107 protein-coding genes, 1 tRNA gene, 2 pseudogenes and 1 riboswitch (2 of these 111 only partly in view) are annotated in these 111241 nt (G+C 70.4%); of the genes and pseudogenes, 67 read left to right on the top strand and 43 right to left on the bottom strand.

All coding sequences use genetic code 11. The annotated features are described in order from the left end of the window. Positions 1 to 1913, bottom strand: the 5' portion of a protein-coding gene (locus E2169_RS06030; RefSeq protein WP_132985717.1) for a DEAD/DEAH box helicase family protein. It extends 1063 nt beyond the left edge of the window; only the first 1913 of its 2976 coding nucleotides appear in the window; the start codon lies at positions 1911 to 1913; its stop codon lies beyond the left edge, outside the window. Positions 1914 to 1996: 83 nt separating this feature from the next. Here E2169_RS06030 and E2169_RS06025 point away from each other — a divergent pair, with 83 nt between their 5' ends. Both E2169_RS06025 and E2169_RS06020 read left to right on the top strand, forming a co-directional pair. Next, the gene (locus E2169_RS06025; protein ID WP_132985716.1) at positions 1997 to 2278 is read left to right on the top strand and encodes a type II toxin-antitoxin system RelE/ParE family toxin; all 282 of its coding nucleotides are present in this window, start codon (positions 1997 to 1999) and stop codon (positions 2276 to 2278) included. A gap of 12 nt (positions 2279 to 2290) precedes the next feature. Continuing rightward, entirely contained in the window at positions 2291 to 2596 is a 306-nt protein-coding gene (locus tag E2169_RS06020; RefSeq protein WP_132985715.1) for a HigA family addiction module antitoxin, read from the top strand. A gap of 14 nt (positions 2597 to 2610) precedes the next feature. On the opposite strand, the gene E2169_RS06015 is transcribed toward E2169_RS06020, so the two are convergent. Further along, a complete protein-coding gene (locus E2169_RS06015; protein WP_132985714.1) occupies positions 2611 to 4560 on the bottom strand; it encodes a site-specific DNA-methyltransferase in 1950 nt (649 codons plus the stop codon). A gap of 99 nt (positions 4561 to 4659) precedes the next feature. On the opposite strand from E2169_RS06015, the gene E2169_RS06010 reads away from it, so the two are divergent. Beyond that, positions 4660 to 5073 (top strand): hypothetical protein, encoded by a 414-nt coding sequence (locus E2169_RS06010; RefSeq protein WP_132985713.1) that lies wholly within the window; start codon positions 4660 to 4662, stop codon positions 5071 to 5073. 16 nt (positions 5074 to 5089) lie between these two features. Here E2169_RS06010 and E2169_RS06005 read toward each other — a convergent pair whose 3' ends face one another. Next, positions 5090 to 5545 (bottom strand): nucleoside deaminase, encoded by a 456-nt coding sequence (locus tag E2169_RS06005; RefSeq protein ID WP_132985712.1) that lies wholly within the window; start codon positions 5543 to 5545, stop codon positions 5090 to 5092. A gap of 106 nt (positions 5546 to 5651) precedes the next feature. Between E2169_RS06005 and ubiE the strand changes: the two genes are divergently transcribed. The 3 genes from ubiE to E2169_RS05990 all read left to right on the top strand — a co-directional run bounded on the left by ubiE (position 5652) and on the right by E2169_RS05990 (position 9342). Next, positions 5652 to 6425, top strand: a complete 774-nt coding sequence (gene ubiE / locus E2169_RS06000) for a bifunctional demethylmenaquinone methyltransferase/2-methoxy-6-polyprenyl-1,4-benzoquinol methylase UbiE (protein WP_132985711.1) — start codon at positions 5652 to 5654, stop codon at positions 6423 to 6425. 73 nt (positions 6426 to 6498) lie between these two features. Beyond that, positions 6499 to 8559 carry a M1 family metallopeptidase gene (locus tag E2169_RS05995; RefSeq protein WP_132985710.1) on the top strand — a complete coding sequence of 687 codons (2061 nt, stop codon included), beginning with the start codon at positions 6499 to 6501 and terminating at the stop codon, positions 8557 to 8559. Between the two features lie 99 nt (positions 8560 to 8658). Beyond that, positions 8659 to 9342 carry a hypothetical protein gene (locus E2169_RS05990; protein WP_132986001.1) on the top strand — a complete coding sequence of 228 codons (684 nt, stop codon included), beginning with the start codon at positions 8659 to 8661 and terminating at the stop codon, positions 9340 to 9342. Positions 9343 to 9379: 37 nt separating this feature from the next. Here E2169_RS05990 and E2169_RS05985 read toward each other — a convergent pair whose 3' ends face one another. Further along, entirely contained in the window at positions 9380 to 10312 is a 933-nt protein-coding gene (locus tag E2169_RS05985; protein WP_132985709.1) for a carbohydrate kinase family protein, read from the bottom strand. A gap of 280 nt (positions 10313 to 10592) precedes the next feature. On the opposite strand from E2169_RS05985, the gene E2169_RS05980 reads away from it, so the two are divergent. The 8 genes and pseudogenes from E2169_RS05980 (at position 10593) to E2169_RS05945 (ending at position 20016) form a co-directional block, all read left to right on the top strand. Continuing rightward, the gene (locus E2169_RS05980) at positions 10593 to 11636 is read left to right on the top strand and encodes a rod shape-determining protein (protein WP_132985708.1); all 1044 of its coding nucleotides are present in this window, start codon (positions 10593 to 10595) and stop codon (positions 11634 to 11636) included. A gap of 23 nt (positions 11637 to 11659) precedes the next feature. Continuing rightward, a complete protein-coding gene (mreC, locus tag E2169_RS05975; RefSeq protein WP_132985707.1) occupies positions 11660 to 12580 on the top strand; it encodes a rod shape-determining protein MreC in 921 nt (306 codons plus the stop codon). Next, positions 12577 to 13062, top strand: coding sequence for a rod shape-determining protein MreD (gene mreD / locus E2169_RS05970; RefSeq protein WP_132985706.1), 486 nt, complete (start codon positions 12577 to 12579; stop codon positions 13060 to 13062). The genes mreC and mreD overlap by 4 nt, the downstream gene beginning before the upstream one ends. Further along, positions 13062 to 15008, top strand: a pseudogene (gene mrdA, locus E2169_RS05965) (penicillin-binding protein 2); the annotation flags it as partial. The gene mreD and the pseudogene mrdA, both read left to right, overlap by 1 nt. Positions 15009 to 15022: 14 nt before the next feature. Beyond that, on the top strand, positions 15023 to 16135 hold the full coding sequence (gene rodA, locus E2169_RS05960; protein WP_132985704.1) for a rod shape-determining protein RodA: 1113 nt from the start codon (positions 15023 to 15025) through the stop codon (positions 16133 to 16135). A gap of 65 nt (positions 16136 to 16200) precedes the next feature. Beyond that, positions 16201 to 17370 carry a lytic murein transglycosylase B gene (gene mltB / locus E2169_RS05955; protein ID WP_132985703.1) on the top strand — a complete coding sequence of 390 codons (1170 nt, stop codon included), beginning with the start codon at positions 16201 to 16203 and terminating at the stop codon, positions 17368 to 17370. Further along, positions 17367 to 18719 carry a septal ring lytic transglycosylase RlpA family protein gene (locus tag E2169_RS05950; RefSeq protein ID WP_132985702.1) on the top strand — a complete coding sequence of 451 codons (1353 nt, stop codon included), beginning with the start codon at positions 17367 to 17369 and terminating at the stop codon, positions 18717 to 18719. The genes mltB and E2169_RS05950 overlap by 4 nt, the downstream gene beginning before the upstream one ends. Before the next feature lie 76 nt (positions 18720 to 18795). After that, positions 18796 to 20016, top strand: a complete 1221-nt coding sequence (locus E2169_RS05945) for a D-alanyl-D-alanine carboxypeptidase family protein (RefSeq protein ID WP_132985701.1) — start codon at positions 18796 to 18798, stop codon at positions 20014 to 20016. Positions 20017 to 20020: 4 nt separating this feature from the next. Here the strand turns inward: E2169_RS05945 and E2169_RS05940 are convergent, their stop codons facing one another. Beyond that, a complete protein-coding gene (locus tag E2169_RS05940; RefSeq protein ID WP_132985700.1) occupies positions 20021 to 20938 on the bottom strand; it encodes a CsgG/HfaB family protein in 918 nt (305 codons plus the stop codon). A 148-nt stretch (positions 20939 to 21086) separates the two neighbouring features. Here E2169_RS05940 and E2169_RS05935 point away from each other — a divergent pair, with 148 nt between their 5' ends. From E2169_RS05935 to rarD, 6 genes and pseudogenes are all read left to right on the top strand, one after another. Next, complete coding sequence (locus E2169_RS05935; RefSeq protein ID WP_132985699.1) at positions 21087 to 21365, top strand: DUF493 family protein; 279 nt, start codon at positions 21087 to 21089, stop codon at positions 21363 to 21365. Then, complete coding sequence (gene lipB, locus E2169_RS05930) at positions 21353 to 22042, top strand: lipoyl(octanoyl) transferase LipB (protein ID WP_132985698.1); 690 nt, start codon at positions 21353 to 21355, stop codon at positions 22040 to 22042. The genes E2169_RS05935 and lipB overlap by 13 nt, the downstream gene beginning before the upstream one ends. Before the next feature lie 194 nt (positions 22043 to 22236). Continuing rightward, entirely contained in the window at positions 22237 to 23244 is a 1008-nt protein-coding gene (lipA, locus tag E2169_RS05925) for a lipoyl synthase (protein WP_132985697.1), read from the top strand. Positions 23245 to 23411: 167 nt separating this feature from the next. Continuing rightward, positions 23412 to 25598 (top strand): carboxy terminal-processing peptidase, encoded by a 2187-nt coding sequence (locus E2169_RS05920; protein ID WP_132985696.1) that lies wholly within the window; start codon positions 23412 to 23414, stop codon positions 25596 to 25598. 172 nt (positions 25599 to 25770) lie between these two features. Further along, a pseudogene (gene yedA / locus E2169_RS05915) lies at positions 25771 to 26673 on the top strand (drug/metabolite exporter YedA); the annotation flags it as partial. Between the two features lie 143 nt (positions 26674 to 26816). Continuing rightward, positions 26817 to 27725 (top strand): EamA family transporter RarD, encoded by a 909-nt coding sequence (gene rarD / locus E2169_RS05910; protein WP_132985694.1) that lies wholly within the window; start codon positions 26817 to 26819, stop codon positions 27723 to 27725. A 21-nt stretch (positions 27726 to 27746) separates the two neighbouring features. On the opposite strand, the gene E2169_RS05905 is transcribed toward rarD, so the two are convergent. The 11 genes from E2169_RS05905 to E2169_RS05855 all read right to left on the bottom strand — a co-directional run bounded on the left by E2169_RS05905 (position 27747) and on the right by E2169_RS05855 (position 38719). Beyond that, on the bottom strand, positions 27747 to 29072 hold the full coding sequence (locus E2169_RS05905) for an ABC transporter permease (protein WP_132985693.1): 1326 nt from the start codon (positions 29070 to 29072) through the stop codon (positions 27747 to 27749). A 106-nt stretch (positions 29073 to 29178) separates the two neighbouring features. Beyond that, positions 29179 to 30345: an ABC transporter permease gene (locus E2169_RS05900; RefSeq protein ID WP_132985692.1), complete on the bottom strand. Its 1167-nt coding sequence runs from the start codon at positions 30343 to 30345 to the stop codon at positions 29179 to 29181. Between the two features lie 25 nt (positions 30346 to 30370). Next, positions 30371 to 31063, bottom strand: a complete 693-nt coding sequence (locus tag E2169_RS05895) for an ABC transporter ATP-binding protein (protein WP_132985691.1) — start codon at positions 31061 to 31063, stop codon at positions 30371 to 30373. 52 nt (positions 31064 to 31115) lie between these two features. Then, on the bottom strand, positions 31116 to 32360 hold the full coding sequence (locus E2169_RS05890) for an efflux RND transporter periplasmic adaptor subunit (protein ID WP_132985690.1): 1245 nt from the start codon (positions 32358 to 32360) through the stop codon (positions 31116 to 31118). A gap of 147 nt (positions 32361 to 32507) precedes the next feature. Then, on the bottom strand, positions 32508 to 33884 hold the full coding sequence (locus tag E2169_RS05885; RefSeq protein WP_132985689.1) for a leucyl aminopeptidase family protein: 1377 nt from the start codon (positions 33882 to 33884) through the stop codon (positions 32508 to 32510). Next, positions 33881 to 34627, bottom strand: a complete 747-nt coding sequence (locus E2169_RS05880) for an HAD family hydrolase (protein WP_132985688.1) — start codon at positions 34625 to 34627, stop codon at positions 33881 to 33883. The genes E2169_RS05885 and E2169_RS05880 overlap by 4 nt, the downstream gene beginning before the upstream one ends. A 20-nt stretch (positions 34628 to 34647) precedes the next feature. Further along, positions 34648 to 35799 (bottom strand): AI-2E family transporter, encoded by a 1152-nt coding sequence (locus E2169_RS05875; protein WP_132985687.1) that lies wholly within the window; start codon positions 35797 to 35799, stop codon positions 34648 to 34650. A 16-nt stretch (positions 35800 to 35815) separates the two neighbouring features. Then, the gene (locus E2169_RS05870) at positions 35816 to 36304 is read right to left on the bottom strand and encodes a protein sip-5 (RefSeq protein WP_132985686.1); all 489 of its coding nucleotides are present in this window, start codon (positions 36302 to 36304) and stop codon (positions 35816 to 35818) included. Continuing rightward, a complete protein-coding gene (locus E2169_RS05865) occupies positions 36301 to 36870 on the bottom strand; it encodes a phage holin family protein (protein ID WP_132985685.1) in 570 nt (189 codons plus the stop codon). Before E2169_RS05865 ends, E2169_RS05870 begins: the two co-directional genes overlap by 4 nt. A 5-nt stretch (positions 36871 to 36875) precedes the next feature. Then, positions 36876 to 37238 carry a hypothetical protein gene (locus tag E2169_RS05860; RefSeq protein ID WP_132985684.1) on the bottom strand — a complete coding sequence of 121 codons (363 nt, stop codon included), beginning with the start codon at positions 37236 to 37238 and terminating at the stop codon, positions 36876 to 36878. 26 nt (positions 37239 to 37264) lie between these two features. Next, positions 37265 to 38719 (bottom strand): trypsin-like peptidase domain-containing protein, encoded by a 1455-nt coding sequence (locus E2169_RS05855; RefSeq protein ID WP_132985683.1) that lies wholly within the window; start codon positions 38717 to 38719, stop codon positions 37265 to 37267. A 455-nt stretch (positions 38720 to 39174) separates the two neighbouring features. Here E2169_RS05855 and E2169_RS05850 point away from each other — a divergent pair, with 455 nt between their 5' ends. The 4 genes from E2169_RS05850 to E2169_RS05835 all read left to right on the top strand — a co-directional run bounded on the left by E2169_RS05850 (position 39175) and on the right by E2169_RS05835 (position 43696). Further along, positions 39175 to 41334, top strand: coding sequence for an adenosylcobalamin-dependent ribonucleoside-diphosphate reductase (locus E2169_RS05850; protein WP_132985682.1), 2160 nt, complete (start codon positions 39175 to 39177; stop codon positions 41332 to 41334). Between the two features lie 58 nt (positions 41335 to 41392). After that, the gene (locus E2169_RS05845; RefSeq protein WP_132985681.1) at positions 41393 to 41953 is read left to right on the top strand and encodes a hypothetical protein; all 561 of its coding nucleotides are present in this window, start codon (positions 41393 to 41395) and stop codon (positions 41951 to 41953) included. A gap of 65 nt (positions 41954 to 42018) precedes the next feature. Then, positions 42019 to 42834: a TSCPD domain-containing protein gene (locus tag E2169_RS05840; RefSeq protein ID WP_132985680.1), complete on the top strand. Its 816-nt coding sequence runs from the start codon at positions 42019 to 42021 to the stop codon at positions 42832 to 42834. A gap of 16 nt (positions 42835 to 42850) precedes the next feature. Continuing rightward, complete coding sequence (locus E2169_RS05835; RefSeq protein WP_132985679.1) at positions 42851 to 43696, top strand: EcsC family protein; 846 nt, start codon at positions 42851 to 42853, stop codon at positions 43694 to 43696. Between the two features lie 143 nt (positions 43697 to 43839). Here the strand turns inward: E2169_RS05835 and E2169_RS05830 are convergent, their stop codons facing one another. Next, on the bottom strand, positions 43840 to 44112 hold the full coding sequence (locus E2169_RS05830; protein ID WP_132985678.1) for a hypothetical protein: 273 nt from the start codon (positions 44110 to 44112) through the stop codon (positions 43840 to 43842). A gap of 130 nt (positions 44113 to 44242) precedes the next feature. On the opposite strand from E2169_RS05830, the gene E2169_RS14215 reads away from it, so the two are divergent. Then, a complete protein-coding gene (locus E2169_RS14215) occupies positions 44243 to 44389 on the top strand; it encodes a hypothetical protein (RefSeq protein WP_165942341.1) in 147 nt (48 codons plus the stop codon). On the opposite strand, the gene E2169_RS05825 is transcribed toward E2169_RS14215, so the two are convergent. After that, on the bottom strand, positions 44390 to 45595 hold the full coding sequence (locus E2169_RS05825; RefSeq protein ID WP_132985677.1) for a PQQ-dependent sugar dehydrogenase: 1206 nt from the start codon (positions 45593 to 45595) through the stop codon (positions 44390 to 44392). A 232-nt stretch (positions 45596 to 45827) separates the two neighbouring features. Here E2169_RS05825 and E2169_RS05820 point away from each other — a divergent pair, with 232 nt between their 5' ends. Together E2169_RS05820 and E2169_RS05815 are read left to right on the top strand one after the other, a co-directional pair. Further along, positions 45828 to 46211 carry an EF-hand domain-containing protein gene (locus E2169_RS05820; RefSeq protein ID WP_229659082.1) on the top strand — a complete coding sequence of 128 codons (384 nt, stop codon included), beginning with the start codon at positions 45828 to 45830 and terminating at the stop codon, positions 46209 to 46211. Positions 46212 to 46299: 88 nt separating this feature from the next. Then, a complete protein-coding gene (locus E2169_RS05815) occupies positions 46300 to 47013 on the top strand; it encodes an HAD family hydrolase (protein WP_132985676.1) in 714 nt (237 codons plus the stop codon). On the opposite strand, the gene E2169_RS05810 is transcribed toward E2169_RS05815, so the two are convergent. After that, complete coding sequence (locus tag E2169_RS05810; protein WP_132985675.1) at positions 47010 to 47198, bottom strand: hypothetical protein; 189 nt, start codon at positions 47196 to 47198, stop codon at positions 47010 to 47012. The two genes, E2169_RS05815 and E2169_RS05810, sit on opposite strands and share 4 nt — an antisense overlap. Before the next feature lie 94 nt (positions 47199 to 47292). Between E2169_RS05810 and E2169_RS05805 the strand changes: the two genes are divergently transcribed. The 9 genes from E2169_RS05805 (at position 47293) to E2169_RS05765 (ending at position 55816) form a co-directional block, all read left to right on the top strand. Beyond that, positions 47293 to 47724, top strand: coding sequence for a copper resistance protein NlpE N-terminal domain-containing protein (locus E2169_RS05805; protein WP_165942340.1), 432 nt, complete (start codon positions 47293 to 47295; stop codon positions 47722 to 47724). 17 nt (positions 47725 to 47741) lie between these two features. After that, entirely contained in the window at positions 47742 to 48197 is a 456-nt protein-coding gene (locus E2169_RS05800) for a hypothetical protein (protein WP_132985673.1), read from the top strand. A gap of 86 nt (positions 48198 to 48283) precedes the next feature. After that, on the top strand, positions 48284 to 50563 hold the full coding sequence (locus E2169_RS05795; RefSeq protein WP_132985672.1) for a heavy metal translocating P-type ATPase: 2280 nt from the start codon (positions 48284 to 48286) through the stop codon (positions 50561 to 50563). Beyond that, a complete protein-coding gene (gene cueR / locus E2169_RS05790) occupies positions 50560 to 50976 on the top strand; it encodes a Cu(I)-responsive transcriptional regulator (RefSeq protein WP_132985671.1) in 417 nt (138 codons plus the stop codon). The genes E2169_RS05795 and cueR overlap by 4 nt, the downstream gene beginning before the upstream one ends. Positions 50977 to 51106: 130 nt before the next feature. Further along, positions 51107 to 52105, top strand: coding sequence for a tRNA dihydrouridine(20/20a) synthase DusA (gene dusA, locus E2169_RS05785; protein WP_132985999.1), 999 nt, complete (start codon positions 51107 to 51109; stop codon positions 52103 to 52105). Between the two features lie 13 nt (positions 52106 to 52118). Then, complete coding sequence (locus E2169_RS05780) at positions 52119 to 53030, top strand: arginine deiminase-related protein (protein ID WP_132985670.1); 912 nt, start codon at positions 52119 to 52121, stop codon at positions 53028 to 53030. Between the two features lie 160 nt (positions 53031 to 53190). Further along, on the top strand, positions 53191 to 53589 hold the full coding sequence (locus tag E2169_RS14630; RefSeq protein WP_370465091.1) for a hypothetical protein: 399 nt from the start codon (positions 53191 to 53193) through the stop codon (positions 53587 to 53589). A 70-nt stretch (positions 53590 to 53659) separates the two neighbouring features. Further along, complete coding sequence (locus tag E2169_RS05770) at positions 53660 to 54346, top strand: response regulator transcription factor (RefSeq protein ID WP_132985669.1); 687 nt, start codon at positions 53660 to 53662, stop codon at positions 54344 to 54346. Positions 54347 to 54394: 48 nt separating this feature from the next. After that, the gene (locus tag E2169_RS05765) at positions 54395 to 55816 is read left to right on the top strand and encodes an ATP-binding protein (RefSeq protein WP_229659083.1); all 1422 of its coding nucleotides are present in this window, start codon (positions 54395 to 54397) and stop codon (positions 55814 to 55816) included. Between the two features lie 6 nt (positions 55817 to 55822). Here the strand turns inward: E2169_RS05765 and E2169_RS05760 are convergent, their stop codons facing one another. Together E2169_RS05760 and E2169_RS05755 are read right to left on the bottom strand one after the other, a co-directional pair. Further along, positions 55823 to 56614: a M90 family metallopeptidase gene (locus tag E2169_RS05760; protein WP_132985668.1), complete on the bottom strand. Its 792-nt coding sequence runs from the start codon at positions 56612 to 56614 to the stop codon at positions 55823 to 55825. Further along, positions 56581 to 56841 (bottom strand): hypothetical protein, encoded by a 261-nt coding sequence (locus E2169_RS05755; RefSeq protein WP_132985667.1) that lies wholly within the window; start codon positions 56839 to 56841, stop codon positions 56581 to 56583. Before E2169_RS05755 ends, E2169_RS05760 begins: the two co-directional genes overlap by 34 nt. 107 nt (positions 56842 to 56948) lie before the next feature. Between E2169_RS05755 and E2169_RS05750 the strand changes: the two genes are divergently transcribed. The 10 genes from E2169_RS05750 (at position 56949) to E2169_RS05705 (ending at position 63998) form a co-directional block, all read left to right on the top strand. Continuing rightward, positions 56949 to 57983 (top strand): biotin--[acetyl-CoA-carboxylase] ligase, encoded by a 1035-nt coding sequence (locus E2169_RS05750; protein WP_132985666.1) that lies wholly within the window; start codon positions 56949 to 56951, stop codon positions 57981 to 57983. Beyond that, entirely contained in the window at positions 57980 to 58729 is a 750-nt protein-coding gene (locus E2169_RS05745) for a type III pantothenate kinase (protein WP_132985665.1), read from the top strand. Before E2169_RS05750 ends, E2169_RS05745 begins: the two co-directional genes overlap by 4 nt. A gap of 9 nt (positions 58730 to 58738) precedes the next feature. Then, complete coding sequence (locus tag E2169_RS05740) at positions 58739 to 59566, top strand: SPOR domain-containing protein (RefSeq protein WP_132985664.1); 828 nt, start codon at positions 58739 to 58741, stop codon at positions 59564 to 59566. Between the two features lie 28 nt (positions 59567 to 59594). Continuing rightward, a tRNA-Thr gene (locus tag E2169_RS05735) sits at positions 59595 to 59670 on the top strand. Between the two features lie 32 nt (positions 59671 to 59702). After that, positions 59703 to 60626 carry an arginase gene (gene rocF / locus E2169_RS05730; protein ID WP_132985663.1) on the top strand — a complete coding sequence of 308 codons (924 nt, stop codon included), beginning with the start codon at positions 59703 to 59705 and terminating at the stop codon, positions 60624 to 60626. Positions 60627 to 60765: 139 nt separating this feature from the next. Next, positions 60766 to 60921, top strand: a complete 156-nt coding sequence (locus tag E2169_RS05725; protein ID WP_132985662.1) for an entericidin A/B family lipoprotein — start codon at positions 60766 to 60768, stop codon at positions 60919 to 60921. 126 nt (positions 60922 to 61047) lie between these two features. After that, positions 61048 to 61248 carry a CsbD family protein gene (locus E2169_RS05720; protein ID WP_132985661.1) on the top strand — a complete coding sequence of 67 codons (201 nt, stop codon included), beginning with the start codon at positions 61048 to 61050 and terminating at the stop codon, positions 61246 to 61248. Between the two features lie 151 nt (positions 61249 to 61399). Beyond that, positions 61400 to 62725 carry a tryptophan--tRNA ligase gene (locus E2169_RS05715; protein WP_132985660.1) on the top strand — a complete coding sequence of 442 codons (1326 nt, stop codon included), beginning with the start codon at positions 61400 to 61402 and terminating at the stop codon, positions 62723 to 62725. Further along, positions 62722 to 63045, top strand: a complete 324-nt coding sequence (locus E2169_RS05710) for a hypothetical protein (protein ID WP_132985659.1) — start codon at positions 62722 to 62724, stop codon at positions 63043 to 63045. Before E2169_RS05715 ends, E2169_RS05710 begins: the two co-directional genes overlap by 4 nt. Next, positions 63042 to 63998, top strand: coding sequence for an MBL fold metallo-hydrolase (locus E2169_RS05705; protein WP_132985658.1), 957 nt, complete (start codon positions 63042 to 63044; stop codon positions 63996 to 63998). The genes E2169_RS05710 and E2169_RS05705 overlap by 4 nt, the downstream gene beginning before the upstream one ends. A gap of 36 nt (positions 63999 to 64034) precedes the next feature. On the opposite strand, the gene E2169_RS05700 is transcribed toward E2169_RS05705, so the two are convergent. From E2169_RS05700 to pdhA, 4 genes are all read right to left on the bottom strand, one after another. Further along, on the bottom strand, positions 64035 to 64418 hold the full coding sequence (locus E2169_RS05700) for a VOC family protein (protein ID WP_132985657.1): 384 nt from the start codon (positions 64416 to 64418) through the stop codon (positions 64035 to 64037). 34 nt (positions 64419 to 64452) lie between these two features. Further along, positions 64453 to 65883: a dihydrolipoamide acetyltransferase family protein gene (locus E2169_RS05695; RefSeq protein WP_132985656.1), complete on the bottom strand. Its 1431-nt coding sequence runs from the start codon at positions 65881 to 65883 to the stop codon at positions 64453 to 64455. Between the two features lie 102 nt (positions 65884 to 65985). After that, on the bottom strand, positions 65986 to 66993 hold the full coding sequence (locus E2169_RS05690) for an alpha-ketoacid dehydrogenase subunit beta (protein WP_132985655.1): 1008 nt from the start codon (positions 66991 to 66993) through the stop codon (positions 65986 to 65988). Next, entirely contained in the window at positions 66990 to 68063 is a 1074-nt protein-coding gene (gene pdhA / locus E2169_RS05685) for a pyruvate dehydrogenase (acetyl-transferring) E1 component subunit alpha (RefSeq protein WP_132985654.1), read from the bottom strand. The genes E2169_RS05690 and pdhA overlap by 4 nt, the downstream gene beginning before the upstream one ends. A gap of 101 nt (positions 68064 to 68164) precedes the next feature. Between pdhA and E2169_RS05680 the strand changes: the two genes are divergently transcribed. From E2169_RS05680 to E2169_RS05670, 3 genes are all read left to right on the top strand, one after another. Next, positions 68165 to 69040: a tryptophan 2,3-dioxygenase gene (locus E2169_RS05680; protein ID WP_132985653.1), complete on the top strand. Its 876-nt coding sequence runs from the start codon at positions 68165 to 68167 to the stop codon at positions 69038 to 69040. 69 nt (positions 69041 to 69109) lie between these two features. After that, positions 69110 to 70693 (top strand): AbgT family transporter, encoded by a 1584-nt coding sequence (locus E2169_RS05675; protein ID WP_132985652.1) that lies wholly within the window; start codon positions 69110 to 69112, stop codon positions 70691 to 70693. Positions 70694 to 70836: 143 nt separating this feature from the next. Then, positions 70837 to 72411: a peptide MFS transporter gene (locus E2169_RS05670; protein WP_132985651.1), complete on the top strand. Its 1575-nt coding sequence runs from the start codon at positions 70837 to 70839 to the stop codon at positions 72409 to 72411. 381 nt (positions 72412 to 72792) lie between these two features. Here the strand turns inward: E2169_RS05670 and E2169_RS05665 are convergent, their stop codons facing one another. Then, positions 72793 to 73293, bottom strand: coding sequence for a MarR family winged helix-turn-helix transcriptional regulator (locus E2169_RS05665; RefSeq protein ID WP_132985650.1), 501 nt, complete (start codon positions 73291 to 73293; stop codon positions 72793 to 72795). 76 nt (positions 73294 to 73369) lie between these two features. On the opposite strand from E2169_RS05665, the gene hppD reads away from it, so the two are divergent. The 4 genes from hppD (at position 73370) to E2169_RS05645 (ending at position 77842) form a co-directional block, all read left to right on the top strand. Further along, the gene (gene hppD, locus E2169_RS05660) at positions 73370 to 74473 is read left to right on the top strand and encodes a 4-hydroxyphenylpyruvate dioxygenase (RefSeq protein WP_165942339.1); all 1104 of its coding nucleotides are present in this window, start codon (positions 73370 to 73372) and stop codon (positions 74471 to 74473) included. Between the two features lie 322 nt (positions 74474 to 74795). Next, entirely contained in the window at positions 74796 to 76079 is a 1284-nt protein-coding gene (gene hmgA, locus E2169_RS05655; protein WP_132985995.1) for a homogentisate 1,2-dioxygenase, read from the top strand. 98 nt (positions 76080 to 76177) lie between these two features. Continuing rightward, complete coding sequence (locus tag E2169_RS05650; protein ID WP_132985649.1) at positions 76178 to 76795, top strand: lectin; 618 nt, start codon at positions 76178 to 76180, stop codon at positions 76793 to 76795. Between the two features lie 93 nt (positions 76796 to 76888). Beyond that, positions 76889 to 77842: a sodium:calcium antiporter gene (locus E2169_RS05645; RefSeq protein WP_132985648.1), complete on the top strand. Its 954-nt coding sequence runs from the start codon at positions 76889 to 76891 to the stop codon at positions 77840 to 77842. Positions 77843 to 77884: 42 nt separating this feature from the next. Here E2169_RS05645 and E2169_RS05640 read toward each other — a convergent pair whose 3' ends face one another. The 6 genes from E2169_RS05640 to E2169_RS05615 form a co-directional block, all read right to left on the bottom strand. Next, positions 77885 to 78262 carry a Na+/H+ antiporter subunit G gene (locus E2169_RS05640; protein WP_132985647.1) on the bottom strand — a complete coding sequence of 126 codons (378 nt, stop codon included), beginning with the start codon at positions 78260 to 78262 and terminating at the stop codon, positions 77885 to 77887. Continuing rightward, the gene (locus E2169_RS05635) at positions 78259 to 78501 is read right to left on the bottom strand and encodes a K+/H+ antiporter subunit F (protein WP_132985994.1); all 243 of its coding nucleotides are present in this window, start codon (positions 78499 to 78501) and stop codon (positions 78259 to 78261) included. The genes E2169_RS05640 and E2169_RS05635 overlap by 4 nt, the downstream gene beginning before the upstream one ends. Before the next feature lie 68 nt (positions 78502 to 78569). Then, on the bottom strand, positions 78570 to 79061 hold the full coding sequence (locus E2169_RS05630) for a Na+/H+ antiporter subunit E (RefSeq protein WP_132985646.1): 492 nt from the start codon (positions 79059 to 79061) through the stop codon (positions 78570 to 78572). Beyond that, the gene (locus E2169_RS05625; protein WP_132985645.1) at positions 79058 to 80608 is read right to left on the bottom strand and encodes a monovalent cation/H+ antiporter subunit D; all 1551 of its coding nucleotides are present in this window, start codon (positions 80606 to 80608) and stop codon (positions 79058 to 79060) included. The genes E2169_RS05630 and E2169_RS05625 overlap by 4 nt, the downstream gene beginning before the upstream one ends. After that, positions 80608 to 80967 carry a Na+/H+ antiporter subunit C gene (locus E2169_RS05620; RefSeq protein ID WP_132985644.1) on the bottom strand — a complete coding sequence of 120 codons (360 nt, stop codon included), beginning with the start codon at positions 80965 to 80967 and terminating at the stop codon, positions 80608 to 80610. The genes E2169_RS05625 and E2169_RS05620 overlap by 1 nt, the downstream gene beginning before the upstream one ends. Continuing rightward, on the bottom strand, positions 80967 to 83798 hold the full coding sequence (locus tag E2169_RS05615; protein WP_132985643.1) for a monovalent cation/H+ antiporter subunit A: 2832 nt from the start codon (positions 83796 to 83798) through the stop codon (positions 80967 to 80969). Before E2169_RS05615 ends, E2169_RS05620 begins: the two co-directional genes overlap by 1 nt. A gap of 158 nt (positions 83799 to 83956) precedes the next feature. Between E2169_RS05615 and E2169_RS05610 the strand changes: the two genes are divergently transcribed. Beyond that, complete coding sequence (locus E2169_RS05610; RefSeq protein ID WP_132985642.1) at positions 83957 to 84829, top strand: NAD-dependent epimerase/dehydratase family protein; 873 nt, start codon at positions 83957 to 83959, stop codon at positions 84827 to 84829. A 16-nt stretch (positions 84830 to 84845) separates the two neighbouring features. Here the strand turns inward: E2169_RS05610 and E2169_RS05605 are convergent, their stop codons facing one another. The 3 genes from E2169_RS05605 to E2169_RS05595 all read right to left on the bottom strand — a co-directional run bounded on the left by E2169_RS05605 (position 84846) and on the right by E2169_RS05595 (position 87350). Then, a complete protein-coding gene (locus tag E2169_RS05605) occupies positions 84846 to 85733 on the bottom strand; it encodes a DMT family transporter (protein ID WP_132985641.1) in 888 nt (295 codons plus the stop codon). Between the two features lie 82 nt (positions 85734 to 85815). Next, complete coding sequence (locus E2169_RS05600; protein ID WP_132985640.1) at positions 85816 to 86301, bottom strand: Mpo1 family 2-hydroxy fatty acid dioxygenase; 486 nt, start codon at positions 86299 to 86301, stop codon at positions 85816 to 85818. Positions 86302 to 86378: 77 nt separating this feature from the next. Continuing rightward, the gene (locus E2169_RS05595; RefSeq protein WP_132985639.1) at positions 86379 to 87350 is read right to left on the bottom strand and encodes a mitochondrial fission ELM1 family protein; all 972 of its coding nucleotides are present in this window, start codon (positions 87348 to 87350) and stop codon (positions 86379 to 86381) included. An 80-nt stretch (positions 87351 to 87430) separates the two neighbouring features. Here E2169_RS05595 and E2169_RS05590 point away from each other — a divergent pair, with 80 nt between their 5' ends. From E2169_RS05590 to E2169_RS05570, 5 genes are all read left to right on the top strand, one after another. Beyond that, on the top strand, positions 87431 to 88021 hold the full coding sequence (locus tag E2169_RS05590) for a malonic semialdehyde reductase (protein WP_132985638.1): 591 nt from the start codon (positions 87431 to 87433) through the stop codon (positions 88019 to 88021). Then, positions 88018 to 88797, top strand: coding sequence for a pirin family protein (locus E2169_RS05585; protein ID WP_132985637.1), 780 nt, complete (start codon positions 88018 to 88020; stop codon positions 88795 to 88797). The genes E2169_RS05590 and E2169_RS05585 overlap by 4 nt, the downstream gene beginning before the upstream one ends. 65 nt (positions 88798 to 88862) lie before the next feature. Beyond that, the gene (locus E2169_RS05580; protein ID WP_132985636.1) at positions 88863 to 89063 is read left to right on the top strand and encodes a zinc-finger domain-containing protein; all 201 of its coding nucleotides are present in this window, start codon (positions 88863 to 88865) and stop codon (positions 89061 to 89063) included. Between the two features lie 25 nt (positions 89064 to 89088). Further along, positions 89089 to 90219, top strand: a complete 1131-nt coding sequence (locus tag E2169_RS05575; protein ID WP_132985635.1) for a glycosyltransferase — start codon at positions 89089 to 89091, stop codon at positions 90217 to 90219. Beyond that, positions 90203 to 91558, top strand: coding sequence for an O-antigen ligase family protein (locus E2169_RS05570; protein ID WP_132985634.1), 1356 nt, complete (start codon positions 90203 to 90205; stop codon positions 91556 to 91558). The genes E2169_RS05575 and E2169_RS05570 overlap by 17 nt, the downstream gene beginning before the upstream one ends. Here the strand turns inward: E2169_RS05570 and lpxL are convergent. Further along, positions 91552 to 92457, bottom strand: coding sequence for an LpxL/LpxP family Kdo(2)-lipid IV(A) lauroyl/palmitoleoyl acyltransferase (lpxL, locus tag E2169_RS05565; RefSeq protein ID WP_132985633.1), 906 nt, complete (start codon positions 92455 to 92457; stop codon positions 91552 to 91554). The genes E2169_RS05570 and lpxL overlap by 7 nt on opposite strands. Before the next feature lie 66 nt (positions 92458 to 92523). Here lpxL and waaA point away from each other — a divergent pair, with 66 nt between their 5' ends. Continuing rightward, positions 92524 to 93831, top strand: a complete 1308-nt coding sequence (waaA, locus tag E2169_RS05560) for a lipid IV(A) 3-deoxy-D-manno-octulosonic acid transferase (RefSeq protein ID WP_132985632.1) — start codon at positions 92524 to 92526, stop codon at positions 93829 to 93831. A 12-nt stretch (positions 93832 to 93843) separates the two neighbouring features. On the opposite strand, the gene E2169_RS05555 is transcribed toward waaA, so the two are convergent. The 3 genes from E2169_RS05555 to E2169_RS05545 all read right to left on the bottom strand — a co-directional run bounded on the left by E2169_RS05555 (position 93844) and on the right by E2169_RS05545 (position 96671). Then, entirely contained in the window at positions 93844 to 95208 is a 1365-nt protein-coding gene (locus E2169_RS05555; protein WP_132985631.1) for a TolC family outer membrane protein, read from the bottom strand. Between the two features lie 28 nt (positions 95209 to 95236). Further along, entirely contained in the window at positions 95237 to 95890 is a 654-nt protein-coding gene (locus E2169_RS05550; protein ID WP_132985630.1) for a protein-L-isoaspartate O-methyltransferase family protein, read from the bottom strand. A gap of 130 nt (positions 95891 to 96020) precedes the next feature. Further along, positions 96021 to 96671: a TetR/AcrR family transcriptional regulator gene (locus tag E2169_RS05545; protein ID WP_132985629.1), complete on the bottom strand. Its 651-nt coding sequence runs from the start codon at positions 96669 to 96671 to the stop codon at positions 96021 to 96023. Between the two features lie 91 nt (positions 96672 to 96762). On the opposite strand from E2169_RS05545, the gene E2169_RS05540 reads away from it, so the two are divergent. Next, complete coding sequence (locus E2169_RS05540; protein WP_132985628.1) at positions 96763 to 97884, top strand: efflux RND transporter periplasmic adaptor subunit; 1122 nt, start codon at positions 96763 to 96765, stop codon at positions 97882 to 97884. Beyond that, positions 97881 to 101072 carry an efflux RND transporter permease subunit gene (locus E2169_RS05535; RefSeq protein WP_132985627.1) on the top strand — a complete coding sequence of 1064 codons (3192 nt, stop codon included), beginning with the start codon at positions 97881 to 97883 and terminating at the stop codon, positions 101070 to 101072. Before E2169_RS05540 ends, E2169_RS05535 begins: the two co-directional genes overlap by 4 nt. Before the next feature lie 37 nt (positions 101073 to 101109). Here E2169_RS05535 and E2169_RS05530 read toward each other — a convergent pair whose 3' ends face one another. Continuing rightward, on the bottom strand, positions 101110 to 102057 hold the full coding sequence (locus tag E2169_RS05530; protein ID WP_132985626.1) for a homoserine kinase: 948 nt from the start codon (positions 102055 to 102057) through the stop codon (positions 101110 to 101112). A 137-nt stretch (positions 102058 to 102194) separates the two neighbouring features. Between E2169_RS05530 and E2169_RS05525 the strand changes: the two genes are divergently transcribed. The 5 genes from E2169_RS05525 (at position 102195) to E2169_RS05505 (ending at position 109833) form a co-directional block, all read left to right on the top strand. Continuing rightward, positions 102195 to 104033, top strand: a complete 1839-nt coding sequence (locus E2169_RS05525) for an FAD-dependent oxidoreductase (RefSeq protein ID WP_132985625.1) — start codon at positions 102195 to 102197, stop codon at positions 104031 to 104033. Next, a complete protein-coding gene (locus E2169_RS05520) occupies positions 104030 to 105868 on the top strand; it encodes a 2-oxoacid:acceptor oxidoreductase subunit alpha (RefSeq protein ID WP_132985624.1) in 1839 nt (612 codons plus the stop codon). Before E2169_RS05525 ends, E2169_RS05520 begins: the two co-directional genes overlap by 4 nt. After that, entirely contained in the window at positions 105865 to 106920 is a 1056-nt protein-coding gene (locus tag E2169_RS05515; protein ID WP_132985623.1) for a 2-oxoacid:ferredoxin oxidoreductase subunit beta, read from the top strand. Before E2169_RS05520 ends, E2169_RS05515 begins: the two co-directional genes overlap by 4 nt. An 89-nt stretch (positions 106921 to 107009) precedes the next feature. Then, positions 107010 to 107108, top strand: a riboswitch (TPP riboswitch). A gap of 87 nt (positions 107109 to 107195) precedes the next feature. Continuing rightward, complete coding sequence (gene thiC / locus E2169_RS05510) at positions 107196 to 109136, top strand: phosphomethylpyrimidine synthase ThiC (protein WP_132985622.1); 1941 nt, start codon at positions 107196 to 107198, stop codon at positions 109134 to 109136. 109 nt (positions 109137 to 109245) lie between these two features. Further along, complete coding sequence (locus E2169_RS05505) at positions 109246 to 109833, top strand: DUF4136 domain-containing protein (RefSeq protein ID WP_132985621.1); 588 nt, start codon at positions 109246 to 109248, stop codon at positions 109831 to 109833. 21 nt (positions 109834 to 109854) lie between these two features. Here E2169_RS05505 and E2169_RS05500 read toward each other — a convergent pair whose 3' ends face one another. From E2169_RS05500 to ppa, 3 genes are all read right to left on the bottom strand, one after another. Continuing rightward, entirely contained in the window at positions 109855 to 110142 is a 288-nt protein-coding gene (locus E2169_RS05500; protein WP_132985620.1) for a contact-dependent growth inhibition system immunity protein, read from the bottom strand. A gap of 21 nt (positions 110143 to 110163) precedes the next feature. Beyond that, positions 110164 to 110952: an RNase A-like domain-containing protein gene (locus E2169_RS05495; RefSeq protein WP_132985619.1), complete on the bottom strand. Its 789-nt coding sequence runs from the start codon at positions 110950 to 110952 to the stop codon at positions 110164 to 110166. A 157-nt stretch (positions 110953 to 111109) separates the two neighbouring features. Continuing rightward, positions 111110 to 111241 carry the 3' portion of an inorganic diphosphatase gene (gene ppa, locus E2169_RS05490; RefSeq protein WP_132985618.1) on the bottom strand. Its footprint extends 399 nt past the window's final position, so the window shows 132 of its 531 coding nt (coding positions 400-531); its start codon lies off the right edge, out of view — the gene reads right to left on this strand; the stop codon is at positions 111110 to 111112.

Below are 111241 nucleotides of genomic sequence, written 5' to 3'. Positions count from 1 at the left end.
AAACCTTCGCGCAGCTCCGCCGTCACGAGATCGCCGATGGTCGAATCGCCGTCGTCGCCGTCGCCGGTGGTGCCGACCAGGCCGTCGCGCATCAGGTCATCATAGAACTGCTCGAAGCGCGGGTGCTCGACGATGGAGAGGATGTCGATCAGGCTGGCCGGCTCCTCGCCGCGGTTGATCCGCTCGCGGTTCTCGCGCTTGATGTCGTCGAACTCGGCGTCGCGCCACATCAGGCGCAGGCCGCGGCCGATCGTCTGCTCGAGCAGGATCTGCGCACCGCTGGCGCGCAGCGGCACGATCACGCAGATGTTGTTGACGTCGAAACCCTCGCGCAGCATCAGCACGCTGACGATCACCCGCGGCTGCGCATGGTGGTCGACGTCGAACAGGCGCTGGCGCAGCGGCGCCCAGTCCTTCTCGCCCAGCTCGGCCTTCTTTCCAGAATCGACGGTGAGCACGTCTTCTTCGTGCAGCCCCTCATCCACCAGGAACCGCGACACGAGCGGGCTGACGGTCGTGTCCTCGCAAACAACCAGCATCTTGGGATGCCGCGCGGGATCGATGGTCGCGAAATCCTGCTCCAGCCGCTTCAGCTTCTGCAGGCCGGCGCGCAGCATGACCCGCTGGCCCTCCGACAGGCGCAGTGTGCCGTCGTCATCGCGCTCGGCCTTGAAGTCCAGCGCATCGAGCGGCATCGCGCCGACCTCGCGGCGCTTGTCGAGTACCAGTGACTTCACCAGGCCGGCGCGCATCGCCGCCTTGAGGTCGAAATCCACCACGATGTGCGGAAACCAGACGCGGGTGCTGGCGGCGTTGCGCCCGCGTCCCGAGCGCTCGTTGTAAGGCGTGGCCGAGAAATCCATCTGCACGAAGCGGCGCCCCTTGCCCTCGGCAATGCGGGACAGGCTCTTCTGCCACTCCACCTCGTCGGCTTCGCCTGCCTTCTTGAGATCATGGATATGGTGCGCTTCGTCGTTGAAGACCATCAGGTCCGGCAGCGCCTGCAGGAACGCGATCACGCGTCCGCGGGCCCAACGGTTGTCCAGCACCTCCAGACTGTTGCCCGTGGCCCGCCCCGGCACCACGGGCAGCACCTGCCGCACCACGTCGTGCGGTTCGGGAACGATGCCGGCCGCGACCAGTTCTTCGTCCTCTTCCTCGGCCTCCGCGGCGGCCAGCTCGTCGCCGACTTCCTGCAGCAGATGCCAGTTGGTGACGGCGACCATGCCGTTGCCCGTGGCCTTCAGGCCGATGTCCTGCTTCATGCAGAAGTTGCCCTGCACGAACTGGCGCACCCGCTCGCGGTACGCCGGCGGAACGAACAGTTCGCCGTAGCGCTCGGTGTCGGACGTGGAGAAGTCGCGGCCGCCGGTCTCGCGCTCCTTGCCGATGAAGGCGTCCAGCAGGCGTTCGTACACGATCAGGCCGGGCGCCACGATCAGGAAACGCCGGGTGAAGCGCGGGTCGTCGATGCCCTCGTCCAGCGCGGCGGTCCTGTTCAACATCTGCCAGACCAGCAGCGCCTGCAGCACCCAGGTCTTGCCGGTGCCGGTGGCCATCTTCAGGCAGTACTTGGGGTGCGCGTGCTTTGGCAGGGAGAGCTCGGCCAGCCGGTCGCCGACGAGCAGCGCCTCGGCGCAGACCTGCTCGTACAGGTGCTTCAGGTCGAGCGTGCCCAGCACTTCGTGCGCCACGATGGTGTTGAGGATCGCCTGCCGCTGGCCGAGATGGAAGTTGAAGGCACGCGTCTGGCAGGCGTCTTCGCCGAACCACCAGTGCAGCAGCTCGGCCGTGGTCGGCGTGACCAGGTCGTACAGGTCGGCGGCGCCGGATTCCAGACCGATACAAAGCTGCTCCGTGCGCCGGGTCAGGGCCTTGGCGAGGATCAGCGGATCGGACGCCGTGGCGTTCAAGAGTCGCCCCCGGGAGAGTTGCAGGGCGTAAACGGCGTGTTTATGATGGGTTCTGCGTTTGTCAGGACGACAGGAGCAAGGCGGTGATAAGGAGCTTCGCCGACAAGGAAACCGAGCGGCTGTTCGCCACGCAGGCAAGCAAGCGCCTCCCGCCCGATGTCAGGTTCCGCGCTTTGGCGCAGGTCAACCGACTGCATTCGATTTCCGCCGTCGAGGACCTGCGATCTCCTCTGTCCAATCGCCTGGAAGCGTTGAAAGGGGATCGTGCCGGGCAGTGGAGCATCCGCATCAACCGGAAGTGGCGTCTTTGCTTCCGGTTCGAGGGCGGGGACGCTTTTGATGTCGAAATTGTCGATTACCACTGAGGTGCCGCAACCATGAGCATTCCCGCAACTGTCAATGGCTTGCCGCCGATTCACCCCGGCTATTACGTGCGTGAGCTCCTCGATGAGCTTGATATCAGCCAGGCCGCATTTGCCCAGGCCATCGGCGTCTCGCCCATGCGTGTTTCGCACGTGGTTCGCGGCACGCGTCCGGTCACGGCGGATCTCGCCCTGCGCTTTGGCCGTGCCTTCGGACAGAGCGCGCAGTATTGGATCAATTTGCAGAACGCCTACGACCTGAAGATCGCCGAGCGCGCGCTTGGCGACAGCCTGGACAAGGTGAGGCCGCTGGCCGCCTGACGGAGCCGCCACGTTCACGACTTCGGCTCCGCGACGCTCCTGACCACCTCGGCCTCGAACCCGAACACGTCCACCACGCGGACGCAGATGCGACGCTCGCCGGACTTGCGCGGCACGGTGAAGCCGGCGCGATCGACCACCCGCAGGGCGTCGTCATCGTTCGCGGTATTGCCGCGATAGTCCTGCCAGACCGAGCGGAACACCTGGCCGTCATAATCCGGATCCACCGCCCAGTACTCGATCATCGCCAGCGGCTCGGCGTTCATCACCTTCAAAAGCTTCCTGCGATTGTCCTCGTCCAGGTTGATCGCCTCGGGCGAAAGCAGGACGTAGTTGTCCAGTACGACTTCGATGCGCTCGTTGCCGTCGGCCACCGCTTCGCGAATCGCGGACTTGAGGGTGACGTACTGCAGGCTGGCGAAGCGCACCTGTCCGCGCAGCTTCTCGATGCCGCCCTTCTTGCGCAGGCGGTCGAGCAGGTCGGGCGGGATCACCAGCACCTCGAGCCGGTCGTCGTTGAGCGCGGCGATGCTCTGGCCGATGCCGGGGTCGAAGTTCCAGCCCAGCACCACCACGCGGTCCCAGCCGCCCAACAGGTTGTCGCGCTGTGCGATGGCCTTCTTCAGCGTGGCGTCGCCGGTGAGCTTGCCGGGCGAGTCGACAAGCACCAGCGTCTTCTTGCCGCCGAAGGCGATGCTGCCGAGGTTGCGCAGCGGATTGTCCTCCGCCGGCAGGGGCAGCGCGCCATACAGCGACATCACGATGGCGGACAGGTCGCCGACGCGGTAGTTGCTGCGACCGAAATGGCTCTTCGCCGCTTCGACGTGGTAGTCGCCGATGGCCTGGTAGAGGAACGGCCTCGCGCCCTGGTCGATCAGGCGCTTGCGCATGATCATGCAGGCGGGCTTGCCGATGTCGCTGCTGATCCAGCGGCGGCCCAACCGCTCTGCTACCGCGGCCGTGGTGCCCGAACCGCCGTTGAAGTCGGCGACGATGCCACCGGGAGGACAGGACGCGATAATCAAACGCTCAAGCAGCGCTTCGGGCTTCTGGGTGGCGTAATCGACCCGCTCCTTGGCCATAACATTGATGTCGGGAACCGGCCAAACAGATGTATGGGCTCTCCCTTTCGAGTCCTTGAGGTATTGCTTTCGAATGTCCTTGCCGACGCCTTGCAACCTGTAACGACCATTGCCATCGTTATCATCGTGCTTGAACCGCTCTTGGATGTATTCATCCGAATACGGCTCATACTGTTTGTCGAAGTATTTTTCGCCAGATTTTGTGTAATAGAGAATGGTGTCGTGGGAATGGATCCAGTTCTGCGCGCCTGCTTTGCCACCCGAAGGGTTTCCGCGATCCCAGACAATCTCTCTTCGAAGCAGATCTCTTCCAAAGATTTCATCCAACGCTGCTTTGACGTAGTGCCCGACATGCCAGTCCAGATGCACGTAGATCGATCCTGTGTTGGCGAGCAATTCGCGCATCAGTATCAGGCGAGGCGTGATCATCGCTAGATACGATGCTGTGCCGTTCGACCAGGTGTCGGAATATGCGAACTGTTCGATCACGGTCGGCCGCTGCTGCAACTCCATTCCAGGCAGGCTGACCTTGGTCCGGTAATCGGCCTTGGAGTCAAAGGGCGGATCGATGTAGATCAGATCGACTTTGCCGCGAAGGCTAGGCGTGTCCTCGTCTCCGGCCAGCAGGGCGGCCATCCCCAGTAGGTTGTCGCCGTAAATCAGGCGATTGGTCCAGCCGTCGCTGGCGCCGTGGCCCAGCTTGGCCGCGCGCTGCGCCTGCGCGATCCAGTCTGCCGCAGCTACGTCCTTGGACGGCAGCACCCATTCCCGGGTCTGCAGCCGCACCCGGTGCCTGCTTTCGAGTCCTTCAAGGATGCGTTCGGCTTGCTGTCGCCCCTCCTTGACGATCGCGGGCAACTCTTCCAGCAGGGACTTGGGCATGGCGGCTCTGTGCGGCAATCAGCAGCATCAAGCCTAGCTTTCAAATATAAGAAAGTGAAGCTTTCAGGATCGAGGCCCGCGGGTCCTTACCGTCACGGTATGGACATCAAGCACCGGCGAACGGCTTTTGCGAAGCGCTTCAACAGCGCGCTGCAGAAGGCCGGGAAAGACGAACTCAGCGGCGAGGAGGTCGTGAAGCTGCTGGCACGGCAGGGCGTGGCCACGACCAGCCAGACGGTGTCCAACTGGCGCAACGCCAAATACATACCGAAGCTGGAGCAGTTCGAAGGAATCGCGCGCATGTTGGGCATGGACCCGGGCGAGCTGGCCTTTGGAGTGCCCCGTACGGCCGAAACCCGCGCAAGTTACGGCGGCAAGCGCGAGGAGCAGTCGATCCTCGATGGCTTGGCCCTGCTGGGTGATCAGGAGCGGGAAGTCCTGCTAGGCCTTATCCGCCTGCTCGGATCCACCAGGGAGCGACCGGGGCGCCGCAGGGCGACTGCCAACGACTGAGTGGCGAGATCGGCAGTCAGTCTTCTCCGATATCCTCGTTCCAGAGCCCCGGATTCGCCGCGATCCACTCCCGCATCATGGTGATGCAGCGCTCGTCATCCAGCACCACCACCTGCGTGCCTGCCTCCCGCAGCCAGTCCACCCCGCCCGCGAAGTTCACCGCCTCGCCGACCACCACCGTGCCGATGTTGAACTGCCGCACCAGCCCGCTGCAGTACCAGCACGGGGCCAGCGTGGTGACCATGATCGTGTCGCGGTAGCTGCGCTGGCGGCCGGCCTTGCGGAAGGCGTCGGTCTCGCCGTGGATCGAGGGGTCGTCTTCCTGCACGCGGCGGTTGTGGCCGCAGCCGAGCAGACGGCCGTCGGCGTGGTACAGCGCGGCGCCGATCGGGATGCCGCCCTCGGCCAGGCCGCGGCGGGCTTCTTCCAGCGCGGTCTCGAGCAGGGCGCGGTAGTCGGGGGTGGCGGTCATGGCGGCTCCGGCGGCGGTTGCGGACCGGGATGCTGACATGGAACCGCTGCAGCCGTCCGCCGGTCGCGACAGGCGCCGGGTCCGCCGCGGTGCGATAATCGCGGCCATGAACGAACCCGCTGGCAAGCAGGACGGCCACCGCGCCGACACCACCCATTTCGGCTTCCGCGACGTGCCGGTGGGCGAGAAGCAGAAGCTGGTGGGCGAGGTGTTCTCGTCGGTGGCCGGCAATTACGACCTGATGAACGACCTGATGTCGCTCGGCATCCACAGGCTCTGGAAGCGCTATTTCACCGCCACCGCGCAGGTCTCGAGGGGCGACCGCGTGCTCGACCTCGCCGGAGGCACGGGCGACGTGGCCGCGCTGCTGCGCCAGCGCGTGGGCGAGACCGGTGAGCTGGTGCTTGGCGACATCAACGGCGAGATGCTGCGCGTGGGCCGCGACCGCATGGTCGACCGCGGCAACGTCCGCGGCTTCAGCTACGTGCAGTGCAACGCGCAGTCGCTGCCCTTCCCCGACGCGAGCTTCGATCTCGTCACCATCGCCTTCGGCCTGCGCAACGTCACCGACAAGGACGCTGCGCTGTCGGAGATGCTGCGCGTGCTCAAGGTCGGCGGGCAGGCGCGGGTGCTGGAGTTCTCGGAGGTGCCGGAGTGGTTCAAGCCGGTCTACGACTTCCATTCCTTCAAGGTGCTGCCGCGCCTGGGGCAGCTGTTCGCCAGCGATGCCGGCAGCTACCGGTATCTGGCCGAGTCGATCCGCAAGCATCCGCCGCAGGAGCAGCTCAAGGCGATGATGGAGGCCGCGGGCTTCGCGCGCTGCCGCTACCGCAACCTGTCGGGGGGCATCGTCGCGATCCACGACGGCTACAAGGCCTGAAGCGGGCGGCCGGCGCACCGGTGCCGGCCAGCGGCTAGAATCGGGGGCTGTTCCAACCACCGGACCCCCGTCCATGACCCTGAGCCGCACCTTCCGCCTGGCCGCGTTCGCGGCGCTGGCCCTGTTCGCCGTCGTCGCCTGCAAGCGCGAGCCGACGCCCGCCGACACGCCCGTCGCGCCCAAGCCGCAGGCTGCCGCCAGCGGCGGCGACTACGACGAGCATTCCTACGCCGAGCCCGACAAGGTCGCGATCGACGACCTGGCGCTCGACCTGGCGCTGGATTTCGACGCCCGCACCATCAGCGGCACCGCCACCTACACCCTGGACTGGCGCGACGATACGGCCGCCGAGCTGGTCCTCGACACCCGCGACCTGACCATCGAGCGCATCGAAGGCGAGGGCGAGGGCGGTGCCTGGACGCCGCTGGAGTACACCCTGGCCGGTCGCGACGACCTGCTTGGCAGCAAGCTCAGCATCCAGGTTCCGGAGCGCAACGAGCACGTCCGCGTCGCCTACAGCACCTCGCCCGCCGCTTCGGGCCTGCAGTGGCTCGACGCCGAGATGACCGGCGGCAAGGCCACGCCCTTCATGTTCAGCCAGTCGCAGGCGATCCACGCCAGGTCGTGGGTGCCGCTGCAGGACACGCCGCGCGTGCGCTACACCTACAGCGCGCAGGTCACCTCGCCCGCCGACGTGATGGTGCTGATGAGCGCCGACAACGACCCGGCCGCCGCGCGCGACGGCGACTACAGCTTCAGCATGCCGCAGCGCATTCCGTCCTACCTGATGGCGATCGCGGCTGGCGACCTGGTGTTCAAGCCGATCTCGGCGCGCGCGGGCGTCTGGGCCGAGCCCGGCATGGTCGACCGCTCGGTGGCCGAGTTCGAAGACACCGAAAAGATGATCGCCACCGCGGAGTCGCTCTACGGCCCCTACCGCTGGGAGCGCTACGACCTGCTGATCCTGCCGCCGTCGTTCCCCTACGGCGGCATGGAGAATCCGCGCCTGTCCTTCATCACGCCGACGGTGATCGTGGGCGACAAGTCGCTGGTCTCGCTGATCGCGCACGAGCTGGCGCACAGCTGGTCGGGCAACCTGGTCACCAACTCCAGCGCCAAGGACGGCTGGCTCAACGAGGGCTTCACCAGCTACGTCGAGAACCGCATCGTCGAGGCGCTGTACGGCAAGGAGCGCGCCGACATGGAGTACGTGATCTCGCGCAACGGGCTGAAGGCCGAGCTCGAAGGCATGGGCCCGGAAGAGCAGGCCCTGGCCGTGCGACCGGGCGTGGTGAAGGATCCCGACGACTCGCTCAGCGCGGTGTCCTACGACAAGGGCGCGTGGTTCCTGCAGTTCCTGGAGGAGCGCTTCGGGCGCGCCGAGTTCGACGCCTTCCTGCGCGGCTACTTCGACCACTTCGCGTTCCAGTCGATCCCCACCGCACGCTTCGTGGAGTACGCGCAGGAGCACCTGCTGGGCAAGTATCCGGGCAAGGTCAGCCGCGCCGAGTTCGACACCTGGCTGTACGAGCCCGGCATCCCGGCCACCGCGCCGCGGGTGCTGTCGCGCAACTTCGGCGTGGTCGACAGCGCGCGCCTGGGCTGGCTGGGCAGCAACACCCTGCCGCCGCAGGTGATCACCGATGAGTGGAGCACGCAGGAGTGGGTGCACTTCCTCGAGGGGCTTCCGGGCACGCTGTCGACCGAACAGCTCTCGCAGCTCGACACCGCCTATCGCTTCACCGGCACGCCCAACGGCGAGATCGCACAGCGCTGGTATCCGCTGGCGGTGCGCAGCGGCTACGTGCAGGCCTATCCGGCGATCGCGGACTTCGTGCGCACGATCGGCCGTCGCAAGCTGATCATGCCGACCTACCAGGCGCTGGTCGCCACCGAGGCGGGGCTGGAATTCGCGAAGCAGCAGCTGGCCGCCGCGCGCCCCGGCTACCACCCGATCACCACCGGTTCGGTGGAGCGGGTGATCGCCGAAGCGAAGCCGGCGCCGGGCAGCGGCATTCCGGTGGCGCCCGCGGCGCTGGAGGCCGTCGAGGCCGCCCCGCCGCAGGCTGACGACGCACCGGCGATGCCGGCCGCCGACGGCGATCCCACCCGTCCGGCGCCGACCGGCCGCTGAGGCCAGGCAGCATCCATGGGAGTCCGCATGAGCACCCACCGTCCCGCCCACGCCCGACGCAGCACGCTGCTCGCGGTGTCCCTTCTGGCCACCTTGAGCATGCTGGCCGCCTGCCAGGACCCGGCCGCACAGGCCCAGGCCCAGGCTGCGGTGCAGGCAGAGGCCAACGAAGCGGCAGCCGGGCAGGCCGCCGCCGATTTCGATGCCGCATACGCGGCGGAGAACTGGGTGCTGGCCGGCGCCCAGGGCGACGTGCTCCTCGCGCGCTGGCCGGACACGGCGGCCGCGGAGCGCATCCGCCCGCTGCACGAAGAGGTGCGCACCAAGGCCAACGCGGCCCGCGAAGCGGCACGGCTGAACGCGCTGTGGGCCTACAACACGGAGGCAGTCAAGGGCGGCAACCAGCTCGCGGCCGCGATCTTTTCCCGCGAGGGCGTGGACAGCGACGGCAGCGGTGCCAGGCCCGTGCGGCTGATCTTCCGCGACCATCCGTCCTGGGGCCGCAGCAGCTACCTGGTGATGCAGGCTGGCGACTTCGACTGCTATGGCGCCTGCCGGGTGTCGGTGACCGTGGACGATGCCGCGCCGGTGCGCATGGCCGCCAACCGCCCCGACACCGACGAGGCGATCGCGATGTTCATCGACGATGAGCGCGCGCTGTGGCGGATGATCGACGGTGCGAAGCGGTTGACGGTCGACTACCCGGTCAAGGCGGGCGGCACCCGCACCGCGGTGTTCGAAGTCGGCGGGCTGGAGCGGAAGCGGCTGCCGGACTGGAACTGAGGCAAGCGCGCTCCCACCCGCCCTTCGGGCACCTTCCCTACAGCGCGTACCCGAACTGCTGCCGGAACTGCCCCGCGAACTCGGCGTAGTCGAAGCGCTGGTTCTGCGTTCCCGGGTGCTCGACCTTGAGCGCGCCCATCAGGTTGCCGATGCGGCCGATCGTCTCCCAGTCGTAACCCTTCTCGATGCCGAAGATCAGGCCGGCGCGGAAGGCGTCGCCGCAGCCGGTCGGGTCGGTGATGCGGCGCTCGTGCGCCGGCGCCACGTCGTAGAGCTTGCCGTCGGCGTGGATGCAGGCACCCTGCGGACCGCGGGTGGCGATATAGGCCTTCACCTTGCCGGCGATGGTCTTCTCGTCCCAGCCGGTACGCTCCTGCAGCAGGTTGGATTCGTAATCGTTGACGGTGACGTAGTCGGCCTGTTCGATGAAGGCGCGCAGCTCCTCGCCGTTGAACAGCGGCATCGCCTGGCCCGGGTCGAAGATGAAGGGGATGCCGGCCTCGGCGAACTCCTTCGCGTTCTGCAGCATGCCCTCGTAGCCGTCGGGGCTGACGATGCCGATGGTCACGCCCGGCACGTCGCGCACGTGGTTCTCGTAGCTGCGCATCATCGCGCCGGGGTGGAAGGCGGTGATCTGGTTGTTGTCGTGGTCGGTGGTGATGAACGCCTGCGGGGTGAACAGCTCGTCGATCACCTTGACCCGGTCGAGGGTGATGTCGTTTTCCTCGAACCACTGGCGGTAGGGGCCGAAGTCCTGGCCCACGGTGGCCATCGGGATCGGGTCGCCGCCCAGCAGCTTGAGGTTGTAGGCGATGTTGCCGGCGCAGCCGCCGAACTCGCGGCGCATCCGCGGCACCAGGAACGAGACGTTCAGGATGTGCACCTTGTCCGGCAGGATGTGGTTCTTGAACTGGTCGGGGAACACCATGATGGTGTCGTAGGCCAGGGAACCGCAGATCAGTGCAGGCATCGGGAAGGCGCTCCGGGGGCTGGGTGCCGGCCCGGATGGGACGGCGTTCTCGATTGGGTGGGGGTGCCGGGGACCGGCGACGGGCCGTCCGGGCCTTCGGGGCGCGGCGGCCGCATAGGTTAGCCGCTGCACGGGGCCCGGGCCAAGCGCGACGCGGCCTCCGGCCCGGTTTCCCTTGCCGGGGCAGGGGGTGGTTGCTACGCTTCATGATCCGGTTTTCTACCGGGAAATCCCCCACTCTCCCCCGTTCCCCGCCCCTCCTGACGGACGCCCGCCCCCGATGTTCAAGAAGTTTCGCGGCATGTTCTCCAACGACCTGTCCATAGACCTGGGCACGGCCAACACCCTCATTTTCGTCCGCGGCCAGGGAATCGTGCTCAACGAACCCTCCGTCGTGGCCGTGCGCCAGGACCGCAACGGCGGCATGAAGGCCGTCGCCGCGGTGGGCGCCGAAGCCAAGCAGATGCTCGGCCGCACCCCCGGCAACATCACCACCCACCGGCCGATGAAGGACGGCGTGATCGCCGACTTCACCTATACCGAGGAAATGCTCAAGTACTTCATCCGCAAGGTGCACAAGGGCCGCTTCCTGCGACCGAGCCCGCGGGTGCTGATCTGCGTGCCCGCCGGCTCCACCCAGGTGGAGAAGCGCGCCATCAAGGACTCCGCCCTCGAGGCCGGCGCCCGCGACGTGTCGCTGATCGAAGAACCCATGGCCGCCGCGATCGGCGCCGGGATGCCGGTCACCGAGGCCCGCGGCTCGATGGTGGTCGACGTCGGCGGCGGCACCACCGAGGTCGCGGTGATCGCGCTCAACGGCATCGTGTATTCGCAGTCGGTGCGCATCGGTGGCGACCGCTTCGACGAATCGATCATCAACTTCGTGCGCCGCAACCACGGCATGCTGATCGGCGAGTCCACCGCCGAGCGCATCAAGCTCGAGGCCGGCTGCGCCTACCCGCAGGATCGCGTGATCGAGATCGAGGTCTCCGGGCGCCACCTCGCCGAGGGCGTGCCGAAGATGATCAAGATCACCTCGGTGGAGGTGCTCGAGGCCCTGCGGGAGCCGCTGGCCGGCATCGTCAGCGCGATCCGCCAGGCGCTGGAGCTGACCCCGCCGGAGCTCTGCGCCGACGTCGCCGAGCGCGGCATCGTGCTGACCGGCGGCGGTGCGCTGCTGCGCGACCTCGACCGCCTGATCAGCGAAGAGACGGGCCTGCACGTGCAGGTCGCCGAGGACCCGCTGACCTGCGTCGCGCGGGGCGGGGGGCGTGCGCTTGAGCTGCTCGACATGCACGGAAACGAATTCTTCGCCTCGGAGTGAGCTGACAGCCCCCGGCACCCACCGTGTCCAACTACGCCGGTTCCGCCCCCCCCCGATCCAGTGACGTCGCCGGCACGCTGCGGCTGCTCGCCTATCTCGCGCTGTCGGCCACCCTGATCCTGCTCGACCACCGCGGCGACTGGCTGGCCCAGGCGCGTGGCCACGCCAGCGTCGCCATGCAGCCGGTGTGGTGGCTGGCCGGGCTGCCTTCGCGCCTGGGCGAGGGGCTGCGCGACGATGCCGCCACCCGCGCGCGCCTGTCGGAAGAGAACCGGCACCTGCGCAACGAGTTGCTGCTGGGCGCTGCCCGCCAGGCGCGGCTGCAGGTCGAGGCCGAGGAGAACGCGCGCCTGCGCGGCCTGCTCGGCGCCGCCGAGCGCGGTGGCCAGGAGGTGCAGCTGGCGCCGATCCTCGACGTCGACCTCGATCCCACCCGCCAGCGCCTGATGCTCAACGCCGGCACCCGCAGCGGCGTGCGCGGCGGGCAGGCGGTGATCGACGCCAGCGGCCTGGTCGGGCAGGTGATCGAGGCCACGCCGACCACCGCGGTGGTGCTCCTGCTGACCGATCCCGACCACGCGGTGCCGGTGGCGGTGGCGCGCACCGGCGTGCGCCTGATCGTCTACGGCACCGGCCGCGGCGACGTGCTCGAGCTGCGCAACGTGCCGCTGTCGAGTGACGTGCGCACCGGCGACGTGCTGATCACCTCGGGGCTGGGCGGGCGTTTCCCGCCCGGTTTCCCGGTGGGCACGATCGCCTCCCTGCGCCCGGACGACAGCCGGGCCTTCCTGGTCGGCGACGTGGACGCCGCGGCCCAGCTCGATCGCGGCCGCGACGTGCTCCTGCTGCGCGACCAGCCGGCGACACCCATCGGGACGGGGACGGCGACCGACGCGGACGCGGTCACGACGACGGCCGAAGCGCCGGACGGGGCGGGCGAATGAGCGCCCGAGGCCGCCTCTGGGTGCTCCCGGTCAGCGTCCTGCTGGCCCTGCTGCTGGGCCTGCTGCCGATGCCGGAGCTGCTGCAGCCGCTGCGTCCCTACTGGCTGGCGCTGGTGCTGGCGTACTGGGTGATCGAGGACAGCGAGCGCGTCGGCCTGGGCTTCGCGTTCGCCGCGGGCCTGGTGGCCGACCTCGCCTTCGGCGGGCTGCTCGGCGAACAGGCGCTGCGCCTGGTGGTGATGAGCTTCATCCTGCAACGCTTCCGCACCCAGCTGCGTTTCTTCCCGATGCCGCAGCAGGCGCTGGCGATCGGCGGCCTGCTGCTCAACGACCGCGTGATCAGCACCATCATCCACCTGGGCCTCGGTGAGCCGGTGCTGCCGCTGGCTTACTGGTGGGCGCCGTTGCCGGGCATGCTGCTGTGGGCGCCGGTCTTCGTGCTGCTGGACGCGCTGCGCATGGGCCGCGGCGCGCGCCGGTGATGGCCGGCGCACGCGGCCGCCGGCTGCGCAACCCGGAGGCGGAGGCCCGCATGTTCCGCGGCCGCGCGCTGTTCGGCTTCGCGGTCGTGCTGCTGTCGCTGGCAGGGCTCGCCGGCTGGTACTTCAAGCTGCAGGTGCTCGACCACGACGACTATGCCAAGCGCTCGCAGGCCAACCGCATCAAGCCGCGACCGGTGGTGCCCGGGCGCGGCCTGATCCTCGACCGCGAAGGCCGGATCCTGGCCGACAACATCCCCGCCTACCGCCTCGACGTGACCCCGGAGGACGCGGGCGACATCCCGGCGCTGGTCCAGGCGCTGTCGGAGGTGGTCGAGCTTGCGCCCGAGGACATCGAGCGCTTCGAGGTCGCACGCAGGTCCACGCGTTCCTTCCGCGCGATCACGCTCAAGCTGCGTATCGACGACGAGGAAGCCGCGCGTTTCGCCGTCGAGCGCTGGCGCTTCCCGGGCGTGGAGCTCGTGCCCTACCTCAACCGCCGCTATCCCTATGGCGAGCTGCTGGCACACGTGGTCGGCTACGTCGGGCGAACCGACGAGGACGATATCGCGCGCTTCGGCGAAGGCCACGCGGTGTTCACCCACACCGGGCGCACCGGCCTGGAGCGCTACTACGACGAGGCCCTGCGCGGCGTGGTCGGCTACGAGCAGGTCGAGACCAACGTCGAGGGGCGCGCCCTGGGGCGGCTCGGGCTGGTGCCGGCCACGGCCGGGGCCGATCTGAAGCTGTCGATCGACGCCGAGCTGCAGCGGGCGATGGTGCTCGCATTCGGCGAGATGCACGGGTCGGCGGTCGCGGTGGACCCCGCCACCGGCCAGGTGTTGGCGATGGTCAGCCTGCCGGGCTACGACCCCAACCTGTTCGTCAACGGGATCTCCACCACCGACTACCGCACGCTCATGGATGACCCGGCGCGGCCGCTGTTCAACCGCAACGTGCTCGGTGGCGGGCCGCTGGGTTCGATCGTGAAGCCCTTCGCGGCCCTGGCCGGGCTCGACAGCGGCCTGCGTACGCCGGAAAGCCGGGTGTTCTCGACCGGGGAGTTCTTCATCCCGGGGCAGAGCCGCGGATATCGGGACGCCGGCCGCGCCGCCGGCTGGGTCGACCTGCGCGACTCGATCTCGCGCTCGATCAACTACTACTACTACAAGCTCGCCTACGACATGGGCATCGACCGCTTCGCGGAGTACATGCACCGCTACGGCTTCGGCGAGCCCACCGGCATCGACCTGACCGGCGAAACCTCGGGCATCGTGCCTTCGCGCGAGTGGAAGCTGCGCAACAGCCGCGAGCCCTGGTACCCGGGCGAGACCGTGATCGCCGGCATCGGCCAGGGCTACTGGGTGGCGACCGCGCTGCAGATGGCGCGCGGCACCGCGGCGATCGCCAACGGCGGCGACCTGCATCCCCTGCGCCTGGTTGCAGAGCGGCGCAGCGGCTACGACGTGCCCTGGGTACCGCTTGCGATGGCTCCCGCACCGCGAATCACCGACAACCCGACCCACCTGCGCGCGGTGCAGGAAGGCATGGAGGCCACCATCCACGGCCGCGGCACGGCGACGGCGATGGCACGCGGATCGCCCTACCGCATGGCCGGCAAGACCGGCACCGCGCAGCGGGTCAGTCGTCGCGGCGGCGTCAGCCTGGATCCGCGAACGCTGCCCTACCACCTGCGCCACCAGGCGCTGTTCGCCGGCTACGCGCCGGCGGAGCAGCCGACCATCGCGCTGGTGGTGGTGGTCGAGCACGGCGGCTACGGCGGCGCCACGGCGGCGCCGATCGCACGGCGCATCTTCGACGCCTGGCTGCTCGGGGAAATGCCCGAGCCGGCATCGACGGTGGACGGCGAGGATGCGCCGGCGGTCGATCCATTCGAGGGCGTGGTGTCTGCGGTCCTGGGCAGCGCCGGGGCGCGGGTGCTGGACGACGCGGAGCAGCGGCCTTGAACGCCATCCTGCGCTTCCTGCTCGAGCTGCTGCAGCGCTTCGTGCGCACCCTGGACTGGGTGCTGCTGGGCGCGCTGGTGGCGCTGATGGGCATCGGCCTGGCCGTGCTGTACAGCGCGGGCGGGCAGAATCCGGCACTGGTCACCTCGCAGGGCGCGCGCTACGGCGTGGGGCTGGGCGTGCTGTGGCTGCTGTCGCGGGTGCCGCTGCTGCGCCTGCGCGACGCGGCGCCGGCGGCCTACGTGGTGTCGCTGCTGCCGCTGGTGGCGGTGCTGTTCGTTGGCACCGGCCGCAGCGGCGCGCACTGGCTCGACCTGGGGGTGTTCTATTTCCAGCCCGCCGAGCTGCTCAAGCTCAGCCTGCCGATGGCGGTCGCCTGGTACCTCAACGAGCGCCCGCAGCCGCCGGGCTTCGTGTCCACGGTGGCAGGCATGCTGCTGGTGGCGGTGCCCACCGGGCTGATCCTGCTGCAGCCGGACTTCGGCACCGCGATGCTGGTCGCCGCCAGCGGTGCCTTCGTGCTGTTCCTCGCCGGGATGTCGTGGTGGTGGTTCGTGGCGGCGGCGGCGGCGGTGGCGGGGGCGGCGCCGGCGGCATGGGTCTGGTTCCTGCGCCCGTACCAGAAGGATCGGATCCTGACCTTTCTGGATCCGGAGTCCGATCCGCTGGGCGCGGGCTGGAACATCATCCAGTCGAAGATCGCGATCGGTTCCGGCGGCCTCGACGGCCAGGGCTGGGGGCAGGGCTCGCAGTCGCACCTCAACTACGTGCCCGAGCACACCACCGACTTCATCTTCGCGGTGCTGTCGGAGGAGTTCGGCTGGTTCGGGGTGGTCGCGGTGCTGGCCCTTTACCTGGTGGTGGTGGGGCGTTGCCTGTGGATCGCGGCGGCGTCGCGCGACGGCTTCGGGCGGCTGCTCGCCGGCGCGTTGGGGCTGGCGCTGTTCGTGTACGTGCTGGTCAACGGCGGCATGGTCTCGGGACTGCTGCCGGTGGTGGGCGTGCCGATGCCGCTGCTGAGCTTCGGCGGTACCGCGGCGGTCTCGCTGCTGGCGGGCATGGGCGTGGTGATGGCGGTGCATGCCGCGCGGCCGGTGCGCGGGCGCTGAGCGCCACAACGGGGCATGAACGCGACGGGCTTGTGCCACAGGGCTGCGTGCTAACCTCGCCGCCGATGAACCGACACCCGCGACCGACCCGTCCTCGACCGCGCCTGCTGCCGGTCCTGGCAGCGCTGCTGCTGCTTGCAGCCTGCGCCCCTTCCGCGATCGTCCATGCACCCGCGTCCGCGGCCGAACCCGCGCCCATCGTGGTCGAAGCCGTGCCGGCAGTGGCGCCGTCGGCACCGGGCTTGCTGCCGCCGGTGCCGCAGCCGCCGGAGCGTCCGGTCGCGCCGCCGTCGGTGACCGATCCCGCACTCAGCCGCGAGCAGCGCATCGCCGCCTTCGTCGACTACACCGCCACCACCTATGGCGTCGACCGCGGGCGCATCCGCAGCGTGCTCGCTGGCGCGGAACACAAGCAGTCGATCGTCGATGCCATGTCGCGCCCGGCCGAAGCCGTGCGTCCCTGGCGCGACTATCGCCCGATCTTCATCAACGACGCCCGCATCAGCGGCGGCCGCGCGTTCTATGCGGAGAACCGCGCCGCGCTCGACCGCGTCGCCGCCGACACCGGCGTGCCGGCCGAATACATCGTCGCCATCATCGGCGTCGAGACCAGCTACGGCCGCATCACCGGCAACCATCGCGTGCTCGATGCGCTGTACACGCTCGCCTTCGGCTTCCCCCGGCGCGCGCCGTTCTTCGCCGGCGAGCTGGCGCAGCTGTTCGCGCTGGTCGCCGAGGAGCCGCAGCTCGACCTTGCCGCGCTCAAGGGCAGCTATGCCGGCGCCATGGGCATGGGCCAGTTCATGCCGTCCAGCTACCGGCTGTGGGCGAAGGACGGTGACGGCGACGGCCGCCGCGACCTGCTCACCCACAAGCCCGACGTCTTCGCCTCGATCGCCAACTATTTCGTGATCCACGGCTGGGAGCGCGGGGCGCCGGTGGTCGCGCGCGCCGACAAGGCCGCCGGTGCGGAGGAATTCGTGCCCAGCGGCGATCCGAAGTCGCTCGAGCCCGACCATTCGCTGCCGCTGCTGGCGCAGCAGGGCTTCACCCCGCGGCCGGGCGAGCCGGTGGGCGAGGGCGCCACCGTGATCGCGCTCGATGGCGACGCCGGGCGCGAGTACTGGCTCGGCTACCGCAATTTCTACGTCATCAGCCGCTACAACCGCTCGCCGATGTATTCGCTGGCCGTGCACCAGCTGGCGCAGGCGATCGCGGGGCGCGAGCCGCAATGAGCCGGTGGCGCGCGAGGCCCGCGTGCTGGGCGATCGCCGCCGCGGTTCTGCTGCTGGCGGGCTGTGCCGGTGCGCCCAAGCGCGAGGCGCCGCCGGCCCCGGAAACCTCCGGGACGGCGCCGCCCGGCGACGGTCCCAGGGTGTCGCCCTATGCGCCGGCGCAGGAGGATCCCTCCACCCGCGGCAATTACGTGGCGGGCGGCCTGTACAAGCCCGGCGTCGCGGACACGACGCCCGACTACGTCCCCGACGTGGACGCCATCCCCGAGCCCGAAGTCGTGGCGCTGGAGCGCTCGCGCTACGGCAACCGCTCGCCGTACAAGGTGCTGGGCAAGTCCTACCACGTGCTCGACGATGCCGAGGGCTTCGCCGAGACCGGGTTGGCGTCCTACTACGGGCAGAAATTCCACGGCCGGCTGACCTCCAACCAGGAGGTCTACGACATGTATGCGTTCACCGCGGCGCACAAGTCGCTGCCGCTGCCGAGCTTCGCGCGCGTGACCAACCTCGACAACGGCAAGTCGGTGGTCGTGCGCGTCAATGACCGCGGGCCCTTCCACGCGGGGCGGGTGGTCGACCTCAGCTATGCCGCGGCGGTGAAGATCGGCGTGCATCCGCGCGGCACCGCGCGGGTGGAGGTGCGTGCGCTCGGTCCCGGCGAGAATATCCGTCACCAGCCCGCCCGCCATCAGCCCGATACCCGCGTTGCCGCGGTGGATCCGGCCACCGGCTTGCCGCCTGGCGTGCGCGTGGCCACCGGCCGGCCGCAGGCCATGCCGCCGAGCGCGATGGACGGGCTGGTGGCTGGCTTGCCGGCCTCGACGGCGGCGCCGTCCGCGGCGGTGGATGCCTCGCAGGACTGGCGCTTCGACATGCACCAGGACGGACGCGCGATGACCGCCGACGAGTTCGACGCCTGGATGAAGGCGCGGCGCGCGCGCGTGGCCACCGGCCGCGCCGGCAAGCCGGATCCCTACGGCTCGGCCGCGCCGGGCGGCGAGGGCGCTGCAGCCGCGGCCGCAGTTCCTGCCCGGGCGCAGGCGCCTGCGCCCATGCCCACCTCCGCGTCAACGTCGGTACCCGCACCCGCGACCCCGGCACCCGGGTCCGGTGCTGATGCCGGCGTACTGCTGCAGGTCGCCGCCTTCGGCTCCCGCGACAACGCTCAGCGAGCGTTGGCGATGCTCAGCCGCGCCGGTATCGCCGGTGCGCGCCTGCAGGACGGTACAGCCGCCGGCAAGCCGGTCTGGCGCCTGCGCGTCGGGCCGGTGGCGCAGGCCGGCGTCCCGGAACTCAGCGCCCGCGTCGCGGGTCTGGGCTTCGGTGCACCGCATCCCGTACGCGAGTGAAGTGCGCGGTTAAAATGATCGCTTGTCCACGCCGTCCGTCCACGGGCGGCACGAAATTCCCGGAGTTCCCCGCCTGATGAAAGTCCACGCCGTCCGCGTCGCGCTGTTTGCCGCCGTTTCCGTCGCCACGCTCGGCCTCGCCTTTGCCCAGGACCCCGCGCCCACGGCCGCGGCCCCGGCCCCGGCCGCGCTGAGCGAGCAGCTCCCGGTGCCCGACGCGCCCGCCATCATCGGCACCGCCTGGGCGCTGATGGACTACGCCACCGGACAGGTGCTGGCCGGCGACAACGTCGACGAGCGCGTCGAGCCCGCGAGCATCACCAAGGTGATGACCAGCTACGTGATTGCCGCCGAGATGAAGGCCGGCAAGCTGCAGGCCGACGACGACGTGATGATGAGCGTCAACGCCTGGCGCAGCGGCGGCGCCGGCACCGATGGCAGCTACAGCGGCTTCGAGGTCAACAAGACCGCCAAGCTGATCGAGATGGTCAAGGGCATGGTGGTGCAGTCGGGCAACGACGCCGCGATCGCCCTGGCCGAGCACGTCGCCGGCTCGGAAGACGCCTTCGCCGCGCTGATGAATGCCTACGCCGCGCGCATCGGCATGGAGAACACCCACTTCGTGAACTCGCACGGCCTGTCGGCGCCGGAGCACTACTCGACCGCGCGCGACCTGGCCCTGCTCGGCCGCGCGCTGGCCCGCGACTTCCCCGACCACTACGCCTACAACAGCATCAAGGAGTTCAAGGTCGGGCGCATGGACGCGCAGCTCAACCGCAACGTGCTGCTGTGGCGCGACCAGAGCGTGGACGGGATCAAGACCGGCCACCACTCCGGCGCCGGCTACTGCCTGATGGCCTCGGCCAAGCGCGGCGACCAGCGCCTGATCTCGGTGGTGATGGGTTCGACCAGCGAATCCCAGCGCGCGACCGACTCCCAGGCCCTGCTCAACTGGGGCTTCCGCTTCTTCGAGACCCACGAGCTCTATGCCGCCGGCGAACCGGTGGCCACCCAGAAGATCTGGAAGGGCCAGGCCAACGAGATCGGCCTCGGCGTGGCACAGCCGCTGCTGGTGAGCATGCAGCGCGGCCAGTACGCGAAGCTGCAGCCGAGCATGGACGTGCCGCGCACCCTGGTGGCGCCGCTGGAGCGTGGCCAGGCCGTGGGCATGGTGCGGGTGATGCTTGACGGCAAGCTGGTGGCCGAGGCGCCGCTGGTGGCGCTTGAAGAGGTGCCGGAAGCCGGCTTCTTCAAGCGCCTGTGGCACGAACTGCTGATGTGGTGGCAGTCGGTCTGAGTTTTCAGCGTGCGTTCGACAGCTGGGTCGAGTTGACCCAGCCGCGGTTGCCGACCTCGTCCTCGACCTCCCACATCGTTCCTTCCTTGACGCCGGTGGGATAGAGCAGCATCCCCGGGTCGATATCGCGCACGGCACCACCGCGGCCATCGGCCGACTTCAACAGGCGGCCGGGACGGCCCATGGTGACCGCCTGGCCGACGTTCGCCGCCGATGCGTCGGCCGGCAGGCCGCCGAGCTGGGCGACGAGGTCGCTATAGGCCTGGATATAGGCCTGGGCCACGACCTGGCCGATCTCGGTGTTGGCATAGCCGGAGGCGCCGCCGGCGATCAGCGCGCCGCCGAAGCCGCCGCCGCCGCCGCGCCAGCCGACATCGGTCTTGCTGGCGTGCCCCTCGGTCATGGCCACCTGCTCCGACGAGCGCGCATCGGTGACGGTCAACACCACGTCGGCGCTGCTGCGCTTGAGGTTGACCCCGCCGACCACGGCCGCCGCGCGCCGGTTGCCGAGCAGGCCGCCGACCAGGCCGCCGATGTTGGTGCCGCCGGCGTTGCGGTTCTGGGAAACGACGTCGGGCACCAGCACGTAGTCGGCGGCGCGGACCTGGCCCTTGCCGATGTTGGAACCGCCGCGCAGGTCGCCCGAGGCGGCCAGCGCGCGCTCGGCCTGCATCGCCGCCATGCCGGTGCCGCGGTCGACCAGGGTGAAGCAGCGCGAGCGGCTGACGTAGACCTTGATCAGCGCCGCGGGCGAGGGCAGGCGCTGGCCGGTCCACCAGTTCTGGCCAGTCGGCTCGATCACGGCGATCGTGCCCAGGTTGCGTGAACACACCGGGACGTCGGTGGCCTGCTGGGCGCGGGCCAGGGGGGATGCGGCCAGCAGGCAGGCGGCGAGGGCGATGGCGAGGGCGTTGCGCGGCATGGGCGGCTCCGTGGTGACAGGTGGATTCCTTGTCCATCGTCGAACGCGGTCCGCGGCCGCCACCGGACGGCGATCGTTGCGGCACCGGGGCCGCGGTGTTGCGGCCACGGCGTTGGGATCGCGAGGCCACGGCCCCATAATCGGGGCCATGGAGATCAAGTCCGACAACCCTGAACACGGCTTCCAGTTCCCCGGCGACTTCGAGATCACCGCCATGGGGCCGGCGTCGGCCGGGCTCGAGGTCGAGGTACCGAACCTGCTGCGGGCGGCGGGCCTGACCGTGGTCCACGAAACGCTGACCACCCGGCCCTCCGGCAGCGGCCGCTATGTGTCCGTGCGCCTGACGTTCCGCGCCAATTCCCGCGAGGAGTACGAGAGCGCGCACGCCGCGCTGCGCGAGCACCCCGAGGTGAAGTGGACGCTGTAGCCGCCCCGGGCGCACGTCCGCTGCTGGTGCGGGAACTCGGCCGGCGTTCCTACGAGCCGGTGTGGCGCGCGATGCAGGCCTTCACCGACGCCCGCGATGGCGACACCCCGGACGAGCTGTGGCTGGTCGAACACGACCCGGTGTTCACGCTCGGCCAGGCCGGCAAGCCCGAGCACGTGCTGGTCCCGGGCGACATCCCGGTGCTGAAGGTCGATCGCGGCGGCCAGGTCACCTATCACGGCCCGGGCCAGCTCGTCGCCTATCCGCTGTTCGACCTGAAGCGGCTGCGGATCGGGGTGCGCGACTACGTCTGCCGGATCGAACAGGCGATCATCGATACGCTGGCCGGCTGGGACATCCATGCGCAGCGCCGCGAGGGTGCGCCGGGTGTGTACGTGGACAGCGGCGCGAAGATCGCCGCGCTCGGCATCCGCGTGCGCCGCGGCTGCACCTTCCACGGCCTGGCCTTGAACATCGCCATGGACCTTGAGCCCTTCCACCGCATCAACCCCTGCGGCTACGCCGGGCTGGAAGTGACCTCGGTGATAGACTGCGGAGGTCCCGCAAACCTCGACGCCGCCCGGTCCCCGCTGGTCGCGGCGCTTGCCGCACAGTTCGGTCTGGCGGTAGTGGCGGCTGGGGAAGAACAAGCTTTTGCCACGGATTCACGCGGGTAAACGCGGATCCAAGGGCAAAAGCCAATGCAAAAGCTTTTTGCCACGGATTTACGCGGATGACGCGGATCAGGGGCAAAAGCAGAAGCTAAAAGCATCTTTGTCGCGGATTTGCGTGGATCCGGGATGAACAACAAAGCTAGGCTGTCCCCTCAGCCTGATCCGCGTAATCCGCGTAAATCCGTGGCCAAAAAATCATGACCAACACTCCCGCCGCCAAGTCCATCCCACTCGAAGTCGTCGCCGACGCGCCGCCGTCGCTGGTGCCGGGTGTGAAGCAGGTCGCGGGGGACAAGATCGCGCGGTCGCCGGTGCAGTTCGTGGATGCGCCGGTGCTGCGCAAGCCGTCGTGGATCCGGGTGCGGATCCCGAGCAACGGCGCGGTGGCGGCGCTGAAGTCGAAGCTGCGCGCCAACCGGCTGGTCACGGTGTGCGAGGACGCGAGCTGCCCGAACATCCATGAGTGCTTCGGCCATGGCACCGCGACCTTCATGATCCTGGGCGAGGTCTGCACCCGCCGCTGCAGCTTCTGCGACGTCGCCCACGGGCGCCCGAAGCCGCCGGACGCCGACGAGCCGCGCCGCCTGGCCGAGACCGTCGCCGACATGGGCCTGAAGTACGTGGTGGTGACCTCGGTCGACCGCGATGACCTGCGCGATGGCGGTGCCCAGCACTTCGTCGACTGCATCAGCGCCATCCGCGAGGCCACGCCGGCCACGAAGATCGAGATCCTCACCCCCGACTTCCGCGGCAAGGGCCGCATGGACCGGGCGCTGGAGATCCTGGCCGCGAATCCGCCGGATGTCTTCAACCACAACGTGGAAACCGTCCCGGACCTGTACCGCAACGTGCGCCCGGGCGCCGACTACCAGTGGTCGCTGACCCTGCTGCAGCGCTTCAAGGCCCAACACCCGGACGTCGCCACCAAGTCGGGGATCATGCTCGGCCTGGGCGAGACCCTGGAGCAGGTGCAGGCCACCCTGCGCGACCTGCGCGCGCACGATGTCGAGATGATCACCATCGGCCAGTACCTGCAGCCCAGCCCGCACCACCACCCGGTGCTGCGCTACTGGACGCCGGACGAGTTCAAGGCCTTCGAGGACTACGGCATGGAGCTGGGCTTCACCCACGTCGCCTCGGGGCCGCTGGTGCGCTCGTCCTACCACGCCGACCGCCAGGCCGCGGGCGCCGGCGTCGCGGCCTGAGCGCCGGCGCGCGCCGCTTGGCGAACTGTTCACACCCAGCCCCATGGCCGCGGTTAGAGTGGCTTCGGGCGTCATGATGCGACTTCCAGCACTGTCCGGCCCCATTCCGGAACGGCACGGTGCAAGGGACGCTGCGCCCCCCTCCACGTGAGCACCGAGCCGAACGCATGAAAGCACGCCAAGTCCTGTCCGCCACGGCCATCGCGCTGGCCCTCGCCATGCCGCTGGCGCTGATGGCGCGCGCCGATGGCGATGCGATCCCGGCAGCGCCGACCGCCGACCATGCGACCACGTCGAAACTGGTCTACGGCCTGCTGTCCGACAGCCGTTACGCCTACCGGCCGCGGGGCCTGGACGCGACCCTGTCGCAGGACATCTTCCGCCGCTACCTGGAGTCGCTGGACGGCAACAAGCTGTTCCTCGATGCCGCCGACATCGCGCGCTTCCAGCCCCATGAGGCGCGCATGGGCGACGCCGTCCGCCATGGCGACACCGGGCCGGCGATGGAGATGTATGCGGTCTACAAGCAGCGCGTGTCCGAGCGCGTCGAATACGCCCGCAGCCTGCTGGAGCAGGACATCTTCGATTTCGAAGGCGAGGAGCGCTGGTACTACGACCGCGAGGACGCGGCCTGGGCGACCGACTCCGCCGAGCTCGACGCGCTGTGGAAGAAGTCGGTGCGCAACGACTGGCTGCGGCTGAAGCTCGCGGGCAAGGAGCCGGCCGAGATCCGCACGACGCTGGACAAGCGCTACGCCAACATCGTCACCAGCGTCTCCCAGCTCAACAACGAGGATGCGTTCCAGACCTTCCTCAACGCCTACACGGCGTCGATCGATCCGCACACGGACTACTTCAACCCGCGGACCGCCGGCCTGTTCAACCAGAGCATGTCGCTGTCGCTGGAAGGCATCGGCGCGCAGCTGCAGAAGCAGGACGACGTGGTGGTGATCCGCGAGCTGATCGCCGGCGGACCGGCCGCGACCAGCAACAAGTTCACCCCGGGCGACCGCATCGTCGGCGTCGGCCAGGGCAGGAGCGGGCCGATGGAAGACGTGATCGGCTGGCGCATCGACGACGTGGTCGAGAAGATCAAGGGCAAGGCCGGCAGCCAGGTGCGCCTGGACGTGGTGCCCGTGGAGGCGCTGCTCGACAGCGAGCCGGTGCGCATCACCCTCACCCGCGCCAAGGTGCGACTCGAGGAGCAGGCGGCCAAATCCAAGGTGATCGACATCCCGGCCAGCGCGGTGGGCGACGCCAAGCGCATCGGCGTGATCGAGCTGCCGGCGTTCTACCAGGACTTCGAGGGCCGGCGCAGCCGCAACGGCGACTACGCCTCGGCCACGCGCGACGTCGCGCGGATCCTGGGCGAGTTCCGCGCCGAGGACATGGACGGCATCGTGCTCGACCTGCGCAACAACGGCGGCGGCTCGCTCAACGAAGCGGTCGAACTTACCGGGCTGTTCATCGACACCGGCCCGGTGGTGCAGGTGCGCGAGTCGGGCGGCCGGGTGAACGTGGAGTCCGATCGCAAGGCCGGCGTCTCCTGGGACGGCCCGCTGGCGGTGCTGGTCAACCGCGCCTCGGCATCGGCGTCGGAGATCGTTGCCGGCGCGATCCAGGATTACGGCCGCGGGCTGGTGATCGGCGAGACGACCTTCGGCAAGGGCACGGTGCAGAACCTGTTCGACCTCGACCGCTGGCCCGCCAACGAGGGCACGCGCCACGGCCAGGTCAAGATGACCATCGCGCAGTTTTTCCTGCCCGGCGGCAGCAGCACCCAGAACAAGGGCGTGGTGCCGGACATCCGCTTCCCGGCAACGGTCAACGGCAGCGAGTTCGGCGAAAGCACCTACGACAATGCGTTGCCCTGGACCCGCATCTCGGCGGTGCCGCATACCCAGTACGGCAACTTCGCGCCGCTGCTGCCGCGCCTGGATGAACTGCACGCCGGCCGCGTGGCCGTCGACCGCGAGTTCCAGTGGTGGAAGGAAGACGTCGCCGAGTTCCGCGCCGAGGCCGACAAGGACTACATCTCGCTCAACGAGGACGAGCGTCGCACGGAGCGCGATCGCCAGGCTGCCAAGCGCAAGGACCGCCAGGAAGAGCGCAAGCGGCTGGGCCTGGACCTGGATCCGTTGGCCGAGCTCTCCGCCGACGATGGCCTGACCGCCAACGAGCGCGACATCGCCGCCGACACCGCGCGCGAGGAGGCCGCCGAGAAACGCCCGGATCCGCTGCTGCGCGAGTCCGCCGCGATCCTCGCCGACGCCGTGCGCCTGCTCGATGCCGACCGCCAGCTGTCGGCGGCGGTGCTGCCGGAGTCCACCGGCCCGGGGCGCTGGGCGCGCTGAGCACCGCTCCGCGCCGCTGAAGGTCGGCCTGGCGGCGCGATGCGCACCGCCGGCGGTGCGCGGAGGTCCGCGTGTCGACCGGCGGGCAGCGTAGAATCCGCACGCCGGCAGCCGTATTCCAATGCGCTGCCCGGCTTCAACCCTCCCGTCACTCCAACGCCCGGACGCCGCCATGGGTGCCGCTTCGCCCGTTCTTTCCGCCGCCCGCACGCCTCCCGGCGCGCTCGCGGTCGCGCTTGCGCTCGGCGCGCTCTACCTCGTCTGGGGTTCGACCTACCTCGGCATCCGCTTCGCGCTGGAGGGCGGCTATCCGCCGCTGCTGATGGCGGGCATGCGCTTCCTGGCCGCGGGCGGACTGCTGTACGCGGTCCTGCGCGCGCGCAGGGTTCCGGCGCCGAGCCGGGCGCAGTGGCGCGACCTGGCGGTCATGGGCACGCTGCTGCTCGGCCTGGGCAACGGCATGGTCTGCATCGCGCAGCAGACGGTGTCCTCGGGACTGGCGGCCGTGGCCGTGGCGTCGTGCCCGCTGTGGATGGGGCTGTTCGCGGCACTGCGCGGCGAGCGGCCCACGCGCATCGAACTTGGCGGGCTGGTGATCGGCTTCGCCGGTGTCATCTGGCTCAACGCCGGCAGCGCGCTCACGGCGTCCCCTCAGGGCCTGATCGCGCTGCTGATCGCGCCGCTGGCCTGGGCCTTCGGCTCGATCTGGAGCCGCAGCCGCGCGCTGCCGCAGCCGTTCATGACCGCCGCCGCGCAGATGCTCTGCGGCGGCGTGCTGATGCTGGTCGCGGGCTGGCTGTTCGGCGAACGGATCACTGCCATGCCGACGCTGCGCGGCACGCTGTCGCTGGGCTACCTGGCGGTGTTCGGCTCGATCCTCGCGTTCTCGGCCTACGCCTGGCTGCTGCAGAACGTGCGCGCGACGCTGGCCGGAAGCTATGCCTACGTCAATCCGCTGATCGCAGTGCTGCTCGGCGCCTGGCTGGCCGGCGAGCGTTTCGGCGTCAACGACCTCGGCGCGATGGCGGTGATCCTGGCCGGCGTGGTCGCGATCACGGTCAGCGCCGGCAGGCGCAGGCGCAGCGCGCGTCAGATGGCCGCCGCGACGCCCGTGGTGGCGGCGGGCCTCGCCGTGGCCGCGGAGTCCGACGGGTCCGACGGGCCCGCCGAAGCCGCCACAGCCGTCACCTCGCCCGGACCCGATGCGGCTGTGCGCCAATGAGCACCAATACCCACACCCGCGGCCTGTGGATGGCGGCCGGCGCCTTCGTCATCTGGGGCCTGATGCCGCTGTACTGGCATCTGCTCAAGCACGTGCCCTCGCTGCAGGTGGTCGCGCACCGGGCGCTGTGGTCGGCAGTGCTGGTGGCGGCGTACCTGACGCTCACCCGCGGCCGCGGCTGGCTGCGCGCGGTGCTGTCGCAGCCGCGGCTGGCAGGGATGCTGTTCGCGTCGGGCATGCTGATCGGCTTCAACTGGAGCCTGTACGTGTGGGCGGTCAATGCCGGGCACGTGGTCGAAAGCAGCCTGGGCTATTTCATCAACCCGCTGCTCAACGTGGTGATCGGCGTGGTCTTCCTGCGCGAGCGGCTGGTGCCGGCGCAGTGGGTGGCCGTGGCGCTGGCGACCTGCGGCGTGCTCTGGCTGACCTTCAATTACGGCAGCTTCCCGTGGATCGCGATGGCGCTGGCGGGATCGTTCGCGCTCTATGGCCTCATCCGTCGCCAGGCGCAGGTCGACGCGGTGGCGGGACTGGGCGTGGAGAACCTGTACCTGCTGGTGCCTGCGGCCGGCCTGCTGGCCTGGCTCGAGCTGGGCGGCAGCGGCGGCTTCACCGACCTGGGCTGGGGCCTGGGCAGCAACCTGCTGCTGGTGCTCGGCGGTGCGCTGACCGCGCTGCCGTTGATCGGCTTCGCCTACGCGGTGCGCCAGGTGTCGCTGACGACCGTCGGCCTGCTGCAGTACCTGGCGCCGACGCTCCAGCTGCTGTGCGGCGTGCTGGTCTTCGGTGAATCCTTCGGCCGCGACCGCGCGATCGGCTTTGCGGTGATCTGGGTCGGCCTGGCGGTGTTCGCCGTCGACGGCTTCCTGCGCGCGCGGCGGCGGGTCGTGGCCCAGCAGGCCTGACCCGCGCGCCGCGCGTGGTACTCATGCCGCGCGCAGGGCGTCGGTCACCGGCATCGTCGCCGCGCGCAGGGCCGGGAACAGGCCGCCGACGAAACCGATCGCCAGCGCCCACTTCAGGCCTTCCCAGAGCAGCCCGGGCGAGACCTTGAACTCGAAGGTGAGCTGGGACATGCCGCCGGCGAGCGTCGATGCGGTATAGCCGTTGAACACCAGCCACGCCAGCAGGCCGCCGAGCGCGCCGCCGATGGCCGCCAGCAGCATCGTCTCCAGCATCACCGCCACCACCACCGGCATGCCGCGGAAGCCGATCGCGCGCAGCGTGGCGATTTCGCGCGCTCGGGAGGCGACGCTGGCGAACATGGTGTTGAGCGCACCGAACACCGCACCGATCGCCATGATCGAACCGACCACGATGCCGATGATTCGCAGCACCTTGGAGATGCCTTCGGACTGCGCCTGGAAGTATTCGAGCGTGGTCTGGGCCTCGACCTGCAGCCGCGGGTCGGCGGCGAGGGTGGCCTTGAAGGCCTTGAACGCCGAAGCGTCGGTCAGGCGCGCGAACACCGAGGCGCGGCTGCTGCCGCGGCGATAGGTCGTGGCCACCACCTCGGCATCGGCCCACATCTCGGACTCCATCGAATCGCCCGATTCGAACACGCCGACCACCGTCCATGACTGGCTGCCCAGGCGCACCTCGTTGCCGGGATCCAGGCCCATGAACTGGCGGCGCGCACCCTTGCCGACCACCAGCTCGCGCATGCCGGTTTCGAAGCGACGACCCTCGACCAGCTGCACGTTCGGGCGCACCGCCCAGGCCATGTCGCCAACGCCGCGCAGCTGCACGCTGCCGTCCACGCCGGCGTCGCCGCCGCGGATCGGCAGGTTGGCCGCGACGACCAGCTCCGGGGAAGCCAATGGCCGGCCCTCGGCGTCGCGCGCGATTTCGGGCGCGCGTTCGATGGTGGTAATGGCGTCGCGCCCGAGCACCGACATCAGCTCGGCCGCGGAGCCGCCGCGCAGCACGATCGCGGTCTGTTCGTCGCCGCTGCTGCTGACCGTGTGCCGGTAGCCTTCGGCCATCGCCAGCAGGGCCACCAGCACGCCGACCACGCCGGCGATGCCGATGATCACCACTGACGACGAACCCAGCCGTTGCGACAGGGTGCTGACCCCGACCCGGGTGACCGACGCCGCCTGGCGGCCGCTGCGGGTGGCCAGCATCCACAGCGCGAACGCCACCGCGAGTGCGAGCAGCGCGGGCCAGGGCAGGAAGATCCAGGCCGCCAGGAATGCGACCAGCAGCAGCACCAGGGCGGTGCCGCGCAGCATTTTCTTCAAGTTGTTCATTTGCATGTCCCCCAAGAGGTCCGTTGCATCCGTCCAGCCCGGCGCAGCGCGCCGGGCGTTCGCGGCGATCGCGCGGCAGTGCCGCGCAAGCGATCGCCGCTCACCCTCAGCGGCCCGCGAGGGCGTCGACGATGTTCAGGCGCATGGCGCGGATCGCCGGCAGCGCGCCCACCACCAGGCCGATGACCAGCATCAGTCCCAGTCCGAGCATCCAGCTCTCGACGCCCACCGGCGGCAGGTTGACCATGCCGCCGCTGCCGGCGGTGGCCGCCTTGCCGGTCACCGATGCAAGGCCCAGGCCAAGCGTGCCGCCGATGACCACCATCAGCATCGACTCGGCCAGCACCATCGCCAGCACGCTGGTGCTGGAGAAGCCGATCGTCTTCAGTACCGCAAGTTCCGAGGTGCGCTCGCGCACCGCCTGCGCCATGGTGTTGCCGGTCAGCAGGAGCAGGGTGAAGAACACCGCGCCCATGATCGAGCCCACGATCAGGCCGATGTCGGCCATCTGCTTGAGCTGCGAGGCCATCGCCGCCTGCTCGCTCATGGTCTTGGTCTCGTGCGGCGAGTTGGCCGAAAGTGCGTCGATCGCCTTCGCCGCGGCGTCGCTGCGGCGCACGTCGGACACGCGGCTGATGTACCAGCCGACGTCGCCGTCGACATAGGGCGTGGACTCCTCGAAATAGTCGTAGTGCATCAGCATCATCGCCCCGGTGAAGCCGGCGCTTTCGCCGTCCTTCGCGCGCAGCACGCCGACGATGTCGAAGGCCCAGTCCAGGCTGCCGTCGCTGTTGGGGTAGATGGCCGACTGCAGCGGGATGCGCTGCCCGACCTCCCAGTCGAAGCGCGTCATCATCGTCTCGCCGACGAGCATGCCGGTGCGGTTGCGCTTCCAGGCTTCGAGCTGCGCGGGCTCGACCTCGACCTCGGGATAGAGCTCGAGGTAGTTCGACGCCACGGCGAGCGTGAACAGCTGGTTGCGCGGACCCTGGTAGGTGCCGCCGAACCAGTTGGCGTGGGTCACCGCCTCGATGTTGTCGATGCCGACGATGCGCGACTGCAGCGACAGCGGCAGGGTTTCGATGAAGGACAGCTTCGACGCCGTCTGCAGGCGCTGCGCGCCGTCGGCGTTCTGGCCGAGCTGGGCGAAGCTGGTGCGGATGCCGTCGAGCAGGCCGAACAGCAGGAACGCGGCCATGATCGAGGCAAGCGTCAGGAAGGTGCGGGTCTTGCGCCGGAACAGCGCCGCCCAGACCAGGTGGAAGTACTTCATGTCGACCTCCTCGGGGTTCGCCGCGTCAGGCCGCGTGTGCCTGCTGTTCGACCAGCACGCCCTTGTCGAGGTGCAGGGTGTGGCTGGCGTGCTCCGCCGCCTTCGGGTCGTGCGTCACCATGACGATGGTCTTGCCGTGCTCGCGGTTGAGCTCCTGCAGCAGGCCCAGGATCTCCTCGGCGGACTGCCGGTCGAGGTCGCCGGTAGGCTCGTCGCAGATCAGCAGGGTCGGGTCGGAGACGATGGCGCGCGCGATCGCCACGCGCTGCTGCTGGCCGCCGGACAGTTCGGACGGCTTGTGCGAAGTGCGGTCGGACAGGCCCACCAGTTCGAGCGCCACCTGCGCATTGCGCTTGCGCTGCGCGGAGCCGAGCTTCGTCAGCAGCAGCGGCAGTTCGACGTTCTTCTGCGCCGACAGCGCCGGCATCAGGTTGTAGAACTGGAACACGTAGCCGACGTTGCGACTGCGCCAGGTCGCCAGCTGCCCGGCGCCCATGCTGTCGATGCGCTCGCCATCGATCTCGATCTCGCCGCCGGTGGGCGCGTCGAGGCCGCCGATGAGGTTGAGCAGCGTGGTCTTGCCCGAGCCCGAAGGCCCCATCAGCGCGACGAAATCGCCGGACGCGATGTCCAGGTCCAGGCCGTGCAGCACGGCGACCTTCTCGGGGCCGCGCTGGTAGGTCTTGCTGAGGTTGCGGATCGATACCAGGGTGGTCATGGGCATGCCTCGTGTTGGTTGCGTGGGCGCGCGGACTGCACGCAGTACGGGGTTATTCGGCGGTGACGCGGATCCTGTCACCGTCCGCGAGCCCGGCGGGCGGGTCGAGCACCACGGTCTCGCCGGGAGCGAGTCCGGACACCAGGGTGCGCTGGCCGTCGCCGGCGCCAATGGCGCTGACGCTGCGCCGTTCGGCCACGGCATCGTCGCCGCTGCCGGCCACGACGAAGACGATATCGCCGCCGTCGCGCGCGGCCACTGCCGCCGCCGGCACGCGTACGCCGCGCGGTGCGTCGCCGTCGGCCTGTTCCGGCGCGCGCTCGAGGAAGCTCACGGTCACGCCCATGTCCGGCACGATCCGCGGGTCCTTCTCCTTCAGCGCCACGCGCACCTTGACCGTGGCCTTGCCGCGGTCGGCGGTGGGGATGATCGCGATCACTTCCGCCGGGATCTTCCAGTCGGGGTAGGCGTTGAGCGTGGCCTCGACCGGCATCTCCGGCTGCACGCGGCCGATATAGGCCTCGCCGACGTCGACCTCGACCTCGAGCGAGTCCATGTCGACGATGGTGCCGATGCCGGTGCGGGTGAAGCCGCCGCCGGCCGACAGCGGCGAGATGATCTCGCCCGGCTGCGCCGCCTTGGCGATGACCACGCCGGCGAAGGGCGCGCGCACGACGGTGTTGTCGACGCCGATGTCGCTGATCCGCAGTTGCTCGCCTGCGACCTGCGCGTTGCGCTGCGCGGTGGCGAGCTGGGCGCGCAGCGAGTCGCGCTGGGCCACCGCCTGCTCGTATTGTGCGCGCGACACCAGCTGTTGCTGCACCAGCGTTTCCAGGCGCCTGGACTGTGCTTCAGCCTCGACCAACTGGGCGCGCACCGACTCCGCCTGGCTGCGCGCGGCGCCGAGCTGGGCCTGTGCGAGGTCGTGCTGGGCATCGGCATCGACCGGGTCGAGCGTGGCCATGATCTGGCCTTCTTCCACCGCCATGCCTTCCTCGATCAGCACCTCGCGCACGCGGCCGGTGATCTTCGCCGAGACCGTGGCCATGCGCCGCGCGACCACGTAGCCGCTGGCGTCGAGCACCGAGGTCGCGCCGCTGCCGCCGCCGGTGGCGACCGCGGTGGCCGTGCGCACCTCGACGCCGCGCTCGCCGCCCAGCAGCGCCCAGGCCAGCCCGGCAAGCAGCAGGACCGCAACAGCGACCGCCAGCCCGATCCAGAGGCCGCGCCGGGAGGGCGGCGGCGTGGGTTGCCGGTCGATGCGGAGCTCGCGCAGCAGGTCTGCTTTCGTGTTCATGGAGTCCCCGACGGTGGCAGGGGGCCGAGTGTGACGGCATCCAGCGCACGCCGCCACGTGACGTCTGTCAAGCGCGATGGACCACCGCTTCGACATGCCGCCGGCCAGGGCAAGACCACCTGGCGCGACAGAAGAGCTGGCTCTGAGCTACGAAGCCCGGGACTTCAGCATCTCGAACGCCGCACGCAGGCCCAGGGCCTCGCCACCCGCGGGACGGCCGGGACGGTCGCTGTCGTTCCAGGCGTAGGTGTCCAGGTGCGCCCAGGGCATGTCCCCGGGCACGAAGCGCTCCAGGTACAGCGCCGCAGTCACGCTGCCCGCCATCTTCGAGCCGGCGTTGGCGAGGTCGGCGACCTTGCTGGTCAGGTAGCGCAGGTAGGGGCGCCACAGCGGCATGCGCCACAGCGGGTCGCGTACCTGCATGCCGGCGTCGAGCCAGGCCTGGGCCAGGGCGTCGTCGTTGCTGAAGAGTGCGGGCAGGTCGGGACCGAGCGCGATGCGCGCGGCGCCGGTCAGCGTGGCGAAGTCGAGCACCAGGTCCGGCGACTGCTCGCCGGCATAGGCCAGTGCATCACCCAGGATGACCCGGCCCTCGGCGTCGGTGTTGTCGATCTCGACGCTGACGCCGGTGCGGGTGGCGATCACTTCGCCGGGGCGGAAGGCGTTGGGACCGATCGCGTTCTCCACCGCCGGCACCAGCAGGGTGATGCGCAGTGGAAGCTTCCGCGCCATCACCAGCTCGGCCAGGGCGATCGCGTGCGCGGCGCCGCCCATGTCCTTCTTCATGTTGCGCATGCCGTCGGCGGGCTTGATGTCGAGGCCGCCGGTGTCGAAGCACACGCCCTTGCCGACGATGGCCACGTGCGGGTGCGAGGCCTCGCCCCAGCGCAGCGCCAGCAGGCGCGGCGCGCGGTGCGAGGCGCGGCCGACGGCGTGGATGGCGGGGAAGTTCTGCTCCAGCAGGTCGCCGCCGGTGATCGCGGTGAACTCGGCGCCGTGCGCCTGCGCGATGCCGCGGGCGACGTCCTCCAGCTGGTCCGGCCCCATGTCCTGGGTGGGCGTGTTCACCAGGTCGCGCACGCGCGCGCAGGCAGTGAGGACATCGAGGGCTTCGGCGTCGGCGTCGGCCAGCGCCAGCCGCGTACGCACCGGCTTCGGCGTGCGGTAGCGGTCGAAGGCGTAGCTGCCCAGGCCCCAGCCGAGTTGCAGAGCGCGCAACGTACCAGCGGGCAGATCCGAAGCCGGCGCCCAGTCGCCTGCCGGAAGCGCGCGCGGCGCGTGGGCGTAGCTGCAGGGATCGAGCATGTCGCCCACGCCGAGGATCGCACCGGCCGGGGCACCGTCGCTCCCCGGCAGTGCCAGGCAGCTGCACGGCGAAGCGTCGAAGGCGTGCGCGTCCAGCCACGCCCCGATGGCGTCGGACTGCGTCGCGCGCCAGGCCGCGAACCCGTCGCGGTCGACGATGTGCAGCGGCAGCGCGTGGGCGGCTTCGGTGGCGGAAACATAACAGGCGGGAAGCTTCATGCGGGGGTGCTCCAGTAGCGGTCGCCCGGAGCGGGCAGGGCCGCGTCGAGCCAGTCGGCCAGTGCGGCCAGGGAATCGAAATGGAGGTCGGGTTCGACCTCGGCGTGTCGCCATTGCGCATGGCGGCCGGCGTCGTCGGCGCGGTTGATCCAGCAGCTGCGCAGGCCCGCGCGCGCGGCGCCGGCAACGTCGGCGTCCGGATGATCGCCGACGTGCAGCACCTCGGCCGGCGGCACGCCCAGGCGCTCGCATGCGGCGAGGAAGATCGCTGGATCGGGCTTCGCCGAACCGAAGCTGCAGGCGCTGAGTTGCGCGGTAAACAGGTGGTCCAGGCCGATGCGCGCAAGGTCGGCATTGCCGTTGCTCAGGGCCGCGATCGGCAGCCGGGCGCTGATGCGCTCGAGCGCGTGGATCGCGTCGGGGTAGCACTCCACCCTGTTGCGCTCGGCGAAGAAGGCCTCGTAGGCCGCGTCCGCCAGCGCCACGTCGCCGCCGCTTTCGCGCAGCGCCGCTTCCAGCGTCAGGCGGCGCAGCGCGGACATGTCGTGGCCGAGCGCGGGGTGTTCGGCAGCGATCCGTTCGCGCAGCGCGCGCATTTTTTCGACCGTGAACATCTCGGCGGTGGCCGGGCTGTGCCGCCGCATCCATTCGTCGAGCACGCGTTCGATGCGCACGCCGATCGGCGCGAATGGCCAGACGGTGTCGTCGAGGTCGAGGGTGATGGCGCGGACGGCGAAGGCCATGCCGCCATTGTACGGCGCGGCTAACCGAGCAGCCGTGCCCAGCCCTGCAGGCCGTCGATGCGCGCCAGCACGCGCTTCACGCAGACCAGCAGCGGCACCGCCAGCAGCAGGCCGACGATGCCCCACGCCCAGCCGAACACCAGCAGCGCCAGGATCAGCACCAGCGGCGAGAGCTGCATGCGCTGTCCCAGGACCAGCGGCGTGACCAGCTGGCCTTCCAGCGTGTGCAGGCCCAGGTAGATCGCCGCGGGCAGCAGCGACGGCCCGACCTCGTCCCAGCTCACGAAGCCCATCGCCAGCATCAGCACCACGCCGATGGCGGGGCCGACGTAGGGCGCGAAGTTGAGCAGCATCGCAATGGTGCCCCAAAGCAGTGCCTCGGGAACCTCGACGCCCAGGCCCCAGTGCAGGATCGCCGCCAGCAGCAGGCCCACGACGGCGTTGATCAGGGTGATGGTGAACACGTATCGCGACACGTCGCGCTCGATCGACTGCATGATCTCGACCGTGATCTTCTGCCGCTGCCGCGAGGGCAGGAGCGCGATCGCACGGCGCTGCAGGTCCTCGCCGAAGACCATGAAGAAGAAGGTGAGCAGCACCACCGCGAGCACCCCGCCGACCGCGCGCGGCGCGCGCGTGACCAGGCCGTAGGGATCGTCGGCCTGCGTGCGCACGACATCGACCTTGTCGCCGCCGTCGCCGCTGGCCTGGCGCGCGATGTCCTCGGCGACGCGGCCGGCCTCGTGCATCGGCTCGACCAGCGTGCTCAGCTCCTTGCCGATCTGGCGCATCTGCCGCGGCGCCTCCTGCATCCAGTCCAGGGCCGGCACCAGCAGCTGCTGGCCGAGCAGGCCGGTGGCGGCGATGCCGCCAACCAGCACCAGCAGCGCGGCGAGGAAGCGCGGTATGTAAAGCCGGCGCAGCGCACGGATCACCGGGTTGCCGACCAGGGCGAAGAACATCGCCAGCAGCACCGGCAGGATCAGGCCCTGGGCCGCCCACAGCGTGTAGCCGACGGAGAGGACGGCCAGTACCAGCAGCGCCGCGGAGGCGCGGGGACGGGGCTCGGGCAGCGGCTGTGCCGTCACCGCTGCCTGCGGCTTCGCGGTCGGGCTGTCGTCGACCGCCGGGGTGGTGGCTTCTCCGGTCGCGTCGGATTGGATGTCGGGCATGGCGGCGCCGGCGCGCTCAGCGCGGTTCGGACAGCTCTGTGGCGGCTTCCGCGGGGCGTGGCGGCGTGTCCCAGGAGGGGTCCGGAGCGCGCCTGCGTTCGGTGGCCGGAGGCGTCGGGCCGGCGCCGGCGCCGGGCGTGGGCTTCGCAGGCGGGCTTTCGGGCGCCGCGGTGCCTGCCGCCCCGGCCGCCGCATCTCCCGCCTCTTCCGCGGCGTCCTTCGCATCCGATGCCGCAAAGGCGGCCTGCACCGTGCCGACCAGGCCGGCCAGGCTGCCCGCCAGCTGCAGCCAGCGGGCGGGTTCGATGCCTGCGACCGCGCGCGCCGGGCGTGCCCAGCCGGCAAGGAAGCCGGCCGCCAGGCCGGCGACGATCACCCGCGGCGGCGTCCATGCCTCGCGCCAGCAGCCGCCCAGCACGCGCAGGTTGGCGGCCACGCGCCGCTCCTGCGCCTCGAGCGTGACCTCGGCCCTGGCCACCTTGGCCTGCAGCTCCTCGAAACTCATGGCGGGGTCACTCCGGCATCGCGTGCGCGGTCGCGCAGCTTCGACTCCGCGGCGCGCGCCGAATCCGCCGAGCCGGCCCCGGGCATCAGCGCGGACAGTTCGCCGATGCCCAGGCGCGCCAGCTGTCGCCGCGTCGCCTTGAGCCGGGTGTGTTCGAAGTAGCCCGTCGCCTTTTGCAGCGCCAGCCACGCGCAGAGCGCGCTGAGCAGCCCGCAGCCACCCAGGGACAGCCACCACGGCAGTCCGACCTGGTTGCTCAGCACCACGATCAGCGCGGTCATCAGCAGCAGCCAGGCCGAGACGCCGAACATCACCGCTGCGCCGGCAAAGACGGCGCTGCGGCCGGCCGCGCTGCGGGCCAGCGAAACATCGGCGGCGAGCAGGTCGCGCAGCGCCCTGGCGGCGTCGCCGGTGGCGCTGATCCCGGCCACGCCGCTGTCGCGCAGCTCGCGCAGCGCCTCGGCGAGGTCGGGCGGTGGCGGCGCGGACCGTGCGCCTCCTTCGTCCTCGCGCGGCGGCGGGTCGTGCGGTGCCGATGAAGGCGGCGGTGGCGGCTGCGACTCCACGCGGCTTACTTGTCGCCGCTGCGGGCGAGCTTGGCGATGATCCAGCCGGCGGCGAAGGCCGCGCCGAAGGACGCGATCGGGCGCTCGCGGATCAGGTCGGCGGCGCTGTCGATCAGGTCGCGGCCCTTCTCCATCAGCTGGTCGACCTGCTCGCTGCCGGCGCCGGCGGCCTCTTCCAGCGCGGACAGGCCGGCGATCGCGCCATCGGCGAGATCGGCCTTCAGGTGGGCCTTGCCCAGGCGCATCTCCTCGCCGGCGGCCGCGGCGGCACCGCGTACGGCGTCGGCGGTATCGGTCGCGGCCTGCTTCAGGTGTCCGCCGGCTTCGGACAGGTTGGATTTGAGGTTGTCGGTGTGGGTCGGGCTCATCGCAATCTCCTTGGGTGGGGTATGGCTCATTTCATCAACAGGTTGCCTTGTCCGCGGCCCCGCTGGATGTGAAGGACCAGTTGCTCCGGTGCCTCCGCCAGCGCGGCGCGCAGTGCGGGCAGGTCGCCTGCGCGCATCGTCCCGGCGGCCAGCACGACGTCGCCTGCGCGCAGTCCGTTGCGCGCCGCGCGGCTGCCGCCGGCGACCTCCTCCACCAGCACGCCCGACACGCCACCGCGGCGCAGGGCCTCGGGCAGCTCGGCGAAGCTGGCGCCGGACAGGCGCGGATCGAGCTGCTGCCCGGCCAGCATGCGCGGCTGCTCGCGCAGGGTGGCCTGCACCTGCAGCGGCTTGCCGTCGCGGCGCAGGTCCAGGCTGACGCGGGCGTTGGCCGGCTGCAGGCCCTGGAAGTTGCGCAGCGACTCGCCGTCGGCGATGCGCTCGCCGTTGGCGGCCACGACCACGTCGCCCGGGCGCAGGCCGGCATCGGCACCGGCGGAGTCGGCGTGGACGCGGGTCACCACCGCGCCGCGACTGCCGGCCGCCAGCCCGAGGCTCGCGGCCAGCCGATCATCCAGGTCCTGGGTGTCGATGCCGAGCGTGCCGCGCCGGACCTCGCCGGTCGCGGCAAGCTGCTGCATCACGCCGCGGGCCAGGTTGGCGGGAATCGCGAAGCCGAGGCCGATGTTGCCGGCCATGCTGCCGCGCGGGTTGAAGCTGGCGGTATTGATGCCGACCAGCTCGCCGCGCAGGTTGACCAGCGCCCCGCCGGAGTTGCCGGGGTTGATGCTGGCGTCGGTCTGGATGAAGTTCTGGTAGCCCACGCCTGGCACGTTGGCGCGACCGACCGCCGACACGATGCCCGAGGTCACCGTCTGGCCCACGCCGAAGGGATTGCCGACCGCGACCACGAAGTCGCCGACCTGCAGCGTGCTGCTGTCGGCCAGCGCGATCGCCTGCAACGGCGCGCCGCTACCGGGCACCGGGATCTTCATCAGCGCCACGTCGGTGTCGGCGTCGGAGCCGACGAACTCCGCGGCCAGCGTGCGGCCGTCGGACAGGGTCACCGAGACCTCGTCGGCGCCTTCGATCACGTGGTGGTTGGTGAGCACATAGCCGTGCGCGGCATCGACGATCACGCCCGAGCCCAGCGATTCGTTGATCCGCTCCTCGGGGATGCCCGGGAACATGCGGCGGAAGAAGGGATCGTTGGCGAAGGGGTTGTTGATGCGCACGCGCTGCTTGGTGTGCACGCTGACCACGGCCGGCGTGACCCGGCGCAGCATCGGGGCAAGCGAGGGCAGGGCCTGGCCCTCGACGGTGGCCGGCAGCGAAGCGGCCATGGGCACGGTCGCGGCCTGCGGCAAGGGTTCGGCGCGGACGGGTGCCTGCAGGCCGTCGCGGATCAGGGTTGCCGCGAAACCGCCGAAAGCGGCGGCCGCGATGAGGGCGATGAGGGTGGTACGGGTGGATGCTTGCATCGGTCTGTTGTTATCCGGCTTTCGGGGTCTCCGGACCGTGAAGTGTGGCGCGGCGGAGCGCAGGGGTCGAGACTGAACGAGTGTGTCCTGCGTCTCAAGTCCATCTGCGAAGCGCGTCATGGCTCGGCTTCAGGCAATCACGCCGCGAAGCGATTGACTTCGACCCGTGGCGCCCGTAGGGTCATTGCCTGCCGGCCACAACATGTTGTGGTCACACAGGCATATTTGCCCAGTGCTTGGTATTCTTGATGTTCCAGGCCGGGGCCGCTGCGGAGGCGGAGGTTCGCATGCAAGGCATTGCAACCGGCCAATCAGGACGATGACAGCGCACGGCGTGCAGGCACGCCTGCGGCTTTGCCGTCGGCGCGAACCGCCCAGCGGACCCGCGCCGGCACCACAGGACAACGACGCCCGGTTCGCACGAGACCGGGCACGATGAAGGAGATGGAAGCAGCATGAGCACGGTTCGCCTGGAAGCTGTGAGGAACACGATGGCTGGCACCGACCAGGACATCCCGATGCAGCCCGCGTCGGTCGATATCTGGGACAAGAAATACCGCTTGAAGACCAAGCAGGGCGACGCACTGGATGCCGATATGGATGGCACCTGCCAGCGTGTCGCGCGTGCCCTGTCCGAGGCCGAGACCACGGCCGAGAAGCGCAAGCACTGGAACGAGCGCTTCCTGTGGGCGCTGCGCCGCGGGGCGATCCCCGCCGGCCGCATCACCTCGAATGCCGGGGCGCTCGAACACAAGCCCGCGACCAGCACCATCAACTGCACGGTCAGCGGGACCATCGTCGACTCCATGGACGGCATCCTGGAGAAGGTCCACGAGGCCGGGCTGACGCTGAAGGCCGGTTGCGGCATCGGCTACGAATTCTCGACGCTGCGCCCGCGCGGCGCCTTCGTCGCCGGCGCCGGCGCCTACACCTCGGGCCCGATGTCGTTCATGGATATCTACGACAAGATGTGTTTCACGGTGTCGTCGGCCGGCGGCCGCCGCGGCGCGCAGATGGGCACCTTCGACGTCAGCCACCCCGACGTGCGCGATTTCATCCGCGCCAAGCGCGAGGACGGGCGCCTGCGCCAGTTCAACCTGTCGCTGCTGGTCACCGACGGCTTCATCGAGGCGGTGAAGGACGATGCCGACTGGTCACTGGTGTTCCCGATCAACGAGAAGGAGCAGGGCGACATCGATCTCGCCGACGCCGACCAGGTGGTCTGGCGCGACTGGCCGCAGCACGAAGGCTACATCGTGCGCGACGACGGCCTGGTGGCCTGCAAGGTGTACGGCAAGGTCCGCGCGCGGCACCTGTGGGACATGATCATGGTCTCGACCTACGACTACGCCGAGCCGGGCTTCATCCTGATCGACCGCGTCAACGAGATGAACAACAACTGGTGGTGCGAGAACATCCGCGCGACCAACCCCTGCGGCGAGCAGCCGCTGCCGGCCTACGGCGCCTGCCTGCTGGGTTCGGTCAACCTGACCAAGTTCGTGCGCAACCCCTTCACCGACCAGGCCGAGTTCGACTGGGAGGAATACAAGGAAGTGGTGCGCGTGTTCACCCGCATGCTCGACAACGTGGTCGAGGTCAACGGGCTTCCGCTGCAGCAGCAGCGCGACGAGATCATGCGCAAGCGCCGCCACGGCATGGGCTTCCTGGGCCTGGGCTCGACCGTGACCATGCTGAAGATGAAGTACGGCTCGAAGGAAAGCTGCGACTTCACCGACCGCGTCGCCCGCGAGATGGCCGTCGCCGGCTGGGAGATGGGCCTGGCGCTGGCGCAGGAGAAGGGGCCGGCGCCGATCATGGAGGAGCGCTTCGAAGTCACCGCCGAGATGCTGCGCAAGCGCCCGGAGATGGCCGCCGACGGCTGGAAGCCGGGTCAGGAGGTGCCGGGCAAGGTGCTGCACGCGCGCTATTCGCGCTACATGCAGCGCATCGCCGGCGTCGCCCCGGAACTGGTCGAGCAGCTGGCCGAGACCGGCGCGCGCTTCACCCACCACAGCTCGATCGCGCCCACCGGCACCATCAGCCTGAGCCTGGCCAACAACGCCTCCAACGGCATCGAGCCGTCCTTCGCGCACCACTACAGCCGCAACGTGATCCGCGAGGGCAAGAAGTCCAAGGAGAAGGTGGACGTGTTCTCCTTCGAGCTGCTGGCCTACCGCCACCTGGTCAACGCCGGCGCCATGCCGTTCAGCGACGACCCGGCCACGCAGCTGCCGGACTACTTCATCTCCGCCGACGACATCAACCCGAAGGAGCACGTCGACGTGCAGGCCGCGGCGCAGACGTGGGTCGACTCGTCGATCTCCAAGACCGCCAACGTCCCGACCGACTACCCCTACGAGGACTTCAAGGACATCTACCTCTACGCCCACGCGCAGGGCCTGAAGGGCTGCACGACCTTCCGCTTCAATCCCGCCGCCTTCCAGGGCGTGCTGGTCAAGGAATCCGACCTTGCCGGCACCACCTACCGCTTCGAGCTCGAGGACGGGACCACGGTGGAGGCCAGGGGCAACGAGGACATCGAGTACGACGGCGAGACCCATACCGCGGCCAACCTGTTCGACGCCCTCAAGGAGGGCTACTACGGGAAGTTCTGAGCGCGCTACATTCCGCCTGCGGGCGTCCGCCCGCGATCAAGACGACGAGGGAAACACAATGAGCAACGGCAATGGGGTCGCGGCAACCCTCGGCACTGCCGCCGAGGTCGTCGCCGACAAGGCGAAGGCGGTCGGCGGTGCGGTGTCCAAGCGTGCGTCCACGGCGGTGAAGAAGGCGAAGGCGGCGGCCGGCAAGGCCGAGGGCGCGGTGGCGAAGTCCGCCGGGAAGGCGAAGAAGGCGGTTGCCAAGCGTACCGGCGCGGCGAAGAAGGCCGTGGCCAAGGGCGTTGCCGGAGCGAAGCAGTCGCTGGCCGCCACCAGCGCCGGCGCCAGGGCCGAGGCGGCTGCGCTCACGCGCAAGCGCGCGGCCAGGAAGGTGGCGAAGAAGACCGCCAGCAAGGTGGCCGCGAAGAAGGCCGTGGCGAAGAAGACCGTCGCCAGCAAGTCGGTTGCCCGCAAGGTCGCGGCGAAGAAGCCCGTCGTGAAGAAGGCCGCGGCGAAGAAGGTGGTCGCCCGCAAGGCGGCCGCGAAGAAGGCACCGGCGAAGGTGGCAGTGAAGAAGGCGACCGCCCGCAAGGCGGCGCCGCGGAAGGCCGCATCGAAGGCCGCAGGCAAGTAATCCGCCCGGCCTCCCCCGTGCCCCGGGGGAGGCCAGGGCATCCACGAACAGCAGGAAAACGCGTCATGGCCGTCAAGATCCAGAAGAAAATCACCGGTTACTCCGTCGCCACCGCCGAGGGCGGTGACAAGGCCGCGCCTGCCCAGGCCACGGCCGGCGCCGCGCAGGACGCGGCCGCGGTCCGCCCGACGGCCGAAGTCATCCACATGCACGAGCGCATCGAGCGCCCGGAAGTGCTGATCGGCAGCACGTTCAAGATCAAGTCGCCGCTGGTGGAGCACGCCATGTACGTGACCATCAACGACATCGTGCTCAATGCGGGTACCGAGCACGAGTTGCGACGCCCGTTCGAGATCTTCATCAACTCCAAGTCGATGGACCACTTCCAGTGGATCGTCGCGCTCACCCGCATCATGTCGGCGGTGTTCCGCAAGGGCGGCGACGTCACCTTCCTGATCGAGGAAATGAAGTCGGTGTTCGACCCGCGCGGCGGCTATTTCAAGGCGGGCGGCGTGTACATGCCCTCGCTGGTGGCCGAACTTGGCGCGATCGTCGAGGAGCACCTGAAGTCGATCGGCATGCTCCACGACCCGGACATGAGCCCGGAGCGCCGTGCGTTGATCGAAGAGAAGCGCCGCCAGTACGAGGCGCGCTCAAAAAAAAACCCTGACTCCAGCGTAGCCCGCCAGGACGCCGGCCCGGCGGGCAGCCCGCTCGCGGACCAGGGCCGCGACCGCAGCGGCGAGGACGTGGCGGTCACCGGCGAAGGCACGAGCTTCCCGCCCTCGGCCACCATGTGCCACAAGTGCAGCAACAAGGCCGTGGTGATCATGGACGGCTGCGCGACCTGCCTGAACTGCGGTTACTCCAAGTGCGGGTAAGGCGGCACCGACGCTGATGTCCGTGCCCACCGTCGCGCTCGATGCCGGCGCGCTGGCAGAACTGGCGCGTGCACGGGAGCTGCTGGAGAACCCCGGCATCGCCGCGCAGCTGGCCAACCTCGTTGGTGCGCCGCTGGAATACGTGATGGCCAAGCGCCTGCCGGCGCCGGCCACGAAGCTGGTCAACACGCTGGTGCGCAAGGCCCTGCAGCAGTCGCTGCGCGCGGCGGTGGCGACGCTGGGCAAGGACGCGCCGCGTCCCGCACGTCCGCGCACGCACGCGGTCGCCGCTGCGGCCAGCGGTGCCGCAGGCGGCGCCTTCGGTCTGGCCGGCCTGGTGGTGGAGCTGCCTCTGACCACCACGTTGATCCTGCGTTCGGTCGCCGAGATCGCGCGCGCCGAAGGCGAGCCGCTGGATGATCCGGCGACCACGCTGGCCTGCTTCGAGGTGCTGACCATGGGCGGGCGCGGCAGCGCCGACGACGGCGCCGAGTCGGGCTACTTCGCCGCCCGCGCCGTGCTCGCGCAGCAGGTGGCGGCCGCTGCCGAATACGTGGCGGTGCACGGCCTGGTCGGCAAGGGCGGGCCACTGATCGTGCAGCTGCTGTCGGCGGTCGCTTCGCGGTTTTCGGTCAACGTCAGCCAGAAGGTCGCGCTGCAGGCGGTGCCGCTGGTCGGCGCGGCCACTGGCGCCGCGCTCAACACGCTGTTCATGCGCCACTTCCAGGCCATGGCCCGTGGCCACTTCACCGTGCGGCGGCTGGAACGCAGCCACGGTCTGGAGGCGGTGCGCCGGGCCTATGACGCACTCGGCACCGCCGACACCGGCGAAGGTGATCGCGAGCAGCCCGGCTTCGAATAGCCTCTGCCGCTTTCCAAGGGGGGGACAACACTATGCGCAACATCAGGAGCCGGGTCGAGATCGTCGACCAGCTTCCGGGCGGCTTCACGCGGCCCGTGGACTGCTGACTGGCGGGCGCCGTGTCCGGCGCCACGCCATGCTGCTCAGGCTTCGCGCAGCGCCGGGAACTGCGCGGTCATGCGCGCGCCTTCGGCCAGGCCCCAGCGGATGGCGATGCGGCGCAGTCGCGCCTGGGTGATTTCGCGCAGGTGCGGCGGCGCCAGGCGCATGATCGCGTCGTGGCGCTCGGCCCAGGCGTTGGCGTGGGCGAAAAGGTCGCGGTGCTTGAGCTGCAGGTCCCCCATCTCGCCTTCGAGTTCGGCGATGGCCTGCTCAAGCTCGGGCGTGCTGTTGTCGGCGGGGATGGTGCCGTTCATTGGTATCGCATCGACGTAGGCACCGTACTATCGCAGGTATGCGTGCAGATGCGCTGAATGGCGGGTCAATCCGGCCGCGGACCCTGCGCTGGACGCTGATCCTGGCGTTGCCGCTGGCGCTCGCCGCCTGTTGAGGGCCGACGCAGGCGCCGGCGGCGCCAGCCATGAGCTGCATCTGGTCTGCTCGGCCGCCGTGCGGCTGCCCGACGATGGCAGCCGCGGCTTCCGCGTGCTGGAGGACGGCCGCGAGATCGCCTCGGGCGTCGTCCTGCCCTGATCAGCCGTCGGCCGGGACCAGCTTCAGCAGGCGTCCCTGGCCGCCGCCCTGGCCACCGTCCTCGAGCAGCCACAGGCCGCCTTCGGGACCCTGTTCGACCTCGCGGATGCGGTGGCCCATGTCGAAGCGTGCGGTTTCGCGGGCGCCGTCGCCGTCGAATTCGACCTGCACCAGCGCCTGCGACGACAGGCCGCCGATGAAGGCGCTGCCCTTCCACTCCGGAAACACGTCGCCGTCGTAGAACACCAGGCTCGAGGGCGAGATCACCGGCGTCCAGCTGACCGTCGGCGCGATGAACTCCGGACGCGTGTCGTGGTCGGGGATGGCGCGGCCGTCGTAATGGTCGCCGTTGGAGACGATCGGGTAGCCATAGTTGCCGCCGCGTTCGACGCGATTGAGTTCGTCGCCGCCGGCCGGGCCCATTTCGACGTCCCACAGCTGGCCGTCGGCATCGAAGGCGATGCCCAGCACGTTGCGATGGCCGATCGACCACGCTTCCGCGGCCACGCCGCCGTCGGCGGCGAAGGGATTGCCCGCGGCCGGGCGGCCGTCGTCCTCGAGGCGCAGGATCTTGCCCATGTTCGAGCCCATGTCCTGGGCCGGATCGAACTTCTGCCGCTCGCTCGAGCTCAGCCACAGCTTGCCCTCGGTGTCGAAGGCGATGCGGTGGCCGTAGTGGCCGCGGCCGCCGACCTTGGGCACCTGGCGCCAGATGACCTCGACATTGTCCAGCCGGTCGCCGCCGTCCGCGTCAAGCACCAGCGTCGCGCGCGCCAGGGCTGCACCGCGGGTGTCGCCATCGCCGGCTTCGGCATAGCTGAGGTAGACGATGCCGTTGTCGGCAAAGCCGGGATGCGGGAGCACGTCGCCGAAGCCGCCCTGGCCGCCGTAGTCGACCTCGGGCACGCCGGCGATATCCCGGGTGGCGCCGCTCTCGACGTCGACCAGCTTCAGCCGGCCATTCTTTTCGGTGACGAGCAGGCGGCCGTCCGGCAGGAAGGACATCGCCCAGGGTTCCTCGAACGCGGCGATGACGTCGACCGCGAACGGACGGCCGTCGGCGGGGTCGCCAGCGGAATCGACAGCGGAACCGGCAGCCGCTGCGGGCGCATCGGCCGAAGGCGCTGCATTGGGACGGGCATCGCCGTTGCAGGCGGTGGCGGCGAGGGCCAGCGCGGAGGCGGCAACAAGGGCATGCAGTTTCATGGCGTCGATCTCCGGACGTGGCGGACCGGCAGTATCGGACAGGCCGTCGATGCGTGCACGCGGCCATAAACGCTGCCGCGGCGAAAGTGGTTAAGACAGCGTGGACGCGCGGATCGCGGGGTGTATGCGGTTAATGCGCGGCGGTGCAGGGTGTCGCCGCGGCCCGACAAGTGCGGTCGCCAACCCCCTGAACCGTGCGGATGCCCCCGTATCCGCCAAGGAGAACCCCCTGATGAGCAATGCACGCACGTACCTCGCCGCCATCGCCGCCCTGGGCGCCGCGCTGGCCATGCCGCTGGCCGTGGCCCAGAGCGCAGTGACCCCGGAGGTCCGCGACGCGCAGAAGGCCGCCACCGAGCACGCAGCCACCGCGCATGCGCAGGACGCCGTCCAGGACACGACGCAGCCGCCCGCGGCCACCGACGCGCAGCCCGCTTCGCGCCAGCTCGGCTGGGCCGACGTCGACGTCGACGGCAACGGCACCATCTCGCGCGAAGAGTCGGCCGCGCTGCCGGCGCTGGCCGCAGTGTTCGACGAGGCCGATGCCGATGGCGACGGCGAACTCACCCCCGAGGAGTACCGCGCCCACACCGCCCAGGCCGGCGGCGAGGACTGATCGCGCGGCCGTGCCCACAGGGGCACGGCCATGAGGTGCGCGGCGACGGCAGATGCCGCCGCCGCGCTGTTTCATCGATAATCGGCTTATGGCCAAGATCAAGATGGTCGGCTTCGATGCCGACGACACCCTCTGGCGCAGCCAGGACTATTTCGACCAGGCGCAGCGCGACTTCGAAGCGATCATCGCCGGCCATGTCAATGGCGATGCCCGCACCAGCGAGCGCCTGTATGCGGTCGAGAAGGCCAACCTGGCCGTGTTCGGCTACGGCGTGAAGGGCATGGCGCTGTCGATGATCGAGACCGCGATCGAGATCACTGCGGGGCGGATCAGCGCCGCCGACCTGCACCGCATCGTCGCGCTGGCCAAGGATCTGCTGCGGCATCCGGTGGAACTGCTGCCCGGCGTGCGCGAGGCCGTGCAAACGGTCGCTGCCGAGGTGCCGGTGGTGCTGATCACCAAGGGCGACCTGTTCCATCAAGAGGCCAAGGTCCGCGATTCGGGCCTGTCGGGCCTGTTCCGGCGCATCGAGATCGTCAGCGAAAAGGACGTGCCGACCTATCGCAGGCTGCTGGAGGAGTTCGCGATCGCGCCGGAGGAGTTCGTGATGGTCGGCAACTCATTGCGTTCCGACATCGCGCCGGTGCTCGAGCTTGGCGGCTGGGGCGTGCACCTGCCCTACCACCTGACCTGGGAGCACGAGCGCGAGGCCGAGGTCACGGACGGCAACGGCAGGCGCATGCGCACCGTCGGGTCCGCCGCGGGGCTGCCGGATGCGGTGCGCTCGATCATGGCCGCCTAATCGACGCGCGGCGTATGCCGGTCGAGCATCGGCGCCGGACGAACGACCGGCTGCGTGCCGTCGCCGGCCTGGCGTTCCAAGGCCCGTAGCGCCATCCAGTAGCACATCAGCAGCATCGCCAGCAGGGTGGCGAACGCCAGGCGGCGCCAGATGCGGGCGTGTGCCCGGCGGGGGAACAGGGCCATCGTGTTCTCCGGGGCTCCCTCTGGCGAACGCGGTGCGCAGGCCGCCGCGGCCATACGCCCTGCGCGCGTGGGCGCCCTGCGGCACAATCACCCCATGCCACGCGCCCACGTCCCTGCGCTCGCGCTGCTGCTTGCCGGCCTGGTCGCGGGCTGCGCGCGCGACGACGGCACCGACACCACGCTGTCCCCAAGCATGGATCCGGGCCATGGCACTGCCGAATGGCGCGGCAGCCTGCCGTGCGTGGACTGCGAGGCCATCGACACCCGGCTCGTTCTGGAGCGCCACGATGGCGCGCAGCGCTACGAACTGGTGGAGGTGTATGTTGCCGTCGACGGCAGCGTGAGCTTCGAGGAGCGCGGCGAGTGGCGGCTCCACCACGCGCTGCTCAGCCTCGAGCCCGACACCGGCGGCCTGCGTCGCTACGGCCTGGTGCATGGCGGTGCGCTGCAGGTGCGCGACCTGGGCGGGCGCACGTTCCCCGGTCGCGATGGCGACCTCCTGCAGCCGGTCGGCCGCCAGCCCTGAACACGCAAGGTACCCGCATGAACCATCGTTTCCATCTGCTGCTCGCCTGCCTGCTCCTGCTGTTTGCAGCGGCCGCGGCGCAGGGCCAGGACGTGGCCTGGGAGCCGCGCACCGGCGATGCCTTGGTCGATGCCCGCCTGGCCGACGTCAACCGCTACGCCGCGCGTTTCCCCGAGGCTTTCGTCGATGAACTCGTGCGGTATTTCGACGCACCGCGGCCGCTGCTGGAGGACCTGCTCGGCAAGCCGGCGACCGTGCCCGGCGACCTGTACTACGCCTGTGCCCTGGCCCGCGTGTCCGGGCGGCCCTGCCGCGGCGTGCTCGACGCCTGGATCGCCGGCCATGAGGAAGGCTGGGAAGGCATCGCCCGCAACGTGGGCGTGGTGCCGGGCGACGCGCGCGCCAGGCGCCTGCGCGACGGCATCGCGGAAAGCTATGCCCGCTGGGGGCGGCCGCTGCCCGACGGCGGCTGAACGGTCCGGCCATGGCTTGACCTTCCCATGATGGGAAGGTCTAGGCTGTGCGCATGTTCAACGGCGACGAAGACAAGGACCGAAGCATGCGCGACACCACCACCGAGCTGGCCGTGGAGGGCATGACCTGTGCCTCCTGCGTGGGCCGCGTCGAACGCGCGCTGCAGGCAGTACCCGGCGTGTCCGGAGCCGCGGTGAACCTGGCCACCGAGCGCGCCACCGTGCGCGGCGCCGCCGCGGTCGATGCCCTGGTCGCCGCCGTCGGCAAGGCCGGCTACGAAGCCCGCGCCATCGATGCCGGCGCGCCTGCGGGTGACGACGAGGCGACGGCCCGGCGCGAAGCCGACCGCCTGGCGCTCGGCCGCAACCTGCTGCTGGCCGTCGCGCTGGCGCTGCCGGTCTTCATCCTCGAAATGGGTTCGCACCTGGTGCCGGCCATGCACCACTGGGTCGAGCAGACGCTGGGCACGCAGCGCAGCTGGATCCTGCAGTTCGCGCTGACCACGCTGGTGCTCGCGGTTCCGGGCCGGCGCTTCTACACCGCCGGCATCCCGGCGCTGCTGCGGCTGGCGCCGGACATGAACTCGCTGGTCGCCGTGGGCACGCTGGCCGCCTGGGGCTATTCGGTGGTCGCCACCTTCGCCCCGCGCCTGCTGCCCGAGGGCACGGCCAACGTCTATTACGAGGCGGCGGCGGTGATCGTGGCCCTGGTCCTGCTCGGGCGCTGGCTGGAGGCGCGCGCCAAGGGCCGCACCTCGGAAGCGATCACGCGCCTGGTGGGGCTGCAGCCGAAGATCGCACGGGTCTTGCGCGACGGCCGCGCGGTCGACGTTCCGATCGGCGAGGTCGTGGATGGCGACCTGGTCGAGCTGCGACCCGGCGAGCGCGTGCCGGTGGACGGTGACGTCGTCGAAGGCAGCAGCTGGATCGATGAATCGATGATCACCGGTGAGCCGGTGCCCGTCGAAAAGTCCGCCGGCAGCGCGGTGGTCGGCGGCACGGTCAACCAGCAGGGCGCGCTGACCCTGCGCGCCACCGCCGTGGGCGCGCAGACGGTACTGGCGCAGATCATCCGCCTGGTCGAGCAGGCCCAGGGCTCCAAGCTGCCGATCCAGGCGCTGGTGGACCGGGTCACGCTGTGGTTCGTGCCGGCGGTGATGGGCGCGGCGCTGCTGACCTTCGTCGTGTGGATGGCGTTCGGGCCTTCGCCCGCGCTGGGCTTCGCCCTGGTCAACGCCGTGGCCGTGCTGATCATCGCCTGCCCCTGCGCCATGGGCCTGGCGACGCCGACCTCGATCATGGTCGGCACCGGCCGCGGCGCCGAGCTGGGCGTGCTGTTCCGCAAGGGCGAGGCGCTGCAGCTGCTCAGGGATGCGCGCGTGGTGGCGGTGGACAAGACCGGCACGCTGACCGAGGGGCGGCCGAAGCTGACCGACCTCGACGTGTCGCAGGGCTTCGATCGTGCCGAGGTGCTGCGGCTGGTGGCGGCGGTGGAGTCGCGCTCCGAGCATCCGATCGCGCGCGCCATCGTCGAGGCCGCCGAGGGCGAGGGCATCACGGTGCCGGCGCCGGCGGAGTTCACGTCCGTCACCGGCATGGGCGTGCGCGCCGGCATCGATGGCCGCCGCGTCGAGGTCGGTGCGGACCGCTACATGCGTTCGCTGGGCCTGGACGTGGATGCGTTCGACGACGTGGCCAAGCGCCTGGCGGGCGAGGGCAAGTCGCCGCTGTATGCCGCCATCGATGGCCGCCTCGCCGCGATCATCGCGGTGGCCGATCCGGTCAAGGCCGACACGCCCGCCGCCATCGCCGCGCTGCATGCGCTCGGCCTCAAGGTCGCCATGATCACCGGCGACAACGCACGCACCGCGCAGGCGATCGCCGCGCGCCTGGGTATCGACGAGGTGATTGCCGAAGTCCTGCCCGCGGGCAAGGTGGACGCGGTGCGCCGGCTGAAGGACGAACACGGCGGCGTGGCCTTCGTCGGCGACGGCATCAACGACGCCCCGGCGCTGGCCGAGGCCGAGGTCGGCCTGGCCATCGGCACCGGCACCGATGTCGCGATGGAGGCCGCCGACGTGGTGCTGATGTCGGGCAGCCTGCAGGGCGTGCCCAACGCCATCGCCCTGTCGAAGGCGACCATCGGCAACATCCGCCAGAACCTGTTCTGGGCCTTCGCCTACAACACCGCGCTGATCCCGGTGGCGGCGGGCGTGCTGTATCCCGCGTTCGGGCTGCTGCTGTCGCCGATCCTCGCCGCCGGCGCGATGTCGCTGTCGAGCGTGTTCGTGCTCGGCAACGCGCTGCGCCTGCGCGGGTTCAAGCCGCCGCTGGCAAAGGACGCGGTGGCCGGAGCGCGCGCATGAACATCGGCGAGGCATCCGCGGCCTCCGGCGTGTCCGCCAAGATGATCCGCTACTACGAAGACGCCGGTCTGGTTCCACCGGCCGATCGCAGTGCGTCGGGCTACCGGATCTATGGCGATGCCGACGTGCACCGCCTGCGCTTCATCCGCCGCGCCCGCGACCTCGGCTTCCCGGTGGCCGAGATCGCCGACCTGCTCGGCCTGTGGAACGACCGTTCGCGCCGCAGCGCCGACGTGAAGCGGCTGGCGCAGGCGCATATCGCCGACCTCGAGGACCGCATCGCGAAGCTGCGGCAGATGGCCGACACCCTGCAGACGCTGAGCGACTGTTGCGCCGGCGACCACCGGCCTGACTGCCCGATCCTGGCCGGGCTGGAGCATCCGGGCCCCGGCCAGCGGGCCCATGTAACCTAGGGGGTTCTGCTCCCCGACCTGCCGGACGGCGTGCGACATGGTCGCCGGCGGGCAGCTCGCCAATCGCCTCCAGTGCAAGCACATGTCCTCTGCCGAACCATCCGGAAATGAAATCGTGACGCCACACGGAATGCGCGGTGAGGAGCGCTACCGGGCTTCGGTGCGCCTGTCGGTCGCCCCGATGATGGACTGGACCGACTCCCACTGCAGGGTCTTCCACCGCCTGCTTGCGCCGAACGCGCGGCTGTATACCGAGATGGTGCACGCCAATGCGGTGATCCACGGCGACCGCGCCAGGCTGCTGGCGATGGATCCGATGGAGCACCCCGTCGCGCTGCAGCTCGGCGGCAGCGAGCCGCCGCTGCTGGCGCAGGCCGCGCGCATCGGCGCCGACCACGGTTTCGACGAGATCAACCTCAACGTCGGCTGCCCGTCCGACCGCGTGCAGGCCGGACGCTTCGGTGCCTGCCTGATGCGCGAGCCGACGCTGGTGGCCGACAGCGTCGCGGCGATGATCGCCGCGGTCGACGTACCGGTCACGGTGAAGTGCCGCCTCGGCGTCGACGACGATCACGACTACGCGCGCTTCCTCGCCTTCATCGACACCGTGGCCGGCGCCGGTTGCCGCATGTTCGTCGTGCACGCGCGCAACGCCTGGCTCAAGGGCCTGTCGCCGAAGGAGAACCGCGAGGTGCCGCCGCTGCGCTACGACTGGGCCTACGCACTCAAGCGCGAGCGTCCGGAACTCACCGTGGTGGTCAATGGCGGCATCGCCGACGCCGGCGAGGCCACCGCGCACCTCGCGCATGTCGATGGCGCCATGCTCGGGCGCGCGGCCTACCACGACCCCTGGCTGCTGCACCGGCTCGACGTGGCCTGGTTCGGCGGCGAGCTGTCCACCCGCGCCGCGATCCTGCGCTCGATGCGCCCCTATGTTGAAGACCAGCTCGCGCACGGTGCGCAGCTCAAGCACATCGTCCGCCACCTGCTCGGCCTGTTCCACGGCGAGCGCGGCGGTCGCGCGTTCCGCCAGGTGCTCAGCGAAGGCGCGCACCGGCCGGGGGCGGACTGGTCGCTGGTCGAAGCGGCGCTTGCACCCACGCAGGGCGATGCCCGGCACGCCGCCTGAGGAGGCCACACCGATGCTTACCCGTGACACCGCGCGCTTCCTCGCGTCCGCCCGCGACTGCGCCCCCGACTTCGGCCCTGCCACCGCGCGCGCCGCCTTCCTGGTCGCGCCGGACGGCTTCGGCCGCGCCGAGGAGTCGGCCACCGACAACCGCTACATGGCCGACGCCGAAGGCTTCGACGCCGCACGCGCCTCCGCCCAGCACCGCGGGCTGCAGCGCGCGCTGTCGGAGGTGCTGCCGACGATCTGTTTCCCCGGCGACCCGGGCGCGCCCGACGCGCTGTTCCCCAACAACGTGTTCGCCACCGCGCCCGGCATCCTGGTGGTCGGCCGCATGCGCCACCCGGTGCGCCAGCGCGAGGCCGGGCGCACGGATATCCGCGGCTTCTTCCGGGACGTTCTCGGCTACGCGATGCGCGACCTGTCGGAACAGCTGCACCCCTGTGAGCTCACCGGCGCGCTGGTCGTCGACCGCGCCAGGGGCATCGGCCTGTGCGGCCTCTCCGAGCGTTGCGACGAGGCCGGCGCGCGGCTGATGCACGAAGCGCTCGGGCTGCGCGCCACGCTGATGTTCGACCTCGCGCCGGGCGAGTACCACACCAACGTCGTGCTCGCGGTGCTGGCAGGTCGCGCCGCGATCATCTGCCCGGCGGGCATCGCCGACCCCGCCGTGGTCGAGGCCATCGCCACGCTGTATGCACCGCATGCGGTGCTGCTTTCGAAGGATGAGCAATCGGCCTTCGCCGGCAATGCCATCAGCCTGTCGGGCGATGCGGTCTGGATGAGCGCGCGCGCCGCCCGGGCCCTGGCGCCGTCCAGCCGCGCTGCGCTGGCCGCCGCCGGATTCGGTGTGCGCGCAGTGCCCCTGGATGCGATCGAAGCCGCCGGTGGCTCGTTGCGCTGCTGCGTGGCTGAAATCTACTGAGGCGGGGCGGTTGCGCCACCACGAACCTGAACAGGGCCACAGGGCGTGTGGAAAAGTTAAGGGGTAATTCACCGCTACCTTCCGAGAATCATTCGGACACTCCTGCTGCCACCCGCTGTGGGAGTGTGTAACTTTCTGTATTCTCTGAGAAATGGCCTCCATGACTGCTTGTCGCCTGTTCCCCGTGCTGTGCCTCGCCGCCGCGTTCACGCTCGCAGGCGTGGCGCAGGCCGACGAGGGCCGCCGCCAGGCACGCGGCGCGGACGCGCCGCCACGGGCCGCCGACCGCGGCGCCCGGCCGGCCCCTCCGGCGGCGAGGCTGGCGCCCCCGGCCCGCCCGGCCCGGGCTTCGCGGCAGGACGCGCTGGCCGACTCGGTCCGCCGCGTGCAGAGCAGGACCGGCGGCCAGGTGCTCAGTGCCGAGCGCGTTCCCTTCGGCGGCCGTGATATCAACCGGGTGAAGGTCGTGGACGACCGCGGACGCGTACGCGTCTACATGGATGATCCGGCGTCCCGGCCGCGTCGCCCGCCGCGCCCTACACGCGGCGACGACGACTGAATTCGCACCCTAGACAGCAGCCCCGTTCCCGGCCGCGGCGCGCCCGCGCCGGGACATATTGGAGATATCGATGCGCATCCTCCTGGTCGAAGACGAAGCCCCCCTGCGGGAAACCCTGGCCGCGCGCCTGAAGCGCGAGGGGTATGCCGTGGACGCGGCGCAGGACGGCGAGGAAGGCCTGTACATGGGCCGCGAGGTGCCGTTCGACGTCGGCATCATCGACCTCGGCCTGCCGAAAATGTCGGGCATGGAGCTGATCAAGGCCCTGCGCGACGAGGGCAAGCAGTTCCCGGTGCTGATCCTCACCGCGCGCTCGAGCTGGCAGGACAAGGTCGACGGCCTCAAGCAGGGCGCCGACGACTACCTGGTCAAGCCCTTCCACGTCGAGGAGCTGCTGGCGCGCATCAACGCGCTGGTGCGCCGTGCCGCGGGCTGGAGCAAGCCGACGCTGGAATGCGGCGCGGTGGTGCTCGATCTCGCCGCGCAGACGGTCAGCGTCGACGGCCAGAACGTCGACCTCACCAGCTACGAGTACAAGGTGCTCGAGTATTTGATGATGCACGCCGGCGAGCTGGTCTCGAAGGCCGATCTCACCGAGCACATCTACCAGCAGGACTTCGACCGCGACTCCAACGTGCTCGAGGTCTTCATCGGCCGCCTGCGCAAGAAGCTCGACCCGGAAGGCACGCTCAAGCCGATCGAGACCGTGCGCGGCCGCGGCTACCGCTTCGCGATTCCGCGCACCAACGAAGGCTGAGTCCGGTGGGCGCGCGCGACGCGCCCGCGGGCATGCGGGGAGGCTGGCGTGGGGCAGGGGCGTGACGGAAGGACACTGGGCTGGCGGCCGCGGTCGCTGCAGGCGCGCCAGCTGCTGGCCGCGAGCCTCGGCCTGCTCGCCTTCCTGGCGGCGGCCGGCTATGCGCTGGACCGCGCCTTCGTCGACGTGGCCAGCCAGCTGCAGCGCGACCGCCTGCGCAGCTATGCGACCTCCTACGCGCGCGACATCGAGTTCGACCGCGGCGGCAACCTGATCCCGCCGTACACGCAGCCCGACGAGCGCTTCGAGCGCCCGGGCAGCGGCCTGTACGCCGAAGTGGTCCTGCCCGACGGCGGCTGGTCGTCGGAGTCCACGCGCGGGCCGGAGCTGCCCGAGTCGGACCTGCTTGAAGGCGGCACCGAGAAGTTCGAGGGTCCGCTGGCGATCACCCGCAGCGACGGCACCTATGGCGAGGTGCTGCGCTACGGCAAGGGCTTCATCTGGGATATGGAGCAGCGCGCGGAAGCCGAGTTCCCGTACACCATCTACATCATGGAAGACGCCGGCACCCTGCCGCAGCAGGTGCGCGTGTTCCGCGCCGCGCTGTGGGGCTACCTCGGCATCGCCGGCCTGGTGCTGCTGCTCCTGCAGGCCCTGGTGCTGCGCTGGAGCCTGTTCCCGCTGCGGCGCGTGGAGGCCGAGCTCAAGCGCGTGCAGCTCGGGCAGGCCAACCGCATGAGCGAACTCCATCCGCGCGAGCTGGAGCCGCTTACCGAGAGCATCAACGCCCTGGTCGAGAGCGAGCGCCAGAACCTCGAGCAGCAGCGCAACACCCTGGCCGACCTCGCGCACAGCCTGAAGACGCCGCTGGCGGTGCTGCGCACGCGCCTGGACAGCGACGCCAGCGAGGCCGAACTGCGCGAGGACGTGGCCACCCAGGTGCGGCGCATGAACGAACTGGTCAGCTACCAGCTCGGCCGCGGTGCGGCGGGCGGACACCAGCTGTTCGCGGCGCCGATCGAGATCGAACCCTATGCCGAGGAAATCGTGCGCGGCCTGGAGAAGATCTACGCTGGGCGCGGCACCGTCTGCGAGTTCGAGATCGACCCGGCCGCGCGCTTCCACGGCGAGCCGGGCGACCTGCAGGAACTGCTCGGCAACCTGCTGGAGAATGCCTTCAAGTGGGCGGAGTCACGGGTGCTGCTGACCGTGAAGCCTGGCGAGAACGCACCGCGCCGGCGGCCCGGGCTGCTGGTCGCGGTTGACGACGATGGCCCGGGCATTCCGCCCGAGCGCATCTCCCACGTCCTGCAGCGCGGCGTGCGCGGCGACGAGCGCGTGCAGGGGCACGGCATCGGCCTGTCGATCGTGCAGGACATCGTGCGCAGCTACCGTGGCCAACTGGAAGTCACGGAATCGTCCGAGCTCGGCGGCGCGCGCTTTGCGGTGCGGCTGCCGCCGGGGCTGTAGGCGGCCTCAGCCAGTGGCGAACGGCGAAGGTCCGTAGAGCCGGCGCAGGTGCGCGGCGACCTCGGGCTGCGCGCGCTCCAGCAGCGCAGGGTCGCTGAAGTGATATTCGCTGCAGACCGCGAAGAACTCTTCGGGCGCCTCGGCGGCATAGGGGTCCAGCGCGGTATGGCGGCCCCGGTCGACCTGTTCGACGAAGGCGTCGTAGGCCTGCTGGAAGTCCCGCGCCCACTCCCGCTGCCAGGCGCGGGGCAGCGGAGGGGTGCCGTCGATCACGCCGTCGAGCGCGTCGAGCTTGTGCACCATCTCGTGGACCGCCACGCAGCAGCCGTCGCGCGGGCTGTCGAGGTCGGCGGCGATGTCCGCCCAGGAAAGCACCAGCGGCCCGTGTTCCCAGGCCTCGCCGGCGAGTTCGTCCTCGCCCTCGTGCAGCACGCCGGCGGCATCGACGTGGCTGCGGTCGACGCGGAACGCGTCGGGATAGACCAGCAGCTGCGACCAGCCGTGCAGGCCCTCGGCACCGAACTCGAGCAGGGGCAGGCAGCACAGCGCGGCCAGGGTGGCGCGGGCGCGATCATCGAGCGCGAGGCCGCCGAGCGGCGTGATCGTCTTGTCGTGCAGGAACTGCGTGGCCAGCCCGCGCAAGCGGTCGCGGCGCGGCGCATCAAGCGCGGCAACCCAGGGCACGCGTTGCTGGACGGCCTGCCAGATGTCGTGGTCGACGTCCGCGGCCGGACGCCGGAAGAGGCGCCTGATCACGCCGTCGCCTAGCGGAACATCCCCGGCAGGAAGCTGTGCCAGCGCGGCGGGCGGGCCGCGTCGGCACCGGCGCCGCGCGGGATTGCAGGCTTGTCGGATTCGGGGCGCTTGCCGCCGCGGACCGGGTCCGCGTCGGGCGCGGCGCTGGTCGCGTAGTCGGCCGAGCAGGCGGAGCCGTCGCCGTCCGTGCCCGACAGGCGCGCGTCCTGGGCTGCGGCGGGCAGGGCCAGGAACAACAGTGTCACGGCGAAAGTGGCGCGGACGGACATGGCGGGTGCCTGTACGGTGACCGGGTCAGCCATCGGATCATACATTGCCTCGGGGCTTGCGCACGCGGCGGCGGTCGGCGTTCCCGTTCAGGTGTGATAATCCGCGCATGCCTGCCGACGCCGCCAACGCGCCGCGTGAAGCCGCCGCCGCGGAGAAGGCGCTGTTGCTGCGCCTGGCACGGGGTCCGGTCCCGGGCGACACGCTGGCGCGCGAGGCCGGCCTGACGCGGGCCGCGGTCTGGAAGCGGATCGAAGCGCTGCGCGCGGCCGGCGTCGCCATCGGCGCGCATCGCGGCCGCGGCTATGTGCTGGATGCACCGCTGGACCTGCTCGACGACGTGGCCATCGCGGCCGCGCTGCCCGCCGCCGTGCGCGCGGGCGTCCACGGACCCGAGGTCGCCTGGAGCCTCGACTCCACCAACAGCGAGCTGCTGCGGCGACGCACGCCGCTGCAAGGGGTCGCCGTGCTGCTGGCCGAACGCCAGCTCGGTGGCCGCGGCCGCCTTGGCCGCGCCTGGGCGTCGCCGCTGGCGGCCAATCTCTATGTGTCGCTGGCGCGCGCGTTCGAGGGCGGATTGGCCCGCCTGGGCGGGCTCGGTCTCGTGGCCGGTGTCGCCGCGGCGGAGGCCCTGCATGCACTGGGCTACGGAACGGTCCGGCTGAAGTGGCCGAACGACCTGGTCGTTGTCGATGCCGGTCCGTTGCTGCTGCGCAAGCTCGGCGGCCTGCTGGTCGAAGGCGGCGGGGAGCACGCCGGCCCGGTGCGCGCGGTGCTCGGCCTCGGACTCAACGTGCGAATGCCGGCCGCGGCGGTGGCCGCGATCGACCAGCCATGGTGCGACCTGGCGTCGCTGCCGCATTCCGCGCCGCCCTCACGCAATGCGATTGCGGCCATGCTTGTTGCACACCTGGTGCCGGCGCTGGCGCAGTTCGACCAGGATGGCCTGGCACCGTTCCTGCCGCGCCACGCTGCGCTGGACGCGCTGGCCGGGCGCACAGTCGAGGTGCGCGCGGGAAGGGAGGTGCACGCAGGCACGGCGCTGGGCCTGGCGGCCGACGGCGCGCTGCGGGTGGACATCGACGGCATCGAACGCCAGTTCCACGCCGGTGAAGCGAGCCTGCGCGCACGGGCGGCGGCATGAGCGACTGGCTGTTCGACCTCGGCAACACGCGCCTCAAGCTGGCGCCGCTGGAACACGATGGCACCGGCCCGGTCTCCGCCTTCGCGCACGACGGCGCGCGCTTCGACCCGGCATGGATGGCGGCGCTGCCGAAGGATATCGACGTGGCATGGATCGCCAGCGTGGGCCCGGCGGCGCTGCGCGCCTCCCTGCTGCAGGCGCTGGTGCCGCGCGCGGCGCGCGTGGTCGAAGTGCGAGTGGAGCGCGAGATGGCCGGTGTGCGCATCGGCTACGCGGAGCCCGCGCGGCTGGGCATCGACCGCGCGCTGGCGCTGGTCGGCGCACGTGCGCGGGTGTCCGGCTGGGCGCTGGTGGTCGGCGTGGGCACCGCGCTCACCGTCGATCTGCTCGATGCCGCGGGACTCCATCACGGCGGCGCCATCGCTCCGTCGCCCAGCCTGATGCGCGAAGCGCTGCATGCGCGTGCGCCGCAGTTGCCGGTCGATGGCGGCACGGCCGCGGCCTTCGGCACGGACACCGCCGATGCCCTTGCCGGCGGCTGCCTTGGCGCGGCGCTGGGGCTGATCGAACGCAGCTGCAAGGCCGCCGCTGCGCTGGCGGGCCAGCCGCCCGTCCTCCTGCTGCACGGCGGCGGTGCGATGCAGCTGCTGGCACAGCTGGACGGCGCCGTGCATGCGCCCTCGCTGGTCATGGAGGGCCTGGCGCGGCTGGCGCGGGAGCCGCGCGGGCTGGAGCACACAGGCTAGAATCGACGCATGCCCGCACGCGCACTGCTTGTCCTCCTGGTCATGCTCAACTTCGGCGTCGCCACCTGGTGGCTGCTGCGCCCGGGACCGTCGGCCCCGGCGCCTTGGGTACAGCCTGCGGACGTGCCGCGCCTGCAGCTGCTCGGCGAGCAGGCGGTCGCGCAGGCCGACCCCGTTCCGGAGGCCGGTCTGGAAGATGTTGCCAGCCAGCCGGGGGAGGGTGCGCCCGCGGCGGAGCCGCGCTCGCGGCCGGATGCCGACGCACCCGCTGCGTCGAACCAGGGCGCGCCGCCCCTGGAACCGGCCCCCGGGTCCGCTCCGCAGGAAGCGGGCAGCGCTTCCGCGGCGGCGGCCACCGCACTGCGCTGCTCGAGTTATGGCCCCTACGCCGATGCCGTGTCCGTGGCCGCCGCGCGCAACGCACTGCAGCCGCTGGGCGCCGCACGCACGCGGGTGCGCGATGTCGTCGAGGCGCCGCGCGGCTGGCGCGTGGTGATGGCACCGCAGCCCGACCGCGCCGCCGCCGACGCGCTGGCCGCGAAGATCAGGGAGGCCGGCTTCGACGATCTGCTGGTGGTGCCATCGGGCGACGAGGCCAACGGCATCGCGCTGGGGCGCTATGGCAGCGAGCCGTCGGCGCGCCGTCGTGAAGCGGCGCTGCGCGGGGCCGGTTTCCCGGTGCAGGCCCAGCCCCTCGGCGACGTCGTCATCCGGCACTGGCTGGACGTGGCCGCGGGCCCGGCGTTCGACGCCGCGGCCGCGCGTGGCGCCGCCGCGGCGGCGCAGGTCCAGGACATCGATTGCACCGGCATCGTGGTGGCCGGCGGCGCGCGTTAGAATGCCGCGCGCCTCCGCGGCGCATCGTGCCGGCATAGCTCAGCTGGTAGAGCAACCGCCTTGTAAGCGGTAGGTCGTCCGTTCGATTCGGACTGCCGGCACCACGCGAATCCCACTGTTGCCGCCGGAGGCGCCCATGCCCTTGAAATCCAAGCCCGTTTCCGTGTTCGGCGTGCCGACCGACGTCGGCGCGGGGAGCCGCGGCGCGTCCATGGGGCCCGAGGCGTTGCGGGTGGCGGGGCTGGTGGAGGCGCTGGTCGCGCGCGGCATCGACGCCGTCGACCGCGGCGATGCCAAGGGGCCGCGCAACCCCTGGCAGGCGCCGGTGGACGGTTACCGCCATCTTGATGAGGTCGTGGCCTGGAACCGTGCGGTCATGGACATGTCCACCGTCGAGCTGGAGGCGGGCCGGATGCCGGTGATGCTCGGTGGCGACCACTGTCTGGCGATGGGCTCGATCACCGCGGTCGCGCGCCACTGCCGGGCCAAGGGCAAGCGCCTGCGCGTGCTGTGGCTCGACGCCCACGCGGACTTCAATACGTCGGCGATCACGCCGTCGGGCAACGTCCACGGCATGCCCGTGGCCTGCCTGTGCGGCCTGGGCCCCGAGGTGCTGGTCAACCTGGGCGGACCCGGGCCGATGATCTCGCCGGCCGACGTGCGCCAGATCGGCATCCGCTCGGTGGATGCCGCGGAAAAGCGCCTGGTCCACGAGCACGGCCTCGACATCTACGACATGCGCTACATCGACGAAGTCGGCATGAAGCAGGTGATGGAAGAGGCGCTCGCCGGCATCGACGCCGACACCCACCTCCACGTCAGCTTCGACGTCGACGTGCTCGACCCCACCATCGCCCCCGGCACCGGCACCCGCGTGCCCGGCGGACTCGACTACCGCGAAGCGCAGCTGATGATGGAGATGATCGCCGACGCCGGCGGCGCGGATTCGCTGGACGTGGTCGAGGTCAACCCTGCGCTGGACAAGCGCAACCGCACCGCGCGCCTGGCGGTGGACCTGGTGGAGAGCCTGTTCGGCAAGTCGACCCTGATGCGCGACTGAGCGCCCCGACATGAATGGACGCCCCGACGCTTGCGGGGCGACAGCTGCGCTTCAACGCGGATTTCACTTCCCCCCGCGTTTCATGGACGCGACCCGGGTGGAAGCCGCCCGCGGCACCGTCCATCAATGGAGAGTCACCATGAAGCGCATTGCAATCCTGATCCTGATCTCGATGTTCTCGGCCGGCATGCTGAGCGCCTGCAATACCGTCGCGGGCGCGGGCAAGGACGTGCAGAAGGTGGGCGAAAAGGTCGAGGACGCTGCGGACGACACCGGCGCGACCGATCCGCGTTGAGGGCAAGTCAGCAGAGTGAAGTCCTGGACAACGAAACCTTGACCGCGAGCACATGGCTGCTTCGGCAGGATGGTTCCTGATCCGCCGCACAGCGGGGATCGTTCCCCCATCGCAAGAGGTAACGCCATGAACAAGGACATCATCTCCGGCAAGTGGACCCAACTGAAGGGCCAGGCCCAGGCCAAGTGGGGCAAGCTCAGCGACGACGTCTTCGATGTTGCAGAAGGCAACAGCGAGTACCTGGCCGGCAAGCTGCAGGAGCAGTACGGCTGGGAGCGCGACCGCGCCGAACGCGAGGTGCATGATTTCGAGAAGAGCCTCCACTGACGCTTGATTGCTTCACGTGTGCACCACGGGCCGGCCATTGCCGGCCCGTGGTGCGTCTGGCGCCCGGTTTCGCCGCGATCGGTCCCGGGCGGCCGGGTCCGGGGTTCCCGCGCGGGCTAAAATGGGGCGTTCCCCACTTTCCGGCCCCTGAATGAGCCTGCGCGTCCTCACCGGCATCAAGCCCACCGGCGTCCCCCATCTCGGCAACTACGTCGGCGCGATCCGCCCGGCGGTGGCCGCGAGCGAGGCGCCCGGCGTCGAGAGCTTCTTCTTCCTCGCCGACTACCACGCCCTGATCAGCACCCAGGATCCGCTGCGCGTGCAGCGCTCCACGCTGGAGGTCGCGGCCAGCTGGCTGGCCTGCGGGCTGGATCCGGAGCGGGTCGCCTTCTACCGCCAGTCCGATGTGCCGGAGACCACCGAGCTCACCTGGCTGCTGACCTGCGTGGCCGGCAAGGGCCTGCTCAACCGCGCGCATGCCTACAAGGCCGCGGTCGACCGCAACCGCGCCGAGGGCGAGGACGACGATGCCGGCGTCACCGCGGGCCTGTACATGTACCCGGTGCTGATGGCGGCCGACATCCTGCTGTTCAACGCGAACAGGGTGCCGGTGGGTCGCGACCAGGTGCAGCACATCGAGATGGCGCGCGACTTCGCCCAGCGCTTCAACCATCTTTACGGCGAACACTTCACCCTGCCCGAGGCGGCGATCGAAGAGCAGGTCGCGACCCTGCCGGGCCTGGACGGCCGCAAGATGTCGAAGAGCTACGACAACGTGGTCCCGTTGTTCGCGCCGCGCGAGCAGCTGCGCAAGCTGGTGTTCTCGATCGTCACCGACTCGCGCGCGCCGGGCGAGCCGAAGGACACCGAAGGCTCGTCGCTGTTCCAGCTCTACCAGGCCTTTGCCGGCGCCGATGAAACCGCGGCGATGCGCAAGGCCTACGCCGAAGGCATCGCCTGGGGCGAGGCCAAGGAGCGCCTGTTCGAACGCATCGACGCCGAACTGGCGCCGCTGCGCGATCGCTACCAGGCGCTGGTGGCCGATCCCGCGGGCATCGAGCGCGTGCTGCGCGCCGGCGGGGAACGCCTGCGTGACGGACAGGCCCGGCCGTTCCTCGCGCGCTTGCGCGAAGCCGTGGGACTGCGCGACCTCGGCGCGCGTGGGGACGCGGTGGCCGGCGAGGGCGGCGAGGCGAAGGCGGCGCCCCCGGTGTTCAAGCAGTACCGCGAGGCCGATGGCCGCTTCCACTTCAAGCTCGTCGACGGCGAGCGGTTGCTGCTGCAGGGCGATGGCTTCGAGTCGCCGCGCGACTGTGGCCGGGTCGTCGCAGCGCTGAAGTCGGGCGGGGCCGATGCGCGTATCGACGATGCCGGCCGCGTCTGGCTGGGTGAAGCGGCCGTGGGCACGCTGGGCGAGGGCGTGGATGCTGACGCGCTGCTGCGCGCACTCGGACGTTTCCTGGAGGATGCGGAATGAACCCGCTGGTCGAAGTGAACCTGACGCTGATCCTGTTCCTGCCGTGGTTCCTGATCCTGGCCGTGCTGTTCTGGGTCTATCCGCGCCAGCCGCGCGGGATCGCGCGGCGGCTGTACGACCTGGTCGCGATCGTGCTGTCGCTGGCGGTCTTCGTAGCCAGCCTGTACTGGATGCACGACATCGCCGACCCGTCGCACGGGCGCATGTGGCGGCAGATCCTCTCCACCGCGGTCGGCTACGGCGTCTTCCTGGCGGCGATGCTGGTCACCCTCGTGCTGCGCATGCTGGTGTTCCGCAACAAGGGGGCCGCGGCGCCATGAGCGGCGGCATCACCGTCGTCGACACCGGCTTCGGCGACCGCCCGGCGTTCTGTGCGGCCTACCTGCTGGTGGAGTCGGGGCGCGCGGCGTTCATCGACTGCGGCACCCTGCACAGCGTGCCGAACATGCTCGCGGCGCTGGACGCGGCCGGCCTTCCGCGTAAAGCCGTCGATTACGTCATCGCCAGCCACGTCCACCTCGACCACGCCGGCGGTGCCGGCGCGTTGCTGCGCGAGCTGCCGGCGGCGCAGCTGGTGGTGCACCCGCGCGGCGCGCCGCACCTGGTCGATCCGGAGAAGCTGATCGCCAGCGCGCGCCAGGTCTACGGCGACGCGCTGTTCGAACAGGCCTATGGCGGCCTGGTGCCGGCGCCGGTGGAGCGCGTGATCGAGGCGGCCGACGGCCAAGTGCTCGACCTCGGCGGTCGACCGCTGCTGCTGGCGCACACGCCCGGCCACGCCCTGCATCATCTTTCGGTGTGGGACGAGCGCAGCCGCGCCTGGTTCACCGGCGACGTCTTCGGCATTTCCTACCGCGAGTTCGACGTCGGCGGACGGCCGTTCGCGATCCCGACCACCTCGCCGGTGCAGTTCGACCCGGTGCAGATGAAGGACTCCATCCGGCGCCTGCTCGCGGTGCAACCCGACACGTGCTACGTCACGCACTTCGGCGGTATCCGCGGCGACGTGCAGCGCGTCGGCCTGCGGTTGATCGAGCAGGTCGACGCCATGGTCGCGCTGGCGCAGTTCCTCGCCGACGCGCCTGACCGCCACGAGGCCTTGAAGCAGGCGCTGACGAAACTCTACGTCGACCGCGCCCGCATCCACGGCGTGGCCGAGCCCGAGCGCCGGGTGCCGGAGCTGCTGGCCATGGACATCGAGCTCAACGCCCAGGGCCTGGCCGTGTGGCTGGAGCGCGAGCGGAAGAAGGCGCGGGAGGCCGAGGCGGGCTAGCCGCGCTCGCCCCGAGCAACCCCATGCCTGGCGCGCTCAGCCCCAGGTGTTGGGTTCGGCGCGTGCGTCCGGAGCGTCCATCGGCACCACGCAGAAGCGCTGGCCGTCCGGCGCTTCCATCACCCACCAGCGCTTGATGAAGGCGATCCGGCGTGCGCCCAGGGCTTCCAGCCGCGCGATCTCGGCGTCGATGTCGTCGGTCTCGATGTCCAGGTGCACGCGCGAGGGGTGCTCGACCTTCTGCACTTCGACGTGCAGGTTGCCGGGTGTGCCGCCGAGCTCGGCATAGCGGCCGGTGCCGCCCGAGTCCGGATCGGCGATGGGCAGGCCCAGGGCGCCGCTCCAGAACGCGGCGGAGGCGGCGAGGTCGTCGCCGCGCGAATCGATGATGAAACCGGCCAGGCGGCTGCGATGCGTCATGGATGTTCTCCGTTGCGCGGCCGCCTCCAGCGACCTACTGCGGCAGGCCCAGGTCGTCCAGCAGGGCCTTGAGGAAGCGCGCGGCCTCGCCGCCGGTGGCAGCGCGGTGGTCGAAGGTCAGCGAGATCGGCATCCGGCGGTGCACTTCGATGCCGCCGATCACCGCGACCACGTCCTGGCTCAGCTTGCCCGCGCCGACGATGGCAACGCACGGCGGCACCACCACCGGGGTGGCGTAGCGGCCGGCGAACATGCCGAAGTTGGACAGGCTGATGGTGTAGCCCGAGAGCTCGCTGGCCGGGATGCTGCGGTCCTCGACCTGCTGGCGCAGGCGCTGGATCGCCGAGCGCACGCCGCCGGCATCGAGCACGTCGGCGTTGCGCAGGGCCGGCACGAACAGGCCGTCCTCGGTGTCCACGGCGATGCCGATGTCCACCTGCGGGTGCATGGTGCGGGTCAGGCTCTCGCCGTCGAACCAGGCATTGAGGGCGGGCACCGCCCGGGCCGCGGTGCAGATGGCGCGGATCAGGCGGGCGGTGATGTCCTGCTTGCCGACCCAGGCGTGCAGGTCGGCGTCGTCGACCAGGGTGGTCGGCACGACCTGGGCGTGCGCGGCGGCCATGACGCGCGCCATGTTGCGGCGCACGCCCTTGAGCTGCTCGGGCTGGCCAGTGGCGGTGACGCCGGGTGGCTGGGTGCGCATCGGCTTGCCGCTGGCGGACAGCGCGGTGCGGCTGGAGGCGTCGCGCGTGGCTGCTGCCGGAGCGGCGCCGCCTGCGGAAGCGGCCGCAGCACCGCGGGTCGCGGCCGCTGCGGCCGGCGCCGCGCCGATCGCGGCCGAGCCGTTGGCGGCGGCGTTCTTCACGTCGGTCATGGTCACGGTGCCGTCGGCGCCGGTGCCGCGCACGCGGGTGATGTCGACCTTGAGCTTGCGCGCCTGCGCGCGCACGGCGGGCATCGCGCGCACGCCACCGACGGCCACGGCCTGCTCGCTGCGCACGGCATCGGAGGACTGCATGGCGCCGACCACGGTGCCGCTGTCGCTGCGTTCGGCGCCGGCCTTGGCCGGTTCCGGCGCGTCGCCGTCGTGGGTGATGGCGCCGCCTTCGTCGGAGGCGACCAGGCGGTCGTCGGGCGCCGGATCCTGGCTGCCCACGCCGTGCCCGCCACCGCCGTGGTGGTGGCCGGTGTCCTGGCCCTCCGCACGCTGCGGCAGGCTGGGGTCGAGCTCGAACTCGGCCAGCATCGCGCCGGTGATGACGATGTCGCCGGCGGCGCCGGCGAGCTTCAGCACCTTGCCCGAGACCGGCGAAGGCACTTCGACCACGGCCTTGGCGGTCTCCATCGACACCAGGTTCTCGTCCAGGCGGATGGTGTCGCCCTCCTTGACGAACCATTCGACGATGGTCGCGTCGGGCAGGCCTTCGCCGAGGTCGGGGAGGTGGAAGGTCTTCTTGTCGGCCATGGGGTCCTCGGGATCCGTGTCTTGCAGGTGTTGTGCGGTGGTGTGTCTGTCGTTGCGGGTCGCGCGTCGCGTCGTGCGCGGCGTGTCCGCGGCGCGCCGGCCCTAGCCGGCGGCCAGCGTCCGCCTCGCCGCGGCAACGATCTTCTCGACGCTCGGCAGGTACTTCATTTCCAGCCGGAACAGCGGGATGTGGGTGTCGTAACCGGTGACGCGCTCGACCGGTGCCAGCAGGTCGTACATCGACTCCTCGGCCAGGCGGGCGGCGATCTCGGCGCCGAAGCCCGCGGTCTTCGGGGCTTCATGCACGATCACGCAGCGTCCGGTCTTGGCCACCGATTCAGCAATGGTCGCGAAGTCGAGCGGCTTGAGGGTGGCGACGTCGATCACTTCGGCGCTGATGCCGTCCTTCGCCAGCGCCTCGGCGGCCTCGAGCGTTTCCTTCACCTGCGCGCCCCAGGTCACCAGGGTGACGTCGGTGCCGTCGCGCAGCACGAAGCACACGTCCAGCGGCAGCGCTTCGCCGTCGTCGGGCACGAGCTCCTTGTACTGGCGGTAGATGCGCTTGGGCTCCATGAAGATCACCGGGTCCGGCTCGCGGATGGCGGCCAGCAGCAGGCCGTAGGCGCGCGCCGGCGACGACGGCAGGACCACGCGCAGGCCCGGCACGTTGGTGAAGATGGACTCGTTGGCCTCGCTGTGGTGCTCGGGGGCGCGGATGCCGCCGCCCCACGGCACGCGCAGCACCATCGGGCAGGTCAGGCGGCCGCGGGTGCGGTACCGGAAGCGCGCGGCGTGGCAGATGATGTGGTCGACCATCGGGTACATGAAGCCGTCGAACTGGGCTTCGGCGACCGGCTTCATGCCCTGCGCGGCCATGCCCACGGTCAGGCCGGCGATGGTGGTTTCGTCGAGCGGGGTGTCGATCACCCGTTGGTCGCCGAACTCGGCCTGCAGGCCGGCGGTGGCGCGGAACACGCCGCCGTTGACGCCGACGTCCTCGCCCAGCACCACCACGGACGCGTCGTTGCGCATCTCGTAGGCCAGCGCCTGGGTGATCGCCTCGATCAGGGTGATCGCGGCCGGTGCCGCGTCCTTGGCCACGGCGCTCATGCGCGCTTCTCCAGGGCGATCGCGGCCGCACGCTGGTCCAGCAGGTCCTGCGGCGGGTCGGCGTAGAGGTAGTCGAACATCGCTTCCACGGGCTGCACCTTGCTCTCCAGGTAGGCGTTGATCTCCACGTCGACCATGCGGCCGCACTCCTCCACCCAGGCCGTTTCCTGCGCCTCGTCCCAGGCGCCCTGGGCGGTCAGCCAGGTGCGCAGGCGGGTCATCGGATCGCGGGTCCAGGCGTCCTTGACCTCGTCCTCGCCGCGGTAGCGGCGGGCGTCGTCGGCGGTGGTGTGGTCGTGCAGGCGGTAGGTCATGAATTCGATCACGCTGCCGCCGCCGCCCGAGCGCGCGCGCTCCATGGCGCGGCGCATGCCCTCGAGCACGGCGAACAGGTCGTTGCCGTCGACCTGCAGGCAGTGCAGGCCGCCGGCCAGGCCCTTCTGGGCCAGGGTCTCGGCGCCGGTCTGCGCGGAGCGCGGCACCGAGATCGCCCAGCCGTTGTTGATGATGCACTGGATGAAGGGCAGGGCGTAGGCGCCGGCGGAGTTGATCGCGGCATAGGTGTCGGTCTTGGACGAGCCGCCGTCGCCGCAGCAGGTCACGGCCACGCGGTCTTCGCCGCGCAGCTTGAACGCGAGCGCCGCGCCCGCGGCGTGCAGGCATTGGGTGGCGATCGGCACGCACCAGGGGAAGTCGTGCTTCGGCCCGCTGAAGTCGTTGCCGCGCTCGTCGCCGCCCCAGTACATCAGGACGTCGCGCGGCTTCACGCCGCGCATGAACTGCGCGCCGTACTCGCGGTAGCTGGGGGCGAACACGTCCTCGGGCCGCATCGCGGCGCCGATGCCGATATGCGTGGCCTCGTGGCCCAGGCAGGCCGCGTAGGTGCCGAGCTTGCCGGTGCGCTGCAGCGCGATGGCCTTGGCGTCGAAGGTGCGCACCAGCAGCATCTGCTTGAACAGCGGCAGGATATCGGCCGCCGAGGGCGCTTCGGGCGGCAGTTCAGCCACCAGGGTGCCGTCCGGGCCAAGGTACTGGAGATATTCGATTTCAAAGGTCGCGACAACGCTCATGCGGGCACGTGCTCGGTCATCCACGGGAGCCGGACATGATACCCGGACGGCGTTTTCCTTCCGTTGCGCGGTGCGGCAATGGCGTGCGCTACCCTTCGCCCATGAGCATCGAAGACAACGAACGCGCCCTCGAGGCCGGCATCCACACCGAACTGTCCGGGCGCCTGACCTACGGCGGCTACCTGCAGCTCGAGCGCCTGCTGTCGGCGCAGCAGCCGGTCTCGGACCCGCCGCACCACGACGAGATGCTGTTCATCATCCAGCACCAGGTCTCGGAGCTGTGGCTGAAGCTGCTGGTGCACGAGCTGGGGGCCGCGGTCGGCCACCTGCGCGAGGGCCGGCTCGACCGCTGCCAGAAGATCTTCGCGCGCTGCAAGGGGGTGCTGCGCCAGCTGACCGCGATGTGGTCGGTGCTGGAGACGCTCACGCCGTCCGAGTACGCCGAGTTCCGCGACCTGCTGGGGCCGTCCTCGGGCTTCCAGTCGGCGCAGTACCGCACGGTCGAGTTCCTGCTGGGCAACAAGAACGCCGGCATGCTCAAGGTCTTCGCCCACGATCCGGGGGCCCAGGCGATGCTGCGTGGCGCGCTCGAGGCGCCCAGCCTCTACGACGAGGCCCTGCGCTACCTGGCCCGCAGCGGCCATCCGGTGCCGGAGCGCCACCTGGAGCGGGACTGGACCCGCCCGCATGTGATGGACGAGGCGTTGGTGCCGGTGTTCGAACGCATCTACGGCGACACCGCCGCGGACTGGGAGGCCTACCACCTGTGCGAGGACCTGGTGGACCTGGAGAGCGAGTTCCAGCTCTGGCGTTTCCGCCACATGCGCACGGTCATGCGCATCATCGGCTTCAAGCGCGGCACCGGGGGGTCCAGCGGGGTGGGCTTCCTGAAGCAGGCGCTGGAGCTGACCTTCTTCCCGGAGCTGTTCGAGGTGCGCACCCGCATCGGTGGGCGGCCCGCGGACTCTGCATACTGAGTCCGCGACGGGCGCGCTCCAGGCCGTCGCCTGCTAGGATCCGACGCTTGTTTCCCAGGGGAAGTCCGCATGACGCAACCAGTACCTGAGGCCGCGACGACGCGGCGGGGCGCCGTGGCGCGCGCACTCGATGCCATCGAGCGCGTGGGCAACCGCCTGCCGGATCCGGCGGTGCTGTTCCTGGTCCTGATGCTGGTCACCTGGGCGGTGTCGGCGCTGCTCTCGGGCGTCAGCTTCAGCGAGATCGACCCGCGCAGTGGCGATCCCGTGGCGATCAACAACCTGCTTTCCGGGTCCAGCCTGACCAGCTTCATGTCCACGATGGTGGCGACCTTCGTCAACTTCGCGCCGCTGGGCGTGGTGCTGGTGGCGATGCTCGGTCTCGGGGTGGCGGAGCACACCGGGTTCATCAACGCCGTCTTGCGGGCCATCCTCGGCGTCACGCCGAAGATGCTCCTCACCCCGGCGCTGATCGGCGTCGGCGTCCTCAGCCACGTCGCCGTGGATGCCGGCTACGTGCTGGTGATCCCCCTGGGCGCGGTGATCTTCTACGCGGCGGGGCGCCATCCACTGGCCGGCATCGCCGCGGCATTCGCCGGCGTGTCGGGCGGCTTCTCCGCCACCTTCCTCGTGCCGTCCAGCCTCGACCCGATGCTTGCCGGACTGACCCAGGAGGCCGCGCGCATCATCGCGTCCGAGGCCATGGTCAATCCGATGAACAACTACTTCTTCACCACCGCGTCCACGGTCCTGGTGATCCTCGTGGGCTGGTTCCTGACCGACCGAGTCATCGAGCCCCGGCTGCAGTCCACGGCGGTCGACGGCGACACGGCGCAGATGCCGACCATGGAGCCGCTGGAGCCTGCCGAGCGGCGCGGCCTGTGGAGTGCCATGGCGGCGATGGGCCTGGCGGTGGTCCTGTTCGCGCTGTCGCTGTTGCCGGCCGGCACCCCGTGGGCGGCCGACCCGGCCACGCTCGCTCCGGCGACCCATCCGCTGCTCGCGTTCAGCGCGCCGCTGATGCAGTCGATCGTGGCGCTGATCTTCCTGTTCTTCCTCATTCCCGGCGTGGTCTACGGCTACGTCGCAGGGACTGCCAGAAGCCATCGCGACATCGTCGAAGGCATGAGCAAGTCGATGAGCGGCATGGGCTACTACATCGTCATGGCGTTCTTCGCCGCGCAGTTCATCTTTGCCTTCAGCCAGTCCAACCTGGGCGTGCTGCTCGCCATCAAGGGGGCCAACACGCTGCAGTCGATGGGCCTGCACATGTCGCTGATGGTGGTCGGCATCGTGCTGCTGTCGGGAGCCGTGAACCTGCTGATCGGTTCGGCCTCGGCGAAGTGGGCGCTGATCGGCGCGATCATGGTGCCGATGATGATGCAGTTGGGGATCTCGCCCGACCTGACCCAGGCCGCGTACCGGGTCGGCGACTCCAGCACCAACATCATCACCCCGCTGATGCCGTACTTCCCGCTGATCGTGGTGTTCTGCCAGAAGTACGTGAAGTCGGCCGGCGTGGGCACCCTTCTGGCTCTGATGCTGCCGTACTCGATCAGCCTGCTGGTCGTGTGGAGCCTGTTCCTGGTCGGGTTCTGGGCCCTGGGGATCCCGCTGGGCGTGGGTTCCAGCTATGCGTGGCCGGCGGTCTGAAGATGCTGAACGCGGCGGCGGATCCCCGCGGCCGGCCGAGTTGCGGTAAGTTTCGACATTGCCCCGCGCCAGGCGGGGATCGAACCACGCGCAGGCGGCGCTGCGCCACCTGCCGATCCACCATCGGGGAGTACTAGAAGCCAGTGGCCAACAATCCTTACGCAGCCGAGGAGGCGAAGACCATCCTGGGCCACCCGCGCGGCCTGTTCGTGCTGTTCTTCGCCGAGATGTGGGAGCGCTTCTCCTACTACGGCATGCGCGCGCTGCTGATCTTCTATCTCGTGCAGCACTGGATGTTCTCGGACTCCGAGGGTTCGGTGATCTACGGCGCGTACACCGCGCTGGTGTACATCGCGCCGGTCGTGGGCGGATACCTCGCCGACCGCTACCTGGGACAGCGCAAGGCGGTGCTGTTCGGCGCGGTGCTGCTGACCTTCGGCCATTTCCTGATGGCGTTCGAGGGCAGCGGTGGCCAGGACGCCGCGGAGATCAACATCTTCTGGCTGGCACTGTCCTTCATCATCGTCGGCTCGGGTTTCCTCAAGGCCAACATCTCGGTGATGGTCGGCCAGCTGTACCCGCGCACCGACATCCGCCGCGACCCGGCGTACACGATCTTCTACATGGGCATCAACCTGGGCGCGATGCTCGGCTCGCTGATCGCCGGCTACCTCGGCCAGACCTATGGCTGGAAGTACGGCTTCGGTGCCGCCGGCGTGGGCATGCTGCTCGGCCTGGTCGTGTTCGTGATCGGCAAGCCCCTGCTGATGGGCCGCGGCGAGTCGCGCGCGCCCGAGAAGCTCGCGAAGCCGGTCCTGGGCGGCATCACCTTCGAATGGGTGCTGTACGCGCTGTCCTTCCTGTCGGTGGGCCTAGTGTGGTTCATGATCCAGCACCAGAAGCTGGTCGGCTTCCTGCTCGGCGGCGCGGGCGTGGTCCTGCTCGGCTACGTGCTGATCACCGCAGTGTTCAAGCTCACCCGCGAAGAGCGCAACCGCATCATCGCCGCGCTCTACCTGATCGTCGGCTCGATCCTGTTCTGGGCGCTGTTCGAACAGGCCGGCGCGTCGCTGAACCTGTTCACCGACCGCTCGGTGGACCGCCACCTCTTCGGCTGGGAAGTCCCGGCGTCGATGTTCCAGTCGCTCAACTCGATGTACATCATCATGCTGGCGCCGCTGTTCGCGATGCTGTGGCTGGTCCTGGCCAAGCGCGGCTGGGAGCCGTCCGCGCCGGCCAAGTTCGCGCTGGGCGTGGTGATGGTGGGGCTCGGCTTCCTGGTGCTGGTGGCGGGTGCCAAGGCCGCCGGACCCGGCGCCACGCCGGTGATCTTCATCTTCCTGATCTACCTGATCCACACCATGGGCGAGCTGTGCCTGTCGCCGGTGGGCCTGTCGGCGATGAACCGCCTGGCCCCCGCGCAGATGGCGAGCCTGATCATGGGCGCATGGTTCTTCGCCTCGGCCACCGGCAACTTCGCTGCCGGCCTCATCTCCGCCGCCACCGGTGGCGAAGGCGGCGGCGTGGAACGGGTGATGGAGGTCTATTCCAACGTTGGTTGGCTGGCAGTGGGCGTGGGCGTGGTGATGCTGGTGATCGCACCGCAGATCAAGAAGCTCATGCACCTCGATACCCTGCGTGACGACGACCTTGCCGGGCAGGGCGAGCTCGCGGAGCCGGCCGCTGCCGGGATCGACGTCACCGAAGAGCGCCGCTGAGCGACGCCCACGCGTTCTCCAGGCATGAGTGACACGCCGCGCCCTCCGGGGCGTGAGGGAGAGGCGCGCCATTGATGCTCTCGGGCGCCGGGTGCCAAGGCCCTTGAGTGCTCATGTCCCCCGGCGCTGGCCTGCGGCCATCGCCTCCTCCTTGACTTCGCCCTCAAGGGCCTTGGCACCCGGTGCGCAGCAGTACGCGGGGGCCCGGCCACGGCGGGGCCCTCCAGGTCGCCGTCATAGCCAAGACGCAGTCAGTCCTTGTGGAAGCCGTTGCCCCGGAGTCGGGAGAAGTCCAGCGTGACCCCGAGGCCTGCCGCGTGCGCCCGCATCGTGGCTCGGGCGTCGTCGGAACCGGTGTCTGGCGACATCGTGCTCAGTTGGCTAGAGCCCGTAGCGTTCGCCGAGTTTGTCCAGCATGTGCGAAAACTGCGTGCGCTCGGACTCGCTCAGCGCCGAGAGCAGGCCGCGCTCGTAGTCCAGCGCCGCCGGGGCCACCTTGGCATGGACCTCGCGGCCGGCCGCGCTGAGCTCGAGCACGGAGCGCCGGCGGTCCTCGCCGTCGACCTCGCGGTGCAGCAGGCCGCGCTCCAGCAGGCTGGCCACGGCACGGCTGACCGCCACCTTGTCCATGGCGCTGCGCTCGGCGACGCCGGCCGCGGACAGCCCGGGGAAACGCCCGAGCACGGCGATGATCCGCCACTCGGTGACCGCCAGCCCGAAGCGTTCGCCGTAGGCCTGGGCGATTTCCTGGCTGACGACGTTGGACAGCACGCTCAGCTGATAGGGAACGAAGCGCTCGAGGTCCAGGGTCGCGGCCTCCGCTGCGTGGACGGGGGCGTCGGTGGCATCAGGGACGTCGGGGGTGTCGGCGGGAAGGGACATTGCTGCGCTGCGCCTTGCAACTGGTTTCATATGAAACTATAACAATGCGTCCCTCCCGTCCACTCCAGGAGCCGCCATGAGCGCCCAGACCCAGGCCAGCACGCAGCCGAACCTCGGCATGCAGGTCACCACCTTCGAAAACCCGATGGGCATCAACGGCTTCGAGTTCGTCGAGTTCGCAGCGCCCGCCGGTCGTGCCGATTCGATGCGCGAGTACCTGGAGAAGCTCGGCTTCACCGCCATCGCGAAGCACCGCAAGCGCGCGATCACACTGTTCCGCCAGGGCACGATCAACTTCCTGCTCAACGAAGAGCCGGACTCCTTCGCCTCCGATTTCGCCGCCAAACACGGTCCGTCGGCCTGCGGCTTCGCGATCCGGTTCAAGAAGCCGATCTCCGAAGTGCTCGGGCACGTGCTCGCGAACGGCGGCGAGAAGGCCGGCTTCAAGCCCGAGACCGGGGCCGTCGACTTCCCGGCGATCAAGGGCATCGGCGACTGCATGCTGTACCTGATCGACGATTCCAGCGACAACGTCTACGCCGACTACGAGCCGCTGCCGGGCGTCGACCAGCATCCCAGGGGTTTTGGCCTGACCTTCATCGACCACCTCACGCACAACCTGTTCCTCGGGAACATGCAGAAGTGGTCGGACTACTACGAAAAGCTGTTCAACTTCCGCCAGATCCGCTACTTCGACATCAAGGGCAGCAAGACCGGCCTGCTGTCGAAGGCGATGACCGCGCCCGACGGCGTGGTGCGCATCCCGCTCAACGAGTCCTCGGACGAGAAGAGCCAGATCAACGAATACCTGCGCGACTACAAGGGCGAGGGCATCCAGCACATCGCGCTGTTCACCGACGACATCTACGAGTCGGTGGAAAAGATGCGCGAAGCCGGCATTCCCTTCCTCGACACGCCGGACACCTACTTCGACGTGATCGACCAGCGCGTGCCGGACCATGGCGAGGACGTCGCGCGCCTGCGTCGCAACGCGATCCTGATCGACGCCGACATGGAGACGAAGAAGCGCCTGTTGCTGCAGATCTTCGGCCAGAACGCGTTCGGCCCGATCTTTTTCGAGATCATCCAGCGCAAGGGCAACGAGGGCTTCGGCGAGGGCAACTTCCAGGCCCTGTTCGAGTCGATCGAGCGTGACCAGATGCGGCGGGGCGTGCTCTAAAAGATTTGCCACGGATTTACGCTGAAAGGCGCGGATTTACACGGATAGAGCGGGAAAGGCGGAAAAAGCAAAGAGCTTTTGGCCACGGATTGGCGCGGATTACGCGGATCTGGGCGAGGCCAGCGCAAACAGCACGCCTTGTATCGGCTTTTTCTTTCCAATGGGCTTTCGGCAACAACCTTGCCTCGGCCAGATCCGCGTAATCCGCGTAAATCCGTGGCTGAAAAAGCTTTTGCTCTATCCGTGTAAATCCGCGCCTTTCAGCGTAAATCCGCGGCAAAAAGCTTTCAGTCTTTCCGGGAGAAGGTCCGTGGTCGGATACATGTCGGGGTTTGGCAACGAGTTCGCCACCGAGGCGGTGGCCGGGGCGCTGCCAGTGGGGCGCAATTCGCCGCAGCGGGTGGCGCACGGGCTGTACGCCGAACAGCTGTCGGGCACGGCGTTCACCGCGCCACGGCACGCGAACCGGCGCAGCTGGCTGTACCGGATCCGGCCGGCGGCGATGCATGGCGAGTTCAAGCCCTGGACGCAGCCTCGCTTCCATGAGGATTTCGGCCAGGGGCCGGTGACGCCGGACCAGCTGCGCTGGGATCCGCTGCCGATGCCCGGCGAGGGCGGGGCGGTCGACTTCGTCGACGGCCTGTTCACCATGGCCGGCAACGGCGGCTCCGCGGCCGGCACCGGCGTGGGCATCCACATGTATGCGGCCAACGCGTCGATGCGCGGCCGCTTCTTCTACAGCGCCGACGGCGAGCTGCTGGTCGTCCCGCAGCAGGGCCGGCTGCGCATCGCCACCGAGTTCGGCGTGCTCGAGGTCGAACCACAGGAAATCGCCGTGGTGCCACGCGGGGTGCGCTTTCGCGTCGAGCTTCCGGATGGCGCGGCGCGCGGCTACGTGTGCGAGAACTACGGCGCGATGCTGAAGCTCCCGGACCTGGGGCCGATCGGCTCCAACGGCCTGGCCAACCCGCGCGACTTCCTGGCGCCGGTCGCGGCCTACGAGGAGGACGAGGGCGACTTCGAACTCATCGCCAGGTTCCAGGGCCATCTGTGGCGCGCCGACATCGGCCACTCGCCCCTGGACGTGGTCGCCTGGCACGGCAACTACGCGCCATACAAATATGACCTGCGCCGCTTCAACGCCATCGGCTCGATCAGCTTCGACCATCCCGACCCGTCGATCTTCCTGGTGCTGCATTCGCCCAGCGACACCGAGGGCGTGGGCAACATGGACTTCGCGATCTTCCCGCCGCGCTGGCTGGTGGCGCAGGACACCTTCCGGCCGCCGTGGTTCCACCGCAACGTGGCCAGCGAGTTCATGGGCCTGATCCATGGCGCATACGATGCCAAGGCCGAGGGCTTCGCACCCGGTGGCTGCAGCCTGCACAACAGCATGACCGGCCATGGCCCGGACGCCGCGACCTTCGAGAAGGCGTCGGCGGCCGATCTGTCGAAGCCCGACGTGATCGCCGACACCATGGCCTTCATGTTCGAGACCCGGGCGGTGATCCGGCCGACGGCGCAGGCGATCGACGCCGCCCACCGCCAGGCTGGCTACCAGGCCTGCTGGGCAGGACTGCGCAGGCACTTCGACGCCGGCGCCTGACCGGAGCGCGGCCCGCGCGCCGGGCTCCAGCAGGGGCCTCCACGCGCGCCCGCGCGGTTTTTGTGTAGCCTTGCGTCTACCCCATACGGAGACACCGCATGCGCGCTGTCCACGTCGCCGCCCTGCTGACCCTGGCCCTGGCCGCCTGCAACGTCGAGCGCACGGCGGAAACCGGAGCCGATGCCGCGTCGAGTGCGATCCAGGCGATCGAACCCGTGACCGAGCCTGCGGCCGCAGCGGATGCGATCCCGGCCTCGGGCGACGCGCGCATGGATGGCTACGGCAGCATCGAATTCGGCATGACCGCCGCGGAGGCGCGCGCGGACTGGAACGGCAATGCCCTTGAGCCGGCCGGCGACCCCGGCGACGGCAGCGCCTGCCACCACCTGAGCCCCGCCGGGCAGGCGACGCCGGCCCAGTTGGCCTTCATGTTCGAAGGTGACCTGTTCGTGCGCTACAGCGCCGAGTCGGCCGAGATCACCGCTCCGGGCGGTGGCCGCGTGGGCATGGACGAGGCGACGCTGCAGGGGCTGTACGGCAAGCGCCTCGAGTCGGCGCCTCACAAGTACGTCGAGGGCGGCAAGGTGCTGATGAGTGCGGAGGACGGCGGCAAGCTGCCGTCGCGACTGTTCTTCGAGCTCGGCGCCGATGGCCGTGTGACCAGCTGGCGGGTCGGTCTTGCCCCGCAGATCGGCTACGTCGAGGGCTGCAGCTGACCCTGATCCTTCAAGCGCGGCCTTGGCCGCGCCCGGCGGGCCGCGGGTGCCGCCGGGTCCGGTCCCGCGGAAATGACTCGATGGAGGCGTGCGATGGTTGAGGCGATCGGATTCACTCTGTTGGGGCTCGTGTTCCTCGCCCTGGGCGGCGACTCGCTGGTGAAGGGCGCCGCGGGGCTTGCCGAACGCCTGCGCATTCCGCGCTTTGCCGCCGGCCTGGGTCTGGTGGCGGTGGCCACCTCGCTGCCGGAACTCGCGGTCAATGCACGTGCAGTGGCGTCCGGCGACAGCGCGCTGGCGCTGGGCAACGCGGTGGGCAGCAATATCGCCAACATCGGCCTGACCCTGGGTGCTGCCGCGCTGGCGGCGCCGCTGGTGCTGCGTTGGCGCGCGCTGTCGCCGCTGCTGGCGGTGCTGCTGCTGGCTACGGTGGCGGTGGCGCTGCTCAGCCTCGACGGTGGTCTGTCGCGCGTCGAGGGCGTGGTCCTGCTGCTCGTGTTCGTGGTCGTGGTCGTGTTCGCCGCCAGGCGTGCCGACGACGAGTCGCCCGAGGTGCGCGCGGAGGTCGATGCCTTCGCAGCCACCCGTGGGGGACTCGGCCTGAACACGGGGCGCGTGGTGCTGGCCGCCGTGCTGCTGTGGTTCGGCGCCGGCTGGATCGTGGCCCAGGTGCCGGTGATCGGCCAAGCCCTGGGCATGGACTCGCTGGTCGCAGGCCTGGTGCTGGTCGCGATCGGCACGGCGCTGCCCGAGGCCGCGGCCGCGGTCGCGGCGGCGCGGCGGGGGCAGGGCGACATCGTCGCCGGCCACGTGATCGGCTCCAGCCTGTTCAACCTGCTGGTGGTGCTGGGCGGCATGGCCGCGATCAGCGGCATGGTGCCGGTGCCGGCCTCGTTCGTGCGCCTGGAGCTGCCGGCGGCGTTCCTGTTCGCGCTGCTGCTGGTGCCCCTGCTGCGCGGCAACACCACCGTCAGCCGCGGCGAGGGTGCCCTGCTGCTGGTGGCGCTGCTGGCCTGGCTGGCGCTGGAGTTCGCGCTGCTGGGCTGAGTGGCATTCCGGGCGCCGGCGACGCAGCTCGCATCCGCCTGCTCAGTAGCTTTCGTCGTCGCCGCCGTCGGGCCGCGGCGGAACGTGCGTGTCCTCTTCCGAACGCCCCGGCAGCTGGGGCCATTCGTCCATGCGCAGCGACAGCGCCGCCTTCGACATCAGGTGCGCACTGATCGGCGCGGTGATCAGCAGGAACGCCGTGATCAGCAATTCGCGTGGCTGCGGGTCGCTGCCCACGAACAGGTGGTAGCCGACCGATGCTGCGAGCACGCAGCCCACGCCCAGCGTGCTGGCCTTGGTCGGCGCGTGCAGCCGGCGGAAGAACTCCGACAGCTTCACCACGCCGATCCCGCCCATCAGGATGAAGAAGCTGCCCACGAACAGCAGTGCCACCAGCAGCAGTTCCCAGAAGACGTTCATTCGACGATATCCCTCCGGATCACGTATTTGCTCAGCACCACGGTGCTGACGAAGCCCAGCATGGCGATGATCAGCGCGGCTTCGAAGTAGATGGCGGTCCGCAGGTGCATGCCCAGCAGCATCAGTTCCGCGATGGCGGTGACGTTGAGGGTGTCCAGGGCCAGGATCCGGTCGGGCACGGTGGGGCCGCGCAGCAGCCGCCACAGGGCGAGCAGCATCGCGAACCCGACCACGTACATGGCGGTACCGATCGCGAGTTCGACCAGGCCATGGCCAAAGAGCTGGATGCCGGGGAGTTCGGGCGCGTTCAAGGGAAGACCTCCATCAACGGGCGTTCGTACTTCGACTTGATGTCGGCCACCAGGCCGGCCTCGTCGGAGATATCGAACACATGCACCAGCAGGAAGCGCCGGTCGTCCGAGAGCGCCGCGGTCACCGTGCCGGGCGTAAGAGTGATGCAGCAGGCCAGGGCGGTGATGCCGTGGATGTTGTCGATTTCAAGCGGATACCAGATGAATCCGGAATGGATCCTGGCTTCCGGGCCGAGCACCTGCCGCGCGACGCGGACGTTGCTGAGCAGGATGTCCCACAGCAACACCATGAAGAACCTGGGCAGCGGACGGAGGCTGCCGATGCGGGCGAACTCGCGGTCGATGCGGGTCGCGTACAGCGGGATCACCAGGCCCAGGATGAGCGCCAGCGTCACCTGCGCCGCGTTGATCTCGGACACCATGAGCAGCCAGAAGGCCATGATCGCCAGGGTCAGCGGCAGCGAGGGCAGGAAGCGACGGAGGTTCATGGCAGCCTCCTCTGCGGCAGCGCGGCGCGCACCTGGTCGACGTAGGTCGATGGCGCGAGCAGCTGTTCGGCGGTTGCGCGGGTGTAGGCCGTCACGGGGCCCGGCACGACCGCCATCGCCACGCCGTAGGACAGCAGCAGCATGGTGGCGACGGTTTCGGGCAGGCGCAGGCTGCCGGGCGCGCTTCGCGGACCGGCGTCGGGTGGCATCGGCTGCACGGGCGCGGGCTTCCAGAAGATCCGCGTCCCGGCGCGGGTCAGGCCCACGATCACCAGCATGCTGCTGCCGAGGATCGCCGGCCACGCCCATTGGACGTCGGTCTCAGGGATCGCCTGCAGCAGCATGGTCTTGCCGATGAAGCCCGACAGCGGCGGCAATCCCGCCACCGACACCGCGCCCACCATGAACATCACGCCTGCCATCACCCGCACGCCCGGGGCCGGGGCGAAGGCGCGAAGCGCGTCGCCGGCGTCGCCACGGCCGCGGCGCACCAGGTCCGCGATCAGGAACAGCGCCGCCGCGACGAAGGTGCTGTGCACCAGGTAGTACAGCCCCGCGGCGACGGTGCCGGCCGAGCGCAGGCCGAAGGCGATGAACAGCGTGGTCGCCGAGACCAGGACCACGTAGGCGACCAGCACCCGCAGCCGCGAAGCGGCGAGCACGCCCAGCGTGGCCAGCGCCAGTCCGCCGACCGCCGCAGGCAGCATCCACTCCCAGCCATAGCCGGCCATCGCGCCGGCGCCGTCGCCGAGCATCAGCGAACTGATGCGCAGCACCGCGTAGATGCCGACCTTGGTCATGATCGCGAACAGCGCCGCCACCGCCGCCGGGGCGCGGGTATAGGCCTCGGGCAGCCACAGGTACAGCGGCAGCAGCGCGGCCTTGGCGCAGAACACGACCAGCAGCAGGCCGATGGTGGCCTTGGCCAGCAGCAACGTGGCTTCCGGCAGCTCAGCGATGCGCACCGAGATCTCGGCCATGTTGAGCGTGCCGAATACGCCGTACACCAGGCCCAGCGCGACCAGGAACAGGGTGGAGGCGGCGATGTTGAAGGCCACGTAGTGCAGGCCCGCGCTCATGCGCACGCCGCGCCCGCCGGACAGCAGCAGGCCGTAGGACGCGATCAGCATCACCTCGAAGAACACGAACAGGTTGAAGATGTCGCCGGTCAGGAAGGCGCCGTTGAGGCCCATCAGCTGCAGCTGGAACAGCGCGTGGAAGTGCGGCGCGCGACGGTCCCAGCCCGAGCATGCGTGCAGCAGGCAGGCCACGCCCAGAAGCGAGGTGGCGAGCACCATCAGCGCCGAGAGCCGGTCGACCATCAGCGCGACGCCGATGCGCGCCGGCCAGTCGCCCACCAGGTAGACCAGGATGGAGCCTTCGTTCGCGCGCGCCACGAGCAGGATCGAGGCCAGCAGCGTGGCAAGCATGAACACCCACGCCACCGACCGCTGCACCACGGTGCCGACGCGGCGGCGTTCGACGAACAGCGACAGCGCGCCGCCGAGCAGCGGCAGCAGGATCGGGAGGATCGCCAGGTGGTCCATCAGCGATCCTCCCTGTCGTCACGCACGTCGCCGGCGTCGACATGGTCGCTGTCGTTGTCGGCGCGGCTGCGTATCGCCAGCACGATCATCACTGCGGTCATCGCGAACGAGATCACGATCGCGGTCAGCACCAGCGCCTGCGGCAGCGGGTCGGTGTGGTTGGCGAGCGTCGCCTCCATGCCCGGCTGCAGCACGGGCGGCTTGCCCACGACCAGCCGGCCGCTGGAGAAGATCAGCAGGTTGGTCGCGTACGACAGCAGGGTGAGTCCGAGGATCACGTCGAAGCTGCGCGCGCGCAGGATCAGGTACACGCCGGCGAAGACCAGCACGCCGATGCCGCTTGCAATCGCCATTTCCATCAGGCGGCCTCCCCCGTGATCGCGGAGCGCGTGGCCGGATCGATGATGCCGCGGTGGGCGATCATCCTCTTGGAGGGCCGGAGGGTGCCCATCATCGACAGGATCAGCATGGTGCTCCCGAACACGACCAGGTAGACGCCGAGGTCGAAGACCAGGGCGCTGGCAAGCGGGATCGTCCCCAGCAGCGGCAGCTCAAGGTCGTAGTGTCCAGTGGACAGGAAGGGCATGTCGAACAGCATCGCCCCGGCGCCGCCTGCCAGCGCCACCAGCAGGCCGAGGCCGATCGCGCGGATGTAGTCGAAGCCGAAGCGCGACTCCACCGAGGCCGCGCCCTGGATGACGTACTGGATCAGCAGCGGCACCGCCAGGGTCAGGCCGGCGATGAAGCCACCGCCGGGCGAGTTGTGGCCGCGCAGGAACAGGAAGATCGACACGACCAGGGTCAGCGGAAACATCATCTGTGCGAGGTCGGCGGGCACCGGCAGCTTGATCGGCGGGCCGGGCATGACCTTCTCCGGCGCCATGCGCGCGTGGCGAAGCATGGCGTGCACGGCGAGGCCGGCGATGCCGAACACGGTGATCTCCGCCAGTGTGTCGAAGCTGCGGAAGTCCACCAGGATCACGTTGACGATGTTGCTGCCCCAGGCTTCGGGCAGGGCGCGCGCGGTGATCTCGGCGGCCACGGCATTCGCCGCTGGGCGGGTCATCATCGCCCAGGCGAGTCCGGCCGTGCCGGCGCCGGCGACCAGGGCGACGGCGGCGTCGCGTACGCGCCTTGGCATCGAGCGGGGGCGCGGCGAATCCTTGGGCAGGTAGTGCAGGCCCAGCAGCATCAGCGCCACGGTCACCAGCTCCACCAGCAGCTGGGTGAGCGCGAGGTCGGGCGCGGACAGGCCGATGAAGGTCATGCTGACCGCCAGTCCGCAACCACCCATCACCAGGACCGCGAGCAGTCTGTGCCGGTACAGCGCCAGGGTGCCCAGCGCGCAGGCGACAAGCAGCAGCCATAGCACCCAGGCCAGGCGCACCATCGGCTGTCCGATGAAGACCGTCTCGTGTCGCGGCTCGCCCCATGCGGCAATGAACGGCGCTGCGCCGGCGGCGATTGCCACCAGCACCAGCCACAGCAGGCTGCGCTGCATGCTGCCATTGGCGACAGTGTGGGTGAAGCGACGGCCGAGCCGGAACAGCGCCTCGATGTTGAGGTGGAACAGCTTGCGGCCCTGCGACTGGCGCACGATGGCATGCAGGTCGAGCACGCGATTCAGGCCCAGGTACAGCAGGATGCCGCAGACCACGCCGCCCAGGCTCATCAGCAGGGGCGTGTTGATGCCATGCCAGACGGCCAGGCTGTAATCGGGGAGTGCATCGCCAAGCACGCCGCGCGCCGCGGTGCGCAGCGCCGGGCCCACGGTCCACTGTGGCGCGATGCCGACCGCCACGCAGGTCACCACCAGGATCGCGACCGGCACCTGCATGAAGCGCGGCGGCTCATGGACCTCGTGTTCGACCGCGCGCGGGCCACGGCCAAGGAAGGTGTCGTGGACGAAACGCATGCTGTAGGCGACGCCAAAGGTGGCGAACAGGAAGGCGGCGATGCTGACGAAGACGCGCATCGCCTCATGGCCCTCGATCTCCAGCGCCTGGGCGAAGAACATTTCCTTGGACAGGAAGCCGTTGAGCAGCGGGATCCCGGCCATGGCCAGCGAGGCGATGATCGCCAGCGCGCTGGTATAGGGCATCAGCCGGCGCAGCCCGCCCAGGCGCCGCATGTCGCGGGTGCCGGTCTCGTGGTCGATGATGCCGGCGGCCATGAACAGCGAGGCCTTGAAGGTCGCGTGGTTGAGGATGTGGAACATCGCCGCCACCACCGCCATCGGCGTCGACAGGCCCAGCAGCAGGGTGATGAGCCCCAGGTGCGAGATGGTCGAATAGGCCAGCACGCCCTTCATGTCGTGCTGGAAGATCGCGTTCCACGCGCCGATGAGCAGGGTGATCGCGCCGACGGTGGACACCACGTAGAAGAACAGGTCGGTGCCGGCGAGCGCCGGATGCAGGCGCGCGAGCAGGAACACGCCGGCCTTCACCATCGTCGCCGAGTGCAGGTAGGCCGAGACCGGGGTCGGCGCGGCCATCGCGTGCGGCAGCCAGAAGTGGAACGGGAACTGGGCGCTCTTGGTGAACACGCCGGCCAGCACCAGGCCGAGGATCCAGGGATAGAGCTCGTGCGCACGGATGGCGTCGCCGGCGGCGAGCACGGCGTCAAGCTCGTAGCTGCCCACCACGCGACCGATCAGCACCACGCCGCCGAGCAGCGCCAGGCCGCCGGCGGCGGTGATGGTCAGCGCCATGCGCGCGCCCTCGCGGGCGTCGTCGCGGTGGAACCAGAAGCCGATCAGCAGGAAGGAGCTGATCGAGGTGAGTTCCCAGAACACCACCGTGAGCAGCAGGTTGCCCGACAGCACCATGCCGAGCATGGAGCCCATGAAAATGAGCAGGAAGCAGAAGAAGCGCCGCGTCTTTTCCTGCGGGCCGAGGTAGTAGTGGGCGTACAGCACCACCAGTGCGCCGATGCCGAGCACCATCAGCGAGAACATCCAGCCCAGGCCATCCAGGCGCAGGCTGAAGGCGAGGCCGGCCTGCGGCAGCCATTCGTGCATCGCGCGCGGGATTTCACCGCCCATCACCGCCGGGGTCAGCCAGACCAGCACCGCCAGCGCGAGCAGCGGCGCAAGGCCCGCGAGCCATGCGACCGCCCGGGCCGGAGCGTCGCGCAGGATCGCGAGCACCAGCGCCAGCACGAATGGCAGGGCCAGCATCAGTTCAAGCATCTGTGTCCTTGGATATTGCAGGGGAAAACCGCGCTCCGCACGGCCGTCGGGAGATTCTAACAGCGGTCGATATGACTTCCCGCATCCGGCGTCGCCTATCCTGAGCCGATGCATTCCATCTCCGACCGTTCGATCGGGCCTCTGCGGGCGCGACCTGCATGACCGCCACGCGCAGTCGGGCGCTGGTGTTCGGCGGCAGCGGGCAGGTCGGCGCGGCGGTGCTCGCGCGCCTGCTGCGTGCGGGTTGGCAGGTGGACGCGCTGTCGCGCACGGCGCACGCGCCGCGGCCGGGGCTGCGCTGGCTGGGCGGAGGATTCGATGCGATGCCGGCGCTGGCGTCCGACTACGACGCGATCCTCAGCTGCGGGCCGCTGGACCGGTTCGCGCACTGGCAGTCTGCGGCCGCCGTGGTCGCGCCGCGCGTGGTCGCATTCGGTTCGACCAGCCTGGCAGTCAAGCGCGGATCCGCCGATGCCGGAGAGCGCGGACTGGCCGAACGCCTCGCAGCGTCCGAGCAGGCGCTGTTCGCAACGGCGCGCGCCCGCGGGGCCGACGCCATCGTGTTGCGCCCGACCCTGGTCTACGGCGCGGGCCGCGACCGGACGCTGAGCCGTATCGCCGCGATGGCGCGGCGGCGCGGGCTGTTCGTGTTGCCGCGTGGTGCGACGGGCCTGCGCCAGCCGGTGCACGTCGATGATCTTGCGGCGACCGCGATCGCGGCGCTGGCAGCCGTGGGCGCGGGCGGGACGGGCTATGACCTGCCGGGCGGCGAGACGCTGGCCTATCGCGACATGGTGGCGCGCGTGCTCGCGGTGCTGGAGCCGCCGGCGCGACTGCTGGAGGTGCCCGCGCCGCTGTTCGCCGCGCTGGCCGCCGCGCTGCGCGCCGCCGGACGCCTGGAGGGCTTTGGCGCCGAAGCGCAGGCGCGGCTGCGACAGGACCTGGTGTTCGACATCGCGCCGGCCGCCGCTGCGCTGGGCCACGCGCCGCGTCCGTTCCGGCCCGATGCGACGATGTTCGTGCCGGGCTGAGTCGGCCCGGCCGGAATCAGATCTCGCGCGCCGGCGGCAGCGGCCGCGCCTTGGCCAGCGCGCGCAGCGCGATCGCCACCACGCCGCCCAGTACCAGCGCACCGCCGATCCAGAGCTGCGGTCCGGGACTGTCGCCCCAGACGAAGATGCCCAGCAGCACCGCCAGCAGCGGCGTCAGCATCAGCCACGGCGTCAGCTGCGCCACCGGATGGCGCTGCAGCAGCAGGAAGTAGACGCCGTGGCCGAGCAGGGACGCCACCAGCGCCGAGTAGGACACGCCGATCCAGGCCCGCGGGCTGACCGTCGCCAGCGCCGCGATCCCGCCCGGCTCGAAGACCAGGCTGAGCGCCAGCAGCGGCAGCACCGCGATCAGCGCGCTCCAGCCCTGCTGGGTGACCATGCCGATGCCGCCCAGGCGCCGCATCAGCACCGTGCCCAGGGCCAGGAAGGCCGCCGAAACCAGCATCGCCAGGATCGCCGCGGGCTTCTCGACGATCGAAGGATCGAAGCCGATCACCAGCACGCCGATGAAGCTGGCCGCGATCGCGGTGCCGGTGCGCCAGGCGAAGCGTTCGCCCAGCACCACCCAGGCCAGCAGCGCCGACATCGGAACGTAGCTCTGCATCACGATCGCCACCGCCGACAGCTCGCCGGCCAGGCGCAGCGCCCAGAAGCTGAGCCCGAAGTGGAACACGTTCATGCACAGCGCCACGGCGAGGAAGCGCGGCCACTGTTCGCGCCGCACGGGCTTCAGGAACGGCAGCAACACCAGCGCCACGATCGCCATCCGCAGCGCCGTGTACAGGAAGGCCGGCATCTCGAGCAGCGCGTAGGCCGAGAACAGGAAGTTGCCGGCCCAGGCCAGACAGATGGCCAGGATCAGGGAGAGGTCACGTAGCGACATGGGCCATTGTCGCCTGCGCCGGCGCGCGCCGCGCGTGCCCGGAGGCCATCGTCATGGCACGGATCGTTGCGCCGGGGCGCGGCTACCAGCGCCAGCCGAGCCGGCGGTAGAGCTTGGACAGCACCCAGGCCGGGCCGATCAGCAGGTAGACCAGGTCGGTGAGGAAGCTGGGCTTGCGCCCCTCGAGTTTGTGCCCGACGAACTGCGCGATCCAGGCGACCACGAACACGGCCACCGCGAGCCAGAGCAGCCCGCGGGTGCCGAGCACGCCGTGCAGCCACCAGGTCAGCGCCGACAGCGCCAGGAACACCAGCAGCATGCCGGTGCCCAGCGGCCGCGAACCGCGCTGGTAGAACAGCCAGGCCGCGAACATCGGCAGCGCCGCCCAGATGCCGGGCTTGAACAGGGTGCCCGGTGCCGGGATGCACCACAGCAGCGCGATCACGCTCCACAGGATCGCCGGCACCGCGAAGACGTGGATGGCCTGGTTGGTGTCGTTGCGATGGTCGTCGGAATAACTGGCGAACCAGCGGTCGATCGGACGGTCTGCGTGGCCGGGTGTTGCCATGTGTGGAGCCCTCGACGCGTGTTGGCGCGAGCATAGGGCAATCGGGCCGCAGCCGCTGCCGCGCCCTGTCCGTCCGGCTAGCGCAGCCCCAGGCGTGCACGCACCTCGGCGGCCACGCGCGTCGTCTCGCGCAGCGGCTGGACCTCGAAGGGCAGGGCGGCGGCGTCGAGCGGGCGGATGCGGTCGCGCGCGAGCAGCGCGTCGATGAAGCGTCGCGGGCGTCCGCGCATCGCTCCGGGGTGCTGCACGAAGACCGGCGCCGCGGTCGCGCAGGCTTCGGACAGCATGTTCACCGAGTCCGCCGTGCAGGCGATGCGGTCGGCCCAGGCCAGCAGGCCGGCGTAGGGATTGGCGCCGTCGGCAGCGTCGACCCACGCCAGGGTCGGCACCCGCCGTGGTCGCGCACGCAAGGCCGCGCGCACCGCTTCGGGCGTGCGCCGCGAGGCGGTCACCAGCAGGCTGCCGCCTGCGCGGGCCGCCATGCCTTCGGCCGCCGCCATCAGCGCCTCGAAATCGGCGACGCCGAACCCGGCGTGCGCGCTCGGGCCGCCGACGAGCACCGCGATCCGCGGCGTGGGCAGGTTGGCGATATCCGGAAAGGCGTCGCGCGCGCGCGCCAGCCACGCGTCGTCGACCGGATGCAGGCTGCCAACGAGGCTGATGACGTTGCCGCCACGCAGGCCGTCGTGCTCGGGCGCGACCACCAGGTTCCAGTGCTGCGTGGGCAGGCGTGGATCGAGCAGCTGCACCACGCGCGCGCCGCGGCCGCGCAGGATGCGCGTGGCCAGCGCCGCCTGGCGCCCGCAGCCCACCGCCAGCGCCGGTGGCGCGGCCAGCAGCGCCGCGAACTCGGGGCCGAATGCGCCGCGGTCGCCCGGCAGCCGGCGTGGCGCGAGCCAGCGCCAGGGCGCCTTCGGTACAAGCACCAGTCCGCCAGGGGCCGGCGCCAGCGCCGCGGCCAGCGCATGCGCCTGGCGCGCATTGCCGGCACGGCCGTCGCTCAGCGCCAGTACGCCTCGTGCATCGCCCTGGGTGGCGGTCAAGATCATGCGTTGCGGCCGTGGGACGTTGGAGGCATCGCCGGGACTCTACACTGCGGTCCTCTGTCATCGAACCACGAGGGATCCTGATGTCCGAAGCGCTGCCCGACGCCACGCTTGCCCGCCTGTTCCGCGAAGCCCGCACCCACAACGCCATCGGCGGCGAGGTCGGCGACGACGCCCTGCGCGCCCTGTACGACCTGCTGAAGTTCGGCCCCACGGAGGCCAACTCCTGCCCCGCGCGCTTCGTGTTCGTGCGCTCGCCCGGGGCCAAGGCCAGGCTGGCGCCGGCGCTGAGCGACGGCAACCGCGACAAGACCCTGGCGGCGCCGGTGACCGTGATCGTCGGCCATGACATGGCCTTCTACGACAAGCTGCCGGTGCTGTTCCCGCATACCGACGCGCGTTCGTGGTTCGCCGGTTCCGACGAGGCGCGACTGGAGCGCATCGGCCTGCGCGGCTCGAGCATGCAGACCGCCTACCTGATCATGGCCGCGCGCGCCCTGGGCCTGGACTGCGGGCCGATGACCGGCTTCGACAACGCCATGGTCGACGAGGCCTTCTTCAAGGGCACCGCGGTCCGCTCCAACATCCTGGTCAACCTCGGCCAGGGCGATCCGGCGCAGCTGTTCCCGCGTTCGCCGCGGCTGCCGTTCGACGAGGCCGCGCGCATCGAATGAGTGCGGGTCCGGGCCATGGCGCCGTCGCGCCGGGGCTGCGTCCCGCCATCGCGCGTGGACGCTGGAGCAGCGACGGCATCGACGTGACCGAAGCGTTTTCGCGCGGCGTCGATGTCGATCGCGACTGGATGGGCTGGGGCGCCCTGCGCGTGCTGTCGCGGCAGGCCTGGGCTTCCGGCGCCATCCGCGACGACGGCCGCGTGGCCAACATGGAGCGGCTCGTGCTGGTGCTCGATGGCGCCCTGGACGTCGATTGCGGCGATCTCGGACGCCATCGGGTGGCAAGGGGCGACGCGCTCTGGATGGGCGCCGGGCATGGCATGCAATCGCGCCTGGCCAACGCCTCGGCCGTTGCCCCGCTGCGACTGCTGGAGTGCTGGCTGCAGCCGGACCGGGTGAACGCGTCCCCGGCGCTGGCGGTGCGCGTCGCCGGGTCGGGGGCCGATCCCGAAGTCGGCACGGGTGATCCTGCCTCCGCTGCGGGTGCCTGGATCACGTTGGCAGCCGTCGATGGCCGCAAGGGCAGCCTGCCGCTGCGCCAGCAGGCGCGGATCATGGCGGCGCGCATCGATGCCGGCGCGACCCTTGCCCTTCCTTCCGGCAGCGGTGGCCGCTACTGGCTCGAGGTACTGGAGGGCGCCGTCATCGCGGACGGCCCGCGCCTCGCCGCCGGCGACGGCCTCGGCTGGACGGCAGGGGGCATCGCGGGGCCTGGCTCGCTGACTGCCGCCGGCGTGGGGACGGCCTGGCTGCTGCTTTTCGAACTGCCCGCCTGACGCGGGCCACGCGCGCGCCGGCGCGCTAAACTGTGCGCGTCCCCGCAGCCCCCGGTCACGTCACGATGTCCACCGCCACGTCGCAGCCCACCCAGGCCAACGCCCAGACGCAGTACGAGGTGCGCCGCGCCGACCTGCCGCTGAGCTGCCCGCTGCCGTCGATGGCGCTGTGGAACTCGCATCCGCGCGTGTACCTGCCGATCGAGACCGAAGGCGGGCAGTCCGATTGCCCCTACTGCGGCGCCCACTTCGTCCTGGTCGACTGAGCACGGCGCGGCGCGCCGCCGGCGCATGCCCGGGCCGCTGACCGTCCTGCAGCTGCTCCCGGCCCTGGAGTCGGGCGGCGTCGAACGTTCCACGCTGGAAGTCTCCGCGGCCTTGGTCGCGGCCGGGCACCGCGCGCTGGTGGTGTCCGCGGGCGGCCGCCTGCTGCCGGCGCTGCTTGACGCCGGCGCCGAGCACGTCGAGCTCGACATCGGCCGCAAGTCGCCGGCCACCCTGCGCCTGGTGCGCCCGCTGCGGCGGCTGCTGGTCGAGCAGGGCGTGGACATCGTGCACGCGCGCTCGCGGCTGCCGGCCTGGGTCGGCTGGCGTGCGCTGCGCGGGCTGGCCGCGGACGCGCGCCCGCGGTTCGTCACCACCGTGCACGGCCTCAACTCGCCCTCGCGCTACAGCGAGGTCATGGCCCGCGGCGAGCGGGTGATCTGCGTGTCCGACACCGTGCGCGGGCATGTCCTGCGCCACTATCCCCGCACCGCCTCCGACCGCCTCCGGGTCATCCCGCGCGGCATCGATCCCGCGGAGTTCCCGCGCGCGCCGCTGCCCGACCGCGCCGCGCGCGCCGCCGCGGCAGTTGCCGAGCCGCGGCTGGGCGGCGACGGTCCACTCCTGCTCCTGCCCGGACGCGGCACCCGGCTGAAGGGGCATGCCGATGCGCTCGACCTGCTGGCCGCGCTGCGCGCCGACGGTCGCGACGCGCGGCTGTGGATGCCCGGCGCGCGTGACCCGGCGCGCACGGCCTACCTCGCCGAGCTCGAATCGCGCGCACTGGAGCTGGGCATCGCCGACGCAGTGGCGATCACGCCACCCACCGCCGCCATCGCCGCCGCCTATGCCGCCTGCGACCTGGTGCTGCAGCTCTCGCGCAAGCCCGAGGCCTTCGGCCGCACGGTGATCGAAGCCATCTCCGTCGGTCGTCCGGTGCTCGGCTGGGACCACGGCGGCGTCGGCGAGCTGCTGCACGAACTGCAGCCCGCCGGTGCGGTGCCGGCCTTCGACGCCGACGCGCTGCACGCCCGCGCACAGGCGCTGCTCGCGCGCGACGGATCGCTTCCGGCTACGATTCCCGCGATGGTTCCCGCCAGGTATTCGCTCCGGTCCATGCAGGACGCCACGCTCTCGGTCTATGACGAACTCCGCTGACATCGCGCCACCGGCGCCGTACGTGTCCGCCGCCGGCTGGCGCTGGGCGCCGCACTGGGTGCTGGCCTTCGTGGCCCTGTGGCCGGCGCCGGGCTACGCCGAGGGCATCATGGTGCTCGGTGCCCTTGGGGCCATCATCAAACTCCTGGGCACGCGCTTCCGCGGCGGCGCGCAGCTGCTCAGCGGCCCGGCCTGGGCGCTGACCAGCGTGTTGTTCTTCGCCTACTGGCTGCCCGAGCTGCTGTCGACGGTGGGCTCGGTCGATGCCGGGCGCGCGCTGCGCGAAGCCGCGGTCGACCTGCGCTACCTGCCCTTCCTGTGGCTGGTGGCGATCGCCGTCGCCGACGACCGTGGCCGGCGCCTGACCTTCGCAGGACTGGCGGTGATCGTCGCCATCTGGACCCTCGACGCCCTGGTCGAGGTGGCCTTCGACACCAGCCCGTTGTTCTGGGGCATCGACGTCGCCAAGCAGGCGATCAGCGGCCGGCCCATGTGCAACCTGGACGAGCTGGCGCAGGCCGACCGCCTGGGCGGCGTGCTCGGGCCCTGCAACCTCAAGCTCGGCCTGGTGCTGGCGAGCCTGTCGCCGTTCGCGCTCTATGCGGCCGGCCGCCGCTGGCACACCGCGGGCTGGGTGCTCGCGGCGGCGGCGATCGGCGTGGTCATCGTGTTCGCCGGTTCGCGCGCCTCGTGGCTGACGTACGCGCTGGTGCTGCTGCTGTCGGGCTGGCGCCTGCTGGGCTGGAAGCGGCTGCTGCTGGTGTTCGCCGCCGGCGTCGCGGTGACGGTGGCGATCGGCCTGGCATCACCGGAGGTGCGGGGCCGCATGGAGCGGACCACGCATGCCCTCCAGGCCGACGAAACCGGCGTCGATTCCGCGCTGTCCGGCCGCGCGCGGATCTGGGGCGCAGCCCTGTGCATGGTGCGCGAACACCCGGTCAACGGCGTCGGCGTGCGCGGCTTCCGCGAGGCCTTCCCGGCCTGCGACCCGGAGGCCGGCACCCTGGCCGCCTGGGGCGATGGCCCGGCCCTGCACGCGCACCAGATCGTGCTCGAGGTGCTCAGCGAGACCGGCATCCTGGGCCTGCTGCTGTGGCTTGCGGGCGTGGCCCTGGCGCTGCGCGCCTGGCGCTACGCGAACGCTGCCGCGCGTGAGCGGGCGCGGCCGGCCATGCTGGCGCTGCTGGTGACGGTGTTCCCGCTCAACACCCACCTGGCCTTCTATTCCACCTTCTGGGGCGCGCTGACCCTGATGCTGGCCGCGCTGTATGCCGGCAGCCTGTTGGCCCATGCTGACCAGGCGCAGGGAGGCGGCGCGCTGAGTCCGCCGCCTCAGTAGGCCGAGCTGCCGTCGGGCTGCCGCTTGAAGCGGCGATGGATCCAGAGGTACTGCTCCGGCGCCGCGCGCGCCATGGCCTCGATCGCGGCCATCACCTCGGCGGTGTCCGCGGTCGCATCGCGCGAGGGATAGCCCTCGCTCGCCGGGAACAGGCGCAAGGTGTAGCCGCCGTCCTCGCGCCGCGCATGCTGGAAGAACAGCACCGCCGCGCCCGACATGCGTGCGAGCTGGTGGGTCGAGGTCAGGCTGTGCGCGGGCTGGCCGAAGAAGGGCACGTACACGCTTTCGCCACGGCTCGGGTCCTGGTCGGGCGCGTACCAGAGCAGGCCGCCGCGCTTGAGGTGGCGCACGGTGCCGCGCAGGTCCTGCTTGGGGAACATCGCCGCGGCGTAGCGCATGCGGCCGCGGCGCACCGCCCATTCCATCGCCGGCTGCGCGTGCGGGCGGTACATGCCGGCCAGTGGCACGTGGTCGCACATCAGCCGGCCGCAGACCTCGAGCGTGGTGAAGTGGCCGCTGACCACGATCACTCCGCGGCCACCGGCGCGCGCGGCGTCCATGTGCTCCAGGCCCTCGACCACGAGGCCGCGGCGCAGCGGTGCCACCGAGCCCCACCAGGCGCGGGCGAATTCGAACAGGCCGATGCCGATGGCGGCGAAGTGGCGGCGCAGCAGCGCGTCGCGCGCGTCGGCGTCGAGCTCCGGGAAGCACAGCTCGAGGTTGCGCGCGGCGATCCGCCGCCGCGAGGGCAGCGCGCGCCGCAGCAGCGCGCCGATGCCGCACCCCAGCGCGCGCTGCAGCGGCCAGGGCAGGCGCGCGAGCAGCGCCATCGCGCCGATTCCGAGCCATGTCGGCCAGTGCCGCGGTCCCAGCGGCGGTTTCTCGCGATGTTCGGCCATGCATGGATTCTACGGGGAGGGCGGCGCATTCGCCCGCTGCCGCGGTGGCTTCGCTATCCTTGCAGCATGGAGGCAGCCCCCCGTGACCGCGCCGTCGAACGCCTGCTGCGCGGCCTGTACTCGGCGGCGCTGTACCTGCTGCTGCCGGTCACCGTCTACCACCTGGTCTGGCGCGGCTTCCGCCAGGCCGAATATCTCGAGCGCTGGGGGGAACGCTACGCCGCCTACCGCACCCCGCCGCTGGACGACGGCTGCGTGTGGGTGCACGCGGTCTCGGTGGGCGAGGTCAATGCCGCCGCGCCGCTGGTCAACGCCCTGCTCGAACAGCGGCCCGACCTGCGCCTGCTGGTGACCACCATCACTCCGACCGGCTCGGCGCGCGTGCGCGCGCTCTGGGGCGAGCGCGTCGACCACGTCTACCTGCCCTATGACCTGTCGGGCGCGGTGCGCCGCTTCCTCGGCCATTTCCGTCCGCGGCTGGCGCTGGTGCTGGAGACCGAACTCTGGCCCAACCTACTGTTCTGCAGCCGCGACCACGGCATCCCCGCCTACCTGGTCAACGCGCGCCTGTCGGAGCGCTCGCTGCGCGGCTACCGGGTGCTGCGCCCGCTGATCGCCCGCGCGCTGCGCACGCTGGCGCGCGTGGCCGCGCAGTCCGAGGCCGACGGTGCGCGCTTCGTGCGCCTGGGCGCGAAGCCGGAGGCGGTGTCGGTCCTGGGCAACCTCAAGTTCGACATCACGGTCGACGATGCGGCGCGCCGCATCTCGGCCGCCTTTACGGAGCACAGCGGCGGGCGCCTGGCCTGGATCGCCGCCAGCACCCATCCCGAGGAAGAGGCCGCGGTGATCGCCATCCACCGCCGGCTGCGTGCGCGCTGGCCCGACCTGGTGCTGCTGTGGGCGCCGCGCCATCCGGAGCGCTTCCGGCCGGTGGCCCAGGCCTGCGTCGAGGCCGGCTGGCGGGTGGCCACGCGCAAGCTCACCCGCTGGCCCGACGGCGGCGACGATGTCTTCGTGATCGACACCCTGGGCGAACTGGTGCACTTCTATCCCTGCGCGCGGGTGGCCTTCGTCGGGGGCAGCCTGCAGGCGGTGGGCGGCCACAACCTGCTCGAACCCGCGGCCCTGGGCGTGGCTGTGGTCACCGGCCCGCACCTGCACAACTTCGTCGACATCGCGCGGCGGATGGATGAGGCGGGCGCGCTGCGCATCGGCGCCGATACCGATGCCGTGGGTGACGCGGTGGGTGAACTCCTGGCCGACGATGCCGCGCGCGCGGCGATGGTGGCCGAGGGCCTGCGCCTGGTGCAGGAGGGGCGTGGCGCCCTGGCGCGGACCCTGGCCATGATCACGCCGGAGCTGCCTCCGGCGTGATCATGGCGGTGTTCAGCCGTTGCTGCCGTTGCTGCCGGTGCCCGGCCCGGTCGGCGGCGTGGCGGCGTCGACGGTGAGCAGGCGGTTGATCTCCTGCACGTCGGCGATGCCGAGCGTGCCGGCGGCCTGGGCCAGCAGCAGGCGGTTCTGCAGGAAGTTGTAGCGCGCCAGCGCGTACTCGCGCTCGGCGTTGAACAGGTTCTGCTGGTTGATCAGCACGTCGACCACGGTGCGGGTGCCGACTTCCAGGCCGACCTGCGAGGCCTCGTAGGCGCTGCGCGCGGAGATGAGCGCCTGGCGGCGGGCCTCGATCTCGCTGACGCCCGCCACCACGGTCTGGTAGGCGTTGCGGGTGTTGCGGTCCAGCGCGCGGCGGGCCTGTTCGAACTGCTGTTCGGAGATGTCGCGACGCGACAGCGCCTGGCGGACCTGCGACTGGGTGGCGCCGCCGGAGAAGATCGGCACGGTCAGGGTCAGGCCCACGCTGTGGCCTTCGCCGGTGGATGTGCCGCCCACGCCGCCCTGCCCGATATCGCCCCAGGCCGCGCCGTTGTCGTAGCCGGCGCCCAGGGACAGCCGCGGCAGGTGGCCGGAGCGGGCGGTGGTGACGCCGTGCTCGGCGGCATTCACGCTGTACTCCGCCGCGCGCAGCGATGGGTTGTTCTCCATGGCGGTCGCGAGCCAACCATCCAGGCCGGCGCCTTCCGGCACCTCGGGCTGGAAGTCCTCGGGCAGCGCGCGCAGCTCGCGCACCGGCCGCCCGGTGATCTCGGCCAGTGCCTGGTAGGCGTCCTCGAGCGCGTTGCGCGACAGGATGGTATTGGCGCGCGCGGCGTCGTACTGGGCGCGGGCCTCGTGGACGTCGGTGATCGGCGCCAGGCCGACCTCCAGGCGCTTGTCGGCAAAGTCGAACTGCTTCTGCAGCGCGGCCTCGGCGGCCTCGGCCGCGGCCAGGGTCTCGATCGCGACCAGGACGTTGAAGTAGGCGGCCGAGGTGCGCGTGATCAGCTGGTGGTTGGCGGCATCGAGGTCGAAGCCGGCGGCGGTGTCGAGGTCCTTCTGCGCGCGCAGGTTGGAGATCGCGCCGAGGTCGAACACCGTCTGGCTGAGATCGACACCGACGCTGCGCCTGCGCGCGTCGCCGTCGACGCCGGCCGCGTAGCTGCGGTTGAGCGATGCGCTGCCGTTGATCTGCGGCAGCAGCGCGGCGCGGGCCTGGACGCGGCCTTCGTGGCTGATGTCGCGGTTGGATTCGGAAATCGCGAGGGCCGGGTCGCTGCTGCGCGCCAGCTCGTAGGTCTGCAGCAGGTCTTCGGCCGATGCCGCGGCGGGCACCAGGGCGAGGAGGAGTGCAAGGGCGAGGGGGCGACGGATCATCTGGGAGAGTCCTTGTAGGGGCGGGCGATCAGAACGCGAATGCCGGGACCGGCGCCGCGCCCGCCAGGTAGGCGAGTTCGGTTTCGAACAACGATTCAATGCGCGGGCCGTTGACGTCGGCGTGCACCAGCAGTGCCTCCATCGCCGGCGCATGGCCGTGCACGATGAACATGCGGCCGCCGGGACGCAGCCAGCCGAGGAAGCGCTCAGGCACCGTGTCCACGGCGCCGGTGACGCAGATGGCGTCGAACTGGCGGCCGGGCTCCCAGGCGAAGGCGTCCGCGTGCTCGACCGAGACGCTGGTGGCGCCCTGCGCAAGCAGGGTGGCCTGCGCGCCCGCCGCGAGGTCGGCGTGGCGTTCAATGGTGGTCACCGAGCGCGCGAGACGGCCCAGGCAGGCGGCCATGAAGCCGCCGCCAGTGCCGATCTCAAGCACGTCCTCGGAGCCATCGAGCGCCAGGGCCTGCAGGGCGCGGCCTTCGACCACCGGCTTCATCATCGATTCGCCGTGGGCCAGGGGCAGCGCGATGTCGGCATAGGCCAGTGCGCGGTGCGCGGCGGGCGCATAGGCCTCGCGCGGCATCCTGAGCAGCACGTTGAGCACGCGCACGTCGAGCACGTCCCAGGGGCGGATCTGCTGCTCGACCATGGCTTCACGGGCTTTGGCGAAATCGAGGGTCATGGTGTGGGGGCCTGGCTGGTCGGGGTGACCGGCCATTTTACGGTGAATTGGCGGGTTTGGCCGTGACAGCATCGCCGCGGGGGCGGAACGGCTTGAGTGCCGGAAGTCACCGGGCCGGTCGGCGGCCGCTTCAGTGACCCGGGCGCACGGCGTACGCGCGCAGGAACAGATCCACCGTCGCCTCGATGTGGGCGTCGACGTCGAAGTCGCGGAGGACGTCGACGCCCATCAAGAAGCGCGGGTGCACGTCGCCGCGGAGCAGGGCGAAGAACTGGCCTGCCGCGCGCGCCGGATCGTCGACCGCCAGTTCGCCCGCGGCCGTGCGCCGCTCCAGCAGCGCCGCGAATCCGGTCTGGAGGTGGCCGGCGCCCGCGTTCCAGAACATTTCCGGAAGCTCCGAGCCCAGACGCGTGGGCGCGCACATCAGGCGGAAGCCCGCTATCGCCTCGGGCGACACCATCAGCGCGTACACCGCCCGCGCGATGCCGACCAGGCGCGGGCGCAGCGGCTGGCCGGAGGCCGGGGTGAACAGCGTCGGCGGCACCTGCTGCCGGCAGCAGTGTTCGACGGCCGCGATGAACAGCGCTTCCTTGTCGCCGAAATGGCTGTAGACGGTGAGCTTGGAGACCCCGGCGCGCGCGGCGATCTGGTCCATGCTCACGCCCTCGAAGCCGTGCTCCAGGAACATGCGTTCGGCCGACTCGAGGATCGATGCGCGCTTCGCGAGATCCTTGGGGCGCCCCGGGGCGGGTCGCGATGCCGGCTGGCTGTCGGTTGACATGGATATCGGCAAATACTAGACCGTGGAGTTTGGTAAATATAGCATTCGCCGCTCGGTACCGGGCCGCGGCCCACAGCTCAGGAGCAGCGCCATGGCAGGCACGCGCGGGACCCTCTGGATCGCAGGCGCGGCGCTGGTGCTGCTGCTGGCGCTGGCGATTTCCGGGTGTGGCGATGGCGCTCCGGATGTCATACCTCCGCGCCCCGTGCTGGTGGCGCAGCCGCAGCCGGCAGCCGGCGTCGCGCGCAGCTTTCCCGGCGAGATCCGCGCCCGCGAGGAAAGCCCGCTGGCGTTCCGGGTGGGTGGCAAGCTGGTGCGGCGCGAGGTCGATGTCGGCGACCGGGTCGCGCAAGGCGCCCTGTTGGCGGTGATCGATCCGGGCGACTTCCAGGCGCAGGCCCGCGCCGCCGAGGCGCGGCTGTCGGCTGCCGAGGCCCAGCTCAGGCGCGCGGCCGCCGATCGCGCCCGCTACGCGGCGCTTGCCGATGGGCAACTGGTCAGCCGCTCCACGCTCGATGCCCAGGAGGCCGCGTGGCGCGCGGCCGACGGCGAGGTCCGCGCGGCGCGAGCCCAGGTCGAGGTGGCGCGCAACCAGGCCGGTTACGCCGAACTGCGCGCGCCGTCCGACGGCGTCATCGCGAGCCGTCAGGCCGAGGCCGGCCAGGTGGTGGCGGCCGGGCAGGCGGTGTTCACCCTGGCCGGCGACGGCGGCCGCGAGGTGGCGATCGCGCTGCCGGAGTCGGCGGTCGCCGATTACGCCGTGGGGCAGGGGGTCGAGGTGGAGCTGTGGACCGCTCCGGGCGCGCGCCTGCGCGGACGCTTTCGCGAGATCTCGCCCTCCGCGGACCCGGACACGCGCACCTATGCCGCGCGCGTGGCGCTCGATGACGCCGATGCCGCGCGCGTCGCGCTTGGGCAAAGCGCGAAGGTGCACGCCGCGCGCGAGGGCTCGGCGCTGTCCGTGCCGCTGTCCGCGGTGCAGCGGGGCGACGATGGCGCGGCCTCGGCCTGGGTGTTCGATGACGGTCGCGTGCGCGCGGTCGCGATCGGGACGGGGGACTTCGGGGCGGAGCGCGTGCCGGTGACGGCGGGGCTCGATCCCGACGACTGGGTCGTGATTGCGGGCGGGCACCTGCTGCAGGAAGGGCAGGAGGTGGCCGCGGTCGATCGCCACAACCGGCCCGTCACCCCCGGCGCAGCCCACGCCCGATGAGCACGCGCTCCGGCTTCAACCTCTCCGAATGGGCCCTGCGCAACCGCGCGCTGGTGCTCTACGTGATGCTGGTATCCGCCCTTGTCGGCGCCTGGTCCTACAAGCAGCTTGGCCAGTCCGAAGACCCGCCCTTCACCTTCAAGGCGATGGTCGTGCGCACGATGTGGCCCGGCGCCACCGCCGACCAGGTCGCGCGCCAGGTCACCGACCGCATCGAGCGCGCGCTGATGGAGACCGGCCGCTACGAAACGATCCGTTCGTACTCGCGGCCCGGCGAATCGCAGGTGATCTTCATGGCGACCGACGCGCTGCCTTCGCGCGACGTCCCCGAACTCTGGTACCAGGCGCGCAAGAAGGTCGGCGACATCCGCGCGACGCTGCCATCGGAAGTGATCGGCCCGTTCTTCAACGATGAATTCGGCGATACCTTCGGCAACATCTACGCGCTCACCGGCGAGGGTTTCGACTACGCCGTGCTCGAGGACTACGCCGAGCGCATCGAGCTCGAGCTGCAGCGCCTGCCCAATGTCGGCAAGGTCGAGCTGATCGGCCTGCAGGACGAGAAGGTCTGGGTGGAAGCCAGCAACGCACGGCTGGCGAACCTCGGAGTGCCGATGGCGGCCCTGCAGCAGGCGCTGGCCCAGCAGAACGCGGTCGCGCCGGCCGGTTTCGTCGAAACCGCCACCGACCGCGTGCAGCTGCGCGTGGACGGCGCCTTCCGCTCGATCGACGACATCCGCGCGCTGCCGGTGCGCGCCGGCGACCGCACCCTGCGCCTGGGTGACATCGCCGAGGTGCGCCGCGGCCATGCCGATCCGGCCGCACCGCGAATGCGCTTCATGGGTGAGGACGCCATCGGCATCGGCGTGGCCCTCCGCGATGGCGGCGACATCCTGGCGCTCGGCGACACCCTGGACGCGGAGGCCACGCGGCTGCAGGCCGCGCTGCCGATCGGCCTGGAGCTGCGCAAGGTCTCCGACCAGCCCGCGGCGGTGCGCGAATCGGTGGGCGAGTTCGTGAAGGTGCTGGCCGAGGCCGTGGTGATCGTGCTGCTGGTCTGCTTCTTCTCGCTGGGGCTGCGCACCGGCCTGGTGGTGGCGGTGTCGATCCCGCTGGTGCTGGCGATGACCTTCGCGCTGATGCACGGCTTCGGCATCGGCCTGCACAAGGTCTCGCTGGGCGCGCTGGTGCTGGCGCTGGGCCTGCTGGTGGACGACGCGATCATCGCGATCGAGATGATGGCCATCCGCATGGAGCAGGGCGACAACCGCCTGGCCGCGGCCAGCTACGCCTGGTCGCACACGGCCTTCCCGATGCTCACCGGCACCCTGGTGACCGCGGCCGGCTTCCTGCCGATCGCGACCGCGGCTTCGTCGGTGGGCGAGTACACGCGCTCGCTGTTCCAGGTGGTGACGATCGCCCTGGTCGTGTCGTGGATCGCGGCGGTGCTGTTCATCCCGTGGCTTGGCGACAGGATGCTGCCCGACCTGGCCCACCCGAGGCCGCCGCGCCCGGGGTCGCTCGCCGCGCGCCGTCGCGCCTGGCGCCTGCGGTTGGCGGACCGCTGGCCGCAGTACGCGTTCGCGCTGGCGCCGCCGGAGCCGCGGGCGCACGACCATGATCCCTACCAGCGGCCCTTCTATCGTCGCCTGCGGCATGTGCTGGACTGGTGCCTGGTGCATCGCTGGCTGGTGATCATCGCAACCGTGGCCCTGCTGGCGCTGTCGCTGCTGGCCTTCCGCTTCGTGCCGCAGCAGTTCTTCCCGGATTCGCAGCGCCTGGAGCTGATGGTCGACCTGGAGCTGGCCGAAGGCAGTTCGCTGCGCGCGACCTCCGATGCCGCGCTGCGGCTGGAGGCGCTGCTCGCCGATCGGCCCGGGATCGACAACCACGTCGCCTACGTCGGCAGCGGCTCGCCGCGCTTCTACCTGCCGCTGGACCAGCAGCTGCCGCAGACCAACCTCGCGCAGTTCGTGGTGCTGGCGCGCGACGTCGAGGCCCGTGAGGCGCTGCGCGACTGGCTGATCGATGACGTGGCGCCGCTGTTCCCGGAGCTGCAGCTGCGCGTGACCCGGCTCGAGAACGGGCCGCCGGTCGGTTACCCGGTGCAGTTCCGCGTTTCGGGCGAGCACGCCGACCAGGCGCGCGCCATTGCCCGCGAAGTCGCCGACCGGGTGCGCGCCAATCCCCGGGTCGCCAACGTCAACCTCGACTGGGACGAGCCGAGCAAGGTCGTGCGCCTGGTGATCGACCAGGAGCGCGCGCGGGTGCTGGGCGTGGACTCGCAGCAGCTGGCGCGGTTCCTGTCGGCGTCGCTGTCGGGGCAGGCGGTGAGCGTGTACCGCGAGGGCAACGAGCTGATCGAGGTGCTGATGCGCGGCCCGGCTGACGAACGCACCGGGCTGGCCGAGCTCGGCAGCCTCGTCGTGCATGGCAGCGACGACAAGCCGGTGCCGCTGTCGCAGGTGGCGCGCCTGGAGTACGCCTTCGAGGACGGCATCATCTGGCACCGGGACCGGCTGCCGACGGTGACCGTGCGTGCCGACGTCCGCGGCGACGCGATGCCGGCCGGCGTGGTGGCGGAGATCCTGCCGACGCTCGAAGGGATCCGCGCGGCGCTGCCGCCGGGCTACCTGCTCGAGACCGGCGGCACGATGGAGGATTCGGCCCGCGGCCAGGACTCCATCCGCGCCGGCATGCCGCTGTTCCTGTTTGCGGTGGCGACCCTGCTGATGCTGCAGCTGCGCAGTTTCTCCCGCAGCGCGCTGGTGTTCGCCACCGCGCCGCTGGGCCTGATCGGCGCGGTCCTGTTCCTGCTGGTGTTCCGGGTGCCCTTCGGCTTCGTGGCCCTGCTGGGCACGATCGCGCTGGCGGGCATGGTGATGCGCAACTCGATCATCCTCGTCGACCAGATCCAGCAGGACATCGACGCCGGCCACGCGCGCTGGGACGCGGTGATCGACGCCACCGTGCGCCGCTTCCGGCCGATCGTGCTCACCGCGCTGGCGGCGATCCTGGCGATGGTGCCGCTGTCGCGCAGCCTGTTCTTCGGGCCGATGGCGGTGGCGATCATGGGCGGGCTCACGGTCGCCACGGTGCTGACCCTGCTGTTCGTGCCGGCGCTGTACGCAGCCTGGTTCCGGGTGCGGCGCGACGAACCCGCCCCCCGCACTCCGAACCCTTTGTAGGAGGAAGCCGGGCCGTTGGGGAACGCAGCGCCTGGACTCAGTTCGCCCGGACCAGCTCCGCGCGCGGCCCGGCCACCGGCGAGACGTGCGCCCGCGCGGCGATTCCCGCAGCGCTGAAGCCGGCGACCATTGCCGGCGCCGCGGTGTCCGCGGCCGCGCGCGAGGTGAACCAGGCGAAGCAGGTCGGCCCACCGCCGGAGATGCTGGCGCCGAGCGCGCCGTGGTCGAGGGCCGCCTGCTTGACCGCGGCAAAGCCCGGGATCAGCGGCGCGCGCCTGGGTTCGACCAGCACGTCGCGCAGGCCCTCGCCGATCATCTCGGCATCGGCGCGCGCCAGCCCGGTGAGGAACAGCGCCAGGTGGGTCGAATGTTCCACCACCTGCGCCAGCGGATACGGCTCGGCCAGAACCGTGCGCGCATGCCGCGTTTCCAGCACCAGGTCCGGCTGCACGACCACGCAGTGCAGCCAGTCGGGCACGTCCAGCCGCAGCAGCCGCGTGGGCGTGGCCAGCGCCACGCCGCCGACCAGCATCGGCCCGACGTTGTCGCCCTGGCGGCTGTGGGTCGAGGCCCATTCGCCTTCCAGTGCGAAGGGGTAGAGCGCCTCGCGCGACAGCGGCGCGTCGAGCAGCGCGTTGGCCGCAATCAGCGCCGCCACGCAGGAGGCCGCCGAGCCGCCGAGGCCCGAGCCCAGCGGGATGCCCTTGTCGAGATCGACGGCAAAGCCGTGTGCGAGTCCCAGGGCCTCGCGCAGCGCCATCAGCGCGCGACCCGCGGTGTTGGTTGCGGCATCCAGCGGAATGCCGTCGATGCCGCGCACGTCGCCCCGAACCGCATTCATGCGTACGCAGGGCTGGTCGATCACGCGCACGGTGGCGACGTCGCGCGGGCCCTCGATCACGTGTCCCAGCAGGTCGAAGCCGACGCCGATGTTGCCCACGCCTGCGGGTGCGAACGCGCTTGCCTGCCGATGCGTCGTGGTCATGCCCGGATTGTCCCATCCTGCGGCGCGGGGCGTGCTGCTTCTGCTTGCTGCGGCGCGGCAATACACGCGCGCGCTTGCGCCTAGACTGTGGCGGCGAGCGATGCCGGGGCGTCCGGCCAGCCAGCCACGGGTGCGCAGTGAAGCCGACCGATATCCGCAATCCCGACACCTTCCACAAGGTCGTCGACTGCCAGTGGGCCTGTCCCGCGCACACGCCGGTCCCCGAGTACATCCGGCTGATCGCCGCCGGCCGGTTCGCCGACGCGTACATGGTCAACTGGGTGAGCAACGTCTTCCCCGGGATCCTCGGCCGCACCTGCGACCGCCCCTGCGAACCGGCCTGCCGCCGCGGCCGGGTCGAAGAGAACAACGGTCCGCCGTCGATGCGCGACAAGCCGCAGCCGGTGGCGATCTGCCGGCTGAAACGCGTCGCCGCCGACCACAAGGGCGATGTCCGAGGCCGCATGCCGCAGCCGGCGGCACAGCGCAACGGGCGCCGCATCGCCTGCGTCGGCGCGGGGCCGTCGTCGCTGACCGTGGCCCGCGACCTCGCGCCGCTGGGCTACGACGTCACCGTGTTCGAGGCCGATCCCAGGGCCGGCGGCTTCATGCGCACCCAGGTGCCGCGCTTCCGCCTGCCCGAAGAGGTGATCGACGAGGAGACGGGCTATATCCTGGACATGGGCGTCGACTTCGTCGGCGGCCGGCGCATCGACTCGATGCGCGACCTGCTCGCGCAGGATTTCGATGCGGTCTTCGTCGGCAGCGGCGCACCGCGCGGGCGCGACCTCGACCTGCCGGGCCGGAAGGAGTGCGCGGCCAGCATCCACGTCGGCCTGGACTGGCTGGCCAACGTCTATTTCGGCCACGTCACCCGGGTCGGCCGCCGCGTGCTGGTGCTCGGCGGCGGCAACACCGCCATGGACTGCTGCCGCTCGGCACGCCGTCTTGGCGGCGAGGACGTGCGCGTGGTGGTGCGTTCGGGCTTCGACGAGATGAAGGCCAGCCCCTGGGAGAAGGAGGATGCGATGCACGAGGGCATCCCGATCCTCGACTACCGCGTGCCCAAGGCCTTCGAGCACGCCAGCGGGCGGCTGACCGGCATGCGCTTCGAGCGCGTGCGCGCCGAGTACGACGAGCGCGGCCGCCGCAAACTGGTGCCCACCGGCGAGCCGGACGAGGTGATCGCCTGCGACGAGGTGCTGATCGCGGTCGGGCAGGAGAACGCCTTCCCCTGGATCGAGCGCGACCTCGGCATCGACTTCGACGAGTGGGGCATGCCGGTGGTCGATGCAGTGACGCACCAGTCGAGCCTGCCGAAGGTGCTGTTCGGCGGCGACGCGGCCTTCGGCCCGAAGAACATCATCTGGGCGGTGGCGCACGGCCACGCGGCGGCGATCTCGATCGACCGGCTGCTCGAGGGCGGCGATCCGCGCGAGCGCCCCGCGCCCGGCGTCACCCTGGCCTCGCAGAAGATGGGCATCCACGAATGGCGCTACGACAATGCGGTCTCGCCCGACGAGCGCTTCGCGGTGCCGTGGTCGGAGGCGGCGAAGAAGCTCGACAGCATGCACGTCGAGGTCGAGCTGGGCTTCGACGCCGCGACCGCGTGGAAGGAGACCCAGCGCTGCCTCAACTGCGATGTGCAGACCGTGTTCACCGACGACAAGTGCATCGAGTGCGATGCCTGCGTCGACATCTGCCCGACCGACTGCATCACCTTCGCCATGAACGGCGAAGAAGAGGAGCTGCGCACGCGGCTGACCGCGCCGGCGCTCAACCCCGACCAGCCGCTGTACGTGTCCGGGCCGCTGAAAACGCAGCGGGTGATGATCAAGGACGAGGACGTCTGCCTGCACTGCGGCCTGTGCGCCGAGCGCTGCCCGACCGGTGCCTGGGACATGCAGCAGTTCCTGCTGCGGGAAACGCAGGCCGGCGGTGACCGCGCCGGGGCGACGGCGGAGGCCGCGGCATGACGCCGGCGCACTCGCCGCTGCGGGCGGTCAACGATTTCGTGGTCAAGTTCGCCAACGTCAACGGTTCGGGCTCGGCCTCGGCCAACGAGCTGTTCGCCAAGGCGATCCTGCGCATGGGCGTGCCGATCAGTCCGCGCAACATCTTTCCCTCCAACATCCAGGGCCTGCCGACCTGGTACGAGGTGCGGGTCTGCGAGCGCGGCTGGCTCGGGCGGCGCGGCGGCGTCGACCTGATGGTGGCGATGAACCCGCAGACCTGGGACGCCGACGTCGCCGAGATCGAACCCGGTGGCTACCTGTTCCACGACAGCAGCAAGCCGCTGCCGCGATCGCGCTTCCGCGACGACATCACCGCCATCGGCGTGCCGCTGACTGAAATCTGCAACACGCACTACAGCGACCCGCGCCAGCGCCAGCTGTTCAAGAACATCATGTATGTCGGCGCGCTGTCGGCGCTGCTGGATATCGACACGGCCGTCATCGAGGCGCTGATCGGCGAGCAGTACCGCAGCAAGCCCAAGCTGCTGGCGCCCAATGTGGAGGCGCTGCACCTGGGCCGCGACTGGGCGCGCGAGCACCTGCCGCACCCCATCGGCCTGCGCGTGCAGGCAGCCGACGCGGTGGGCGAGCGGATCTTCGTCGACGGCAACGATGCCGCGGCGCTGGGCTGCGTCTACGGCGGCGCCACGGTCTGCGCCTGGTATCCGATCACGCCGTCCTCGTCGCTGGCCGAGGGCTTCCAGAAGTACTGCCAGAAGTACCGCGTCGACGCCGACGGCCGGGCGCGCTACGCGATCATCCAGGCCGAGGACGAGATCGCATCCATCGGCATGGTGGTCGGCGCGGGCTGGAACGGAGCGCGGGCCTTCACCACCACCTCCGGCCCGGGCGTGTCGCTGATGAACGAGTTCATCGGCCTGGCCTATTTCGCCGAAATCCCGGTGACCATCCTCAACGTGCAGCGCGGCGGGCCGTCCACCGGCATGCCCACGCGCACCCAGCAGTCCGACGTGCTGGCCTGCGCGCACGCTTCGCACGGCGACACGAAGCACGTGCTGCTGTTTCCCGAGGATCCGCGCGAGTGCTTCGACTTCGCCGCCGCGGCGCTCGATCTTGCGGACCGCCTGCAGACGCCGGTCTTCGTGATGAGCGACCTCGACATCGGCATGAACCAGCGCCTGTGTGCGCCTTTCGAATGGGACGACGCGCGCGGCCACGACCGCGGCAAGGTGATGACGGCGGAGCAGCTGGACTCGGGCCGCGAGTTCGCGCGCTACAAGGACGTCGACGGCGACGGCATCCCGTGGCGGACCTGGCCGGGCACGCATCCCGACAAGGGCGCGTACTTCACCCGCGGCACCTCGCGCAACCCGCAGGCGCAGTACTCCGAGCGCGGAGCGGACTACGTCTACAACATGCAGCGCCTGCTGCAGAAGTTCGACACCGCGAAGGCGCTGGTGCCGCAGCCGGTGCAGGCGCAGTCCGACGTGCCCGCGCGCTACGGCGCGATCTTCTACGGCTCCACCAGCCCGGCGATGGAAGAGGCCATGGAACAGCTGCGGGGCGCAGGCGTGGCGCTGGACACGCTGCGGGTGCGCGCGTATCCGTTCCCGGACAGCGTGCGCGACTTCATCGACGCCCACGCCCAGGTGTTCGTGGTCGAGCAGAACCGCGACGCGCAGCTGCGCCTGCTGCTCATCGACGCCTTCGGCACCGATCCCGCGCGCCTGGTCGCGGTGCTGCACTATGACGGCACCCCCATCACTGCACGCTTCATTTCGGGCGCCATCCAGGCCCATGCGCGCCCGCGGGCGCGGCAGGAGGACGTGGCATGACCTACCTCGCCAAGCCCGGGCTCCACCACCCGACGCTGTCCTGCAACGCCATCGGCTTCACCCGCCGCGACTACGAGGGCAAGATCAGCACCCTGTGCGCGGGCTGCGGCCACGACTCGATCTCGGCGGCGATCATCCAGGCCTGCTGGGAACTCGACATCCAGCCGCACCGCATCGCCAAGCTGTCGGGCATCGGCTGCAGCTCCAAGACCCCGGACTACTTCCTCGGCCAGTCGCACGGCTTCAACACCGTGCACGGGCGCATGCCTTCGGTGCTGACCGGCGCCAACCTCGCCAACCGCTCGCTCACCTACCTCGGCGTGTCCGGCGACGGTGATTCGGCGTCCATCGGCATCGGCCAGTTCGTGCACGCGATCCGGCGCGGCGTCGACATGACCTACATCGTCGAGAACAACGGCGTGTACGGGCTGACCAAGGGGCAGTTCTCGGCCACCGCCGACCAGGGCTCGGTGTCCAAACGCGGCGTGGCCAATGCCGACAGCCCGCTCGATCTGGTGACGATGGCCCTGCAGCTGGGTGCCAGCTATGTCGGCCGCGGCTTCTCCGGCGACAAGCAGCAGCTGGTGCCGCTGATCAAGGGCGCGCTGTCGCACCGTGGCGCCGCCTTCCTCGACGTGATCAGCCCCTGCGTGGCGTTCAACAACCACGCCGGCAGCACCAAGAGCTACGACTACGTGCGCGAGCATAACGAGGCCGTCAACCGCCTGGACGTGATGCCGTCGCGGACGGCGATCGAGCTGGTGCACGACGCCGGCACCACCATCGACGTCGCCCAGCACGATGGCCGCACGCTGCGCCTGCACAAGCTCGATGCCGGCTACGACCCGCGCGACCGGATCGCCGCCCTGAACCTGATCCACCAGGGCAATGCGCGCGGCGAGGTGGTCACCGGCCTGCTGTTCGTCGACCCCGACGCCGACGATCTCCACGGCCATATCGGCACCGTCGGGACACCGCTGAACGCGCTCGGGTCCGCGGACCTCGTGCCCGGCGCGGGGGTGCTGGAGAAGATCAACGCGGCCTTGCGCTGAGGCGATGCCTGACTGGGCGCCTGGCCTTCGCAACGTGCGTCGGCACGGGGCGGCCCACTGGCCGGCGCCGGCGCCGCGTGTTCCAATACCGCCCGAAGCGGGGGTACCGCGCCACTGGCGCGGTTGAGACAGACCCTTCGAACCTGACGCGGTTGATACCGCCGTAGGGAAGCTTCGCGGCAAGCGGCCATCGGACCATCCGGTGGCGGGCTGCCGCGCCTTCGCTTCGTCCGGCACGCGGGACCGTCCCGCAGCCACCCGACAGGACGACGCCGATGAACGCAGTGCCCTCGCCCCTGCTGCAGCAGGCCCAGCAGCTTTCCGATTCCGTCACCCGGCCGATCCCCGGTTCGCGCAAGGTCTTCGTCGACGGCTCGCGCCCCGACCTGCGCGTTGCCATGCGCGAGATCGTGCAGACGAAGACGCCGACGCTGTTCGGCGGCGAGGACAATCCGCCGATCACGGTCTACGACACCTCCGGCCCCTACACCGATCCCGATGCCCGGATCGACCTGGCGGCGGGCCTGCCGGCGCTGCGCGCGCGCTGGATCGAGGAGCGTGGCGATACCCATGCGCTGCCGGCACTGGGCTCCGAGTTCGGACGCTCGCGCGAGGGCGATCCGAAGCTCGATGCCGTCCGGTTCCCGACCCGCCCGCTGCCACGCCGCGCGAACGGCGGTGCCAACGTCACCCAGATGCACTACGCCCGACGTGGGATCGTCACCCCGGAAATGGAATACGTCGCCATCCGCGAGAACCAGCGCCTCGACCACCTGTTCGAGCTGCTGCGGCAGGGGGGCGGGGAGGGCGCGGCTGCAGGCGGGGTGGATGGGAGCGCCGCCGCGCATCCGCTGCTTGCCCGGCATCCGGGCCAGTCCTTCGGCGCGTCCATCCCGTCGCGCATCACACCGGAGTTCGTGCGCGACGAGATCGCCCGCGGCCGCGCCATCCTGCCCTGCAACATCAACCATCCCGAGAGCGAGCCGATGATCATCGGCCGCAACTTCCTCACCAAGATCAACGCCAACATCGGCAACAGCGCGGTGTCGTCGGGCATCGCCGAGGAGGTCGAGAAGCTGGTCTGGGCGATCCGCTGGGGGGCCGACAACGTGATGGATCTCAGCACCGGCAAGCACATCCACGAGACCCGCGAGTGGATCATCCGCAACTCGCCGGTGCCGATCGGCACGGTGCCGATCTACCAGGCGCTGGAGAAGGTGGACGGCCGCGCCGAGGAGCTGACCTGGGAGATCTTCCGCGACACGCTCATCGAGCAGGCGGAACAGGGCGTGGACTACTTCACCATCCACGCCGGCGTACTGCTGCGCTATGTGCCACTGACCGCCAAGCGGGTGACCGGCATCGTCAGCCGCGGCGGTTCGATCATGGCCAAGTGGTGCCTGGCGCACCACCGCGAGAGCTTCCTCTACGAACACTTCGAGGACATCTGCGAGATCATGAAGGCCTATGACGTGGCCTTCTCGCTCGGCGACGGCCTGCGCCCGGGCTGCATCGCCGACGCCAACGACGCCGCGCAGTTCGGCGAGCTCGAAACGCTGGGCGAGCTGACCAAGATCGCCTGGAAGCACGACGTGCAGACCATGATCGAAGGCCCCGGCCACGTGCCGATGCAGTTGATCAAGGAGAACATGGACAAGCAGCTGGCCGAGTGCGGCGAGGCGCCGTTCTACACCCTGGGCCCGCTGACCACGGACATCGCGCCCGGCTACGACCACATCACCAGCGCCATCGGCGCGGCGATGATTGGCTGGTTCGGCACCGCGATGCTCTGCTACGTGACGCCCAAGGAGCACCTGGGCCTGCCCAACCGCCAGGACGTGCGCGACGGGATCATGGCCTACCGCATCGCCGCCCACGCGGCCGACCTGGCGAAGGGCCACCCCGGATCGCAGGTGCGCGACAACGCGCTGTCCAAAGCGCGCTTCGAGTTCCGCTGGGAGGACCAGTTCCACCTCGGGCTGGATCCGGAGAAGGCGAAGGAGTTCCACGACGAGACCCTGCCGAAGGACGCCCACAAGCTGGCCCACTTCTGTTCGATGTGCGGCCCGCACTTCTGCAGCATGAAGATCACCCAGGACGTGCGCGATTACGCGGCCGGGCAGGGGAGCACCGCCGCCGCGGCGGTGGCGGCGGGCATGGCCGAGAAGGCCGCGGAGTTCAGGGAGCAGGGCGCCGAGGTCTATCGTCGCGGCTGAACGGCGGGAAACGCCGCGCGGAAAGCGGGCGCCTCCGGGCGCCCGCATCACGCACCGGCTGCTGCGGGCGTGCTAGCTTTCAAGCATCGAATATGAGGGAGGTCGCACCATGGCACGCATCCGCCCATCGTCGCTCCGTTGGCTGCTTGCCGCGCTCCTGGCGGGGCTGCTTGCCGCCTGCGCCACCGGTCCGCGCATCAGCACCGACGCCGATCCGCGCGCCGACTTCTCGGCCTACCGCACGTTCGCCTTCTACTCGCCGCTGGCGATCGAGCGCGAGGGCTATGCCAGCCTGGTCAGCGGCCGCATGAAGGCCGCGGCCCGCGCCGAGATGGAGGCCCGCGGCTATCGCTACAGCGAAAGCGATCCCGACCTGTGGCTCAACATCAACGCCTACATGGAGCAGCGCACGGACGTCAGGAGCATTCCCGACGTCGATTATGCGTACTACTACAGCTACCGCTATCGGGGTTATGTGGCGATGCCGTACTGGCGCGACCGCACCACGGTGCGCCGCTATACCGAGGGCACGATGAACATCGACCTGGTGGATGCGGAGCGCAAGGCCCTGGTGTGGGAAGGCATCGCGGTAGGCCGGGTCGCGCGCAACCAGGATCCGCTGAAGCGCGACGAGGCTATCGACGCCACCATCCGCGACATCTTCATGCAGTACCCGCATCGCGCCGGGGCGCGCTGACGCGCACCCCGCACAGGATCGCTAGCGCTTGAAAGCCGACTGCAGGGCGCTCAGCCAGCCCTGCCAGCTGCCGCCGTCGCGCGTCGGATCGTACTCGCTGCCCAGGGCCTGCATCCGTGCGCCCAGCGCGGCCTCGTCCAGGCCTTCGGCCGCGATGCGGGCGAGGTCGTCGCGCACGGCGACGATCTCGGCATCGGTTTCGCTGCCCAGGTAGGCGTCGACGACGCCGGCCGCGGTGTCGTGCTCCATCGCCCAGTCCTGGTGGAACCAGGCGGACAGGAAGTTCTCAAGCGCGGGAGTGTTGCTCATGCAGGGGTCTCGCAGGCGGGATCAGGGAGCCGAAGGATAGCCGGTGACGATGCGGTAGCCGGTATCGAGGCGGTCCGAACGCTCCAGGACCAGGCGCACGGAGAACACGTCCTCGGCGCTGCTGTCGCCGCGCTTCACCGAGATGCCGGTGCTGGCGTCGAAGCTGGCGTCGACCACCAGGCGGTTGCCGCCCTGGCCGTCGACCCAGGCATCGATGCGGTCCTGGTGCTCGGACAGGGTGGCGGCGACGAAGTGTTCGGCCTCGTCGATGTCGCGGAAGCTGGAGGCGGCGCTGATGTTGTCGCGCCGCACGCGGTCGACCAGCCATTCCTCGCTCTTGCCGACGTGGCGCTCGATCAGGTGGCCGCCGGCCTCTTCATGGGCTTCCAGCCCGCCGCCGGGCACTTCGACCGGCGCACCGGGACCGCCGGGATCATCGGGACCGCCAGGCACGTCGGGGCCTTCGACTTCGCCCAGGTGGGCGTCGAGTTCGCCGAGGGTGGTTTCGACCGCATCGCGCTCCACGCGCGGCAGGTCACGGATGTCGACTTCGCCCAGCGCATCGCGGATGCGGCCGAGCAGCGGATCGAGGTGTTCGCCGAAGGTCTTGTCGCCGCCGGCAAGCGCGATCGCGTCCAGCACCTGGCCGAGGAAGTCCTCGATGCCGCCGCTGTCGGCAAGGTCCTGCAGGTGGGCGGTCAGGTCGGCATCCGGGTCGGCGGCCGCGGCCATCGCCATGCGGGCTGCCGACTGCTGGACGGCCGACAGCGACCATTCCGTCGTGGGGGAAAGAGCTCGGACGACATCCATTGCGCGCGCTGCCTCTGGGATCGGGGGAAGCCCGAGAGCCTAGGCAGGGCACTGCGGCACCGACAGCTGGTGCCTGCCCGAGGTCGGGTTCGCCCGGAGGCGCGTGCGGACGCCTGCGCGGACGCACGCGCGCCGCCGAGGCCCGCGCAGCCCGGCCTTACTGCTGGTGGTAGCGCTCCATCGCCTCGGCCAGCAGCGCCTTGGCCTCGATCGCGTCGCCCCAGCCTTCGAGCTTCACCCACTTGCCCTTCTCCAGGTCCTTGTAGTGCTGGAAGAAGTGGCCGATGCG

This window comes from Luteimonas terricola, from assembly GCF_004352845.1.
GTDB classification, from domain to species: Bacteria; Pseudomonadota; Gammaproteobacteria; order Xanthomonadales; family Xanthomonadaceae; genus Luteimonas; species Luteimonas terricola.
This window is presented reverse-complemented; position numbering and strand designations above follow the sequence as displayed.

Excerpts from the sequence above, each read along its gene's own strand:
- E2169_RS05935 (WP_132985699.1), top strand. The coding sequence starts at position 21,087 with ATGGAGATCAAGTCCGACAACCCTGAACACGGCTTCCAGTTCCCCGGC.
- mltB (WP_132985703.1), top strand. The coding sequence starts at position 16,201 with ATGAACCGACACCCGCGACCGACCCGTCCTCGACCGCGCCTGCTGCCG.
- hmgA (WP_132985995.1), top strand. The coding sequence starts at position 74,796 with ATGTCGGGGTTTGGCAACGAGTTCGCCACCGAGGCGGTGGCCGGGGCG.
- E2169_RS05895 (WP_132985691.1), bottom strand. The coding sequence starts at position 31,063 with ATGACCACCCTGGTATCGATCCGCAACCTCAGCAAGACCTACCAGCGC.
- E2169_RS05940 (WP_132985700.1), bottom strand. The coding sequence starts at position 20,938 with ATGCCGCGCAACGCCCTCGCCATCGCCCTCGCCGCCTGCCTGCTGGCC.
- E2169_RS05725 (WP_132985662.1), top strand. The coding sequence starts at position 60,766 with ATGAAGCGCATTGCAATCCTGATCCTGATCTCGATGTTCTCGGCCGGC.
- E2169_RS05795 (WP_132985672.1), top strand. The coding sequence starts at position 48,284 with ATGCGCGACACCACCACCGAGCTGGCCGTGGAGGGCATGACCTGTGCC.
- E2169_RS05780 (WP_132985670.1), top strand. The coding sequence starts at position 52,119 with ATGCTTACCCGTGACACCGCGCGCTTCCTCGCGTCCGCCCGCGACTGC.
- E2169_RS05740 (WP_132985664.1), top strand. The coding sequence starts at position 58,739 with ATGCCCGCACGCGCACTGCTTGTCCTCCTGGTCATGCTCAACTTCGGC.
- E2169_RS05850 (WP_132985682.1), top strand. The coding sequence starts at position 39,175 with ATGAGCACGGTTCGCCTGGAAGCTGTGAGGAACACGATGGCTGGCACC.
- hppD (WP_165942339.1), top strand. The coding sequence starts at position 73,370 with ATGAGCGCCCAGACCCAGGCCAGCACGCAGCCGAACCTCGGCATGCAG.
- E2169_RS05885 (WP_132985689.1), bottom strand. The coding sequence starts at position 33,884 with ATGAAGCTTCCCGCCTGTTATGTTTCCGCCACCGAAGCCGCCCACGCG.
- E2169_RS05535 (WP_132985627.1), top strand. The coding sequence starts at position 97,881 with ATGAGCACGCGCTCCGGCTTCAACCTCTCCGAATGGGCCCTGCGCAAC.
- E2169_RS05820 (WP_229659082.1), top strand. The coding sequence starts at position 45,828 with ATGAGCAATGCACGCACGTACCTCGCCGCCATCGCCGCCCTGGGCGCC.
- E2169_RS05620 (WP_132985644.1), bottom strand. The coding sequence starts at position 80,967 with ATGGAAATGGCGATTGCAAGCGGCATCGGCGTGCTGGTCTTCGCCGGC.
- dusA (WP_132985999.1), top strand. The coding sequence starts at position 51,107 with ATGCGCGGTGAGGAGCGCTACCGGGCTTCGGTGCGCCTGTCGGTCGCC.
- E2169_RS06015 (WP_132985714.1), bottom strand. The coding sequence starts at position 4,560 with ATGCCCAAGTCCCTGCTGGAAGAGTTGCCCGCGATCGTCAAGGAGGGG.
- E2169_RS05500 (WP_132985620.1), bottom strand. The coding sequence starts at position 110,142 with ATGAGCAACACTCCCGCGCTTGAGAACTTCCTGTCCGCCTGGTTCCAC.
- E2169_RS05575 (WP_132985635.1), top strand. The coding sequence starts at position 89,089 with ATGCCCGGGCCGCTGACCGTCCTGCAGCTGCTCCCGGCCCTGGAGTCG.
- E2169_RS05515 (WP_132985623.1), top strand. The coding sequence starts at position 105,865 with ATGACCTACCTCGCCAAGCCCGGGCTCCACCACCCGACGCTGTCCTGC.
- E2169_RS05855 (WP_132985683.1), bottom strand. The coding sequence starts at position 38,719 with ATGCAAGCATCCACCCGTACCACCCTCATCGCCCTCATCGCGGCCGCC.
- E2169_RS05650 (WP_132985649.1), top strand. The coding sequence starts at position 76,178 with ATGCGCGCTGTCCACGTCGCCGCCCTGCTGACCCTGGCCCTGGCCGCC.
- E2169_RS05770 (WP_132985669.1), top strand. The coding sequence starts at position 53,660 with ATGCGCATCCTCCTGGTCGAAGACGAAGCCCCCCTGCGGGAAACCCTG.
- E2169_RS05920 (WP_132985696.1), top strand. The coding sequence starts at position 23,412 with ATGAAAGCACGCCAAGTCCTGTCCGCCACGGCCATCGCGCTGGCCCTC.
- E2169_RS05605 (WP_132985641.1), bottom strand. The coding sequence starts at position 85,733 with ATGTCGCTACGTGACCTCTCCCTGATCCTGGCCATCTGTCTGGCCTGG.
- E2169_RS05635 (WP_132985994.1), bottom strand. The coding sequence starts at position 78,501 with ATGTACGTGGTCGGGTTCGCGATGCTGCTCGCCCTGTGGCGGCTGCTG.
- cueR (WP_132985671.1), top strand. The coding sequence starts at position 50,560 with ATGAACATCGGCGAGGCATCCGCGGCCTCCGGCGTGTCCGCCAAGATG.
- E2169_RS05615 (WP_132985643.1), bottom strand. The coding sequence starts at position 83,798 with ATGCTTGAACTGATGCTGGCCCTGCCATTCGTGCTGGCGCTGGTGCTC.
- E2169_RS05625 (WP_132985645.1), bottom strand. The coding sequence starts at position 80,608 with ATGGACCACCTGGCGATCCTCCCGATCCTGCTGCCGCTGCTCGGCGGC.
- E2169_RS05610 (WP_132985642.1), top strand. The coding sequence starts at position 83,957 with ATGACCGCCACGCGCAGTCGGGCGCTGGTGTTCGGCGGCAGCGGGCAG.
- lipA (WP_132985697.1), top strand. The coding sequence starts at position 22,237 with ATGACCAACACTCCCGCCGCCAAGTCCATCCCACTCGAAGTCGTCGCC.
- E2169_RS05830 (WP_132985678.1), bottom strand. The coding sequence starts at position 44,112 with ATGAACGGCACCATCCCCGCCGACAACAGCACGCCCGAGCTTGAGCAG.
- E2169_RS05570 (WP_132985634.1), top strand. The coding sequence starts at position 90,203 with ATGACGAACTCCGCTGACATCGCGCCACCGGCGCCGTACGTGTCCGCC.
- rocF (WP_132985663.1), top strand. The coding sequence starts at position 59,703 with ATGCCCTTGAAATCCAAGCCCGTTTCCGTGTTCGGCGTGCCGACCGAC.
- E2169_RS05870 (WP_132985686.1), bottom strand. The coding sequence starts at position 36,304 with ATGAGTTTCGAGGAGCTGCAGGCCAAGGTGGCCAGGGCCGAGGTCACG.
- E2169_RS05590 (WP_132985638.1), top strand. The coding sequence starts at position 87,431 with ATGTCCGAAGCGCTGCCCGACGCCACGCTTGCCCGCCTGTTCCGCGAA.
- E2169_RS05845 (WP_132985681.1), top strand. The coding sequence starts at position 41,393 with ATGAGCAACGGCAATGGGGTCGCGGCAACCCTCGGCACTGCCGCCGAG.
- E2169_RS05880 (WP_132985688.1), bottom strand. The coding sequence starts at position 34,627 with ATGGCCTTCGCCGTCCGCGCCATCACCCTCGACCTCGACGACACCGTC.
- E2169_RS05675 (WP_132985652.1), top strand. The coding sequence starts at position 69,110 with ATGACGCAACCAGTACCTGAGGCCGCGACGACGCGGCGGGGCGCCGTG.
- E2169_RS05665 (WP_132985650.1), bottom strand. The coding sequence starts at position 73,293 with ATGTCCCTTCCCGCCGACACCCCCGACGTCCCTGATGCCACCGACGCC.
- E2169_RS05945 (WP_132985701.1), top strand. The coding sequence starts at position 18,796 with ATGAAAGTCCACGCCGTCCGCGTCGCGCTGTTTGCCGCCGTTTCCGTC.
- mreD (WP_132985706.1), top strand. The coding sequence starts at position 12,577 with ATGAGCGCCCGAGGCCGCCTCTGGGTGCTCCCGGTCAGCGTCCTGCTG.
- E2169_RS05695 (WP_132985656.1), bottom strand. The coding sequence starts at position 65,883 with ATGGCCGACAAGAAGACCTTCCACCTCCCCGACCTCGGCGAAGGCCTG.
- lpxL (WP_132985633.1), bottom strand. The coding sequence starts at position 92,457 with ATGGCCGAACATCGCGAGAAACCGCCGCTGGGACCGCGGCACTGGCCG.
- E2169_RS05585 (WP_132985637.1), top strand. The coding sequence starts at position 88,018 with ATGAGTGCGGGTCCGGGCCATGGCGCCGTCGCGCCGGGGCTGCGTCCC.
- E2169_RS05980 (WP_132985708.1), top strand. The coding sequence starts at position 10,593 with ATGTTCAAGAAGTTTCGCGGCATGTTCTCCAACGACCTGTCCATAGAC.
- E2169_RS05890 (WP_132985690.1), bottom strand. The coding sequence starts at position 32,360 with ATGAACACGAAAGCAGACCTGCTGCGCGAGCTCCGCATCGACCGGCAA.
- E2169_RS05495 (WP_132985619.1), bottom strand. The coding sequence starts at position 110,952 with ATGGATGTCGTCCGAGCTCTTTCCCCCACGACGGAATGGTCGCTGTCG.
- E2169_RS05505 (WP_132985621.1), top strand. The coding sequence starts at position 109,246 with ATGGCACGCATCCGCCCATCGTCGCTCCGTTGGCTGCTTGCCGCGCTC.
- E2169_RS05540 (WP_132985628.1), top strand. The coding sequence starts at position 96,763 with ATGGCAGGCACGCGCGGGACCCTCTGGATCGCAGGCGCGGCGCTGGTG.
- E2169_RS05700 (WP_132985657.1), bottom strand. The coding sequence starts at position 64,418 with ATGACGCATCGCAGCCGCCTGGCCGGTTTCATCATCGATTCGCGCGGC.
- pdhA (WP_132985654.1), bottom strand. The coding sequence starts at position 68,063 with ATGAGCGTTGTCGCGACCTTTGAAATCGAATATCTCCAGTACCTTGGC.
- E2169_RS06020 (WP_132985715.1), top strand. The coding sequence starts at position 2,291 with ATGAGCATTCCCGCAACTGTCAATGGCTTGCCGCCGATTCACCCCGGC.
- E2169_RS05710 (WP_132985659.1), top strand. The coding sequence starts at position 62,722 with ATGAACCCGCTGGTCGAAGTGAACCTGACGCTGATCCTGTTCCTGCCG.
- E2169_RS05985 (WP_132985709.1), bottom strand. The coding sequence starts at position 10,312 with ATGCCTGCACTGATCTGCGGTTCCCTGGCCTACGACACCATCATGGTG.
- E2169_RS05580 (WP_132985636.1), top strand. The coding sequence starts at position 88,863 with ATGTCCACCGCCACGTCGCAGCCCACCCAGGCCAACGCCCAGACGCAG.
- thiC (WP_132985622.1), top strand. The coding sequence starts at position 107,196 with ATGAACGCAGTGCCCTCGCCCCTGCTGCAGCAGGCCCAGCAGCTTTCC.
- E2169_RS05550 (WP_132985630.1), bottom strand. The coding sequence starts at position 95,890 with ATGACCCTCGATTTCGCCAAAGCCCGTGAAGCCATGGTCGAGCAGCAG.
- E2169_RS14630 (WP_370465091.1), top strand. The coding sequence starts at position 53,191 with ATGACTGCTTGTCGCCTGTTCCCCGTGCTGTGCCTCGCCGCCGCGTTC.
- E2169_RS05835 (WP_132985679.1), top strand. The coding sequence starts at position 42,851 with ATGTCCGTGCCCACCGTCGCGCTCGATGCCGGCGCGCTGGCAGAACTG.
- rarD (WP_132985694.1), top strand. The coding sequence starts at position 26,817 with ATGAGCACCAATACCCACACCCGCGGCCTGTGGATGGCGGCCGGCGCC.
- E2169_RS05530 (WP_132985626.1), bottom strand. The coding sequence starts at position 102,057 with ATGACCACGACGCATCGGCAGGCAAGCGCGTTCGCACCCGCAGGCGTG.
- E2169_RS05805 (WP_165942340.1), top strand. The coding sequence starts at position 47,293 with ATGCCACGCGCCCACGTCCCTGCGCTCGCGCTGCTGCTTGCCGGCCTG.
- E2169_RS05825 (WP_132985677.1), bottom strand. The coding sequence starts at position 45,595 with ATGAAACTGCATGCCCTTGTTGCCGCCTCCGCGCTGGCCCTCGCCGCC.
- E2169_RS05720 (WP_132985661.1), top strand. The coding sequence starts at position 61,048 with ATGAACAAGGACATCATCTCCGGCAAGTGGACCCAACTGAAGGGCCAG.
- E2169_RS05645 (WP_132985648.1), top strand. The coding sequence starts at position 76,889 with ATGGTTGAGGCGATCGGATTCACTCTGTTGGGGCTCGTGTTCCTCGCC.
- E2169_RS05630 (WP_132985646.1), bottom strand. The coding sequence starts at position 79,061 with ATGAACCTCCGTCGCTTCCTGCCCTCGCTGCCGCTGACCCTGGCGATC.
- E2169_RS05680 (WP_132985653.1), top strand. The coding sequence starts at position 68,165 with ATGAGCATCGAAGACAACGAACGCGCCCTCGAGGCCGGCATCCACACC.
- E2169_RS05950 (WP_132985702.1), top strand. The coding sequence starts at position 17,367 with ATGAGCCGGTGGCGCGCGAGGCCCGCGTGCTGGGCGATCGCCGCCGCG.
- E2169_RS05595 (WP_132985639.1), bottom strand. The coding sequence starts at position 87,350 with ATGATCTTGACCGCCACCCAGGGCGATGCACGAGGCGTACTGGCGCTG.
- E2169_RS05905 (WP_132985693.1), bottom strand. The coding sequence starts at position 29,072 with ATGAACAACTTGAAGAAAATGCTGCGCGGCACCGCCCTGGTGCTGCTG.
- E2169_RS05745 (WP_132985665.1), top strand. The coding sequence starts at position 57,980 with ATGAGCGACTGGCTGTTCGACCTCGGCAACACGCGCCTCAAGCTGGCG.
- E2169_RS05995 (WP_132985710.1), top strand. The coding sequence starts at position 6,499 with ATGACCCTGAGCCGCACCTTCCGCCTGGCCGCGTTCGCGGCGCTGGCC.
- E2169_RS05545 (WP_132985629.1), bottom strand. The coding sequence starts at position 96,671 with ATGTCAACCGACAGCCAGCCGGCATCGCGACCCGCCCCGGGGCGCCCC.
- ubiE (WP_132985711.1), top strand. The coding sequence starts at position 5,652 with ATGAACGAACCCGCTGGCAAGCAGGACGGCCACCGCGCCGACACCACC.
- E2169_RS05690 (WP_132985655.1), bottom strand. The coding sequence starts at position 66,993 with ATGAGCGCCGTGGCCAAGGACGCGGCACCGGCCGCGATCACCCTGATC.
- E2169_RS05860 (WP_132985684.1), bottom strand. The coding sequence starts at position 37,238 with ATGAGCCCGACCCACACCGACAACCTCAAATCCAACCTGTCCGAAGCC.
- E2169_RS05715 (WP_132985660.1), top strand. The coding sequence starts at position 61,400 with ATGAGCCTGCGCGTCCTCACCGGCATCAAGCCCACCGGCGTCCCCCAT.
- E2169_RS05875 (WP_132985687.1), bottom strand. The coding sequence starts at position 35,799 with ATGCCCGACATCCAATCCGACGCGACCGGAGAAGCCACCACCCCGGCG.
- E2169_RS06005 (WP_132985712.1), bottom strand. The coding sequence starts at position 5,545 with ATGACCGCCACCCCCGACTACCGCGCCCTGCTCGAGACCGCGCTGGAA.
- E2169_RS05555 (WP_132985631.1), bottom strand. The coding sequence starts at position 95,208 with ATGATCCGTCGCCCCCTCGCCCTTGCACTCCTCCTCGCCCTGGTGCCC.
- E2169_RS05755 (WP_132985667.1), bottom strand. The coding sequence starts at position 56,841 with ATGTCCGTCCGCGCCACTTTCGCCGTGACACTGTTGTTCCTGGCCCTG.
- waaA (WP_132985632.1), top strand. The coding sequence starts at position 92,524 with ATGGAGGCAGCCCCCCGTGACCGCGCCGTCGAACGCCTGCTGCGCGGC.
- E2169_RS05810 (WP_132985675.1), bottom strand. The coding sequence starts at position 47,198 with ATGGCCCTGTTCCCCCGCCGGGCACACGCCCGCATCTGGCGCCGCCTG.
- E2169_RS05815 (WP_132985676.1), top strand. The coding sequence starts at position 46,300 with ATGGCCAAGATCAAGATGGTCGGCTTCGATGCCGACGACACCCTCTGG.
- E2169_RS05640 (WP_132985647.1), bottom strand. The coding sequence starts at position 78,262 with ATGAACGTCTTCTGGGAACTGCTGCTGGTGGCACTGCTGTTCGTGGGC.
- E2169_RS05800 (WP_132985673.1), top strand. The coding sequence starts at position 47,742 with ATGAACCATCGTTTCCATCTGCTGCTCGCCTGCCTGCTCCTGCTGTTT.
- E2169_RS06010 (WP_132985713.1), top strand. The coding sequence starts at position 4,660 with ATGGACATCAAGCACCGGCGAACGGCTTTTGCGAAGCGCTTCAACAGC.
- E2169_RS05750 (WP_132985666.1), top strand. The coding sequence starts at position 56,949 with ATGCCTGCCGACGCCGCCAACGCGCCGCGTGAAGCCGCCGCCGCGGAG.
- E2169_RS05840 (WP_132985680.1), top strand. The coding sequence starts at position 42,019 with ATGGCCGTCAAGATCCAGAAGAAAATCACCGGTTACTCCGTCGCCACC.
- E2169_RS05705 (WP_132985658.1), top strand. The coding sequence starts at position 63,042 with ATGAGCGGCGGCATCACCGTCGTCGACACCGGCTTCGGCGACCGCCCG.
- E2169_RS05600 (WP_132985640.1), bottom strand. The coding sequence starts at position 86,301 with ATGGCAACACCCGGCCACGCAGACCGTCCGATCGACCGCTGGTTCGCC.
- E2169_RS05900 (WP_132985692.1), bottom strand. The coding sequence starts at position 30,345 with ATGAAGTACTTCCACCTGGTCTGGGCGGCGCTGTTCCGGCGCAAGACC.
- E2169_RS05520 (WP_132985624.1), top strand. The coding sequence starts at position 104,030 with ATGACGCCGGCGCACTCGCCGCTGCGGGCGGTCAACGATTTCGTGGTC.
- E2169_RS05990 (WP_132986001.1), top strand. The coding sequence starts at position 8,659 with ATGCTGGCCGCCTGCCAGGACCCGGCCGCACAGGCCCAGGCCCAGGCT.